112 protein-coding genes, 1 pseudogene and 2 riboswitches (2 of these 115 only partly in view) are annotated in these 112093 nt (G+C 67.3%); of the genes and pseudogenes, 56 read left to right on the top strand and 57 right to left on the bottom strand.

The features are described 5' to 3' along the window. Positions 1-441: the start of an FAD-dependent oxidoreductase gene (locus tag IBX22_RS15845; RefSeq protein WP_194816337.1), read on the bottom strand. Its footprint begins 948 nt before the window's first position; the window shows 441 of its 1389 coding nt (coding positions 1-441); it begins with the start codon at positions 439-441; its stop codon lies off the left edge, out of view. 250 nt (positions 442-691) lie between these two features. Here IBX22_RS15845 and IBX22_RS15840 point away from each other — a divergent pair, with 250 nt between their 5' ends. The 3 genes from IBX22_RS15840 to IBX22_RS15830 all read left to right on the top strand — a co-directional run bounded on the left by IBX22_RS15840 (position 692) and on the right by IBX22_RS15830 (position 2983). After that, a complete protein-coding gene (locus IBX22_RS15840; protein WP_194816336.1) occupies positions 692-1144 on the top strand; it encodes a DUF4878 domain-containing protein in 453 nt (150 codons plus the stop codon). Between the two features lie 51 nt (positions 1145-1195). After that, a riboswitch (SAM riboswitch) is annotated at positions 1196-1311 on the top strand. A 15-nt stretch (positions 1312-1326) separates the two neighbouring features. Beyond that, on the top strand, positions 1327-1743 hold the full coding sequence (locus IBX22_RS15835; protein WP_194816335.1) for a rhodanese-like domain-containing protein: 417 nt from the start codon (positions 1327-1329) through the stop codon (positions 1741-1743). 25 nt (positions 1744-1768) lie between these two features. After that, positions 1769-2983 (top strand): O-succinylhomoserine sulfhydrylase, encoded by a 1215-nt coding sequence (locus IBX22_RS15830; RefSeq protein WP_194816334.1) that lies wholly within the window; start codon positions 1769-1771, stop codon positions 2981-2983. 60 nt (positions 2984-3043) lie between these two features. Here IBX22_RS15830 and fgd read toward each other — a convergent pair whose 3' ends face one another. Beyond that, entirely contained in the window at positions 3044-4054 is a 1011-nt protein-coding gene (gene fgd, locus IBX22_RS15825; RefSeq protein ID WP_194816333.1) for a glucose-6-phosphate dehydrogenase (coenzyme-F420), read from the bottom strand. A gap of 242 nt (positions 4055-4296) precedes the next feature. Here fgd and IBX22_RS15820 point away from each other — a divergent pair, with 242 nt between their 5' ends. After that, the gene (locus IBX22_RS15820) at positions 4297-5052 is read left to right on the top strand and encodes an HAD-IIA family hydrolase (RefSeq protein WP_228539040.1); all 756 of its coding nucleotides are present in this window, start codon (positions 4297-4299) and stop codon (positions 5050-5052) included. On the opposite strand, the gene IBX22_RS15815 is transcribed toward IBX22_RS15820, so the two are convergent. The 4 genes from IBX22_RS15815 to IBX22_RS15800 are packed head-to-tail and all read right to left on the bottom strand — an operon-like array spanning position 5049 to position 7608. Continuing rightward, a complete protein-coding gene (locus tag IBX22_RS15815) occupies positions 5049-5495 on the bottom strand; it encodes a MarR family winged helix-turn-helix transcriptional regulator (protein ID WP_228539039.1) in 447 nt (148 codons plus the stop codon). The two genes, IBX22_RS15820 and IBX22_RS15815, sit on opposite strands and share 4 nt — an antisense overlap. Continuing rightward, positions 5495-6130 (bottom strand): type 1 glutamine amidotransferase family protein, encoded by a 636-nt coding sequence (locus tag IBX22_RS15810; RefSeq protein ID WP_194816330.1) that lies wholly within the window; start codon positions 6128-6130, stop codon positions 5495-5497. Before IBX22_RS15810 ends, IBX22_RS15815 begins: the two co-directional genes overlap by 1 nt. A gap of 39 nt (positions 6131-6169) precedes the next feature. Then, positions 6170-7048, bottom strand: coding sequence for a DUF2268 domain-containing protein (locus IBX22_RS15805; protein ID WP_194816329.1), 879 nt, complete (start codon positions 7046-7048; stop codon positions 6170-6172). Positions 7049-7101: 53 nt separating this feature from the next. Beyond that, complete coding sequence (locus IBX22_RS15800; protein ID WP_194816328.1) at positions 7102-7608, bottom strand: nitroreductase/quinone reductase family protein; 507 nt, start codon at positions 7606-7608, stop codon at positions 7102-7104. A 95-nt stretch (positions 7609-7703) separates the two neighbouring features. Between IBX22_RS15800 and pta the strand changes: the two genes are divergently transcribed. Together pta and IBX22_RS15790 are read left to right on the top strand one after the other, a co-directional pair. Beyond that, on the top strand, positions 7704-9821 hold the full coding sequence (gene pta, locus IBX22_RS15795; RefSeq protein WP_194816327.1) for a phosphate acetyltransferase: 2118 nt from the start codon (positions 7704-7706) through the stop codon (positions 9819-9821). A gap of 20 nt (positions 9822-9841) precedes the next feature. Continuing rightward, on the top strand, positions 9842-11047 hold the full coding sequence (locus IBX22_RS15790) for an acetate kinase (protein WP_194816326.1): 1206 nt from the start codon (positions 9842-9844) through the stop codon (positions 11045-11047). Positions 11048-11314: 267 nt separating this feature from the next. Here the strand turns inward: IBX22_RS15790 and IBX22_RS15785 are convergent, their stop codons facing one another. From IBX22_RS15785 to IBX22_RS15775, 3 genes are read right to left on the bottom strand one after another with little or no spacing between them, the layout of a single operon-like run. After that, complete coding sequence (locus IBX22_RS15785; RefSeq protein WP_228538827.1) at positions 11315-13747, bottom strand: serine/threonine-protein kinase PknG; 2433 nt, start codon at positions 13745-13747, stop codon at positions 11315-11317. Positions 13748-13751: 4 nt separating this feature from the next. Next, positions 13752-14720: a glutamate ABC transporter substrate-binding protein gene (locus IBX22_RS15780; protein WP_194816325.1), complete on the bottom strand. Its 969-nt coding sequence runs from the start codon at positions 14718-14720 to the stop codon at positions 13752-13754. Beyond that, entirely contained in the window at positions 14717-16054 is a 1338-nt protein-coding gene (locus IBX22_RS15775) for a hypothetical protein (protein WP_194816324.1), read from the bottom strand. Before IBX22_RS15775 ends, IBX22_RS15780 begins: the two co-directional genes overlap by 4 nt. Positions 16055-16183: 129 nt before the next feature. On the opposite strand from IBX22_RS15775, the gene IBX22_RS15770 reads away from it, so the two are divergent. After that, the gene (locus tag IBX22_RS15770) at positions 16184-16885 is read left to right on the top strand and encodes an NUDIX hydrolase (protein ID WP_194816323.1); all 702 of its coding nucleotides are present in this window, start codon (positions 16184-16186) and stop codon (positions 16883-16885) included. 48 nt (positions 16886-16933) lie between these two features. Here IBX22_RS15770 and thiE read toward each other — a convergent pair whose 3' ends face one another. Then, positions 16934-17632: a thiamine phosphate synthase gene (gene thiE / locus IBX22_RS15765; protein ID WP_194816322.1), complete on the bottom strand. Its 699-nt coding sequence runs from the start codon at positions 17630-17632 to the stop codon at positions 16934-16936. 137 nt (positions 17633-17769) lie between these two features. On the opposite strand from thiE, the gene thiO reads away from it, so the two are divergent. The 6 genes from thiO (at position 17770) to IBX22_RS15735 (ending at position 22944) form a co-directional block, all read left to right on the top strand. Further along, positions 17770-18876, top strand: a complete 1107-nt coding sequence (gene thiO, locus IBX22_RS15760; protein ID WP_194816321.1) for a glycine oxidase ThiO — start codon at positions 17770-17772, stop codon at positions 18874-18876. Then, positions 18873-19091 carry a sulfur carrier protein ThiS gene (gene thiS / locus IBX22_RS15755; protein ID WP_194816320.1) on the top strand — a complete coding sequence of 73 codons (219 nt, stop codon included), beginning with the start codon at positions 18873-18875 and terminating at the stop codon, positions 19089-19091. The genes thiO and thiS overlap by 4 nt, the downstream gene beginning before the upstream one ends. Before the next feature lies 1 nt (position 19092). Next, on the top strand, positions 19093-19845 hold the full coding sequence (locus IBX22_RS15750; protein ID WP_228539037.1) for a thiazole synthase: 753 nt from the start codon (positions 19093-19095) through the stop codon (positions 19843-19845). A 93-nt stretch (positions 19846-19938) separates the two neighbouring features. After that, positions 19939-20871 (top strand): ABC transporter ATP-binding protein, encoded by a 933-nt coding sequence (locus IBX22_RS15745; RefSeq protein WP_194816318.1) that lies wholly within the window; start codon positions 19939-19941, stop codon positions 20869-20871. Then, positions 20871-21647 carry an ABC transporter permease gene (locus IBX22_RS15740; RefSeq protein WP_194816317.1) on the top strand — a complete coding sequence of 259 codons (777 nt, stop codon included), beginning with the start codon at positions 20871-20873 and terminating at the stop codon, positions 21645-21647. Before IBX22_RS15745 ends, IBX22_RS15740 begins: the two co-directional genes overlap by 1 nt. Before the next feature lie 373 nt (positions 21648-22020). Continuing rightward, positions 22021-22944 carry an adenylate/guanylate cyclase domain-containing protein gene (locus tag IBX22_RS15735; RefSeq protein ID WP_375540242.1) on the top strand — a complete coding sequence of 308 codons (924 nt, stop codon included), beginning with the start codon at positions 22021-22023 and terminating at the stop codon, positions 22942-22944. Here IBX22_RS15735 and IBX22_RS15730 read toward each other — a convergent pair. Next, the gene (locus tag IBX22_RS15730) at positions 22941-23099 is read right to left on the bottom strand and encodes a hypothetical protein (RefSeq protein WP_194816316.1); all 159 of its coding nucleotides are present in this window, start codon (positions 23097-23099) and stop codon (positions 22941-22943) included. The genes IBX22_RS15735 and IBX22_RS15730 overlap by 4 nt on opposite strands. A gap of 135 nt (positions 23100-23234) precedes the next feature. Between IBX22_RS15730 and IBX22_RS15725 the strand changes: the two genes are divergently transcribed. From IBX22_RS15725 to IBX22_RS15690, 8 genes are all read left to right on the top strand, one after another. Continuing rightward, positions 23235-24947: an acyclic terpene utilization AtuA family protein gene (locus tag IBX22_RS15725; protein ID WP_194816315.1), complete on the top strand. Its 1713-nt coding sequence runs from the start codon at positions 23235-23237 to the stop codon at positions 24945-24947. Beyond that, the gene (locus tag IBX22_RS15720) at positions 24944-26092 is read left to right on the top strand and encodes an acyl-CoA dehydrogenase family protein (RefSeq protein ID WP_194816314.1); all 1149 of its coding nucleotides are present in this window, start codon (positions 24944-24946) and stop codon (positions 26090-26092) included. The genes IBX22_RS15725 and IBX22_RS15720 overlap by 4 nt, the downstream gene beginning before the upstream one ends. Continuing rightward, complete coding sequence (locus IBX22_RS15715; RefSeq protein ID WP_194816313.1) at positions 26089-27687, top strand: acyl-CoA carboxylase subunit beta; 1599 nt, start codon at positions 26089-26091, stop codon at positions 27685-27687. Before IBX22_RS15720 ends, IBX22_RS15715 begins: the two co-directional genes overlap by 4 nt. A gap of 8 nt (positions 27688-27695) precedes the next feature. Continuing rightward, on the top strand, positions 27696-29687 hold the full coding sequence (locus IBX22_RS15710) for a biotin carboxylase N-terminal domain-containing protein (RefSeq protein WP_194816312.1): 1992 nt from the start codon (positions 27696-27698) through the stop codon (positions 29685-29687). A gap of 2 nt (positions 29688-29689) precedes the next feature. Continuing rightward, positions 29690-30850 (top strand): acyl-CoA dehydrogenase family protein, encoded by a 1161-nt coding sequence (locus IBX22_RS15705; RefSeq protein ID WP_194816311.1) that lies wholly within the window; start codon positions 29690-29692, stop codon positions 30848-30850. Between the two features lie 78 nt (positions 30851-30928). Continuing rightward, on the top strand, positions 30929-31705 hold the full coding sequence (locus IBX22_RS15700; RefSeq protein ID WP_194817712.1) for an enoyl-CoA hydratase family protein: 777 nt from the start codon (positions 30929-30931) through the stop codon (positions 31703-31705). Between the two features lie 5 nt (positions 31706-31710). Next, positions 31711-32319, top strand: a complete 609-nt coding sequence (locus tag IBX22_RS15695) for a TetR/AcrR family transcriptional regulator (protein ID WP_194816310.1) — start codon at positions 31711-31713, stop codon at positions 32317-32319. Between the two features lie 97 nt (positions 32320-32416). After that, complete coding sequence (locus IBX22_RS15690; protein WP_194816309.1) at positions 32417-33184, top strand: SDR family oxidoreductase; 768 nt, start codon at positions 32417-32419, stop codon at positions 33182-33184. A gap of 16 nt (positions 33185-33200) precedes the next feature. Here the strand turns inward: IBX22_RS15690 and IBX22_RS15685 are convergent, their stop codons facing one another. The 3 genes from IBX22_RS15685 to IBX22_RS15675 form a co-directional block, all read right to left on the bottom strand. Further along, positions 33201-33563: a hypothetical protein gene (locus IBX22_RS15685; RefSeq protein WP_194816308.1), complete on the bottom strand. Its 363-nt coding sequence runs from the start codon at positions 33561-33563 to the stop codon at positions 33201-33203. Between the two features lie 41 nt (positions 33564-33604). Then, a complete protein-coding gene (locus IBX22_RS15680) occupies positions 33605-34651 on the bottom strand; it encodes a hypothetical protein (RefSeq protein WP_194816307.1) in 1047 nt (348 codons plus the stop codon). An 86-nt stretch (positions 34652-34737) separates the two neighbouring features. After that, positions 34738-35391, bottom strand: a complete 654-nt coding sequence (locus IBX22_RS15675; RefSeq protein WP_194816306.1) for a cyclopropane-fatty-acyl-phospholipid synthase family protein — start codon at positions 35389-35391, stop codon at positions 34738-34740. A gap of 192 nt (positions 35392-35583) precedes the next feature. Between IBX22_RS15675 and IBX22_RS37945 the strand changes: the two genes are divergently transcribed. Together IBX22_RS37945 and IBX22_RS15670 are read left to right on the top strand one after the other, a co-directional pair. Continuing rightward, positions 35584-35709, top strand: coding sequence for a hypothetical protein (locus IBX22_RS37945; protein WP_255526438.1), 126 nt, complete (start codon positions 35584-35586; stop codon positions 35707-35709). A gap of 43 nt (positions 35710-35752) precedes the next feature. Continuing rightward, on the top strand, positions 35753-36496 hold the full coding sequence (locus IBX22_RS15670; RefSeq protein WP_309234633.1) for a TetR/AcrR family transcriptional regulator: 744 nt from the start codon (positions 35753-35755) through the stop codon (positions 36494-36496). A gap of 126 nt (positions 36497-36622) precedes the next feature. Here the strand turns inward: IBX22_RS15670 and IBX22_RS15665 are convergent, their stop codons facing one another. After that, a complete protein-coding gene (locus IBX22_RS15665; RefSeq protein ID WP_194816305.1) occupies positions 36623-37306 on the bottom strand; it encodes a TetR/AcrR family transcriptional regulator in 684 nt (227 codons plus the stop codon). 86 nt (positions 37307-37392) lie between these two features. Between IBX22_RS15665 and IBX22_RS15660 the strand changes: the two genes are divergently transcribed. Further along, positions 37393-38481 carry an epoxide hydrolase family protein gene (locus IBX22_RS15660; protein WP_194816304.1) on the top strand — a complete coding sequence of 363 codons (1089 nt, stop codon included), beginning with the start codon at positions 37393-37395 and terminating at the stop codon, positions 38479-38481. Between the two features lie 106 nt (positions 38482-38587). Continuing rightward, positions 38588-39211, top strand: a complete 624-nt coding sequence (locus IBX22_RS15655; protein ID WP_194816303.1) for an NAD(P)-dependent oxidoreductase — start codon at positions 38588-38590, stop codon at positions 39209-39211. Positions 39212-39302: 91 nt separating this feature from the next. Here the strand turns inward: IBX22_RS15655 and IBX22_RS15650 are convergent, their stop codons facing one another. Further along, a complete protein-coding gene (locus tag IBX22_RS15650) occupies positions 39303-40448 on the bottom strand; it encodes a GTP-binding protein (RefSeq protein ID WP_194816302.1) in 1146 nt (381 codons plus the stop codon). A 109-nt stretch (positions 40449-40557) separates the two neighbouring features. Between IBX22_RS15650 and thiD the strand changes: the two genes are divergently transcribed. Then, positions 40558-41403, top strand: a complete 846-nt coding sequence (gene thiD, locus IBX22_RS15645) for a bifunctional hydroxymethylpyrimidine kinase/phosphomethylpyrimidine kinase (RefSeq protein WP_194816301.1) — start codon at positions 40558-40560, stop codon at positions 41401-41403. Positions 41404-41405: 2 nt separating this feature from the next. Here thiD and IBX22_RS15640 read toward each other — a convergent pair whose 3' ends face one another. Beyond that, the gene (locus IBX22_RS15640) at positions 41406-42647 is read right to left on the bottom strand and encodes a KasA/KasB family beta-ketoacyl-ACP synthase (RefSeq protein WP_194816300.1); all 1242 of its coding nucleotides are present in this window, start codon (positions 42645-42647) and stop codon (positions 41406-41408) included. A 39-nt stretch (positions 42648-42686) separates the two neighbouring features. On the opposite strand from IBX22_RS15640, the gene IBX22_RS15635 reads away from it, so the two are divergent. The 3 genes from IBX22_RS15635 (at position 42687) to IBX22_RS15625 (ending at position 46835) form a co-directional block, all read left to right on the top strand. Then, positions 42687-43244, top strand: coding sequence for a TetR/AcrR family transcriptional regulator (locus tag IBX22_RS15635; RefSeq protein ID WP_194816299.1), 558 nt, complete (start codon positions 42687-42689; stop codon positions 43242-43244). 75 nt (positions 43245-43319) lie between these two features. After that, entirely contained in the window at positions 43320-44843 is a 1524-nt protein-coding gene (locus IBX22_RS15630; RefSeq protein WP_309234632.1) for an MFS transporter, read from the top strand. 147 nt (positions 44844-44990) lie between these two features. Next, entirely contained in the window at positions 44991-46835 is a 1845-nt protein-coding gene (locus IBX22_RS15625) for a hypothetical protein (protein ID WP_194816298.1), read from the top strand. A 127-nt stretch (positions 46836-46962) separates the two neighbouring features. Here IBX22_RS15625 and thiC read toward each other — a convergent pair whose 3' ends face one another. Both thiC and IBX22_RS15615 read right to left on the bottom strand, forming a co-directional pair. Then, positions 46963-48630 carry a phosphomethylpyrimidine synthase ThiC gene (gene thiC / locus IBX22_RS15620; RefSeq protein ID WP_194816297.1) on the bottom strand — a complete coding sequence of 556 codons (1668 nt, stop codon included), beginning with the start codon at positions 48628-48630 and terminating at the stop codon, positions 46963-46965. Further along, positions 48623-48750: riboswitch (TPP riboswitch) on the bottom strand. Its footprint overlaps the gene before it by 8 nt. A 133-nt stretch (positions 48751-48883) precedes the next feature. Then, positions 48884-49363, bottom strand: coding sequence for a VOC family protein (locus tag IBX22_RS15615; RefSeq protein ID WP_194816296.1), 480 nt, complete (start codon positions 49361-49363; stop codon positions 48884-48886). A gap of 581 nt (positions 49364-49944) precedes the next feature. Between IBX22_RS15615 and IBX22_RS15610 the strand changes: the two genes are divergently transcribed. Further along, positions 49945-51204 (top strand): DNA sulfur modification protein DndB, encoded by a 1260-nt coding sequence (locus IBX22_RS15610; protein WP_194816295.1) that lies wholly within the window; start codon positions 49945-49947, stop codon positions 51202-51204. A 242-nt stretch (positions 51205-51446) separates the two neighbouring features. After that, entirely contained in the window at positions 51447-51761 is a 315-nt protein-coding gene (locus IBX22_RS15605) for a hypothetical protein (RefSeq protein WP_194816294.1), read from the top strand. 55 nt (positions 51762-51816) lie between these two features. Here IBX22_RS15605 and IBX22_RS15600 read toward each other — a convergent pair whose 3' ends face one another. Next, on the bottom strand, positions 51817-53214 hold the full coding sequence (locus IBX22_RS15600; RefSeq protein WP_194816293.1) for a lipase family protein: 1398 nt from the start codon (positions 53212-53214) through the stop codon (positions 51817-51819). Between the two features lie 97 nt (positions 53215-53311). Here IBX22_RS15600 and IBX22_RS15595 point away from each other — a divergent pair, with 97 nt between their 5' ends. Then, positions 53312-53998: a TetR/AcrR family transcriptional regulator gene (locus IBX22_RS15595; protein ID WP_194816292.1), complete on the top strand. Its 687-nt coding sequence runs from the start codon at positions 53312-53314 to the stop codon at positions 53996-53998. Here IBX22_RS15595 and IBX22_RS15590 read toward each other — a convergent pair whose 3' ends face one another. From IBX22_RS15590 to IBX22_RS15565, 6 genes are all read right to left on the bottom strand, one after another. Next, the gene (locus tag IBX22_RS15590; RefSeq protein ID WP_194816291.1) at positions 53999-54199 is read right to left on the bottom strand and encodes a hypothetical protein; all 201 of its coding nucleotides are present in this window, start codon (positions 54197-54199) and stop codon (positions 53999-54001) included. It abuts the gene before it with no gap. Positions 54200-54312: 113 nt separating this feature from the next. Then, positions 54313-55485, bottom strand: a complete 1173-nt coding sequence (gene fahA, locus IBX22_RS15585; RefSeq protein ID WP_194816290.1) for a fumarylacetoacetase — start codon at positions 55483-55485, stop codon at positions 54313-54315. Then, positions 55482-56681, bottom strand: coding sequence for a homogentisate 1,2-dioxygenase (locus IBX22_RS15580; RefSeq protein ID WP_194816289.1), 1200 nt, complete (start codon positions 56679-56681; stop codon positions 55482-55484). The genes fahA and IBX22_RS15580 overlap by 4 nt, the downstream gene beginning before the upstream one ends. A 159-nt stretch (positions 56682-56840) precedes the next feature. Next, positions 56841-57665, bottom strand: a complete 825-nt coding sequence (locus IBX22_RS15575; RefSeq protein WP_194816288.1) for an exodeoxyribonuclease III — start codon at positions 57663-57665, stop codon at positions 56841-56843. A gap of 32 nt (positions 57666-57697) precedes the next feature. Beyond that, on the bottom strand, positions 57698-58660 hold the full coding sequence (locus IBX22_RS15570) for a GNAT family N-acetyltransferase (RefSeq protein WP_194816287.1): 963 nt from the start codon (positions 58658-58660) through the stop codon (positions 57698-57700). A gap of 11 nt (positions 58661-58671) precedes the next feature. After that, positions 58672-59268 carry a peptide deformylase gene (locus IBX22_RS15565; protein WP_194816286.1) on the bottom strand — a complete coding sequence of 199 codons (597 nt, stop codon included), beginning with the start codon at positions 59266-59268 and terminating at the stop codon, positions 58672-58674. Positions 59269-59454: 186 nt separating this feature from the next. Between IBX22_RS15565 and IBX22_RS15560 the strand changes: the two genes are divergently transcribed. The 5 genes from IBX22_RS15560 to IBX22_RS15540 all read left to right on the top strand — a co-directional run bounded on the left by IBX22_RS15560 (position 59455) and on the right by IBX22_RS15540 (position 63794). Continuing rightward, the gene (locus IBX22_RS15560; RefSeq protein ID WP_194816285.1) at positions 59455-59757 is read left to right on the top strand and encodes a DUF3263 domain-containing protein; all 303 of its coding nucleotides are present in this window, start codon (positions 59455-59457) and stop codon (positions 59755-59757) included. A gap of 49 nt (positions 59758-59806) precedes the next feature. Further along, positions 59807-60394: a LytR C-terminal domain-containing protein gene (locus IBX22_RS15555; RefSeq protein WP_194816284.1), complete on the top strand. Its 588-nt coding sequence runs from the start codon at positions 59807-59809 to the stop codon at positions 60392-60394. Between the two features lie 142 nt (positions 60395-60536). Then, on the top strand, positions 60537-61226 hold the full coding sequence (locus tag IBX22_RS15550; protein WP_194816283.1) for a superoxide dismutase family protein: 690 nt from the start codon (positions 60537-60539) through the stop codon (positions 61224-61226). A 13-nt stretch (positions 61227-61239) separates the two neighbouring features. Beyond that, positions 61240-62385: a glutamate--cysteine ligase gene (locus IBX22_RS15545; protein ID WP_194816282.1), complete on the top strand. Its 1146-nt coding sequence runs from the start codon at positions 61240-61242 to the stop codon at positions 62383-62385. A gap of 131 nt (positions 62386-62516) precedes the next feature. Beyond that, entirely contained in the window at positions 62517-63794 is a 1278-nt protein-coding gene (locus IBX22_RS15540) for a DUF5933 domain-containing protein (protein ID WP_375540266.1), read from the top strand. Between the two features lie 111 nt (positions 63795-63905). Here the strand turns inward: IBX22_RS15540 and IBX22_RS15535 are convergent, their stop codons facing one another. From IBX22_RS15535 to IBX22_RS15525, 3 genes and pseudogenes are all read right to left on the bottom strand, one after another. Then, positions 63906-64487 carry a Uma2 family endonuclease gene (locus IBX22_RS15535; RefSeq protein ID WP_194816280.1) on the bottom strand — a complete coding sequence of 194 codons (582 nt, stop codon included), beginning with the start codon at positions 64485-64487 and terminating at the stop codon, positions 63906-63908. A gap of 132 nt (positions 64488-64619) precedes the next feature. Next, positions 64620-64751, bottom strand: a pseudogene (locus IBX22_RS15530) (DUF2236 domain-containing protein); the annotation flags it as partial. Between the two features lie 30 nt (positions 64752-64781). Then, the gene (locus IBX22_RS15525) at positions 64782-66689 is read right to left on the bottom strand and encodes an acyl-CoA dehydrogenase (RefSeq protein WP_194816279.1); all 1908 of its coding nucleotides are present in this window, start codon (positions 66687-66689) and stop codon (positions 64782-64784) included. Between the two features lie 133 nt (positions 66690-66822). On the opposite strand from IBX22_RS15525, the gene IBX22_RS15520 reads away from it, so the two are divergent. Then, positions 66823-67449, top strand: coding sequence for a TetR/AcrR family transcriptional regulator (locus tag IBX22_RS15520; protein WP_194816278.1), 627 nt, complete (start codon positions 66823-66825; stop codon positions 67447-67449). Between the two features lie 7 nt (positions 67450-67456). Here the strand turns inward: IBX22_RS15520 and mnhG are convergent, their stop codons facing one another. From mnhG to IBX22_RS15455, 13 genes are all read right to left on the bottom strand, one after another. Beyond that, positions 67457-67798 (bottom strand): monovalent cation/H(+) antiporter subunit G, encoded by a 342-nt coding sequence (gene mnhG, locus IBX22_RS15515; protein ID WP_194816277.1) that lies wholly within the window; start codon positions 67796-67798, stop codon positions 67457-67459. Continuing rightward, entirely contained in the window at positions 67795-68055 is a 261-nt protein-coding gene (locus tag IBX22_RS15510; protein WP_194816276.1) for a monovalent cation/H+ antiporter complex subunit F, read from the bottom strand. The genes mnhG and IBX22_RS15510 overlap by 4 nt, the downstream gene beginning before the upstream one ends. Then, positions 68052-68585 (bottom strand): Na+/H+ antiporter subunit E, encoded by a 534-nt coding sequence (locus tag IBX22_RS15505; RefSeq protein WP_194816275.1) that lies wholly within the window; start codon positions 68583-68585, stop codon positions 68052-68054. Before IBX22_RS15505 ends, IBX22_RS15510 begins: the two co-directional genes overlap by 4 nt. Continuing rightward, positions 68582-70186: a Na+/H+ antiporter subunit D gene (locus IBX22_RS15500; protein WP_194816274.1), complete on the bottom strand. Its 1605-nt coding sequence runs from the start codon at positions 70184-70186 to the stop codon at positions 68582-68584. Before IBX22_RS15500 ends, IBX22_RS15505 begins: the two co-directional genes overlap by 4 nt. Further along, a complete protein-coding gene (locus IBX22_RS15495; RefSeq protein ID WP_194816273.1) occupies positions 70183-70566 on the bottom strand; it encodes a Na(+)/H(+) antiporter subunit C in 384 nt (127 codons plus the stop codon). The genes IBX22_RS15500 and IBX22_RS15495 overlap by 4 nt, the downstream gene beginning before the upstream one ends. Continuing rightward, on the bottom strand, positions 70563-73481 hold the full coding sequence (locus IBX22_RS15490; RefSeq protein ID WP_194816272.1) for a Na+/H+ antiporter subunit A: 2919 nt from the start codon (positions 73479-73481) through the stop codon (positions 70563-70565). The genes IBX22_RS15495 and IBX22_RS15490 overlap by 4 nt, the downstream gene beginning before the upstream one ends. A 54-nt stretch (positions 73482-73535) precedes the next feature. Next, positions 73536-74858 carry a hypothetical protein gene (locus IBX22_RS15485; protein WP_194816271.1) on the bottom strand — a complete coding sequence of 441 codons (1323 nt, stop codon included), beginning with the start codon at positions 74856-74858 and terminating at the stop codon, positions 73536-73538. A 102-nt stretch (positions 74859-74960) separates the two neighbouring features. Then, the gene (locus IBX22_RS15480) at positions 74961-77192 is read right to left on the bottom strand and encodes an AAA family ATPase (protein WP_194816270.1); all 2232 of its coding nucleotides are present in this window, start codon (positions 77190-77192) and stop codon (positions 74961-74963) included. Positions 77193-77237: 45 nt separating this feature from the next. Next, on the bottom strand, positions 77238-77654 hold the full coding sequence (locus tag IBX22_RS15475) for a hypothetical protein (RefSeq protein ID WP_194816269.1): 417 nt from the start codon (positions 77652-77654) through the stop codon (positions 77238-77240). A gap of 74 nt (positions 77655-77728) precedes the next feature. Further along, positions 77729-78082, bottom strand: coding sequence for a UBP-type zinc finger domain-containing protein (locus IBX22_RS15470; RefSeq protein WP_194816268.1), 354 nt, complete (start codon positions 78080-78082; stop codon positions 77729-77731). Beyond that, positions 78075-79550, bottom strand: coding sequence for an ATP-binding protein (locus IBX22_RS15465; protein ID WP_194816267.1), 1476 nt, complete (start codon positions 79548-79550; stop codon positions 78075-78077). The genes IBX22_RS15470 and IBX22_RS15465 overlap by 8 nt, the downstream gene beginning before the upstream one ends. Positions 79551-79561: 11 nt before the next feature. Beyond that, the gene (locus tag IBX22_RS15460; RefSeq protein WP_194816266.1) at positions 79562-81229 is read right to left on the bottom strand and encodes an FAD-dependent oxidoreductase; all 1668 of its coding nucleotides are present in this window, start codon (positions 81227-81229) and stop codon (positions 79562-79564) included. Positions 81230-81254: 25 nt separating this feature from the next. Next, positions 81255-81422: a hypothetical protein gene (locus IBX22_RS15455; RefSeq protein WP_194816265.1), complete on the bottom strand. Its 168-nt coding sequence runs from the start codon at positions 81420-81422 to the stop codon at positions 81255-81257. A 187-nt stretch (positions 81423-81609) separates the two neighbouring features. Between IBX22_RS15455 and IBX22_RS15450 the strand changes: the two genes are divergently transcribed. Further along, complete coding sequence (locus IBX22_RS15450; protein ID WP_194816264.1) at positions 81610-82062, top strand: SRPBCC family protein; 453 nt, start codon at positions 81610-81612, stop codon at positions 82060-82062. Here IBX22_RS15450 and IBX22_RS15445 read toward each other — a convergent pair whose 3' ends face one another. Next, positions 82063-83091: a beta-ketoacyl-ACP synthase III gene (locus tag IBX22_RS15445; protein ID WP_194816263.1), complete on the bottom strand. Its 1029-nt coding sequence runs from the start codon at positions 83089-83091 to the stop codon at positions 82063-82065. A 186-nt stretch (positions 83092-83277) separates the two neighbouring features. Between IBX22_RS15445 and IBX22_RS15440 the strand changes: the two genes are divergently transcribed. From IBX22_RS15440 to IBX22_RS15420, 5 genes are all read left to right on the top strand, one after another. Continuing rightward, on the top strand, positions 83278-83550 hold the full coding sequence (locus IBX22_RS15440) for a GlsB/YeaQ/YmgE family stress response membrane protein (RefSeq protein WP_194817709.1): 273 nt from the start codon (positions 83278-83280) through the stop codon (positions 83548-83550). 117 nt (positions 83551-83667) lie between these two features. Further along, the gene (locus IBX22_RS15435; RefSeq protein ID WP_194816262.1) at positions 83668-84387 is read left to right on the top strand and encodes a phosphatidylserine decarboxylase; all 720 of its coding nucleotides are present in this window, start codon (positions 83668-83670) and stop codon (positions 84385-84387) included. After that, on the top strand, positions 84387-85316 hold the full coding sequence (locus tag IBX22_RS15430; RefSeq protein WP_194817708.1) for a phosphatidylcholine/phosphatidylserine synthase: 930 nt from the start codon (positions 84387-84389) through the stop codon (positions 85314-85316). The genes IBX22_RS15435 and IBX22_RS15430 overlap by 1 nt, the downstream gene beginning before the upstream one ends. Positions 85317-85364: 48 nt before the next feature. Beyond that, on the top strand, positions 85365-86246 hold the full coding sequence (locus tag IBX22_RS15425; protein ID WP_194816261.1) for an RNA polymerase sigma-70 factor: 882 nt from the start codon (positions 85365-85367) through the stop codon (positions 86244-86246). A 62-nt stretch (positions 86247-86308) separates the two neighbouring features. Then, positions 86309-87034: a Clp protease N-terminal domain-containing protein gene (locus tag IBX22_RS15420; RefSeq protein WP_194816260.1), complete on the top strand. Its 726-nt coding sequence runs from the start codon at positions 86309-86311 to the stop codon at positions 87032-87034. Between the two features lie 5 nt (positions 87035-87039). Here the strand turns inward: IBX22_RS15420 and IBX22_RS15415 are convergent, their stop codons facing one another. Continuing rightward, positions 87040-87705, bottom strand: a complete 666-nt coding sequence (locus IBX22_RS15415; protein ID WP_194816259.1) for a response regulator transcription factor — start codon at positions 87703-87705, stop codon at positions 87040-87042. Further along, the gene (locus IBX22_RS15410; protein WP_309234631.1) at positions 87702-88892 is read right to left on the bottom strand and encodes a histidine kinase; all 1191 of its coding nucleotides are present in this window, start codon (positions 88890-88892) and stop codon (positions 87702-87704) included. The genes IBX22_RS15415 and IBX22_RS15410 overlap by 4 nt, the downstream gene beginning before the upstream one ends. A 104-nt stretch (positions 88893-88996) precedes the next feature. On the opposite strand from IBX22_RS15410, the gene IBX22_RS15405 reads away from it, so the two are divergent. Both IBX22_RS15405 and IBX22_RS15400 read left to right on the top strand, forming a co-directional pair. After that, positions 88997-89962, top strand: coding sequence for an SDR family NAD(P)-dependent oxidoreductase (locus tag IBX22_RS15405; protein WP_228538825.1), 966 nt, complete (start codon positions 88997-88999; stop codon positions 89960-89962). Then, a complete protein-coding gene (locus IBX22_RS15400) occupies positions 89959-90453 on the top strand; it encodes a GtrA family protein (RefSeq protein WP_194816258.1) in 495 nt (164 codons plus the stop codon). Before IBX22_RS15405 ends, IBX22_RS15400 begins: the two co-directional genes overlap by 4 nt. Here the strand turns inward: IBX22_RS15400 and IBX22_RS15395 are convergent. Together IBX22_RS15395 and IBX22_RS15390 are read right to left on the bottom strand one after the other, a co-directional pair. Then, positions 90367-92421: an NAD(+) synthase gene (locus IBX22_RS15395; RefSeq protein ID WP_194816257.1), complete on the bottom strand. Its 2055-nt coding sequence runs from the start codon at positions 92419-92421 to the stop codon at positions 90367-90369. The genes IBX22_RS15400 and IBX22_RS15395 overlap by 87 nt on opposite strands. A 44-nt stretch (positions 92422-92465) precedes the next feature. Beyond that, positions 92466-93140, bottom strand: coding sequence for a suppressor of fused domain protein (locus tag IBX22_RS15390; RefSeq protein ID WP_194816256.1), 675 nt, complete (start codon positions 93138-93140; stop codon positions 92466-92468). Positions 93141-93276: 136 nt separating this feature from the next. Here IBX22_RS15390 and IBX22_RS15385 point away from each other — a divergent pair, with 136 nt between their 5' ends. Further along, the gene (locus IBX22_RS15385) at positions 93277-93579 is read left to right on the top strand and encodes a hypothetical protein (RefSeq protein WP_194816255.1); all 303 of its coding nucleotides are present in this window, start codon (positions 93277-93279) and stop codon (positions 93577-93579) included. Positions 93580-93809: 230 nt separating this feature from the next. Then, positions 93810-95435: a chaperonin GroEL gene (groL, locus tag IBX22_RS15380; protein ID WP_194816254.1), complete on the top strand. Its 1626-nt coding sequence runs from the start codon at positions 93810-93812 to the stop codon at positions 95433-95435. Positions 95436-95521: 86 nt separating this feature from the next. On the opposite strand, the gene IBX22_RS15375 is transcribed toward groL, so the two are convergent. Next, positions 95522-96523 carry an Rpn family recombination-promoting nuclease/putative transposase gene (locus IBX22_RS15375; protein WP_194816253.1) on the bottom strand — a complete coding sequence of 334 codons (1002 nt, stop codon included), beginning with the start codon at positions 96521-96523 and terminating at the stop codon, positions 95522-95524. Between the two features lie 177 nt (positions 96524-96700). On the opposite strand from IBX22_RS15375, the gene IBX22_RS15370 reads away from it, so the two are divergent. After that, a complete protein-coding gene (locus IBX22_RS15370; RefSeq protein ID WP_194816252.1) occupies positions 96701-97141 on the top strand; it encodes an amidase in 441 nt (146 codons plus the stop codon). Here the strand turns inward: IBX22_RS15370 and IBX22_RS15365 are convergent. Beyond that, a complete protein-coding gene (locus IBX22_RS15365) occupies positions 97138-97536 on the bottom strand; it encodes a hypothetical protein (RefSeq protein WP_194816251.1) in 399 nt (132 codons plus the stop codon). The genes IBX22_RS15370 and IBX22_RS15365 overlap by 4 nt on opposite strands. 108 nt (positions 97537-97644) lie before the next feature. Here IBX22_RS15365 and IBX22_RS15360 point away from each other — a divergent pair, with 108 nt between their 5' ends. Then, positions 97645-98142: a hypothetical protein gene (locus IBX22_RS15360; protein WP_194816250.1), complete on the top strand. Its 498-nt coding sequence runs from the start codon at positions 97645-97647 to the stop codon at positions 98140-98142. 25 nt (positions 98143-98167) lie between these two features. Here the strand turns inward: IBX22_RS15360 and IBX22_RS15355 are convergent, their stop codons facing one another. Together IBX22_RS15355 and IBX22_RS15350 are read right to left on the bottom strand one after the other, a co-directional pair. Then, complete coding sequence (locus IBX22_RS15355) at positions 98168-98857, bottom strand: ZIP family metal transporter (protein WP_194816249.1); 690 nt, start codon at positions 98855-98857, stop codon at positions 98168-98170. A 46-nt stretch (positions 98858-98903) separates the two neighbouring features. After that, positions 98904-99893: an SMP-30/gluconolactonase/LRE family protein gene (locus IBX22_RS15350; RefSeq protein ID WP_194816248.1), complete on the bottom strand. Its 990-nt coding sequence runs from the start codon at positions 99891-99893 to the stop codon at positions 98904-98906. A gap of 111 nt (positions 99894-100004) precedes the next feature. On the opposite strand from IBX22_RS15350, the gene IBX22_RS15345 reads away from it, so the two are divergent. Then, entirely contained in the window at positions 100005-100448 is a 444-nt protein-coding gene (locus IBX22_RS15345; protein ID WP_228538824.1) for a MarR family winged helix-turn-helix transcriptional regulator, read from the top strand. On the opposite strand, the gene IBX22_RS15340 is transcribed toward IBX22_RS15345, so the two are convergent. Next, positions 100449-101255, bottom strand: a complete 807-nt coding sequence (locus IBX22_RS15340; RefSeq protein WP_194816247.1) for a DUF6585 family protein — start codon at positions 101253-101255, stop codon at positions 100449-100451. It abuts the gene before it with no gap. Between the two features lie 809 nt (positions 101256-102064). On the opposite strand from IBX22_RS15340, the gene IBX22_RS15335 reads away from it, so the two are divergent. After that, positions 102065-102697, top strand: coding sequence for a TetR/AcrR family transcriptional regulator (locus IBX22_RS15335; RefSeq protein ID WP_228538823.1), 633 nt, complete (start codon positions 102065-102067; stop codon positions 102695-102697). Then, positions 102697-103551 carry an alpha/beta fold hydrolase gene (locus IBX22_RS15330; RefSeq protein ID WP_194816246.1) on the top strand — a complete coding sequence of 285 codons (855 nt, stop codon included), beginning with the start codon at positions 102697-102699 and terminating at the stop codon, positions 103549-103551. The genes IBX22_RS15335 and IBX22_RS15330 overlap by 1 nt, the downstream gene beginning before the upstream one ends. A gap of 140 nt (positions 103552-103691) precedes the next feature. Here the strand turns inward: IBX22_RS15330 and IBX22_RS15325 are convergent, their stop codons facing one another. Both IBX22_RS15325 and IBX22_RS15320 read right to left on the bottom strand, forming a co-directional pair. Then, positions 103692-105734 carry a prolyl oligopeptidase family protein gene (locus IBX22_RS15325; RefSeq protein ID WP_194816245.1) on the bottom strand — a complete coding sequence of 681 codons (2043 nt, stop codon included), beginning with the start codon at positions 105732-105734 and terminating at the stop codon, positions 103692-103694. Positions 105735-105776: 42 nt separating this feature from the next. After that, positions 105777-106331, bottom strand: a complete 555-nt coding sequence (locus IBX22_RS15320; protein ID WP_194816244.1) for a hypothetical protein — start codon at positions 106329-106331, stop codon at positions 105777-105779. A gap of 166 nt (positions 106332-106497) precedes the next feature. Here IBX22_RS15320 and IBX22_RS15315 point away from each other — a divergent pair, with 166 nt between their 5' ends. Then, positions 106498-107478 carry a dipeptidase gene (locus IBX22_RS15315; RefSeq protein WP_194816243.1) on the top strand — a complete coding sequence of 327 codons (981 nt, stop codon included), beginning with the start codon at positions 106498-106500 and terminating at the stop codon, positions 107476-107478. Between the two features lie 5 nt (positions 107479-107483). On the opposite strand, the gene IBX22_RS15310 is transcribed toward IBX22_RS15315, so the two are convergent. Together IBX22_RS15310 and IBX22_RS15305 are read right to left on the bottom strand one after the other, a co-directional pair. Continuing rightward, on the bottom strand, positions 107484-108524 hold the full coding sequence (locus IBX22_RS15310) for an NADP-dependent oxidoreductase (RefSeq protein ID WP_194816242.1): 1041 nt from the start codon (positions 108522-108524) through the stop codon (positions 107484-107486). A 122-nt stretch (positions 108525-108646) separates the two neighbouring features. Then, entirely contained in the window at positions 108647-109702 is a 1056-nt protein-coding gene (locus IBX22_RS15305) for an AraC family transcriptional regulator ligand-binding domain-containing protein (RefSeq protein WP_309234630.1), read from the bottom strand. A gap of 76 nt (positions 109703-109778) precedes the next feature. Here IBX22_RS15305 and lpdA point away from each other — a divergent pair, with 76 nt between their 5' ends. Next, positions 109779-111182 carry a dihydrolipoyl dehydrogenase gene (gene lpdA / locus IBX22_RS15300; RefSeq protein WP_194816241.1) on the top strand — a complete coding sequence of 468 codons (1404 nt, stop codon included), beginning with the start codon at positions 109779-109781 and terminating at the stop codon, positions 111180-111182. A 102-nt stretch (positions 111183-111284) separates the two neighbouring features. Next, complete coding sequence (locus IBX22_RS15295; protein WP_194816240.1) at positions 111285-111986, top strand: polysaccharide deacetylase family protein; 702 nt, start codon at positions 111285-111287, stop codon at positions 111984-111986. Here the strand turns inward: IBX22_RS15295 and IBX22_RS15290 are convergent. Continuing rightward, positions 111979-112093 carry the end of a PPOX class F420-dependent oxidoreductase gene (locus IBX22_RS15290; protein WP_194816239.1) on the bottom strand. 305 nt of this gene lie beyond the right edge of the window, so 115 of the gene's 420 nt are visible here — the last part of the coding sequence; its start codon lies off the right edge, out of view; the stop codon is at positions 111979-111981. The two genes, IBX22_RS15295 and IBX22_RS15290, sit on opposite strands and share 8 nt — an antisense overlap.

The raw sequence follows: 112093 nt of genomic DNA, 5'->3' as shown, positions 1-112093 counted from the left end.
GTCCAGCGGCCATTCGCGCGGCACGTCGGGGTGGCCGTCGTACCAGGACACGAAGTCCGCGGCGCCGTAGGAGCCGTCCAGGTCGATGCCCGGGATGTCGAGTGCGCGGTCGGCGTTGGCGCCGGTCGAGAAGATGACCGCGTCGTAGAAGCGCCGCAGATCGTCGAGGGTGATGTCGGTGCCGTAGTCGATATTGCCGAGTAGGCGGACCTGCTCTTTGTCGAGCACCTTGTGCAGGGCGGTGATGATGCCCTTGATGCGCGGATGGTCCGGCGCGACGCCGTAGCGGATCAGACCGAACGGCGCGGGCATGCGCTCGTACAGGTCGATACTCACCTCGGCATCGGATTTCATCAACGCGTCGGCGGCGTAGATACCGGCCGGTCCTGCGCCCACGATCGCGATGCGGAGCGGGCGAGTGGCTGCACTCTGTTCGGTCATCTCTTACGCGCACCTTCGGTCGAAAAATAATGGCGTCCTTCTTAGCCTAGGCTAAGTAGAGCTGCCGCTGCGGTTGCCCCTGACGATGCGGCTGGTGCTGCTGGCTCGTAACTGCGAAGCCACCAGGTCGCTCCCGTGCCGCACAGCCACATGGTGATGGTGCCCAGACCACGGTCTCGCGATTCTATCGGTGACGCCACCGACCGCCTGCACGGGTGCCGCCGACCAGGGATAAGGGATCATCGACACCATGACCGAGCAGCAGCCCAAGCCAGAGGACGAACCGATCCTGGTCGAACAGACCGACCAGCGGTCCATGACGCCGTTCATCGCCGCCGCGGTGCTGACCGCGATCGTGCTGGTGGCGGTGTTCGCGGGCGGGCTGCTGTCCCCGGCTGAGAAAAATGTCACAGAATCGGACCGGATCTCCGCAGCCGTCAGCAATTACGTCGGCGGGCGCGCGCAGCAGGACGAGGTGCCCGCGCCGGGCACCGCGTGCGCCGGGTTCGACGAGGCCAAGTCGCCGCTGGCCGCGCAGTTCGGGGCGGGTGGCCGAAAGTCGGTGGAGGTCGCCAGGATCGAGGGGCAGTCCGTCAACGGGGACAAAGCCAAGGCCACCGTCACCACCAACATGGACGGCAAGGAGACCACCGAAACGTGGAACCTGGTCCGCGCCGACGGCAAATGGCTGGTCTGCAACTGACCCGATTCCGGTGTTTGACAGCCCGGCCCCTGTCCAGGCAATCTCAGTCCAGGTCATGAGCACCAGCGCCAAGCCCCGGCTCGCTGGTCGGCAACCCTCCTCCGCGGTGGGGTGCTCCGGGTGACGACCTGGCACGCATCCGAACCCCGATGCGGCAAGTGCGGATTCACAGGAGGATCGACATGACTTACGCCGGCGACATCACCCCGCAGCAGGCGTGGGACCTGTTGCGCGAGCACCCCGAAGCCGTCCTGATCGACGTGCGCACCGAAGCCGAATGGCGCTTCGTCGGCGTACCCGACACCACCGCGATCGAGCGCCCCACCGTGCTCATCGAATGGGTCGACGGCACCGGCGCGCGCAACCAGGCCTTCGCCGACCAGCTCAGCAAAGCCCTCGACGGCCGCGCCCCGGAAGCCCCCGTGGTGTTCCTGTGCCGCTCCGGCCAGCGCTCCGCGCATGCGGCGACCGTGGCCACGCAGCTCGGCATCGCGCCGGCCTACAACGTTGACGAAGGCTTCGAGGGTCCGCTCGACGCGAACGGTCACCGCGGTGGCGCCGGTTGGCGCGCCCAGGGCTTGCCGTGGCGGCAGTCGTGACCACGAGTTCTGTGGAGGAACAGTCATGATCACTGGTGGTGCGTTCGACAAGCCGCTGCCCGAAGGCGTCGGCCCGGCCACCCTCGGCGTGCGAGGCGGCTTGCGGCGCAGCGGTTTCGAGGAAACCTCCGAGGCGCTGTACCTGAGCTCCGGTTTCGTCTACGAGAGTGCCGAAGCGGCCGAGGCGTCGTTCACCGGCGAGATCGAGCACTTCGTCTACTCCCGCTACGGCAACCCGACGGTGGCCATGTTCGAGGAGCGGATGCGGCTGATCGACGGCGCCGAAGCGTGTTTCGCGACCGCGAGCGGCATGTCGGCCGTCTTCACCGCGCTCGGCGCGCTTTTGGGCGCCGGCGATCGGCTGGTGGCCGCGCGCAGCCTGTTCGGTTCCTGTTTCGTGGTGTGCAACGAGATCCTGCCGCGCTGGGGTGTGGAGACCGTCTTCGTCGACGGTGACGACCTGGACCAGTGGGAGCAGGCGCTGTCGGTGCCGACCCAGGCGGTGTTCTTCGAGACGCCCGCCAACCCGATGCAGACCCTCGTCGACGTGCGCAAGGTCTCCGAGCTCGCCCATGCGGCGGGCGCGAAAGTGGTGCTGGACAACGTCTTCGCCACCCCGCTGCTGCAGCGCGGCTTCGACCTCGGCGCCGACGTGCTGGTCTACTCCGGCACCAAGCACATCGACGGCCAGGGCCGCGTCCTCGGCGGCGCCATCCTCGGCGACCACGACTACATCGACGGCCCGGTGAAAAACCTGATGCGCCACACCGGTCCGGCGCTGAGCCCGTTCAACGCCTGGACCTTGTTGAAGGGCCTGGAGACGATGCCGCTGCGGGTGAACCACTCCGCTGCTTCGGCTTTGCGCGTCGCGCAGTTCCTGGACGAGCACAAGGCGGTGAACTGGGTGCGCTACCCGTACCTGGAATCGCATCCGCAGCACGCTCTGGCCAAGAGCCAGATGAGCGCGGGCGGCACCGTGGTCACCTTCGAGCTCAACGCCCCGGCCGACGAGGCGAAGAAGCGTGCCTTCGAGGTGCTGAACCGCTTGCGCATCGTCGACATCTCCAACAACCTCGGCGACTCCAAGACCCTCATCACGCACCCGGCGACCACCACGCACCGCGCGATGGGCCCCGAGGGCCGCGCCACTATCGGTCTCACCGACGGCGTGGTCCGGATCTCGATCGGCCTCGAGGACGTCGAAGACCTCCTCGGCGACCTGGATCACGCCCTGAGCTGAGCTACGGCAGAGACGAAACACCCCCCGGTGCGCCGGGGGGTGTTTTTCTTTGTGCTGGGCTCAGCCCAGGGCGCGCAGGCGGGGGGCCAGGTCGCGCTGGAACAGGTCCAGGAAGCGGCGCTGGTCGTGGCCGGGGGCGTGGAAGACCAGGTGGTTCAGGCCCGCGTCGAGGTAGGGCTTGATCAGGTCGACGGCCTGGTCCGGGTCGCTGGCGACGATCCAGCGCTTGGCGATCTGCTCGATCGGCAGCGCGTCGGCGGCGGTCTCCATTTCGATCGGGTCGGTGATGGAGTGCTTCTGCTCCGGGGTCAGCGAGAGCGGGGCCCAGAAGCGCGTGTTCTCCAGGGCCAGTTCGGGATCGGTGTCGTAGGAGATCTTGATCTCGATCATCCGGTCGATGGTGGCGACGTCGCGGCCGGCCTTGGCGGCGCCTTCGGCGACGGCGGGCATCAGCTTCTCGGTGTAGAGGTCCATGCCCTTGCCGGAGGTGCAGATGAAACCGTCACCCGCGCGGCCGGCGTACCGGGCGACCAGCGGGCCGCCGGCGGCGACGTAGATCGGGATGCCGCCCTTGGGCACGTCGTAGATGGAGGCGCCGACGGTCTTGTAGTACTGGCCGTCGAAGTCGGTGCGGTCGCCGGTCCACAGCGCGCGCATCAGGTCGACGGCTTCGCGCAGCCGCCCGAAACGCTCCTTGAACTCCGGCCATTCACCGGTGTATCCGGTGGCGATCTCGTTCAGCGCCTCACCGGTGCCCACACCGAGCATGACGCGGTCCGGGTACAGGCAGCCCATGGTGGCGAAGGCCTGCGCGATCACCGCCGGGTTGTACCGGAAGGTCGGGGTGAGCACCGAGGTGCCGAGCTGGATGCGCTTGGTGCGTTCACCGACCGCCGCCATCCAGGCCAGCGAGAACGGCGCGTGCCCACCCTTGTGCCGCCACGGCTGGAAGTGGTCGCTGACGGTGGCGCTGTCGAGGCCGTGCTCCTCGGCGAGCACCGCGATTTCTACCAGTTCGCGCGGCCCGAACTGTTCGGCCGACGCCTTGTATCCCAGCTTGAGATCACCCATGTGCGCACTCCTGTCGCTTCGCTGCTGCGGCCGGGCGCGGGAGTCCCCGCTTTCGACCGACCTTCTTCGACGATAGGCCCGCCCGTCGCCCGGCCACCACCCCTCATCGAATCGCTACGCGATGCTAATCACTCGAATTCGAAGGGAGTTCGTAGGGTTCCACAGACCCACGATTGCGGTCGGTAGCCGATAATTGACTGGTGACTCCAGACAACGAACCGATCCTCTCCTACTTGACCGACATGGACGGGGTCCTGGTGCACGAGGATCAGCTGATCCCCGGCGCCGACGAGTTCCTGGCCGAACTGCGCGCGAACAACACGCCGTTCCTGGTGCTCACCAACAACTCGATCCGCACCCCGCGCGACCTGCAGGCCCGGCTGCGCCACACCGGCCTGGACATCCCGGAAGAGGCGATCTGGACCTCGGCGCTGGCCACCGCCACCTTCCTCAACGACCAGCGCCCGAACGGCACCGCCTACGTGGTCGGCGAATCGGGCCTCACCACCGCACTACATGAGATCGGGTACGTGCTCACCGACAGCAACCCCGATTACGTGGTGCTCGGCGAGACCCGCACCTACTCCTTCGAGGCGATCACCACCGCGATCCGCCTGGTGGAGAAGGGCGCCCGGTTCATCGCCACCAATCCGGATGCCACCGGCCCGTCCCGTGACGGCCTGCTACCGGCGACCGGCTCGGTGGCTGCGCTGATCACCCGCGCGACCGGCAAGGAACCGTATTACGTGGGCAAACCGAACCCGCTGATGATGCGTTCGGCGCTGCGCCGGATCGGCGCACACTCCCAGTCGACGGTGATGATCGGCGACCGGATGGACACCGACGTGATCGCCGGGCTGGAGGCGGGGATGCGCACGATCCTGGTGACGACGGGCATCTCTACCCGGGCGTCGGTGGAAGGGTTCCCGTACCGCCCGACCATGGTGGTGGAGTCGGTCGCCGAGCTCGTCGGCCGGACCGACAAGCCGTTCAGCTAGGGCTTCTCGGCGAGCTTGTCGAGGACATCCGCGAGCCGGGTCAACGCCGCGACGGTGCGCTCGAATTCCGCGTAGCCCAGTTCGCCGACCACTCGGTCCGCGATCACGGCGTGCGGTGGGCTGATGCGCTCCACAGCGGCCCGCCCCGCGTCGGTGATGTCGACCAGCTTCGCGCGCCGGTGCGCCGGGTTCGGGCGGTATTCGGCAAGTCCCTTGTCCACCAGCAGATCCGCGATGCGCTGCACACTCTGGCGAGTAATGCCCATCGCGCGCGCGATGCCCGACACCGGTAGCGGTTCCCGCAGCACCGCGCCCAGCACCTGCCACCAAGCCGCGGTCAGCCCGGCGGGCGCGGCCAATTCCTCGGCGATGGCGAGGAATTGGCCGTTCAGCCGAAATGACGTGATCGCCGCCGTGCTGAAGAGTTCCTGTTCCGGAGTCATCATGCGTGGGATTTTGCCTGCTCGTAGGTGTCGAGTTCGACGTAGGCGGCCGGGTCGCTGTGCGCGAAGAGCCGGTACCAGGCATCGAGGATGTGCGGTTCGTAGACGCCGAGCGCGCCGAGTACCTCGCGGGCGAACTCGAACGGGGCCGTGCTCGAGGCCGTGATGACGTTGTCGTCGGTCACCGCGGGCTGCTGGACGTAGTGCTCGGCGCCCGAATATCCGCTGTAGACAAGAAATTCCGCGACGTTGCTGGTGTGTTTGCGGCTATCGAGCAGGCCCTCCTTGGCGAGCCCGAAGGTGGAGCCGCAGATGGCCGCGACCGGCACGCCGGCCTCGACGAATTCCCGCGCCTTGTGCGCGAACGGCTCCAGTTCCGGGCCGACCCAGGTGTCGGCGCCCGGGAGGATGAGCATGGCGCTGTCGGCGGGCGTCAGATCCGCGAGCACCACGTCCGGCGCGACCCGCAGCCCGCCCTTGGTGGTGATCGGATCCTTGGTCAGCCCGACCGTGCGTACCTCGAACGTGCCCGGCGCGACCTGCCATTCCGGGTTGTTGATGTGCGCGGTGGCGGCACCGATCTCCCAGTCGGCGAGGGTGTCGTAAACGGCTGCGTGAACTGTCTTCGTGGTCATGACAGTATCCTGTCATGTTTGACAGCATGCTGTCAATACTTATTTCCGCAGGGCCGTCGCGATGATTTCGGCGCTGTCGGCGTGCAGCGCTTGTGCGGCCGTCCGGCCCGTCGCCGCCAGGTACGCGTCGACCAGCCGATTGCCGGCCGCGTATCCGGCGCCGGTCGGCAACCCCACCGGCGTCGCGCCGTAGCGCTCGGCGCTGGCGTCGCCGTGCACCCAGGCGGTGAAGTTCTGCATGCCGGTGATGTCCAGTCCGGTAAGGACTTTGGCGAAGACCGCGTCATCGCGTAGCGCGGGCACGCCGATGCGGGCGTAGCCGAGCTCGTCGCCGTAGAGCTGGCGGGCGAACGCGTCGGCGAGCCCCTCGGACACCACGTGCTCGCCCACGGTGACGGTCATCGGGTTCCACACCACACCGCCCGGGCTGTAGCGCAGATTGTGGTTCAGCTCGTGCACGGCCGTGGCTTCCAGCCGCTCCACATTTTCGGCGAAGGGCCACAGCGTGATGACGATGAAGCCGGGCATGCTGCCGTTGGCGGTCATGCCGAGGCAAGGGCCCATGAAGTGGGCGTCGCCGGGATCGCCGAGCACGAACAGCACGGTGATGTCGGGGACCTGGATGTCCGGGGTCGCGGCCAGTTGCGCGGTCAGCGCGTCTTCCAGGGCGCGCTGGATCCGGGACCAGGCATCGGCCTGCGCCAGCGTCTCCAGGGCGTCGAGGCAGCGCTGTTCGTCGCGGTCGAGCGGAAACCCGGAGGCCATCTGGTGCATGGCGACCAGGTCGACCTCGCCCGGGAAGTAGCGGTACATGTCCGTGACGGGCTCGAGCATCGCGCGCAGCAGCTCGGTGCGTTCGGCGAGCGGGGCCCGCAGGATCCGCCGTATATCCGGGTAGGTGTCGAGAACGGTGATCATGTCTCGACGATAGAAATTGACGCTACGTCAAGGTCAAGCGCAGCGTGCCCGCGCTAGGCCCGGCGCAGAGCGAAAATGCGCAGATCGCGACTGGTGCGATCGCGGTAGGCGGCGTAGGCGCCCGTCACCTCGACGAAACGGGCGAATACACGCTCCTTCTCGGCGTCGGGAACGAGCGTGGCCGTCACCGGGATACGTTCCCCGGCGATCGCGACGGTGGCCGCCGGGTTGGTCATCAGATTGGCGGTCCAGGCGGGGTGCTTCTCCTGGCCGAAATTGCTGCCGATCACGTAGAGGACATCGCCGTCGTGCACGTACAGCAGCGGCTGCGTGCGCGGCTGACCGGATTTCCGGCCGGTGCTGGTGAGCAGGATGACGGGCGCGCCGATCGGGCCGAGCACGGTGTACTTCGCGTTCGTGCGTTCCAGCACGGCACGGTCCAGCGGCGTGATCGTGCGGATGAACCAGGATCCCGGTTTGGTCGCGGCGAACCGATTCGCGGCTCGGGAAAGGACATTCGTGCGCGAACCCCACTGCCGGTCCGGAAACTGCTCAACCATGGGGGCGACTATATCGGCCTGGGCGAATTACCCCGTTCGGTGATGGCTGTCTCGCAACGGGCTCGAATTGCCGTCAATTCACTAAGCTTCTGATCATGGCCGACACTGCTGCGCCCACCCACCCCCTCGGCTACGCCTCCGACCATCCCCGAGCGTCCACCATCTACATCGCCTCGCCCGAGGGCGACACCGGTAAGTCGACGGTGGCGCTGGGTGTGCTGCAGATGTTGTGCGCCACCACCGCCCGGGTCGGTGTCTTCCGGCCGATCACCCGTTCGACCGTCGAGCCGGATTACATCCTGGAGCTGCTGCTCGAGCACAGCACCGCCGATATCGACTACGAGCAGGCTGTCGGCGTCACCTATGAGCAGGTGCACGCCGATCCCGACGCCGCGATCAGCGAGATCGTGATGCGCTTCCACGAGGTCGCGAAGGTGTGCGACGCGGTGGTCGTGGTCGGCACCGACTACACCGATGTGGCCAGCCCCAGCGAGCTGCGGTTCAACGCCCGGATCGCGGTGAACCTCGGCGCGCCGGTGCTGCTGGTGCTGCGCGGGTCCGAGCGCACGCCGGACGAGGTGCGTCAGCTCGCGGAATTGTGTGCCAGCGAACTTGCCACCGAGCACGCGCAATTGGCGGCGATCGTGGCCAACCGCTGCGATCCGGAGCAGCTCGCCGAAATCGCCTCGGCACTCCAAGGTTTCAGCAGCGTGCCGTCGTGGACGCTGCCGGAGGTGCCGCTGCTGATCGCGCCGACCATGGCGGAACTGTGCACCGCCATCGACGGCGAAATGTACAGCGGCGACCCGGAATTGCTGCAGCGCGAGGCGCTGTCGGTGATGGTCGGTGGCATGACCGCCGAGCACATCCTCGAGCGCCTGTCCGACGGTGTCGTGGTGATCGCGCCGGGCGACCGCTCCGAGGTGCTGCTGAGCCTGGTGAATGCCCATGAGGCGGAGGGTTTTCCATCGCTGGCGGGCATCATCATGAACGGCGACATGCGCCCGCATCCGGCGGTGGCGCGGCTGATGGCGGGCCTGAAGCCGCGGCTGCCGATCCTGGCCACCGGGTTGGGCACCTACGACACCGCCAACGCCGTGCATCACACTCGCGGCCGGATGTCGGCGGGCAACCCGCGCAAGGTCGACACCGCGCTGGCGCTGATGGAAGACCATGTAGACGCCCCGGAGCTGTTGCAGCGCATCAGGGTGCAGCGCACCACGGTCGTCACCCCGCAGATGTTCGAGTACCAGCTGATCGAACGGGCACGCGGCAACCGCAAGCGCATCGTGCTGCCCGAGGGCTCCGACGACCGCATCCTGCGCGCCGCCGGCCGGGTGCTGCAGCGCAAGATCGCCGACCTGGTCATCCTCGGCGACGAGACCAGCATCCGGGCCCGCGCCACCGAGCTGGGTGTCGATATCAGCGACGCCCAGGTACTGGACCCGCGCACCTCCGGCTACCTGGAGGATTTCGCCGCCGAGTACACCGAGCTGCGCAAGCACAAGGGCATGACCATCGAGCGCGCCCGGGAAACGATGACCGACATCTCCTACTTCGGAACCATGATGGTGTTCAAGGGCATTGCCGACGGCATGGTCTCGGGCGCCGCGCACACCACCGCGCACACCATCCGCCCGTCCTTCGAGATCATCAAGACGGTGCCCGGCGTCTCGACGGTGTCGAGTGTCTTCCTGATGTGCCTGTCCGACCGGGTGCTGGCCTACGGCGACTGCGCGGTGGTCCCGGATCCGAGCTCGGAGCAGCTCGCCGACATCGCGATCTCCTCGGCGCGCACCGCCGCCCAGTTCGGTATCGAGCCGCGAATCGCCATGCTGTCCTACTCGACGGGCGAGTCCGGTAGCGGCGCCGATGTGGACAAGGTCCGGGTGGGGACCAAGCTGGTCCGCGAGCGCGAGCCGGAGCTGCTGGTCGAGGGCCCCATCCAATACGACGCGGCGATCGAGCCGACGGTCGCCGACACCAAGCTTCCGGATTCCGAGGTGGCCGGGCGCGCAACGGTTTTCATCTTCCCGGATCTCAATACCGGCAACAACACCTACAAGGCGGTGCAGCGCAGCGCGGGCGCCATCGCGATCGGCCCGGTGCTGCAGGGTCTGCGCAAGCCGGTCAACGATCTGTCCCGCGGCGCGCTGGTGGCCGACATCGTGAACACCGTCGCCATTACCGCGATCCAGGCGCAGGGGCAGTGACAATCCATCCAGGAGGCATGATGTCCGGCCAGACCAACGACCTTGTGCTGGTGCTCAATTCGGGGTCGTCCTCGATCAAATATCAACTGGTGGACCCGCATTCGGGTGCCGTGGCCGCCTCCGGCCTGGTCGAGCGGATCGGCGAGGCCAACGGCGCCATCGAGCACAAGGCGGGGGATCGGGTCGTCGAGCACGAGGGGCCGATCGCCGATCACAAGGCGGGGCTGCAACTGGTCTTCGAGATGTTCGCCGAGACCGGCTACGACCTGGCCGGCGCCGGGCTGCGCGCGGTCGGGCACCGGGTGGTGCACGGCGGCGAGGTGTTCTACCGGCCGACGCTGATCACCGACGAGGTGGTCGCGGCCATCGCGGATCTGTCCGAGCTCGCGCCGCTGCACAATCCGGCGAATGTCACCGGCATCGAGAGCACTCGGGAGCTGCTACCCGGCGTGCCGCAGGTCGCGGTCTTCGACACCGCGTTTTTCCACGGCCTGCCCGACGCCGCCAAGACCTACGCCATCGACGCCGCAGTCGCCGCGGAGTACGGCATCCGGCGCTACGGCTTCCACGGCACCTCGCACGAGTACGTCTCCGGCCGGGTGGCCGAGGTGCTGGAACGCGATCCGGGCGAGGTGAATCAGATCGTGTTCCATCTGGGCAACGGCGCGTCCGCGTCGGCGGTGCGCGGCGGCGAACCGATCGACACCACCATGGGCCTGACCCCGCTGGAGGGCCTGGTCATGGGCACCCGCGGCGGCGATATCGACCCGGGCATCCTGCTGCACCTGATGCGCTCGGCGAATCTGGATGTCGATGGCGTCGACCGGTTACTGAACCGCAACTCCGGGATCAAGGGCTTGTCCGGGGTCAACGACTTCCGGGAACTGCAGCGACTCATCGACAGTGGCGATGCGGCGGCCCGGCTCGCCTACGACGTCTACATCCACCGGCTGCGGCGCTACCTCGGCGCGTACCTCATCGAGTTGGGCCGGGTGGACGCCATCGTCTTCACCGCCGGGGTGGGGGAGAACAGCCCGCAGGTGCGCGCCGACGCACTGGCGGGTCTGGAGGGCTTCGGCATCCAGGTCGATCCGGCCCGAAATACCGCGAAAGACCGTGCAGCCAGGCGTATTTCACCGGATGGGGCGGGTATCGCGGTGCTGGTCGTCCCGACAAACGAGGAGCTGGCCATCGCCCGCGCCGCCGATCGCCTGGTCACCGCCTAGGCCGGATTCCCAGGAGACTCCAAGGAAACCTCACGGAATCCTCATGATTCGCACGGCATGATCAGTGGCGGATCAGGTTCGCCCGGTACCGCCGGAACTCGTACCGACCACAGCACGTCTTCGGGAAGCCGCCTCCCTCGCCGCCACCCCGAACCGCCGTCCCGGCTGCCCCCGGTGCGGCAGCGTGTGGCCGGTGTCCGCGGCGCCGACTGCAGACGGCCGGATCCGAGCCCGGCCGGAACCTTCCCCCGGCCGGGCTTTGCTTTCTCAGAACCAGGATTTCGCGCGAATGGTGTTGGCCAGGTCGATCAACGCGTAGCGATGGCCGCGGCCCGGCGCGGAGCGGGCCAGTGTGCGCAGGCCCGCCTCGGTGCCGTCGCGCAGGTCGCGTTCGGTGAACGGCGCGCCGAACAGGGTGGCGTCGGGTAGTCGCGGGCGATTGCCCGCCTGCAACCAGGCCAGGGCGGCGCCGAGCACCATGACCCGCAGCTGCACCGCGCGGCGCTCACCCGTGGGCACGGCCTGCACCCGGGAGGCCGCGATGTGCAGGGTGGCTTCGTCGAGTTGAGCGACCGGTGCGGCGGTGAGCAGCAGCAGCACAGCGGTCATCCGGGCGGTCGTGTACGCGCGTGAGGTGGCGGGGACCTCGTCGAGGGCGCGCACCGCCTCGTCGATGCGTCCGGCTTCGGCGAGCTGCCGGGCCAGGCCGAACGCGGCGCTCACCACCGCGCGGTCGGTGCGCCAGACCGTGGCGTACATCCGTTCGGCGTAGGCGCGCCACTGCTCCGGATCTGTCGAATCCCAGTGGTGCAGCACCAGTTCGGCGGTGGCGGCCAGGGCCAGCTTGGGGGCGATCTCGCCGGGCAGCTGGCGCAGCACCGCGTCGAAGTGCCCGAAGGCCTGCTCGTAGTTCTGTTCCACCAGTTCGGTGCGCCCGAGATACCAGTCGATGCGCCAGTCGGCGGCCGGGAGTTGATGCAGCAGATGCCGCACCGCGGCCGCTTCGCCGAGATCGAGGCGGGCCCGGGCTTCGGCCAGTGTCAGCTCCAATTCCAATGTCTCCGGGGCATTTCCGGGATCGCCCACGGCTCGCTCCCGCGCCTCCTGCAGCGACTCCAGCGCTTGGCGCGGGTCGGGTTGCATGGCCGCGGCCAGCAGCGGCGCCGAGGGGTCGGCGGGGTCGATCACCGGAATCGGCAGTGCCGCCGCGATATCGCGCGCTTGCAGCAGCTTGCTGCGGCCGATGCCGTCGGCATAGGCGTCGGTCTGGCTGAGCAACTCCTCGGTGCCGAAGCTGGCGCGCTGTGGACTGAACACTGTGGATAACTGGGGATGTTCCACGCCGGTGTCCAGCGCCAGGATTTCCCGCAGCACACCGGCCAGCTGTGCGTACATGGCCCGGGCGGAGGGCAGCCGGTGGGCCGGATCGGGTTCGGTGGCGCACAGCAGCAGGCGGTGGAAGAACTCGTAGCGTGCGAGCACCGGATGCTCGGCCGGGTCCGGGATGCCGTCGGCGTAGCGGCCCTGCTCCATCGGCATGTTCAGGGTGAGCACGGCCAGGGTGCGCCCGACGGTGTAGATGTCGGAGGCCACCGTCGGCCCGGTCTTGGCGATCTCCGGCGCCTGGAATCCCCTGGTGCCGTACAGGTTTCCGTACGCCTCGATGGTCGCCACGGCGCCGAGGTCGATCAGTTTCACCTGATCCTCGGTGATCATGATGTTGTCGGGTTTCAGATCGTTGTAGGTGAGCCCGATGGAATGCAGATAGTCCAGCGCGGGAAGCACTTCCAGCACATAGGCGATCGCCTCGGCCACCGGCATCCGCTGCGGCCGCTCGTAGGAGTCGAGGATGGTGCGCAGCGACCGCCCGCCCACGTACTCCATCACGATGTAGCCGATGGACGCACCGTCCGGGCCCGGATGCTCCACGAAGTTGTGGATCTTGACGATGCTGGGATGCGCGACCTCGGCGAGGAATTGGCGCTCGGCGACGGCCACCGCCTGCGCCTCGGCGTCACCCGCGTGCAGCAGGCCTTTGAGCACCACCCAGCGGTCGCTGACATTGCGGTCGATGGCGAGGTAGATCCAGCCGAGACCGCCATGTGCCAGGCAGCCCTGGATCTCGTATTGGTTGGAAACCATGTCGCCGGGATGCAGCGAGGGCCGGAAATCGTAGGGGGCGTCGCAGGTTTGGCAGACCCCGGTGGTGCTGGCCGCGCGGATGCCGGTAGCCCGGCCGACCGGGTTTCCACAGCGCCAGCAGAAGCGCTTCGCCTCGGCGACAACGGGATCGGAAAGGACGGCCGAGAGCGGGTCGGCGGGCGGTACGTCCGGAATCGGCACGAGCCCGGCACCGAGCCTGCGGACTGAGGATCGGGACCGGGCTGTGCGGACGCTGCGTCCGGACGTGCGATGCGCACCGGCGGAGGTCGCCGCCCCCGAGTCCCGCCGGCTATCCGCGGCGGCGATCGCGGCGGCCATGGTGCCGGGCAGCTCGGGCTCCTGCGGGGTGAGCGGCACATGCGACACCGCGACGGTGGGCTCGAAGCTGTCCGGGTCATGGCCCTGTGGCTCGGAATTCGCTTCGGGTTCAGGCGGTCCCGCCGGATCCGGCGCCTCCTGTTCGGGATGCCGCGGTGGCGTCCAGAACCCGGCGTAGATCGGCTGGGTGCGCTCGTTGTCGGACTCGTCGTCGATCATCGGCTCAGTCCTGGTAGGTCGGGGCCGGTGGACCGGGCGAGGGACCGAGCCCGGAGAGCCATTGGCGGTAGAGCCGCTCCCAGGTGCCGTCGCCGCGGACCCGGTCCAGGGTGCCGTTCACGAAACGCACCAGATCCTCTGCCCCCTTGGATATTCCGATCCCGTAGGGCTCGACGCTGATGCTCTCGCCGACCACCTCGGTGTAGGGGTCCTGCGCGGCCAGCCCGGCCAGGATGGAGTCGTCGGTGCTGACCGCGTCCACCTGCCGCTGTTGCAGCACGACCAGGCAGTCGGCCCAGGTCGGCACGGAGAGAATGGTGGCGGCGGGCTGTTCGCGGCGGATCCGGTCCAGCGAGGTGGTGCCGGTGACCACGCACACCCGCTTGCCCGCCAGGTCGGACAGGCCAGTGATGCCCGAGCTCTTCATCGTCAGCACCCGCTGGTTGGCCCGCAGGTAGGTGGTGGAGAAGTCGACCTTCTGGCGGCGTTCGCAGGTGATCGTCATGGTCTTGACCACCAGGTCGACGGTGTGGTCCTGCAGCGCCCGCTCCCGGTCGGCGGAGCTGAGGCTGCGGTATTCGATGAGCTCGGGGCTGCCGAGCAGATCCTTGGCGACCTCGCGGGCGATATCGGCGTCGAAGCCGACGATGGTGCCGCTGATCGGGTCGCGGAAGCTGAAAAGATTGCTGCCGGTGTCCAATCCGACGACCAGGCGGCCGCGGGCGCGGATCTTGTCCAGCGTCGCGCCGCGGGCGCCGTCGGGCCGGAGGCTGGCGGTGGGGTCACCGCACTTCTGGCCGTTCTCGGGGCGTACCGGCGTATCCGTCTGCACGGGAACGGCTTTGGCGGGTAGCGGCGGCTCGCCGAAGCTGCTGGTCTTGCTGGGCGGCCGGGAATCGTTGTCGCTGACGCAACCGCCGAGCAGCGCGGTGGCCGAGAGCAGGGCGGCGAGCAGGCCGAGCCGGGTTTTCATCGGTACTCCCGTAGTCGTGGCCAGATACCCAATCCGACAAAGACGGCCGCGGCGATGCCCAGCGCCAGGGCGCCGGGCGCCAGGAAGTCGAGCACCCGTGCGGCCTGGGAGATGTTGCCGCGCAACGTACTGCGGGTCTTGTCCAAGCCGAGCTCCAGCGCGCGGTCCAGCGCCTCGACCTGAGCGGCCGCGTCCGCGGCGCCGGGCCCGGTGGCCACCACGGCGGCGCCGGTGAAGTCACCGCGGTCCAGGGTCTCGTTCATCCGCTGATGGGCGGCGCGCCAACGGTCCAATGCGGCCCGGGCTTCGACGAGATGGTCGGCGGCGGGCGCGTCCTTGGGGTAACCGGCGAGCAGTTCGTTCATTCGCGCGATGCCGGTGTTGTAGGTCCGGTCGTAGTCGCCGGTCGCGTCGCGGTTGACCAGCTTCAGGGTTTCGGCGGACCGAGCCTGCTGGGCCAGGATCCGGGTTTCGGTGAGCCGGGATCCGGGCGCGGCGCCCTCGTCACGACCCTGGATCACCGCCGTGGCGGAGATGGCGCCGGCGATGACAGTCCAGGCCAGCAGAATCACTACCGACCCGCAGGCCAGCAGCAGGCCTGCGTTGAACGTGCGCCGCCAGCGCAGCGCCAGGTCCCGCTGCACCCAGCCCAGCGCGCCCAGCGTGACGATCAGCAGCGCGATCGCGAGCCACGGTGGCCGCACATGGTGGTTCTGCGCGGCATCGACCGCGTCGGACCGATGGCCCTGCAGTTCCTGCGCCATCGGCAGCAGCGTGGTCTGCATCTGGTTCGAGGCTTCGCTCAAATACGCCGCACCGACCGGATATCCGATGCGGTTGTTGGTGCGCGCGGTCTCGATCACCCCGGTGTAGACCGGCAATCCGGTGGCGATCCCGGTGCGCAGCCGATGGTCCGGGGAGTTGTGGTCCACGGCCTGCCCGGACTGGGTGACCAGTTCCGCGGCGGCCTCGCCGACGGCCTGGGCGTACCGGTCTCGCACGGCCTCCGGCTCCACCCCGCCCGCGATGAACGCGGTTGCCGCGGCGGCGTCGGCGATCGAGAGCGAGGTGTAGAGCCGGTGCGCGGAATGCGCGTTGGGTTCGGTGTCGTCGAGCAGGACGTCCAGGGCGTGCTGGCGGTCGCTGACCGCGCCCGCGGCGACCCACCCGGCCGCCAGGCACAACGCGATCAGCAGCAGGCCGAAGGCGATGAGCCGGCCGGGGGAGGATTCGGCGAAGGACCGCACATTGGCCGGGTCCAGCTGCTCACGCACCTTGGCTACCGGGACATTGCGGAGCTGCTTGCGCACGGACAACTGCTCGGTCCGAGCCATCTTCACCTCCGGGGTCCGCGCCTCCCTGTGCGCCTGCGTCGCAGTTTATTGTGGGCTTACCGGTGCCGTGGATGTGAAACGCCCCTGGAAAACCAGTCAGCTCCCACGGCGGGACGAGGATGGTTGGCGATGCGTGGTGACGGGGACGGGTGGTCCAAGGACCCGAGCGGCGTTCGGCATTGGGGCCGTTTCGGCGCCGCCGGATTGTTGTTGCGCGCCCCGCTGCCCGGCGGCGGTTCCGCTGTCTTGCTGCAGCATCGCGCGCTGTGGAGCCATCAGGGCGGCACCTGGGCCCTGCCCGGCGGCGCCCGGGACAGCCATGAGACGCCGGTGCACGCGGCGGTGCGGGAGGCCTGGGAGGAAGCGGGTATCAACCCGTCCGACGTGCGTGTTCGCAGTGAACGCATAACCGCATCGGCTGCCAGCGGCTGGACGTACACGACGATCGTCGCCGACGCCGTCATGACCTTGCCGACCAGCCGCAACAAGGAAAGCACCGCCTTGGCCTGGGTCCCGGAGGCCGAAGTGGACGAACATCCCCTGCATCCCGGTTTCGCCCTCGCCTGGCCGGCTCTGCGCGCCGCCCCCGCGCGCGTCTGCCTCGACGACCTGCCCGACAGCGACGACGCCCGCCAGGTCGCAGCGGCCCTGCCCCGCACGGTCGACCTCGCCGACCAGGGCTTCTATTGGCTGCACGCCGAACCGGACGGCCCCGGCACACACGCCCGCATCGTCGACAATGCGATCCCGGATTCCGCGGCGGAGCGGTCGGAAGCCGAACACCTGGCAAACGCGGTCCTGGCACTCACCCGCGGTCAGTTGCTGGCGTAGCTTCCTACCGCCGCCCGATCGCGTTGAGCCACCCCTTCGCGCATTTTTCTAAGCGTTGGCGAGCAACGCGGCCTTCAGTTCCCGGGCAGCGGCTTCCGGATCCCGGGCGTCGGTGATGGCCCGGACGACGACGATCCGATCGGCTCCCGCGGCCAGCACTTCCGGCACGCGCCCGAGCTCGATGCCGCCGATCGCGAACCACGGCCGCGTCGGATGCGCGTCGGCGGTGGACCGGATCAGGTCGATGCTCGACGGCGTGCGCCCCGGTTTGGTCGGCGTCGCCCACACCGGCCCGGTGCAGAAGTAGTCGATGTGCTCGTCGATCGCGGCCAGCCCGGCCTGCGCGCGGTTGTGCGAGGACCGTCCGATCACCACGTCGGGTCCGAGGATCCGGCGCGCGTACCAGGGCGGCAGGTCGCCTTGGCCCAGGTGCAGCACGTCCGCGCCCGCGGCGAGCGCGATGTCGGCGCGGTCGTTCACCGCGAACAGCGCGCCGTGGCGCCGGGCGGCGGCCTTCAGTTCGGCGAGCGCGCCGAGTTCGGCCTTGGCCTCGAGCGGCCCGAACTTCGCCTCACCGGGCGACCCCTTGTCCCGGAGCTGGATGATGTCGACTCCGCCCGCCAGCGCCGCGTCGGCGAACTTGGCCAGATCCCCTTTTTCCCGGCGTGCGTCGGTGCACAGATACAGCCGTGCGGTAGCCAGCCGTTCCCTGGGGGAAAGTGATCTTTTCTGATGGGAGGGTTGCACGACTCCGACGGTAGCCGCGCTACCGTTGGTATGCGAACGGGTGGGGGCTGAAAAAGGCACAGGAAAGCGGTGAACGAAATGCGGGGTCGGCGACAGGGCGCCTCCGAGTTGTATTCACCGGCTGCCGGTGATCGCAGATGGCAGTGACCACGCTGGGCGTCGTCGGGGGCGGCGCAATCGGGCAGGCAGTGGCCTGGCGGGCGGCCGAGGCAGGCTGGTCGGTCACCCTTTTCGATCCCGCGATCGGTTCCGGAGCGTCCTGGGTCGCGGGTGGCATGCTCGCACCGCTGTCGGAGGGCTGGCCCGGTGAGGAGCGAGTGCTGGAATTCGGCGCGGCATCCTTGGCGCGGTGGCCGGACTTCGCCGCCCGGCTGCGGACCGCGACCGGCGTGGAGGTCTTCGTCGCCGACGAGACGCTGACCGTCGCCCTCGATGCCGCCGATGCCGCCGATCTGCGCACCATCGCCGACTGGGTCGGGGGATACGGCCACGACCTGCGGGTGCTGGATCGGGCCGGGGTGCGCGCTCTGGAGCCCGCGCTGGCTCGCACGGTCCGCGCCGGACTGCTCGCCACCGGAGAACCCGCCATCGACAATCGCCGGCTACTCGAGGGTCTGCGTAAAGCCTGCGCTGCCGCCGGAGTTCAGGTGCGTGCGGAAGCCGTCGAGGACCTCGACCAGCTCGAGTTCGATCAGATCGTGCTGGCCGCGGGCGCGGCTTCGGCCCGGCTCCTGCCGGACCTGCCGGTCCGCCCGGTCAAGGGCGAAATCCTGCGCTTGCGGCACCGGCCGGGCGCGACGCCGGTACCGCGCCGGGTGATCCGCGCCCGAGTACACGGGCGGCCCGTCTACCTGGTGCCGCGCGGCGACGGAATCGTGGTCGGCGCAACACAATACGAGGCCGGATTCGACACCACCGTGACCGTCGGCGGGGTCCGTGACCTGATCGCCGACGCCGAGGCAATCCTGCCCGGCATCGCCGAATACGAACTGTCCGAAGCGATCGCGGGCTCCCGGCCCGGCACCCCGGACAATCTGCCGCTGCTCGGCAGACGCACCGACCGGATTGTGGTCGCCACCGGCCATGGCCGCAACGGCATGCTTACCACCCCGCTCACCGTGGACGCGGTGCTGGGCGAGCTCGCCGGATCTCCGCTGCCGGAAGCGCGATCCGCTGACCCGCAGCGTTTTACGACGACGCCATCCGCGTCACCCCTCTCGTCAGCACCAGGAGGTACTCGATGACCGCAACGTCGGTCCCCATCGGCGTCACCGTGAACGGGCAGGACCACGAGTTCGCCGAATCACTCACGGTGCGTGAGCTTTTGCAGCGCCTCGAACTGCCGTGCCAGGGTGTCGCCCTGGCCGTCGACGGCGCTGTCTTCCCGAAATCGCGCTGGGACGACCCGGTCGGCCGCGGCTGGAACATCGAGGTGCTCACGGCGGTGCAAGGTGGCTGACCTGGAGCCGTTGCGCATTGCCGACCGCGAGTTCGGCTCGCGCCTGATCATGGGCACCGGTGGCGCGGAAAGCCTGTCGGTGCTCGAGGAAGCGCTGCTGGCTTCGGGCACCGAGCTGACGACCGTGGCCATGCGCCGGGTGGACGCGGCGGGCGGCACCGGCGTGCTCGATCTGCTGAAGCGCCTGGACATCATGCCGCTGCCGAACACCGCGGGCTGCCGCACCGCCGCCGAGGCCGTGCTCACCGCGCAGCTGGCCCGCGAGGCCCTCGACACCAACTGGGTGAAGCTGGAGGTGGTCTTCGACGAGCGCACCCTGCTCCCGGACCCCATCGAATTGCTCACCGCCGCGGAGCAATTGGTCGACGACGGCTTCAACGTGCTGCCCTACACCAACGACGACCCGGTGCTCGCGCGCCGCCTGGAGGACGCGGGCTGCGTCGCGGTCATGCCGCTCGGTTCGCCGATCGGCACCGGCCTGGGCATCGGCAATCCGCACAATATCGAGATGATCGTGGCCGCCGCGGGCGTCCCGGTCATCCTGGACGCGGGTATCGGTACCGCCAGCGACGCGGCCCTGGCCATGGAGCTCGGCTGCTCGGCGGTTCTGCTCGCCACCGCGGTGACCCGCGCCCAGCAGCCCGCCCTGATGGCGGCCGCCATGGCCGCCGCGGTGCGGGCCGGATACGGCGCCCGCCTCGCCGGCCGCATCCCGAAGCGCTTCTGGGCTCAGGCTTCCTCCCCATCCCGATAACCGCACCTCGGGGTACGTCTCATCCTCGAGGATGAGAAGACTCGGCACCTTGTGCTGACGCGTCCGCGCGGTTTTTACGGAATGCTTGGCGGCATGATCGAACTGAGGGGCCTGACCAAGCACTATGGCCAGACCGTCGCGGTTCAGGATCTCTCGTTCACCGTCCAGCCAGGACAGGTGACCGGCTTCCTAGGACCCAACGGCGCTGGTAAATCCACCACTATGCGGATGATTCTGGGCTTGGACCAGCCCACCGCGGGGACGGCGCTGATCAACGGCAAGCCGTACCACGAACTGCAGTCGCCACTGCGTGAAGTCGGCGCGCTCCTGGACGCGAAGTGGGTGCATCCGAATCGTTCGGCGCGCTCGCATCTGCGCTGGATGGCCGCGACCAACAACATCCCGGCTTCCCGGGTCGACGAGGTACTGAAGCTGGTCGGCCTGTCCGAGGTCGCAGGCAAACCCGCGGGCGGATTCTCCCTGGGTATGTCGCAGCGGCTCGGCTTGGCCGGCGCGCTGCTCGGCGATCCGCAGGTGCTGCTGTTCGACGAGCCGGTGAACGGCCTCGATCCGGAGGGCATCCTGTGGATCCGCCGCTTCATGCAGCGGCTCGCGACCGAGGGCCGCACCGTGCTGGTGTCGAGCCATCTGCTCTCGGAAATGGCGCAGACCGCCGAGCATCTCGTGGTCATCGGCCGCGGCCAGCTCATCTCCGATTCCAGCACCAAGGAATTCATCGAGAAGGCCTCGGAATCGACGGTGCGCGTGCGCAGCCCGCAGCTGGATCAGCTGCGCAGCCTGCTCACCTCCAACGGGATGACCGTGCGTGAGGACGGCTCCGACGCGGTGATCGCGGTCGACGTGACCAGCGACGCGGTCGGAAAACTGGCCGCCGCCAACGAGATCACGCTGTTCGAGTTGTCGCCGCAGCGGGCTTCGCTGGAGGAGGCGTTCATGCGGATGACCGGCGGCGCGGTGGAATATCACGGCACCGGCTTGGACGAAGTGATGGGAGGTGCGCTCTGATGGGCGTGTTGACAGCGGAACGCATCAAACTCACCTCGACCCGGTCACCCTGGTGGTGCACGGCGATCATCATCGTGCTCGGCTTGGGCCTGCCCTTGCTGTTCACCCTGATCACCAATGCCACCTACGGCACCGAGAACGCCAGCGAGGGTCCCAGCTTGACCCCGGCCATGGCCTCCAGCGGCATCGCCGGTTTCGGCGTCATGGTGCTGATGATCATGGCGGCGCTCGCGGTGACCAACGAATACCGCTTCGGGATCATCCGGACGACCTTCCAGGCCACTCCGCATCGCGGTCGCGTGATCACCACCAAGGCCGGGTTGCTCGCGGTCTACGGCGCGGTGCTTACCGGCGCGCTGGTGGGACTGGCCTACGTGCTGGTCAAGGTGATCGCCCGGGCCGAATTGGCTCCGAATCTCGAGCTCTCGGGCATGGATTCGTGGCGGCCGTTGTTCGGGGTGCCGATCTACGGCTTCCTGTGTGTGGTGCTCGCGGTGGCTATCGGCACGCTGGTGCGCCAGTCGGCGGCGGCGATTTCGCTGCTGATCCTGTGGCCGTTGCTGATCGAGGGTCTGTTCGGCGCGATCCCGTGGGTCGCCAAGAACGTGACGCCGTACCTGCCGTTCGCCAACGCTAATCACTTCCTCGGCTCGGGTGGCGAAAGCACCGTCAGCCAGTTCCACTGGGGTCCGTGGGGCGGCCTGCTGTACTTCGCCGCGTTCGTCGCGGTCGTCTTCGGTGCGGCGCTGTACTCGGTGAACAAGCGCGACGCCTGAGCAAAGACCACCCGGGTAGCCTTCCCTCGCCACTCGGGTAGGGGCCGCGACCTTGTCGGGAGGTCCGCGTGCCCCGGGCACATCGCCTGCCACTGCCCGGTGGACGATGTGGTCGCTACGGCCCGGTACGGATTCGTCCGTTACCGGGCCGTAGCGCTTTCCGGACTATTCAGACCGGTTACCGGACCATTCGGGCGCTGTGAAGCAGATCTCTTCCCTGCCGCGTCGCCGCGCCGGTAGCCTGAATCACAGCAATCATCGAGTTATCCATCGGCGGGCTCAATGAAGTGGCCGCACCGAGCGATAGTGGGGTGGCACGATGACCGGGAGAAGTAACCTGCCCCCGCCAGAAGTCCTGAGCTACGCTCGGGGCGTGAGGGATACACCTTCCGGCGGTACCGAACCCGTGCCGGAGCCGGAGGCCAATGGGGGCGTTCCGCCTGAAGTCGTCATACCGCTCGAACCGTCCGACGGGCCACGGCCGCCGCGCCGGGGTGGGCCGGTCTTCCGGCGCGGACAGCTGTCCGCCCTGATGACCACGGCGAACCAGCGCCCCGACTTCATCGGGATGCTGCGTAAAGCGCGCGAACAGCTACCCGGTGACCCGGCTTTCGGTGACCCGCTGTCGGTTTCGGGCCCCGGCGGTCCGCGCGCGGTGGCCCGCGCCGCGGACAAACTGGTCGGCGATACGCCCAGCGCGGCCCGGGAGATCGGCTTCGGCGCACTGCAGGTCTGGCAGGCGATGCTGGAGCGCGTGGGCCGCGGCAAAGGTAGCGCGGAAGTAACTGTGATGTTCACCGACCTGGTGGCGTTCTCCCGCTGGTCACTCTCGGCCGGCGACGAGGCCACCCTGGAACTGCTGCGCGGCGTCGCCAAGGCGATCGAGCCACCGATCGCCGATCGCGGCGGTCACGTGGTCAAACGCATGGGCGACGGCGTCATGGCCGTGTTCACCTCGGCCGACCGGGCGGTCCGGGCCGCAGCGCACGCCAAGCGCAACCTGGAGAACGTGAACGTGCACGGCTATCGCCCGCAGATGCGGGTCGGTTTGCACACCGGCTCACCACGGGAGATCGGCGGCGACTGGTTAGGCGTGGATGTCACCATCGCGGCCCGCGTGATGGAGTCGGGCGGCAACGGCAACACCATGCTCTCGGAGGCCACCCTGAAGTCGGTGCAGCCGGAGACGCTGGCCGAGCTGGGGTACACGGTGAAGCCCTATCGCCGCAGTTTCTTCGCGGCGCCGCTCAGCGGTGTGCCAGAAGACCTGCGTATCTACCGCCTGTCCGAGGGTTAGCCGATTCCCCAGGCGATCGCCCCGCCGGCGGCCAGCACGGCGCACACGGCCAGCACGATGGCCAGCGGGCGCGTGGTCTTCCAGAGCGAGTAGGCCCCGCCGGCCAGAAACCCGGACAGGGCGAGCAGCAGGATCACGGAGACGTCGGTCGACATTGTGCTGATTCTGCCGGGTTCGTCCGGGTTGTCCTCAGCAGGGGTAGCCCTGGGCAAACTAGGCCCCGACCTGCATAGATCTTTAACAAGCACGCGTGCTTGCTTTTTTCTAGATCGGATGTGATGCTGGGCGCTATGGGAAATCTGGCCGCGGACCCGGATGTCATCCGGATCGGCAACTGTTCCGGGTTCTACGGTGACCGGCTCGGCGCCATGCGCGAGATGCTCGAGGGCGGACAGCTCGACGTGCTCACCGGCGATTACCTCGCCGAACTGACGATGCTGATTCTGGGCCGGGACCGGATGAAGGACCCCGACCTCGGCTATGCCAAGACTTTCGTGCGCCAGGTGCAGGACTGCCTCGAGCTGGCCCTGGAACGCAATGTGCAGATCGTCGCCAACGCCGGCGGGCTGAATCCGGCCGGACTGGCCGAGAAGCTGCGCAAGGTCGCCGCCGATCTGGGCTTGGACGCGAAGATCGCGCACGTCGAGGGCGACGACTTGCTCGGGCGCGCAGGCGAACTCGGGCTCGGTCAGCCGCTGACCGCGAACGCCTACCTCGGTGCCTGGGGCATCGTGGAGTGCCTGAACGCGGGCGCGGACATCGTGGTCACCGGGCGCGTCACCGACGCCTCGGTGGTCCTCGGACCCGCGGCGGCCCACTTCGGCTGGGCCCGAACCGATTACGACCAGCTGGCCGGCGCTGTGGTCGCGGGGCACGTCATCGAATGCGGCACACAGGCCACCGGCGGAAACTTCGCTTTCTTCCAGGAGCTCGCCGACCTCGGGCGGCCCGGCTTCCCGATCGCCGAGATCCGCGCCGACGGCAGCAGTGTCATCACCAAGCACGACGGCACAGGTGGCGCGGTCACCGTGGATACCGTGCAGGCACAGCTCATGTACGAGATCCAGGGCACGCGATACGCGGGGCCCGACGTCACGACGCGACTGGACAGCATCGAGCTCACGCAAGAGGCGCGGGATCGGGTGCTGATCAGCGGGGTGACCGGCGAGGCCCCGCCGCCGCAACTGAAGGTGTCGCTGAATACTCTCGGCGGGTTCCGCAACGAGATGGAGTTCATCCTCACCGGCCTCGATATCGAGGCGAAAGCCGAACTGGCGCAACGACAGCTGGAATCCTGGCTCCCGGTCCGGCCCGCCGAGCTGGACTGGACCCTGGCCCGGCTGGACCGCCCGGACGCCGAGACCGAGGAGCAGGCCAGCGCGCTGTTGCGCTGTGTCGTGCGGGATCCGGATCCGAACAAGGTCGGGCGGGCGTTCTCCAGCGTGGCGGTCGAGCTGGCGCTGGCGAGTTACCCGGGGTGCAGCTTTACGACGTTGCCGGGCAACGGCTCGCCGTATGGCGTGTACACGCCGGGGTTCGTCGATGCCGCCGAGGTGCCGCATATCGCGGTGCTGCCGGCGGGCACGCGGATCCGGATCGACCCGGCGACGGAAATTCGTGCGCTGGAGGCAGTTCCGGAACCTGAGCTTCCGGACACCTTGCCTGCGAGCGAGACTCGCCGCGCACCGCTCGGCACGATCGTGCTGGCGCGCAGCGGCGACAAGGGCGGCGACGCCAATATCGGTGTCTGGGTACGGACCGATGAGCAGTGGCGGTGGCTGGTGCACAGCCTGACTGTCGAACGGCTGCGGGAACTACTTCCCGAAACCGCGCCGCTGCCGGTCACCCGGCATGTGCTGCCGAACCTGCGCGCCGTGAACTTCATTGTTTCCGGCCTGCTCGGAAAGGGCGTGGCCTACCAGGCCCGCTTCGATCCGCAGGCCAAGGGGCTCGGCGAATGGCTGCGCTCCCGTCATGTCGATATCCCCGTGGAGTTGCTGTGAGTCCCTGGAATTCACCCGAGCGGCGCGAATTGCGCGCCACCGTACGAGGTTTCGTCGAGCGGGAGATCCTTCCGCATCTCGATGGCTGGGAGCGGGACGGTGAGATCCCGCGCGAGCTGCACAAGAAGGCCGGGGCGCTCGGCTTGCTGGGCATCCAATTCCCGGAAGCCGTCGGCGGTTCCGGCGGTGACGGTATCGACGCGATGATCGTGTGCGAGGAGATCCATCAGGCCGGCGCCTCCGGTGGCCTGTTCGCCTCGCTGTTCACCTGCGGGATCGCCGTGCCGCACATCATCGCCTCGGGCAACGAGGATCTGATCGAGCGCTTCGCCCGGCCGACGCTGGCGGGGGAGAAGATCGGGTCGCTGGCGATCACCGAGCCCGGCGGCGGCTCCGATGTGGGGCACCTGACCACGACGGCCCGCCGCGACGGCGACCACTACATCGTCAACGGCGCCAAGACCTACATCACCTCCGGCGTGCGCGCCGATTTCGTGGTCACCGCGGTACGCACGGGCGGGCCGGGCGCGAGCGGGATCTCGCTGCTGGTGGTGGAGAAGGGCACGCCGGGTTTCACGGTCAGCCGGAAACTGGAAAAGATGGGCTGGCTGGCCTCCGACACCGCCGAACTGTCCTATCAGGATGTCCGGGTGCCGGTGGAAAACCTTGTCGGACCGGAGAACTCGGGCTTCTACCAGATCGCGGGCGCCTTCGTCAGCGAGCGCGTCGGGCTGGCCGTGCAGGCGTACGCACAGGCCCAGCGCTGCCTGGATCTCACCCTCGAGTGGGTGCGCAACCGGGAGACCTTCGGCCGCCCGCTGATCAGCCGGCAGGCCGTGCAGAACACGGTCACCGAGATGCACCGTCGCACCGATGTGGCCCGCGTCTACACCCGGAATGTGGTGGAGCGCGCGGCCAATGGTGAGACGGATCTGATCGCGGAGGTGTGCTTCGCCAAGAACACCGCCGTGGAAGCGGGCGAGTGGGTGGCCAATCAGGCCGTGCAGCTCTTCGGTGGCCTGGGCTACATGCGCGAGTCCGAGGTGGAGCGGCAGTACCGCGACATCCGGATCATCGGCATCGGCGGCGGCACCACCGAAATTCTGACCGGATTGGCAGCGAAACGATTGGGGTACCAGTCTTGACCACACTGCGCAGCACACTCGACAGCGCGTCGCCGGAGTACGCGGCGGCCGCGGAAGCGATGAGCGGCAAGCTCACCGAGATCGAAGCCGAGTTCGACAAGGCGATCGCGGGCGGCGGCCCGGACAAGCTGGCCCGGCATCGCAAGCGCGGCAAGCTGACCGCGCGCGAGCGCATCGAACTGCTCATCGACGAGGACTCGCCGTTCCTGGAGCTGTGCCCGCTTGCCGCGTGGGGCAGCGACTTCCACGTCGGCGCCAGCGTCATCGCGGGCATCGGTGTGGTCGAGGGCGTCGAATGCATCATCGTGGCGCCCGATCCCACGGTGCGCGGTGGCACGTCGAATCCGTGGACGCTGCGCAAGAACCTGCGCATCAACGACATCGCCATGGAGAACCGGCTGCCGGTGATCGGCCTCGTCGAATCCGGCGGCGCCGACTTGCCCACGCAGAAGGAAGTTTTCGTGCCCGGCGGGCGCATGTTCCGGGACCTCACCCGGCTCTCGGCCGCCGGAATTCCCACTATCGCACTGGTTTTCGGCAACTCCACCGCGGGCGGCGCCTACATCCCCGGCATGTCCGACTACACGGTGATGATCAAGGAACGGTCCAAGGTGTTCCTGGGCGGTCCGCCGCTGGTGAAGATGGCCACCGGTGAGGAGTCCGACGACGAATCCCTCGGCGGCGCCGATATGCACGCCCGGGTTTCCGGCCTGGCCGACTACCTGGCCGCCGACGAGCAGGACGCGATCCGGATCGGGCGCTCGATCATCAAGCGCCTGAACTGGGAGAAGAAGGGCCCGCGGGCGCGTACCGAGGTGATCGAGCCGCTGTACGACCCGGAGGAACTGCTCGGCATCGTCCCGTCGGATCTGAAGATCCCGTTCGATCCGCGCGAGGTCATCGCCCGCGTCGTCGACGGCTCCGATTTCGACGAGTTCAAGCCGCTCTACGGCAGCAGCCTGGTCACCGGCTGGGCGGAACTGCACGGCTACCCGGTCGGCATTCTCGCCAACGCCCGCGGCGTGCTGTTCTCCGAGGAATCGCAGAAGGCGACCCAGTTCATCCAGCTGGCGAACCAGAAGAACACGCCACTGTTGTTCCTGCACAACACCACCGGCTACATGGTCGGCAAGGAATTCGAGCAGAAGGGCATCATCAAGCACGGCGCGATGATGATCAACGCGGTCTCGAACTCGAAGGTGCCGCACATTTCGCTGCTGATGGGCGCCTCCTACGGCGCCGGGCACTACGGCATGTGCGGGCGCGCCTACGACCCGCGCTTCGTCTTCGCCTGGCCCAGTGCGAAATCCGCCGTCATGGGCGGTGCGCAGCTGGCCGGAGTCATCTCCATCGTCGGCCGCGCCGCCGCCGAGGCGAAGGGCATGCCGTTCAACGAGGAGGCCGACGCCGGGATGCGCGCCATGGTGGAAGCGCAGATCGAGGCCGAATCGCTGCCGATGTTCATGTCCGGCCGGCTCTACGACGACGGCGTGATCGATCCGCGCGATACCCGCACGGTGTTGGGAATGGCGATGTCCGCCATCCACAATGCCCCGATCAAGGGCGCCGAGGGCTTCGGCGTCTTCCGGATGTGAGGCCGCATATGACGATCACCAGTGTTCTGGTTGCCAACCGTGGCGAGATCGCCCGCCGCGTCTTCGCCACCTGTCGTCGCATGGGGCTCGGCACCGTGGCGGTGTACTCCGACGCGGATGCCGCCGCGCCACATGTCGCCGAAGCCGATGCGGCAGTGCGTCTTCCGGGTAACACGCCCGCGGAAACCTATCTGCGCGGCGAGCTGATCATCGAGGCCGCGCTGGCCGCCGGTGCCGACGCCGTCCATCCGGGCTACGGATTCCTTTCGGAGAACGCCGATTTCGCGAAGGCCGTCCAGGCGGCGGGCCTGATCTGGATCGGCCCGCCGGTCGAGGCGATCGAGCAGATGGGCTCCAAGGTCGCGTCCAAGAAGCTGATGGACGCCGCCGGTGTCCCGGTGCTGGCCGAATTGGACCCTGCCGAGGTCACCGATGCGCATCTGCCGGTGCTGATCAAGGCCTCGGCCGGTGGCGGCGGCCGGGGTATGCGGGTGGTGCGTGCGCTCGCCGACCTGCAACCGCAGATCGAAGCGGCCCGGCGCGAAGCGGAGTCCGCCTTCGGCGATCCGACCGTGTTCTGCGAGCGCTACCTGGAGACCGGACGGCATATCGAAGTCCAGGTGATGGCCGACGAGCACGGCACCATCTGGGCCGTCGGTGAACGGGAGTGTTCCATCCAGCGCCGTCATCAGAAGGTGGTTGAGGAAGCGCCTTCGCCACTGGTGCAACGGATTCCGGGCATGCGCAAGCGGCTCTTCGAGGCGGCCCGGCTGGCGGCCGGCGCCATCGACTACACCGGCGCGGGCACCGTGGAGTTCCTGGCCGACGAGGCCGGTGACTTCTTCTTCCTGGAGATGAACACCCGTCTGCAGGTGGAGCATCCGGTCACCGAGTGCACCACCGGCCTGGATCTCGTCCGGCTGCAGCTGGATATCGCCGCGGGCGGCCACCTGGCCGCCGAACCGCCCGTCATGCGCGGACATTCGATCGAGGTCCGGCTCTACGCCGAGGATCCGGCGCAGGACTGGCAGCCGCAGAGCGGCCCGGTGCACCGCCTCGATATCCCGCTGGTGGCTACCGAATTCGATCTGCTCGATCGGCCCGGCGTGCGCCTGGACACGGGTGTGGTTGACGGCTCGGTCGTCGGCGTGCACTACGACCCGATGCTGGCCAAGGTGATTTCCTACGCCGAAACCCGCAGCGAGGCAGCACGATTGCTGGCTGCCGCGTTGCAGCGCGCCGAGATCCACGGCCTGGTGACCAACCGTGATCTGCTGGTGCGGGTACTGCGGCACCCGGCGTTCCTGGCCGGTGACACCGATACCGCGTTCTTCGCGACGCACGGCCTGGACACGCTCGCAGCGCCTTTGGCCGCCGAAGCCGACGAGGCACTGTCCATCGTGGCCGCCGCGCTCGCCGACGCTGCGGCGAACCGGAAAACCGCGAAGGTCGTGGGCGGCCTGCCGAGCGGCTGGCGGAACCTGCCCGCGCAGTCGCAGCGCAAGTCCTATGAGAGCCGGATCAGCGGAACCCATGAGGTCGCTTACCGATTCGGCCGCAACGCCGTCACCGTCGAGGGCCACGACGGCCTCGCCGTGCTGGAGGCCACTCCGGACCGCGTCGTGCTGGCGGTCCCCGGCGAACGTGGTCCGGTGCGAAGGCAATTCACGATCGCCCGCTACGGCGATCTCGTCTGCGTCGATTCACCCCTGGGCCCGGTGGCCGTGCGCAAGCTGCCGCGTTTCAGCGACCCGGCCGACCAGGTGGCCACCGGCTCACTGCTCGCTCCCATGCCGGGCAGCGTGATCCGGCTCGGCGCCGAAGTCGGCAGCCAGGTCACCCAAGGTCAGCCGATCCTGTGGCTGGAGGCGATGAAGATGGAGCACACCATCGCCGCCCCCGCCGACGGCGTGCTGAGCGCCCTCAATGTCACCGTCGGCCAGCAGGTCGACATCGGAGCCGTTCTCGCAGTGGTAGATCCTGCAGAAGTCGAGGAGTAGCAATGAGTTTCATCGAAACCGAAGAGCAGAAGGCGCTGCGCGCCGCGGTGGCCGCCCTGGCTGCCAAGTTCAACTACCGCGATTACGTGCTCCCGAAGGCCCGCAAGGGCGAGCCGCTGGACGAATTGTGGGACGAGGCAGGCAAGCTCGGCTTCCTGGGCGTCAACCTGCCCGAGGAGTACGGCGGCGGTGGCGCCGGCATGTACGAGCTGGCGCTGGTGCAGGAGGAGCTCTCCGCCCAGGGCGCGGGTCTGCTGCTGATGGTGGTGTCCCCGGCCATCTGCGGCACCATCATCACCAAGTACGGCACCGACGAGCAGAAGTCGTACTGGCTGCCCAAACTCGCCGACGGCACCGGCAAGATGGTCTTCGGCATCACCGAACCCGACGCCGGGTCCAACTCGCACCAGATCACCACCACCGCACGCCGCGACGGTGCCGACTGGATCCTCAACGGCCGCAAGATCTTCATCTCCGGCGTGGACCAGGCCGAGGCGGTACTGATCGTCGGCCGGACCGAGGATCACAAGTCCGGCAAGCTCAAGCCGGCGCTGTTCATCGTGCCGACCGATGCCGAGGGCTTCCAGAAGACCGCCCAGGAAATGGACATCATCGAGCCGGATCACCAGTTCACGCTGTTCCTCGACGATGTCCGGCTGCCCGCGTCGGCCCTGGTCGGTTCCGAGGACGCCGCGCTCATGCAGCTGTTCGCCGGTCTCAACCCGGAGCGCATCATGGGCGCCGCCATGGCGGTCGGCGGCGCGCGCTACGCCATCGATCGCGCGGTCGAGTACGCCAAGGAGCGCACCGTCTGGAAGACGCCGATCGGTGCGCACCAGGGCATTTCGCATCCGCTGGCCCAGGTGAAGATCGAACTGGAACTGGCCAAGCTGATGATGCAGAAGGCCGCCACCCTCTACGACACGGGCGACGAGATGGGCGCGGCCGAAGCCGCGAACATGGCGAAATACGCTGCGGCCGAGGCGAATATCAAGGCCCTCGATCAGGCCATCCAGACCCACGGCGGCGCCGGCCTGACCCGCGACGTCGGCCTGGCCGCCATGCTCGCCGCCGCCCGCATCGGCCGGATCGCCCCGGTCAGCCGGGAAATGGTGCTCAACTTCGTCGCCCAGTTCTCGCTGGGCCTGCCGAAGTCCTACTGAGGAGACGCCATGAGCGAAGCGAATCATGTGCCGGCGCGCATCGCGCATGCCGGAGCCGAGCGCCAGCGAGGCGAAGGCATGAGCGATACCGCACCCTATGTGCGCTACGAACTGCGCGATGGTTTCGCGGTCCTCACCTTGGACTCGCCGCACAACCGGAATGCCCTCTCCGCCAAGCTCGTTGCCGAGCTGCTGCAAGGCCTGGACCGGGCCTGGGAGGACCCGGCGGTGCGCGGCATCGTGCTGGCCCACACCGGCAGCACGTTCTGTGCGGGCGCGGACCTCAGTGAGGCCAGTAACGCCGACCCGGCCGCGGCCGCCGACGAACGCACCCGCGTCATGATCGGGGTGCTGCGCAACCTGGTGGAGATCCCGAAGCCGGTGATCGCGCAGATCGACGGCAACGTCCGCGCCGGCGGCATGGGCATCATCGCCGCCTGCGACCTCGTCGTCGCCGGTCCGGGTAGCTCGTTCGCCCTCACCGAGGTGCGAATCGGCATGGCGCCCTTCATGATCTCGCTGACCCTGCTGCCGCGCCTGGACCCGCGCGCGGCCAGCCGGTACTACCTCACCGGCGAGAAGTTCGACGCGGCGACGGCCCGGGAGATCGGGCTCGTCACGATCACCGCCGAGGATCCGGCCGCCGAGGTCGCGCGCCTCTGCGGTGAACTCCGCAAGGGCTCGCCGCAGGGTTTGGCCGAGGCCAAGAACCTGGTCAACGGCGGCATCCTCGCGGCGTTCGACGACTCCGCCGACGAGCTGGCCAAGCGCTCGGCGAGCTTCTTCGGCACCCCCGAGGTGCAGGAGGGCATGCTGGCCTTCCTGCAGCGCCGTCCACCGAGCTGGGCACAATAAGGCCCATGGCGACACCCCACGAACCCAAGCAGGACCGCAGCCGGGCCACCCGGCAGCGGCTGCTCGAGGCGACCATCGACTGCCTGGCCGAACGTGGCTGGGCAGCCGCCACCGTGTCGGTGGTCGCCGAGCGGGCCGGGGTGTCGCGGGGCGCGGCCCAGCATCACTTCCCGACCCGGGAAGACCTGATCACCGGTGCGCTGGAGTACATGTTCGACACCCGGATGGCGCAGTCCAAGTCCGAGGCGATCGCGCTGGCCGAGGTCGCGGAGGGCGCGACCCGCACCCAGGCCGTGGTGGCCGGTCTCGTCGATTCCTACACCACACCGCTGTTCAAGGCGGCGCTGCAGGTGTGGACCCATGCCGCCGCCGATCCGGTGCTGCGCGAACGAATTGTCCCGCTGGAAGCCAAGTTCGGCCGGATCGCGCACCGCCGCGCCGTGGAGGCGCTCGGCGTCGACGACTCGGATCCGGTCGCGCACCACCTGGTTCAGGCCACCCTGGACCTGGCCCGCGGCCTCGGCCTGGCCGACGTGCTCACCGACGACTCCGCGCGCCGCAAGCAGATCGTGGACCAGTGGTCGGCCACCCTGCACGCCGCGCTGACGTCCTGACCTGCACCTTCTCTGTGATGTCACACTTGTGAGCCCGGTTTCGTCTCCTCTGTGAACGCGGAAGAACACCGCGAAAGCCGAACAGATGGAGCAGATCATGTCGAACTCGAAGAAGATCGCGGTGGCCGGAGCGACCGGACGACTGGGCCGCCACGTGGTGGATGTGCTGACCGAGCAGGGCCATGAGGTGGTGGCGTTTTCCCGGGCCGACGGCATCGACATCGAAACCGGCGCGGGCCTGGCCGACGCTCTCGACGGCGTGCAGGTCGTGATCGACGCCTCCAGCACCCCGTCCGCCGACAAGGATATCGCCACCGAGTTCTTCACCGCCTCCGCGAAGAACCTGCACACGGCGGGTCAGCAGGCGAGAGTCGAGAAACTGGTCGCGGTCTCCATCATCGGTATCGACAAGGCCGTCGCCGGCTACAACGCCGCCAAGCTCGTGCACGAGCAGGTGCTGCGGGAAGGCCCGCTGCCGGTGCAGATTCTGCGCGCCGCCCAGTTCCACGAACTGGTCGAGGTGATGCTCGGCTGGGGCACCCAGGGTGCGGTCGCCCGTCTGCCGAAGATGCGGACCCAGCTGGTCGCCGCCCGCACGGTCGCCGAGGCGCTGGTCGAGCTGGCCGTGAATCCGGCCCCGGAAGCCACCGACGGCCCGCTGCCGGAAATCGCGGGCCCGCAGCCGGAAACCATGGCGGGCGCCGCCGCACTGCTCGCGGCCGCGCGCGGCCTCGACGTCGTGGTCGAAGAGGTCAGCGACCCGGCCAACCCGGATCGGGAACAGTTCGAGGACGGCACGCTGCTGGCCGCCCCGCACGCGACCCTCGGCGGCCCCACCTACGCGGAATGGCTCGCCGCCAACTGATTTCGGCCGGGACCGGTCAGCAGCCCTGCGGCGCCTGACCGGCGTCCAGGGCATACCAGGTCGAGCCGACCATGAAGCCGACCACGCCGCCGATGATCGCGCCGGGAATAGCGCCGAACAAGAAGATGGGCAGGCCCACGATCGCGCCGATCGTGGTGCCGAGCACGGCGGCGATCGCCGACCGGAGTTGGACGCTGTCACCCGGCGCCATGCAGGCCGCGACGGGAACCGCCACCGGTGCGGCCTGTTCTGCCGCGACGACGGGTGCGGGTGTGGGTTCAGCCGAGGCGATGCCCCCGAACCCGACGATGAGCAGCACGGCGACAATGGCGCCGAGCGTGGTGCAGGCCAATCTCTTGATCGTGTTCACGCTGGTCATCTTTACCCAATTCTTTTGTGCAGTATTCAATTTCAGAGATCTCACGCGGGGTTTTCGGTAGCTCCGGTCGCATCGGCGGGCTTTACGTGGCTGAACCACGCCGCGGCCTCTTCGGCTGACAGGGCTCGCTCGAACACCAAATCGCCTGGCATATAAGGAAAGAATCGACCGGCCGGCCAGTGCCGCCGGTACGGCTCCGGATCCAGGACCAGCAGCCGTGCACCGTCGATCACCGGGATATCCGAGGGCGTGCCCTCATTCCAGATCCAATTGCCCTCGGGGGAGACGAGATTGAACGAGCCGAAGGTCGGGACCATGCCGTCGGCGTCCCGGCACGCCGCGACCGCCTCGGCCGACGGCGCCTCACCCGCGACAAATCCGCTGCCGATCAGCTCGTGGGCGAGCAGGGTGTGCAACTGAAAGTTGTCGCCCATACCCGACATTCGCATGCGGTACCCGGTGCCGGTCTCCCGGTGCAGCACGATCAGCGGTTCGTCGTCCAGGACTCGCAACACGTAGTCGAGGCATTTGTTCCAGCGCCCGGAGACCTCGGCGAAGGCATCGTGCCGCTCCTGCAGCAAGGCGCGGATCGGTCCCAGCCGCCTGCGGACCTCCGGCCGTTGCAGCATGGCGAGGGCGGAACGCTCCCAGTCCGGCTGGGTCCACCAGGCGATGACGTCGAACGGATCGAACACCTCGAACAGCGCGGTGAACGGGACCTCCACATCCTCTTCCGGATCGGGCAGGTCTTCCTCCATGATCTCCGCCCACTCCTTCGCGAAGGTCGCGGCGGCCGCCAGGTTCTTCGCCAGGTTCGCCAGCACGCGCGGGGCGCAAGCTACCGGGTCGGCACCGGATTCGACGCACGCGCCGATGAGGACCGCGAGCTGGCCGCGGGCCAGCGGCGGTACCTCGTTGAGGATGGCGACCAAGGGCTTTCCCGCCTGCGTCAGTTCCGCGGGTGTCGCACCCTGGTACGCCGTCCGCATGCGCTGGTCCGCGACCTCCATGTCCGCGCTCACACCGCTGCGTATAGCGCGTTCGAAATCGTCGACGGCAGTTAGGAATCCGCTCACAGCCCCGCTCACCCGGGTCACGCTATCGACTACGCCCGAGCGTGTCGACCGGTGGCAGCGGCGCGGTCAGGTCGTAGGGCGTGCCGCCAACCCGGTTGCTACCGGCTCAGCCGGCGGATCCGCAGGACGGTGTCGGTGCGGACGCCGGTGCTGCCGTCGGGCGCGGTCCACTCCCGCGCGACCTCGTCCTTGGTCTCCACCTGCCACTCGCCCGGCGCGGCGGCGATCGCCTCGAGCATCTCGTCCATGGTCGGGAAGTGCACGTCCGGGTGGTGGTTGTGGTGCTGGTTGGAAGCCCAGCCCGCATGGCTGCCGATCAACAGCACCCCGCCCGGCGCGACCGCCTCGGCCGCGGCCCGCTGCAATATCTGATTCCGTTCCCCGTCCGCCTCGACCGGCGAATGCAGGAACTGCGCCGACACCAGATCGAAGTTTCCTTCCGGAAATGATTGCGTCAGATCATGTTTCGTCCAGGTGATGCGTTCGCCGACGCCTGCCGCCTCGGCGTGGCCCGCGGCACGCCCGAGCGCGGTCGCGGAGATATCGACGGCGGTGACGGTCCAGCCGCGCTGGGCCAGCCAGATCGCATCGCCGCCTTCGCCGGATCCGAGATCCAGGGCGGTGCCCGGGGTGAGATCGGCGGCCTCGCGCACCAGCAACGGGTTGGGGTTGCCGGTCCAGATCTGTTCGCGCTCCTGGTAGAAGGCTTCCCAGAAATCCTGCGCGGATTGGGGCGCGGTGCTGTCGGTCATGCGGGTCTCCTATCACCGGGGGTTCGTCACGTGCCGGGCCATGGTGCGCTCGAACCGCACCGGCGCGCCACTTTCCTTGCCGTTTCGGCAACGTCATCCGGGGTCGGACCAGCCATTTCGGCTTCCACGGGCTGCGCCGTAGCGTACGGTCGGGGCAACGAGACCGCTCAGGTCTCCAAGCGAAGGACATACATGTCCGATAAATCTCCGCGCAGCGCCATGTCCAAGAAATCCGGGAAGTCCCTGAAGGAAAAGCGAGCGGAGAAGCGGGCCAAGCCGTCCGATCCAATCATCGAGGCAGCGTCGAAGAAGCGGTAGTACTCTGCTCGGTACCGAGTCTGTGGTTGGTACGGTCGGTTTCGTGAGACACGGCGGGCAGCAGCGTAGCGACCGGGCGATCGGTACCGCCCCGGCGGCGCCCAAGCGTGTCGACGCCCGCACGGAACGGTGGCGGGCACATCGGCTGAAGGTGCGCGCGGAGTTCGTGGACGCGGCCTTCCGGGCGCTCGGCGAGTTCGGCCCCGAAGTCAGCATGGGCGATATCGCCAAGGAAGCCGGTGCGGCGAAACCCAAGCTGTACCGGCATTTCGAGGACAAGACCGACCTCTACAACGCCATTGTCGACCGGGTCCGCGACATGCTGTGGGACCGCATCGTCGCCAGCATCGACCTCACCCACGATTCGGCGCGCGACCTGGTGCGCCGCGGGGCGGCCGAATACGTGCTGGTGGTGACCGAGCACCCCAACGTCTTCCGGTTCATGCTGCACAGCCACTTCACCCAGCAGGCCGATGAATCCGAGCGGGCCCTGCAATCGGCGCGGCAGTCGGCCCGGCGCGCCGCCGAGATGTTCGCGGGCCTGCTCGACAACCGGATCGATGTGGCGAGTATCGAACTCGTCACCTACTCGATCTTCGGCGCCGTCGCCTCCGCCACCGACTGGTGGATCGGCGCGAACCGCCTGCAGGATCCGGCCCTGCCCGTGGAGAAGTTCGTCGCCTACCTCGCCGAGAGCATCTCCGCCCTCGCCGAGGCCAACGCGCGCCTCAACGGCATCACCATCAACGCCGACCTGCCTCTGCATCAAGCGTTCTCGGCCGAGTAATTCAACGCCCCACTGTCACAACCACTTCGAACGACGCTGTTCGAGTCGATGCCGCTTCGTCGAGGCCGACTGTGTTTGTGACACCTCCAGTATGAACCTGCCCACCGACAAGTTTCGGGCCCCGGATCAGGCCTCGACGATGCGTCCGCGGGCGTTTCGTTCGCGCTGCCAGCGCCACGCGAATTCACCGGGCTCAGGCGCCGGACCTGGAAGTTCGTTGTCGGTGCGGGGGACCGCCATACCGGCGATGAGCATGGCGAGGGTGCGCCGGCGCAGCTGTGCGGTGCGCTTCTGGTCCGGCATGCTGATCGCCGAGCAGGCCTCCAGCACCAGGCCGAGGTCCTGCGCGTTGACCTCGGGCCGCAGGCGGCCCGACTCGTGGGCGCGGCGCACGATTTCCGCGTTCACTTCACCGGAGTGCATGACGTCGGGCAGCATCTCCTCGTCGGGGGTGAAGGTGCCCGCGAGGTGCACCGTCAGTGAGTGCACGTCGGCGTCGACCACCCGCTCCAGAAACCCGACCAGGCCCTGCCAGCCATCCGAATCCTCCAGTGCTGCATCGGCTTCGGCGTTGTAGCGCCGCAACCCGTCATGGCAGAGCTTGCGCAACAGCGCGTCCTTGCTCGGATAGCGCCGGTAGAGCGCACTGATACCCACCCCCGCCTGGGTGGCGACGGCGGCGATCGGGGCGGTCGCGTCGGCCAGGAAAACCGCGCGGGCCGCTTCCAGGATGAGCCCGTCGTTGCGCGCGGCCTGCGCCTTGCGCCCGGGCAGGCCCTTGGGAGCTGGGGAGTCGGATGTCTTCGGCATGACTTCAGATTACCACTTGAAACGGAATGATCCGTTCTGCTATGTTGAAAACAGAACGAAACATTCCGTTTCAAAAGGAGAATCCGATGAACGCCACCATCACCCCCTTCCGCATCGCCATCGACCAGGCCGACCTCGACGACCTGCAGGCCAGGCTGGCGCGCACCCGCTGGGCCGACCAGATCCCCGGTTCGGGCGACGCCTACGGCGTGAGTGTGGACCGGGTGCGGCACCTGGTGAACTACTGGCGCGACGGATTCGACTGGCGCAAGGTCGAGGAGCAGCTGAACGCCTACCCGCAGTTCAGCACCGAGATCGACGGTCAGAACATCCACTTCGTGCACGTGAAGGCGCAGCGGGACAACGGCTTTCCGCTGATCCTGACGCACGGCTGGCCCGGCACCTTCGTCGAATTCCTCGGCGTCATCGAGCCGTTGACCGCCGCCGGGTTCGACCTGGTGATCCCGTCCGTCCCGGGTTACGGATTCTCCGGTGTGACAACCGAATCCGGCTGGAACGACCAGCGCATCGGCAAGGCGTGGGCCGAACTGATGTCTCGCCTCGGATATGCGAAATACGGCGCGGTCGGCAATGACGGCGGCGCGCAGATTTCTCCGGAAGTCGGCCGCGCGGCTCCGGAAAGTGTTGTCGGCGTCCATGTTTCGCAGGTGTACTCGTTCCCCTCGGGTGACCCGAGTGAAATGGCCGACCTCACCGCCGACGAACAGCAGTCATTGGCCACCCTGGACTGGTTCGTGAAGAACAAGATGGGCTTCAACATCCTGCAGTCCCAGCAGCCGCAGACGCTGGCGCACGCGCTGATGGATTCCCCGACCGGCTTGCTCGGGTGGAACACTCAACTGCTCGGCCCGGACCTGGACGACGATTTCGTGCTCACCAATATCGCGATCCACTGGCTCACCGGCACCGCGGGCTCGGCGATCCGGCACTACTTCGAGAAGGCCCAGGCCGAGCAGCCTGCCGAACCGACCACGGTGCCGCTGGCGTTGTCCGGGTCGACCGGCGATTTCCACGGCATCCGCCGCTTCGCCGACCGCGATCACCGCAACATCGTGTCGTGGCGGACGCACGACGTGTTCACCCACTACTTGCACCATGTGGCGCCGGCGTTGATGGCCGACGAGATCACCGAATTCTTCGCGCAATATCGGTAGACAGTCGATTATGTAGCCGAGACTCCGGACCATGGTTCGTCTCGTTCTCCGCTGATGTACTTAATCCATCAACAGCACACCAGCTTTCAAAACAAGGAGAAACGAAATGCGAATCGCAGTCTTCGGAGCCACCGGAACCGTCGGCCGGGTCGTCGTCGAGCAGGCACTGGCGCAGGGCCACGAGGTCACCGCGTTTACTCGGAACGCGGCCGGTGTCACCCAGCAGCACGAGGGGTTGCGCATCGTGGAAGGCGATGTGTACGACACGAATTCGGTCGAGCGGGCGGTCGCCGGGCAGGACGCGGTGATCGTCGCGCTCGGTGACGACCGCAAGGGGCAGGTGCGCTTCGGCGGCACCAAGTCGGTCATCGAGGCGATGAACCGGACCGGGGTGAAGCGCCTGATCGTGCAGTCCAGCCTGGGTGTCGGCGACAGCCGCCCGAACCTGAACTTCCTGTGGAAGTACATCATCTTCGGGATCGTGCTGCGCAAGGCCTACGTCGACCACGGCCACCAGGAGGAATTGGTGCAGGCCAGCAACGTGGACTGGACCATCGTGCGGCCCGCCGCCTTCACCGACGGGCCTCGTACCGGCGCCTACCGCCGCGGGTTCGGTCCGAACGAGAAGGGCTTGCAACTGAAGATCGCCCGCGCCGACATCGCGGCCTTCTACCTCGAGCAGCTGACCGACCCGACCTACGTGCGCCGCGCCGTAAGCATCTCGAACTGAGCATGACGGCCATGACCAGGCCGGCCTCCGCACACGGACCACCTGTGACCCACGCCCCGGAAGGGCGTGGGTCACCCGGGGACGCACACCTTCAGGCGTGCTCGTGCAGCTCGCCCCAAGCCGGGAACGGATCCGGGAGCGTCTTCCAGATACCCGGTCCCGCAGTGAATTCAGCATCCGTCAGCAGGGCCGCGTCGAGTAATCCGCGGACGCGGTCGCCGTCGAGTTTTACGCCGATGAAGACGATCTCCTGTCCTGCGGGCACTTCGAGAGACGACCACCAGGCGGCGGGTTCGAAGGTCAGGTTCGGCCCGGCCTGCGACCACACCGCAGCAAGGTCGGGACGACTGGCGATCCAGCAGAAACCCTTGCTGCGCAACATTCCCCGCAGCTGTTCGAGGGCCGTGGCCAGCCGCTGCGGATGGAACGGACGCTCAGCGGTGTAGGTGATGCTGCGAATTCCGTATTCCTCCGTTTCCGGAACATGCCCGCCCGCAAGCTCTTCGGCCCAGCCTTCGGTCTCCGCCGCGACTACCGGGTTGTAGCGGCCGGTCTCCAGCACCTCGGCCAGATCCACCGCGCCCTTGCTGGTCCGCAGTACCCGAGCGCACGGATTGAGCCGCCGCACTGTGGCTTCCACGGTTCCGGCGGCGTTCGCGCTCACCAGATCGGTCTTGCTGATCAGCAGCACATCGGCGAATTCCACCTGATCGACCAGCAGATCCGCGATGGTGCGCTCGTCGCCCTCGCCCGCCTCCAGCTCGCGGTCGGCCAGCGCTTCGCCGCGTACGACTTCGGCCAGGAAGGTGGACGCGTCGACCACGGTCACCATGGTGTCCAGCCGCGCGATATCGCCGAGGGAGAAGCCGTCCTCGAATTCCCAGTCGAAGGTCGCGGCCACCGGCATCGGCTCGGAGATGCCGGTCGACTCGATGACCAGCTGATCGAATCGGCCCGCGCGGGCGAGCTTGCCCACCGCCTCCATCAGGTCCTCGCGCAGCGTGCAGCAGATGCAGCCATTGGTGAGCTCGACCAGCTTCTCCTCGGTCCGGTCGAGGTGACCCTGTCCGGCGATCAGGGCGGCATCGATGTTGACCTCGCTCATGTCGTTGACGATCACCGCCACCCGGCGTCCCTCCCGGTTGGCGAGGATGTGATTGAGCAGCGTGGTCTTGCCCGCGCCGAGGAAGCCGGACAGCACGGTGACGGGCAGGCGGGTGTCGAGGGAAACAGTCATACACTAATGATAATCGTTTTCATTTAAGCGCTGGCGCCCGGCCAGGAAGCGGCGGAAATCCAGGGGCGCGGGGGTGTCGGCCACGGCATCTGGTCGTAGGGTCTCCTATGTGAAACTTCTGCCGATTCCCGCCGACGGGCAGACCCCTGTTCGAGTCCTCACCATCGCGGGCACCGACTCCGGCGGCGGCGCCGGGATCCAAGCCGATTCGCGGACCATGGCGCTGTGTGGCGTGCACGCCTGCGTCGCCGTCGCGGCGGTGACGGTGCAGAACTCGGTGGGCGTCAGCGGCTTCCACGAGATCCCGCCGAATATCGTGGCCGACCAGGTGCGTTCGGTGGTCGGCGATATCGGCATCGGCGCGGCCAAGACCGGCATGCTCGCTTCGACCGCCATCATCGAGGCCGTCGCCGGCGTGTGCCAGGAGGTCGGGATCGGCCGCAACGGCGCCATCCCGCTGGTGGTCGATCCGGTCGCGGCCTCCATGCACGGTGACCCGCTGCTGCACGAGTCGGCCCTGGACGCGGTGCGGTACACGCTGTTCCCGCTGGCCACCGTGGTCACGCCGAACCTGGACGAGGTCCGGCTGCTCACCGGCATCGACGTCGTCGACGACGCCACCGCCCGCCGCGCCGCCGAAGCCCTGCACGCGCTCGGCCCGCAGTGGGCCATCGTCAAGGGCGGCCACCTGCGCACCTCGCAGTACAGCACCGACCTGCTCTTCGACGGCGAGCAGTTCCTGGAATTCACCGCACCGCGTATCGAGACCGGCAACGACCACGGCGGCGGTGACACCATGGCCGCGTCCATCGCGTGCGCCCTCGCCAACGGCTACTCCGTCCCCGACGCCGTGGAATTCGCCAAGGAGTGGACTCGCCGCTGCCTCGAGGCGTCCTATGACCTGGGTGCGGGCCACGGACCGGTGTCCCCGCTCTGGCGCCTGAATTACGCCTGAACTCAAGCCTTTCCGAAGGCAAGCGCGACATTGTGCCCGCCGAAGCCGAAGGAGTTGTTCACCGCGTAGTCGATGCGCTGCTGCCGTGGCGCGCCCGCGACGATATCGAGGTCGATCTCCGGATCGCGGTTGTCGAGATTCAGTGTGGGCGGGACGATTTCGTCGCGCAGCGTGAGCAAGGTGAGGATCGATTCCAGCGCCCCGACCGCGCCGATCGAATGTCCCAGTGCGGATTTCGGCGCGTAGACCGAGGCGTGCGGCGTGGTGGCGGTGATGGCGTCGGCTTCGGAGGCGTCGCCGATCGAGGTCGAGGTGGCGTGCGCGTTGACGTGCTGGATATCCGAAACCCGCAGCCCCGCAGTCTGTATCGCCTTGCGCATGGCTCGGGCCGCGCCGCTGCCGCCGGGTTCGGAGGCCACGATGTGATAGGCGTCGGAGGTGATGCCCGCGCCCAGCACCCGGCCGAGCAGCCGGGCGCCGCGGGCCCGCGCGTGTGCCTCGGATTCCAGTACCAGCAGCGCGCCCGCCTCACCGAAGACGAATCCGTCGCGATCCCGATCGAACGGGCGCGAGGCGCGTTCCGGCTCGTCGTTGCGGGTGCTCATGGCGCGCATCATGGCGAAGCTCGCGATCGGCACCGCATCGATGTGGCCCTCGACGCCGCCGGTGACCACCACGTCGGCCTCGCCGGTGCGGATCAGCCGCCACGCGTGCGCGATCGCCTCCGAACCCGACGAGCAGGCCGACACCGGCGCGAAAACCCCGGCCTTCGCACCGATTTCGAGGCCCACGGTGGCGGCCGGACCATTCGGCATCACCATCGGCACGGCCATCGGTGACACCTTTCGATAGCCGCCCGCCCGCATCGCGTCCACCGCGGTGATCAGCGCATCGGCCCCGCCGAGCCCGGTGCCGATGGCGACCGCGAGCCGTTCCCCGTCGACCTCGGGCACACCGGCGTGCTGCCAGACCTGGCGGCCGAGCACCAGCGCCAGCTGCTCGACGTAGGACATCCTGCGCTGTTCGATCCGCGTCAGCTGGGCGCCGGGGTGCGCCGTCAGCGTGCCGCCGATCCGCACCGGCAGGTCGTACTCGTCGACGAAATCGCCTTGTAGCGGGCCGATTCCGCTGCGTCCGGCGAGCAGCCCGGCCCATGTCGCTTCGGCATCGTCGGCCAAAGCGGTGGTCGCGGCATAACCGGTGACGACCACATTCCGAGTTTCTGAAGCGATTGTTACAGTCACGATGACATGGATACCTGTAGCACTCGCTACAGTCAACCCATGGCCCGCCCTCTCGACCACGCCAAACGCGCCGAACTGCTCGCCGGCGTCGTCGCCTACATCGCCGACCACGGCCTCGCCGAACTCTCCCTGCGCCCGCTCGCCGCCGAGCTCGGAACCAGTTCGCGCATGCTCATCCACTACTTCGGGACCAAGGAGGAACTGCTCGTCCAGGCCCTGGCCACCCAGCGCCCCGACATCTCGGCCCTGTTCGCCGATGTAACCGACGCCACGGCGCTCCGGGCGCGGCTGACCGGCTTCTTCGAGGCCAACGTCCACGGCCGCGGCTCGACGAGTGTCCGGGTCCTGCTGCAAGTGCTCGGCGCGGCCTGCGCCCCCGTCAGCCCCTACGCGCAGTACGCGCACGACGCGATCGCGGTGTTCGTCACCGCGCTGGCCGAGGCGCTGGGCCGGATCGATTCCGTCACCGATGCGGAAGCCGTTGCGACACTACTCATCTCCGGTCTGCGCGGCATCATCCAGGACCGGTTGATCACCGGCGACACCGACCGCACCACCCGTGCTGCCCACCGCCTGATCGAGCAGAACATCCACTAGCGCGTGGGTAACTTGATGTTTGCCGCTGCGCGGTCAATGCTGGCTCCGACACATCCGGGCTAGGGAAGGGTCGACGTGACGGCGGATTTGCCAGTGCGCAACTTCGGTCCCACGCGGTGGGTGATGCTCGCCGTGCTGTGCGCGAGCCTGCTGTTGGTCGCCATGGACGCCACCATCCTCAATGTCGCCCTGCCTTCCCTGATCGACGACCTGCACGTCGGCCAGCTGGAACAGCTGTGGATCATCGACGTCTACGGCCTGGTCCTCGGCGGCCTGCTGATCACCACCGGCGCGATCGGTGACCGGGTCGGCCGAAAGCTGTTGTTCAACAGCGGTTTCGTTCTTTTCGGCATCGCCTCCGTGGTGGCGGCCACCGCGCAGAGTTCCGGTCAGCTGATCGCGGGCCGCGTCCTGCTCGCGCTCGGCGGCGCCATGGTGATGCCCTCCACGCTCTCGTTGATCCGCAATATCTTCGCCGACCCGAAGGAGCGCACCCTCGCCATCGGCATCTGGGCCGCGGTCGCGGGTGCGGGCGCCACCATCGGCCCGATTGTCGGCGGCCTGCTCGTCGAGGATTTCGGCTGGGCCTCGGCCTTCTGGCTGAATGTGCCGGTCGTGATCGTCACGGTTATCGCGGGCGTCTGGTTGCTGCCGGAATATCGCTCGCCGCAATCGGGCACTTTGGATTGGCTGTCGGCCGTGCTGTCCATCGCCGGAATTGTCGGCTTGGCCTGGGGTATCAAACACATCGCGAAAGGTTCGGCGGGCGGTGTGGATTGGGGCATCTTCGTGCTCGGCCTGCTTTTCTTGGCCTGGTTCGCGCGCCGCCAACTCAGCTCCGCCGACCCGCTGCTCGATGTCCGGCTGTTCCGCAACGGCCCGTTCACGGCCGCCGCCCTGGCCACCCTGCTGGCCATGCTCGCCATCGGCGCCGCCCTGTTCCTGATCTCCCTGTGGCTGCAATACATTCACGGCTATTCCCCGTCGCAGGCCGGTTTGCGCACCATGCCCTCGGCCATCACCTTGCTGGCCGCCTCGCTGGCCACGCCGTGGCTGATGCAGCGCATAGGTGTGCGCGGGGTACTCGCCATTGGCCTCGGCGCGCTCGCACTAGGTTTCCTCGGTTTGGCGTTGAGTCCGGAACCTACGACCTATCCGGTGATCGCCCTGGTTCTGGCTACCTTCGGCTTGGGTGACGGGCTCGCGGTCACCGCAGCGGCGGCGGTCCTGGTCTCCGCGGTGCCCCCGGAGCGCGCCGGGCAGGCGGGCGCGGTCTCGGAAACCAACTACGAGCTGGGCATCGGCTTGGGCGTGGCGCTGCTCGGCAGTATCCACGCGCGCATCTTCAGCGAGAACATGACCGAGATCCCGCTGCACGGCGCCGCACTCGAGGAAGCGCGCGGTTCGGTCGGCGGCGCGGTCGAAGTGGCCTCGGAGCTGGACCCGGTCGCGCGTTCCCAGGTGCTCACCGAAACCGGGCACGCTTTCGATGTCGCGCTGACCATCACGTCCTATATTTCGGCGGCGATCGTCGCGGTGGTGGCCGTGGTCGCGGTCTGGCTGGTGCCGCGGGGATTTCGGGTCACCGGCGGCCATTGATAATTTCGACGATGTAATTCGCCCGGTCGAAATACAAATAATACCGAATTGTTTCCGCGCGCCATTTGAACCCTGGTTGAATAGCCAGGGGTTCCAGCCGATTAATTCGAATGGGGAGACCGGAAGACCAATTCCATTGGAGGCATAATGGCCAGCAGTGCGAACGGTAAGTCCAACCGCAAGACAACCAAATCGCAGAGCACGATGAAAGTCGTCGACAAGGTTGTGAATCGGCCCATCATGGTGCAGCGTCTCGTCGAGCGTCCGATCGAGAAGATCGTCGACAAGCCGGTGCGGATGGAGCGGCTGGTGGAGCGGTTGGTCGTCGACACCGTGGACAAGGTGGTCGACAAGCCGGTTCGGGTCTCCCGGATGGTCGAGAAGCCGGTCGTCACGATGGTCGACCGGATCAAGCGGAAGCCGGTCAAGGTGACCCGGATGGTGGAGAAGCCGGTCGCGAAGGTGACCGACCGGATCGTGCCGAAGCTGGTCACCGTGCAGCGCAAGATCGAGAAGCCGATGGTCAAGATCGTCGACCAGGTCGTGCCGAAGCCGGTCACCGTGCAGCGCAAGGTGCAGAAGGCCATGCCGAAGATGGTCGACAAGGTGGTCAAGAAGCCGGTCACCGTCGAGCGCGTGATTACGCAGCCGGAAATCAAGATCGTGGACCGGGTCGTCAAGCAGACCGTCGAGATCCCGCGCACCGTGGAACAACCCGTCGCCAAGATCATCGACCGGATCAAGCGCAAGCCGGTCCGGGTGCAGCGCATGGTCGAGAAGCCGGTCGTGGAAATCCAGGACAAGGTGATCGAGAAGCACGTCACCGTGGAGCGCCGCACGCACAAGCCGGTGGTGAAGATCGTCGACAAGGTCGTCGAGGTGCCGGTGCAGCAGATCAAGGAGCGGGTGGTCGAGAAGCCCGTGCAGAAAGTGATCCAGAAGGTTGTGCAGAAGCCGGTCATCAAGATCGTCGAGAAGGTTGTCGAGGTCCCGGTCGAGAAGATCGTCTACAAGGTCGTGCGGCGGCCGGTGGAGAAGGTCGTCAAGATCTACGAGGACAAGCCGGTCATCAAAATCGTCAAAGTGCCGCGCACGGTGGTGCACGAGAAGGTCGTGGTCAAGCCGGTCACCAAGGTGGTCACCAAGACCGTCGACAAGGTGATCGAGAAGCCGAAGGTCGTGCACCGCACCATCAACAAGACCGTGAACTGGGAAGTCGACAAGATCGTCGAGAAGCCCCGGATTAAGGAGAAGGTCATCTCGCGGCCGGTCGAGCACACGATCGACAAGATCGTGGAGAAGCCGCGCATCAAGCAGAAGACCACCACCAAGACCGTGGACTGGGTGGTCGACAAGCTGGTCGAGAAGCCGAAGATCCGCGAGAAGGTCACTCACGTGCCGGTGGAGAAGGTCGTCAACGTGACAGCCGAGAAGCCGCGCATCGTCGAGAAGGTCACCGAGAAGAAGGTCGACAAGATCGTCAACCGGATGGTCGAGAAGCCGCGGATCAAGCAGAAGACCGTCACCAAGAACGTCGACTGGAAGGTCGACACGATCGTGGAGCAGCCGCGCATCGTGGAAAAGGTGATCCAGAAGCCGGTGACCAAGACCGTGACCAAGATGGTCGAGAAGCCGCGCATCGTGGAGAAGACCGTGCAGAAGCCGGTGCGCAAGGTGCTCGAAAAGACTGTGCAGAAGCCGGTTCTGGTGGAGAAGATCGTCACCAAGAAGGTCGACATGGTCGCCGAGCGGATCGTGGAGAAGCCGGTCATCAAACGCGTCGATCGGATGGTGCCGCGCAGCACGCCCATCAAGCAGACGGTGCCCCGCGCCGCGGCCCCCGCCATCAAACAGGCGGTGGAGCCGATGGTCGGCAACGGCAAGCGGCCCGCCAAGCGACCCATGGACGAACTCGTGGGCAGCTCGATCGGCGTGAAGGGCCGCTGGGAAGGCGACTACTGGCCCGACGAGAACGGCCCCCGTCGCCGCTGACCCCTCAGACGGCGGCGACGGTTTCGGCGCCCCTCGGAATCGTCGCCGCCCCACCGACCTCCCGCCCGGGGGACGAAATGCCACCGGAGACGTCACTCGTCTCCGGTGGCATTTCGGTGCGTGATTCCTAGGAAGACGTGATCGGCAGATACACCTTGCCGCCCGCGCCGGCGAATTCCGCCGACTTCTCCGCCATCCCGGCCTCGATGGCCTCGACGTCGGTAAGTCCTTGCTGCTCAGCGTATTCCCGCACGTCGGCGGAGATGCGCATAGAGCAGAACTTGGGTCCGCACATGGAGCAGAAGTGCGCGGTCTTGGCGGGTTCCGCGGGCATGGTCTCGTCGTGGTACTCGCGCGCGGTGTCCGGATCCAGCGACAGCGCGAACTGGTCGCGCCAGCGGAATTCGAAACGGGCCTTGGACAATTCGTTGTCCCGGTCCTGCGCGTGCGGGTGCGCCTTGGCCAGGTCGGCGGCGTGCGCGGCGATCTTGTAGGTGATCACGCCGACCTTCACATCGTCCCGATTCGGCAGTCCCAGATGCTCTTTCGGGGTCACGTAGCAGAGCATCGCGGTGCCCGCCTGGGCGATGATGGCCGCGCCGATGGCCGAGGTGATGTGGTCGTAGGCCGGTGCGATATCGGTGGCGAGCGGGCCCAGGGTGTAGAACGGGGCCTCCTCGCAGAGCTCCTCCTCCAGGCGCACGTTCTCCACGATCTTGTGCATCGGCACGTGGCCGGGGCCTTCGATCATCACCTGCACGCCATAGGATTTCGCGATCTTCGTGAGCTCGCCGAGGGTGCGCAGTTCAGCGAACTGGGCAGCGTCGTTGGCATCGGCGATGGAGCCGGGACGCAGGCCGTCACCGAGGGAGAAGGTGATGTCGTAGCGCGCCAGGATCTCGCAGAGTTCCTCGAAGTGCGTGTACAGGAACGATTCCTGGTGATGCGCCAAACACCATGCGGCCATGATGGATCCGCCGCGCGAGACGATGCCGGTGACGCGCTTGGCGGTGAGCGGCACGTAGCGCAGCAGCACGCCGGCGTGCACGGTCATGTAGTCCACGCCCTGCTCGGCCTGCTCGATCACGGTGTCGCGGTAGATCTCCCAGGTGAGCTGGGTCGGATCGCCGTTCACCTTCTCCAGCGCCTGGTAGATCGGCACGGTGCCGACCGGGACGGGGGAGTTGCGCAGGATCCACTCACGGGTCTCGTGAATGTTCTTGCCGGTGGACAGATCCATGATGGTGTCCGCGCCCCAGCGCGTCGCCCACACCATCTTCTCCACTTCCTCGGCGATCGAGGAGGACACCGCGGAGTTGCCGATATTGGCGTTGATCTTCACCAGGAACTTCTTGCCGATAATCGTCGGCTCGAGTTCCGGGTGGTTGTGGTTGGCCGGGATCACCGCGCGGCCCGCGGCGACCTCCTCGCGCACCATCTCTTCCGAAACCCCTTCGCGCGCAGCGATAAAGCGCATCTCGGGGGTGATGATGCCCTGCCGCGCCCAAGCCAGCTGGGTCGGCGGGCCTTCGACGTCGGGCTTGGTCCAGGTGTCACGCAGCTTCGCGAGTCCCGCCTCCAGATCGATGGTGGCGTTGTCGTCGGTGTACGGCCCGGAGGTGTCGTACACATCGAAGTGCTCACCGTTGGTGAGATTGATGCGCCGCACCGGAATTCGCAGAGCCTGCCCCGGGCTTGATCCGGGGTCGTCGACCTCGAGATAGTGCTTGACGCTGCCTTCGATCGGCCCCGTGGTGACGGTGTCGACGGTTTCGGACGTGGCTTGTTTGCCCATGTGAATCTCTCCCTACGCCGGCATTACCCGGTCAGGTTCATACGGTCGACGGCCCTGAACGCCCTGAAATGGGCTAGCCGTCCTCTCAGCCCGCTGGTGCGAGCCCCCGTTCGGTGTGCAGTTGTTTCTCGGCCCGACCATACCTGTCCGCTACCACCCGGCATGCACCGAATGCCGGAATCCGGTCGATCCACACAAGCCCGCGAGGATCTGGATCGACCGCGTTGGGTCGATCCTCCGAGTAGCGCTGGACTCAGCTGGCCTTGTTCTCGTAGGCGTCGCGCATGGCCTGAACATCGAGCTTGCGCATGCCGAGCATGGCCTTCATAGCGCGGTTGACGGCTTCCGGGTCGCCGGTCATGAGTTCGTTGGCTTCGGCCGGCCAGATCTGCCAGGGGATGCCGTACTTGTCGTTGAGCCAGCCGCATTCGATTTCCTGGCCGCCGTCGGCGAGCAGGGCATCCCAGAGGCGGTCGACCTCGGCCTGGCTGTCGCAGTTGACCAGCAGCGACATGGCGTGGGTGTAGTGGTAGTCGCCGCCGCCGTTGATGGCGGTGAAGCGCTGGCCGGCGAGTTCGAAGTCGACGGTCATGACGAGGCCGGCTTCGCGCGGGCCGGCTTCGCTGTAGCGCTGCACGTCGACGATCTTGGCGTCCGGGAACAGCGAACAGTAGAACTCGGCGGCCTCTTCGGCCTGGGTGTCGTACCAGAGGTTCGTGACGATTTTCTGCATGACGGGGTCCTCCCGGTCTTGTGCATGTGTCCTATAACGGTACTGACGGATCGAGCGTCGGAAATTAATCGCCCGAAGATCTGGCCTCGCCGGCTCCCAGTCCAGGGGTGCAGCGAGTACGAAGATTGTCCCTCCGGCAGCTGGCCCTGCGTGATTGCGTCGACAGAATTTGATGGATTTTCATGGGCGAAGTCATCAAAACCCGTCAGAAGCGCTCAAACACGTGCAACCTCGCGCAGGAGCAAACAGCCACGGTGATTTCCGAGTTCGATGGTGGTGCACTGGTTCTCGACCTTGAAGGCGCGATCAAAGGACGAAGATATGTGGCCGGAGCTCGGGAAGACAGTGCGACAGGCTCTGACTGGTTGGGGACAGACTATGCGGCTAGTCGTCTGCGTGGCCGTGTTGGCGGTCGCGGCGTGTGCTTTGTTGCAGGCCAGCGGTCTGTAGGCGCAACTTCAGGAGGAGCTAGAGCTCGGGAAATAACTGCGGGGTTGAATTTTGGCTTGGCAGTGGCCCCGCAGTTCTGTATTCTCGCGGCGGATGGACCGCAACCTACAGTGATGCGACAGGGGTAGCTGGTGAGTATTCAGACGACAGAATATGCGACCGAGATCAATCGCGGTCTGGGAGACCCCTTGCGGGTACTTGAGCTTAGCCCGAGCCGGCTGCTCACGACTATGCCGTGGGGGCAGCTCGCGCGCATCGTGCCGGACCCGCGCAAAGCTGAGAACACCAAGGCGCTCCGTTTCCTGTCGAAGGACGAGCGCGATCAGGCGGAGACCCGCAATGAAGTTCAGCGCAACATCAAGTCCACGAAGAAGGCTGAGAACGCCAAGGCGTATGCGCGCTACCTGGCAGAAGTCCTTCGGGGCGATCGTGACCAGCGCTGGGCCACCCCTCCTTTCGCCCTCTGGGTCCGTAGGCCGCTCGACGTTGTCCAATTGCCGAGCACGTTCGGAGTCGACAGCATCGCATATCTTCCGTGGGACGTCAGCGGCGTGCTTGTGGATGCTGAGACTCAGCATCTCGCCCACTTCCTATTGCGCGAAGATCCTGACGCGTACGGGATTTCGAGCGAGCAGACGAACGGGCGGTTGGTCGGAGTCGAGATCTATCACGGGATGGATCTCGTGGCCGCACGTCAGATTTTTCATGATCGGAACCTGCTCGGCGTAATCCCCAATAAGACCGTCGCGTTGGCCTCCGACTCTGCCAACGTCGCGACCAGGATCACATTGGCGCTGCTCGACAAGATCGAGGTGCGGGTCGGTGCCAAGGTTGTCAACCTGAAGGATCTGGTTTCTGTGCGCCAGCGGCAACTCGGTGCATCCGACACCGAATGGATGACTTTGTCGACCTTGCGATCGTTTGTGATCACAATGATTTTCGGCAAGGCCGGATTCGACAAGACCAGCGGACCCCTCCCCGCGCTCCCGGAAGGCTGCACCGAGGAGATCGCACTCGCAGAGATCCAAGCGGCCCTCAGCGAGCTCCTGACACGGTTCGCTAGCGCATTCGAGCGGCGCACGACAACGGTAATCGCATCGCCGGCAGTGTTCTCGGCGCTCGGTGCCGTCGCGCATCGCACTGCCTCGTGGAACAAGGATCCGCAGCAGTCGTTGAGTGTCAACGCGATGCTGGAGCTACTTGTTGACGTGCACTGGGAACGGGACGCGCGCTACTGGGACGGAACTGCCGGAAAGCTCACGGCGAGCGGGGCCTTTTCACTGGCTGGCGGAGTCAAAGATAACGGATCGAAAACCACATCCGCTCTGGCTGATCCGACATCTCCACGATATGAGTGGATCCGGCATGGCCGTTCGGACTTCCTGATCTGATTCCATGGTCCCCGCAGCCGTTGAATCTGCCCCCGCAGTCGCCTGGTGCTTCAACCAGCTGCCGATGGTCATACCCCCGCAGTAGCTGATTACGGACTCAGATCGTATATATTTGCCGAGACTCGAGAAATTCGTGTCCATTTGCTCGAAAATAGTTGCTCTAACTAAGACTTTCCACTACCCTTCGGACCGCGTGGTAGACACCCCGGGCGGGACTGACGCCTTAATAACAGGAGAAGCCGATGGCGACGGGTCAGCCGTCCGAAATCTCAACGCTAGCTAGCGATTTGGCCGAGCTGCGTAAGTCTGTGGGAGAACCCAGCTATGAACGCCTACACCATGCTCTCAAGAAGGCCGCCGTCGCCGACGCTGTAAGCATCACCACGCTGCGGAATGCGGTGCATGCTGGCCGACTTCCTAAGCTCCAGACGGTGGTCCAGTTCGTCAAAGCTTGTCGGTGTGTCTCGGAGCGAGATGATCTCATGATCGATCCCGAAACCTTCGATGTTCACGTATGGCGCGAACGATGGATGGCCGCCGCTGAACTGACCCGTTAATGTTGACCCCGGCCGGTCCGGTTCCGGTCGGGGTCAGTGGCGGCACGGGGCCGGTTCACCGTTCGCGCGGGCCGATCGGGAAGCCCAGCGCGCCGAAGGTGGCGTTCAGGTTGATTTCGATCTGGCTGAGCAGCGCGTTGAAGTCGGCCAGCATGGACACCGTGTTCTCGGTGCGGCAGCCCACCTGCTCGGGTGCGTTCGGCGCCAGGCGGGACTTCAGCCAGTTGAACGTGTCGGCCATGCCGAGCGAGGGCAGGGTCAGGTGCTCGCTGAGGTGGTCGCGTTTGTAGACCACGGAAGCGCCTGCGGCACACCACTGCTGGGACAGCCGGTCATTGGTCCACACCGGCACCGCTTCGTCGAAAACGCCCTGGTACAGAAAGATCGGCGCGGTCGGGGTGTTGCGGCCGAGCACCGTCGAGTCGAAGACCTCTTTGATCTCCGGCAGCGCCAGGAAGTCCTTGATCGGAATCGTCAGCAGCCGTTGGTAATCCACGAACATCGTGGTCACCGCGTTGCGCGGCAGGCACTGGGAGTTGATGCGGTCCAGGAACGCCCGGCCCTCCGGGGTCAGGTGCCGGTAGGTGGCCTCTTTGAAGGAGGGGTAGGCCTTGGACAGCGAGGCCATGCCGATGCCGACCAGGCTGGAGAACATCGACCCGTTGGTGTGCAGCAGCGACACCACGTCCGAGGTGGGGGCGCCGAGCGCGACTCCCTTCACGTTGAGTTCCGGCGCGTAGCTCGGCTGCATTTCCGCGGCCCAGCCCGAACCCATGCCGCCGCCGGAGTAGCCCCACATCGCGACCGGCGTATTCACCCCGTCCAGGCCCAGCGGCTCGAACCGCTCGGCGGCCCGGATCCCGTCCAGGGTCATGTAGCCGGGTTCCTTGGCGACCGCCAGATGTCCTTCCAGCCCTTCGTAATCCGGGATGGAGACGGCCCAGCCCTGACTGATCAGGGCGGCGAGGGCGATCAGTTCACTCTGCGAGTGGATACCCTCCAGGCCGGGCAGGCCCGCGCCCTGCTGCAGCACGAACGACGGCGCGCAATCGGGACTGGCGCTGTCGTAGTAGAACTGCAGCGAGACCAGCGGCCGGGACCGGTTCGGATCGGCGCCGGCGGGCAGGATCACCGTGCTCACGGCCACGGTCGGCTGCTCGAAAAGATCGGTGGTGCGGTACATCAGCTGCCAGGAGCGCACGTTCAGCGGCAGCACGGTGATCACCGCGAGCCGCACTTCCCGGGACTTCAGCACGGTGCCGGGTTCGGTCGCTTCGAAGCCCGCCGGCGGTTGATAGAACGCGTCTTGCGACGGCGGCGGCACCGCGGCGGCGGGCGCGGCGGTCACCCCGCCGGTGAGCAGCGTGGCTGCGACGGCGACGGCCACCCCCATCATGGCCGCGACGACGCGCGAGCTGCCGCGTCGAGTCCGATCTCCTTTGATCACTGACACGTCTGCCTTCTTCCTCATCAGCGTGGAGTGATTACAACAGACCTTCCGATTATGAACAAGATGCCTTGTTGAAAGGTGGCCCGCTAATCTCGAAGTCATGACCCGCAGCAACTCCGCCGCGCGGCCGGCCCCAGCCAGTAACCAGGCCCCGGCGCGGCGCCGGATCCGTGGCCTCGACGCCGAACAGCGCAGCGCGCAACGACGCAGCCAACTGCTGGATTCCGCCACCGAACTGTTCGCCGCGCAGAGCTTTTCGGGTACCTCGATCGAGCAGATCTGTCAGCACGCGTTCGTCGGGACCAAGGGCTTCTACGATCATTTCGACAGCAAGGAAGCCTGCTATATCGCGCTGCTGGAACAGGTGACGGTGCAGATTCAGGATCGGGTCGCGGCCGTGGCCGCCACGGTCGCCGATCGGCCGCGACCGGAGCGCATCGCCGCGGTGCTGGCGGAATTCGTGCACGCCATCGCCGACGACCGCCGGCTGGCCAAGGTCACCTTCGGGGAAGCCGGCGGAATCTCGCCGACTGTGGAGAAACAGCGCCGCGGCAACCGGCGCTGGGCTGCCGCTTTCCTGGAACGGCAGTGGTCGGACGAGCCGAACCCGGACCGCGCGAGCCTGGCGCTCGCCCTCGCGACGGTCGGCGGCATGTTCGAGCTGGTCGCCGACTGGCTGCACCACCACGACGACGGCGGCGCCCCGGACGCGGCCGACATCCTGATCGGGGACCTCATCCGGTTCGTCGCCGTCGTCGACGCCGGTCGGGCGGCTAGCGCCTCCTGATCAGGCGGCGGGCTTGCCGCCCTTGGCGGAGCCGGTGCCGAGCGCGCCGAGCAGATCGAAGAGCGCGTCGAAGGGGCAGGGACCGTTGGTGCAGCCGATCTCGGAGGACCCGAGCATGGGGGCGGCGGTGGCCGTTGCCGCGACGGGCGCGGGGACGAGCAGTGCACCCACGAAGACTGCGGCGGCGATACGACGTTTCATAGTTCGTTCTCTCTGGTAGATCCGGCCCCCCTTCCGGCGCCGAACGCTACCGCCCCGCTACCGGCAACGGCAGCCCCTGATTCCGGGGCCAATGCCGTTGCGGGCGAGCCGATTCAGTCGTGCGCGGCCCGGATGCGACCGCGGACCTCGCCGAGTCCGATGCGCCCGGCATCCGGGCCGGGCGCCGACGCGGTGATGACGATTTCGTCGCCGTCTTCCAGGAAGGTGCGCTTCTGTCCGTTAACCTGAATGGATTCGCTTCCACCCCAAGACAATTCGATGAAAGAACCGCGCTGGTCCGGCTCCGGGCCGGAGATGGTGCCCGACGCGTAGAGATCGCCGGTGCGGGTCGAGGCCCCGTTGGCGGTGAGGTGGGCCAGCATTTGCGCCGGTGACCAGTACATCCGGGAGTACGGCGGGTTGGAGACCTCCGCGCCGTCCCATTGCACGGTCAGGGCGATATCCAGGCCCCACGGGTCGGCCGCGTGCAGGTAGGGCAGCGGTGCGGGCTCCTGGACGGGCAGCGGAATCCGCGCGGATTCCAGTGCGGCCATGGGGGTTATCCACGCCGACAGCGAGGTGGCGAAGGACTTGCCGAGGAACGGGCCGAGCGGCTGGTACTCCCAGGCCTGGATGTCGCGGGCCGACCAGTCGTTGACCAGGGCGACACCGAAGACGTGCTCCCCGAAGTTCTCGATATCGATGGGCTGCCCCAGCTCGGAGCCCACGCCGACGACGAAGCCCAGTTCCGCCTCGATGTCCAGGCGTTTCGACGGTCCGAAATCCGGTGCGCCCGAATCGGTCCGGCGTTGACCGCGGGGCCGGACGATATCGGTGCCGGACACCACCACGGTGCCGGCGCGGCCGTGATATCCGACCGGCAGATGCCGCCAATTCGGCAGCAGCGGTTCGGAATCCGGCCGGAACAACCGGCCCAGATTGGTGGCGTGATCGATGCTGGCATAGAAGTCGACGTAGTCGCCGACCTGTACCGGCAGCTTCATGTCGACGTCGACGAGCGAATGCACGGCCGCGTCCGGGATTTCGTTGTCGGCGAGCAACCGCACCCGTTCGCGCACCTCACGCCAGCGCTGCGGCCCCTGCGCCAGGAACGGATTCAGGCTCGCCGCCGCGAAGATCGGATCATCCAGTGCCACAGCGAGATCGATGACCGAATCGCCCAGCCGGACACCTACGCGATACGGCCCGTGCTTCGATGCGAATACGCCATAGGGCAGGTTGTCCGGCCCGAACTGCGATTCCTGCGCTACCTCGATCCGCGTCATGATTGCGGCCCCCGGCCCGACCAGGTCCACGCGTAAGCCGGGTCTTCGCAGGCCAGCGCGCCCTCCCCGAGTTCGAGCGGACGGAAGGTGTCGACCATGACGGCCAGCTCGTCGAAGAACTCCAGCCCGATACTGCGCTCGTAGGCGCCGGGCTGCGGGCCGTGCGCGTAACCGCCGGGATGCACCGACACCGACCCCTGCCCGATCCCGGATCCCTTGCGCGCCTCGTAGTTTCCACCGCAGTAGAACATGATCTCGTCGGAGTCGACGTTGGAGTGGTAGTACGGCACCGGGATGGACAGCGGGTGGTAATCCACCTTGCGCGGCACGAAATTGCACACCACGAAGTTGTTGCCCTCGAACGCCTGATGCGCCGGCGGCGGCTGGTGGATGCGCCCGGTGATCGGCTCGAAATCGGCGATATTGAAGGTGAGCGGGTACAGGCAGCCGTCCCAGCCGACGACATCGAAGGGGTGCGTGGCGTAGATCATCCGGGTGCCCGCGACCTGCCCGCCGGGCCGGTGCTTCACCAGCACCTCCACGTCGGTTCCGGTCTCGAGCAGCGGTTCGCCGGGTCCGTGCAGGTCCCGCTCGCAGTAGGGCGAATGTTCCAGCAGCTGACCGAATTTCGACAGGTACCGCTTCGGTGGCGTGATGTGGCCGGAGGCTTCGATCGCATAGGCGCGCAACGGGTCCGAGCCGGTGGGCAGCCAGCGATGGGTGGTGGCCCGCGGGATCAGCACCTGATCGCCCGGACGAGCCCGCAGCGGGCCGAAGACCGTCTCCACGACCGCCTCGCCCGACTCCACGTACACCAGCTCGTCGCCGATCGCGTTGCGGTACAACGGCGACGGCCGCTTCGCGACCACATAGGAGATCCGCACGTCCGCGTTGCCGAGGATGAGCCGGCGGCCGGTCACCACGTCCGTCTCGGCCGCGGTGTCACCCGGGAACAGGTCGTGCAACCGCAGATGCCGATGCCGCAGTGGATGATTCGGCGTGGTGCCCTGATCCGGCAGGTCCCACACCGTCGAGTCGACGATGGCGGGCGGCAGGCCGCGGTGATAGAGCAGCGAGGAATCCCCGGAGAACCCCTCCTCGCCCATCAACTCCTCGTAATAGAGGTTGCCTTGCTCGTCGCGATGCTGGGTGTGCCGCTTCGGCGGAACCGAACCGACCTGCCGATAGAACGCCATGTCCGCATGCTAATGCGCGGTGCCGCGAAATAAAGCGAAGCTGCCGGATGGTAGGCATTTTGCACGGAATTTCGCCAGTCGATCGGCGATTCAACCGAACAATTGCCTACCTGGAGGCGAATCCTCTTGTCACCCTGAGCCTCTTGCCGCCCCGAGTTCTCACGCGTCGGCCAGCCCGAACTCCGCGATGACGGGTGCGTGGTCGCTGGCGCCCTTGCCCTTGCGCTCCTCACGGTCGACATTGGCGTCCTTGGTGCTGGCGGCCAGTGCCTGGGAGGCGAGGATGAAATCGATGCGCATGCCCTCGCGGCGCGGGAACCGCAACTGGGTGTAATCCCAGTAGGTGTAGACGCCGGGCCCCGGCGCGAACGGCCGCATGACATCGGCGAAACCGCTGTCGAGGAAGGCCTGGAAGGCGTCCCGTTCCGGTTGCGAGACATGGGTTTTGCCCGCGAAGAAATCCATCGACCAGACATCTTCGTCCCGCGGCGCGATATTCCAGTCACCGACCAGGGCGACCTTGGCCTCCGGGTCCGCGGTCAGCCAACCGGTGGCGGTATCGCGCAGGGCGGCAAGCCATTCCAGTTTGTAGGTGTAGTGCGGGTCGGCCAGGGCGCGTCCGTTGGGGACATACAAGCTCCACACCCGCACCCCGCCGCAGGTGGCGCCGAGCGCCCGGGATTCCACCACCGGCGCGCTGATCAGCGAGTCACCGGCGTCCTTGTCGAAGCCCGGCTGGCCGGGGAAGGCCAGTTCGACATCGGCCAAGCCGACGCGGGAGGCGATGGCGACGCCGTTCCACTGGTTCACACCGAGATGGGCGACCTCGTAACCGAGCTCGTCGAACCGCTCGAACGGGAACTGATCGTCCCGGCATTTGGTTTCCTGCATGGCGAGCACGTCGATGTCCTGGCGGTCCAGGAACTGCGCCACCCGATCGATACGGGAGCGGATGGAGTTGACGTTCCAGGTCGCCAAGCGCACGAAATGCCTTCTTTCGGAATCGGATTCGAGGGTTATCGCGGCGCGGCGTACCGGTAGCCGTGGTGCTCTAGGAAGCCCAGGTCGCGGTAGAGCGCGAGCGCCGCGGCGTTGCCGGCCTCCACCTGGACATAGGCGTGGGTCGCCCCGCGCGCATGGCCCCAGCGGATCAGCTCGGCGCACACCAGCGCCCCGAGTCCGTGCCGGCGGTGCACCGACTGCACGGCGATACAGCTGAGCCCGACCCAGCGGCGCAGGTCCGGTGCGGTGGTGATGGCGGCCCGGCCGATGGCGATCGGATCCGGCACGCCGAGGGCGGCGAAGCCCAGCTTGCCGTCGTGCACCGCGGTCAGTACGTCGGGCACCGGTGGCTGTGGCACCGCCAGCAGTGCCGGGTTCTCGCCGCGATAGCGGTGCAGTTGCAGCCAGGCCGCATCGGGTTCGGGCACCGTCCGCACCATCGGCGGGCCCTGGGGCAGCACGAAGTTGTCGATATCGATGCCGAGCACGACGGTCTCGCTCCAGGTGCGCCAGCCCTGCGGGACCGGCGCCAAGCGATCGGGTAGCAACAGCTGAAAGGGCAAGCCGCGTTCGGCGTACCAGGCCGCGATGCGCTGCAGCGTCTCCGCGGCCAGTACCGCCGGTTCGCCGGAACGACCCAGCGGCACAGCGGAATTGGCTCGATTGGTGTACCCGTGCCCGGCCCGCAGCAGCCAGCCGTCGATCCACTCCTGCTCGGTGCCCGGCCAGCCGTCGGCCGCGGCGGCCTCCAGGGCGCGGATGTCCCTGGTGCGAATCGGCCTGGGGCCCAGGGCTTTCAGCGCGACCACCTGGTCGGGCTGGACGGTAACCAGTTGCTCCGCGCCGACTTTGACGGTCGGCGGTTCCAGGGACACCAGCTCGCCGATCACGTCGGTCAGCGGCGGCGTGGAGCCCGCGGGGAGCTGGTAGCGCATGACCACCCGGGCGCCGAGCGGGATCGAAGGTTCAGTTGTCATCTACCCATGATTCAGTCGTCGTCGTCGTGGCCGAACGGATCCGGCACGGTGCCGGGGACCCAGCTGAGTCCCGGTACGCCCCAGCCCTCGCGCTTGATCGCCTTCTTCGCCGCCCGCGCGTGCCGGCCGATCAGCACGTCCACGTACAGGAAGCCGTCGAGGTGGCCGACCTCGTGCTGCAGCATGCGGGCGAAGAAGCCCTTGCCCTCGATGTCGACGGGGTTGCCGTGCTCATCGGTGCCGGTGACTCGCGCCCAGTCGGCGCGGCCGGTGGGGAACTGGAAGCCCGGGACCGAGAGGCAGCCCTCGTCGTCGTCCTCGGGGTCCGGCATGGTCTCCGGGATCTCGGAGGTCTCCAGCACCGGGTTGATCACCGCGCCCTTGCGCCGGGTGGCGGTGCCGTCGTCGGTGATGTCCGGGCAGTCGTAGACGAACAGCCGCAGCGGCACCCCGACCTGGTTCGCGGCCAGACCGACGCCGTTGGAGACGTCGAGCGTCTCGTACATGTCTGCGATCAACTCCGCCAGTTCGTCCGGTGTCTGGGTAACCGGTTCGGTCGGGTTGTGTAGAACGGGGTCACCGACGACCACGATGGGGAGGACTGCCATGGGAAACAAGCCTAACGTGTGTGCCAGGTCATCCCAGGCTCGGAGGCCAGGCCATGACACGCCGCTAATCCGTAGTAAACGAACACGCCGCGTTGGAGCTGAGCTACCCCTGGAGCCCGTGGTTGAATGATCCGCGACGTTATAGGCACCATTTTTCGTCTGGTGGTAACTCGGCGAGGGAGCAAGATGGACGGCGCAGCGGCTCGGAATCTCGAGACGGTAACCGACGGGGAAAGCAGCGGCCTGAGTCGCCGTGAGCTGGACATCCTGGCCTTCGAACGGCAATGGTGGAAGTACGCGGGCGCCAAGGAAGAGGCCATCCGCGAACTGTTTTCGCTCTCGCCGACCCGCTACTACCAGGTGCTCAACGCGGTCGTCGACCGCCCCGAAGCCCTCGCCGCCGACCCCATGCTGGTGAAGCGCCTGCGCCGGTTGCGCGCGAGCCGGCAGAAGGCCAGAGCCGCCCGTCGCCTCGGATTTCAGGTATGACACTCCCAGTTGCGTTCGCCGAAGCTGAACTGCGGCTAGGGTCGTTGGCGTGAGCTCTCCCAATCCCACCTCCGGCGGGCCCCCGTTGCGCGCGCTGGCGATGGTGTTGATCGCGTTGGCCATCGTGTTCGCCGGGCTCGGCGCGATGGCGCTGTCGAATTCCGATTCCGGCACCGTGGCCGAAACACCGTCCAGCACACCGAAACCGGTGCCGCCGGCTACCTCCGCCGCGCCGCGCACCACCGTGCCGTCCACGGCTCCGGCAACGACCACGGGTGCGACGTCCACCACAGCGCCGACCAGCAGCGCGCCGGCCACCACCACGCCGCGCGCCACTACCGCCGCCCCGGCGGCGACGGTGAATCGTGCTGTGCCCGTGCAGGTTCTGAACAACAGCTTGGTCGCAGGCCTGGCCTCCAAGACGGCCGCCGAACTCACCGCCAACGGCTGGTCGAACGTCTCGGCCGGCAACTACGCGGGCGGGACCATCGCCAAAAGCACCGTGTACTACGGGAATACGGCCGGTGAAAAGGAAGCGGCGCAGCAGATCGCGAACGAACTCGGAGTCGGTGCCGAGCCGAAAGCCGCCGGAATCGACTCCGGCACGGGTGTGGTCGTCATTCTGACGGGTAACTGAACAAACAAGCACCAAGAACGAAGCGCGGGTGACACGGCCCCTGCACGGCAACACACGGCAGGCGTGGCATCATCTTGTCCGGTAACGAACGTGTCCACCCAGCTTTACTTATAAACTCGGTACTCGCAAAGGAGTTCCTCCAATGGCCCCGTCCACAACTCGTCGCCCGTCCTGGCGGACTGTGACCCCGGTGCTTGCGGTCGCGGTCTTCGGCCTCGCTGCCTGTACGAACAGCCAGGAATCGAGTGACGTCAAGGGAACGACGCCGCCGGTGTGGACCGGTGCGGACGCTCCGCCGAAGGGCGAGCCGGGCAAGGAAACCGGTGCGGCGCACGGCAGCCAGCAGGGCTCCAAGGTCGACCTGAAGGACCCCTCGGGCGCCTCGGTCGGCACCGCCACCATCGCCCAGAGCGGGAACCACCTGCAGTTCACCATCGAGGCGCACGGCTTGAAGCCCGGCTTCCACGGTCTGCACATCCACTCGTTCGGCAAATGCGAGCCGAATTCGGTCGCCCCCACCGGCGGCCCGGCCGGCGCGTTCCTCTCGGCGGGCGGCCACCTGCAGGTCGGCAGCGCCAACGCGCATCCGGCCAGCGGTGACCTGACCTCGCTCGAGGTGCGCTCCGACGGCGCGGCCAAGCTGGTCACCACCACCGACGCGATCACCATGGACGACATCAAGGGCAAGGCCCTGATGATCCATGCCGACGCGGACAACTTCGGGAACATTCCCAACCGTTATCTCCAGGCCAACGGCGCCGCTGGACCGGACCAGACCACGCTAGCGACGGGCGATGCGGGCGACCGCGTCGCCTGTGGCGTGATCCAGTAACGAAGGTGGCGACATGGCCGGGGCACGAGGCGCGAACGTACCGTTCAAAGGTTCACCCCGGCCGACGATCGGCATCGAATGGGAGATAGCGCTCGTCGACAAGGTGACGCGCGATCTGTCCAATACCGCCTCGGCGGTCTTCGACGCGGTCGGTGATCTGCGGGCCCACGACGGCACCCCGCAGATCACCAAGGAGTTGCTGCGCAACACCGTCGAGCTGGTGACCGGCGTGCACGAGAACGTCGCGAGCGCGGTGGACGACCTGCGCGGCACCATGGACTCGGTGCGCCGCGCCGCCGATCCGCTCGGCGTCGATCTCTTCTGCGCGGGCACCCATCCCTTCGCACAGTGGTCGGCCCAGCAGCTGACCCGCTCCGAGCACTACGACGAGCTGATCGAGCGCACCCAGTGGTGGGGCCGCCAGATGATGATCTGGGGCGTGCACGTGCACGTCGGAGTTTCGCACCGGGACAAGGTCTTTCCGATCCTGAACTCACTGCTGCTGTCGTATCCGCATCTGCTCGCGTTGTCCGCGTCCTCGCCGATGTGGGCGGGCTCGGACACCGGGTACGCCAGTAACCGCACGCTGATGTTCCAGCAGCTGCCCACCGCGGGTCTGCCGTTCCAGTTCGACACCTGGCCCCAGTTCGAATATTTCGTGCACGACCAGCTCAAGACCGGGGTGTTCGAGCAGCTCGGCGGCATGCACTGGGACATCCGGCCCGCGCCCAAGTGGGGCACCATCGAGGTGCGCGTCTGCGACGGCATCTCCACCAAGACCGAGCTGGCCGCGATGGCCGCGCTCATCCACTGCCTCATCGTCGACCTGGACCGGCGGATCGAGGCGGGGGAGGAGCTACCCACGCTGCCGCCGTGGCATGTGCAGGAGAACAAGTGGCGGGCCGCTCGCTACGGGCTGGACGCGATCATCATCGTCGACTCCGACAGCAATGAGCGATTGGTCACCGACGATCTGAACGAACTGCTGAACCGGCTGGAGCCGGTCGCCAAACAACTCGGCTGCGCGGCCGAGCTGGCCTCGGTCGCGGAGATCCCGGTGCGGGGCGCCTCCTATCAACGACAGCGCAAAGTCGCGGCCGCGGCGCAGGGCGATCTGGTCGCGGTGGTGGACGCGCTGGTCAAGGAGCTGGACACCTAGCTCGGGGCTCCCGTTCAGCTGGCCAGGGGGCTGACGTTCACGCGCCGTTTACTATGGTCGACGTGCTAGTCGAAGATCCAGGTTCCGGTGCAGGAAGTGTGGCGCAACGGTTTTCCGTGCCGCCGGCCCGGATCTGGGTCATTTCCGGCGTTGCCGCCGTCCCCGTGTTGTTGATCACACTGCAGCTGGTCGCGGCCTGGCAGGGCTTCCCCGGGCCGCTGGAAAGTGTGTGGCAGGACTACGCCGGTACACCCAAGTCGATGACGGTGCCGTGGGCCGGACTGGTGCTCGCGCTGGTCGGTCTGCCGATGCGCCGCCGGATCATCGCGGCCGGCGCGGCCGTCGCCATCGATGCCTTCTGCGCGGCTATCCGGCTGCTGGCCGGTTCGCCGTTCAGCGTGGGTAACGGCCCGGTGATCGTGCTCACCGCGATCGCGGTGCTGGCCTGGTGGCGCTGGGATGGCATCGAGCGCCGCAATGCACTGCATGCGGCTGCGCTCGGTGCGCTACTTATTCTCGCCACCAAGGTCGGCGACGTCTGGCTGCACATCACCACACTGGCGCGCCCCGCCGTCCTGGACGAGTACGTCATCCTCGCCGACCACGCACTGGGCGATCCATCCTGGGTGATGGGACGCGTCCTGGACGCCCTCGGCCCCGGCGTCTCGGCCGTCCTGCACTGGGTCTACATCGAACTGCCGGTCGCGGCGATCGTGGTCGCGGTCTGGCAGCTGCGCCGCGTCACCGACAGCGGCCGCTGGCCATCGCATTACCTCGTGCGCACCTTCCTGGTGCTCGGCCTGATCGGCCCGGTCTTCTACGTCCTCTTCCCGGTGGTCGGCCCGATGTTCGCCTTCGGCGCCGACGGCCACGGCCTGCAACTCGGCAACTACTGGCCCGGAGTACTGCCGCCCCTCGACCGCAACCCCGCCGAACTACCCTTCGACAACTACACCCCCCGCAACTGCATGCCCTCCATGCACACCGCCTGGGCCCTCTCGGTCTTCCTCCACACCCGCCGCGACCTCACCGGCGCCCGAGCCCCCGCCTGGCTCCGCTTCATGGGCACCTTCTGGCTCTTCGGCACCCTCGCCGCCACCCTCGGCTTCGGCTACCACTACGGCGTCGACCTCGTCGCCGGCGCCGTCCTCTGCCTGACCGTCGAATCCGCCCTCCGCGAACCGGAACGCGGCTGGCACTGGTTCCGCATCCGCCTCGTCGGCGCCGGCACCCTCGTCTTCGCAGCCCTGCTGCTCTCGTTCCGCTTCCTTGCAGTGCCCATGGCCGAATACCCGGTCCTCTCCGGCACCATCGTCCTAGCCGCCCTGGCCGGCGTAGCCGCCGCCTTCCACGCCACCTGGTTCGCACACCGAGACGCCCCTGCCGTTCCGCAGCCGGTCGCGCCTTAGAGAATCCGTACGCCGGTGCAAGGACGTGATTCGGGTCTCGGCTGCGCAGCTCCCGCAACGCAAAGGCCCTGCCGGGCAACATGTCCGGCAGGGCCTTTGTTGCAGGGATGTCTATTTCGCCCAGCTCTTCAGCGGCTCGGTGTTCAGCTCGATATTCACCGGTTCAGGCAGCGTCACAGTGACACCGAATTCGACGGTGAGCTTCTGTTGATAGCGGGAGCCGTTCGGCTCGCTATACACCGTGACATCGCACGAGTCCCGATCAATCAAGAGGTACACGGGGATGCCGGCGTGAGCGTACGCAGGGGGCTTCTCCTGGCGATCCCGGCTGTCGGTGTCCTGATCATGGGACGTTACCTCGATGACCAAAAGGACTGGATCAGGGTTCGCCCATTCAGGTTGACCAGCGAAAGCGCCGCTGCGCGCGAGAGCGCCGTCGGGTCGCGCGCGGCCGTTGCGATAGTTGCCGACCTTCAGCCCCTGCTCTTGGAAGAGCCATAGCTCAGGCCGCAGCATCAAGAAGGTACGAATCAACCACTCGATGATGCAGCCATGATCGCCATCCGGCATTGCTTTGGCCCCCAGTTGTCCGTCGATGAACTCCAGTCGCACACCTTCTCCGACACGATCAGCCGCCTCGGCGAGCTTCTCGAACTCGTCAGTCGTCATGAGGGGCTCGTGCACGACAGTCATGTCCTTACGGTATCAATGGTGTTGGGTCGGCAGAGAGCAAATCAACAGGTACTTCCAGGGTACGGCCAGGTTCGTCATCGCAACTTCGACGCGAATCGCGCCGCGCCGGAGGTGTATTCAGCTTGCGTGATTCACGCGGCCGTGGAAGCCGATGACCGCGGTGGGGGCGGTCCAGACCTTCCAGGTGGGGGACTCCGGTCCGAAGAACCCGTAGTCGACCTCCCGGATGGTGCGGGCGGGCGCATCGAATTGGGGTCGCGTCATCGGCTGCTCCTTTGCAACGATGTCTTAATTTTAGGCGTTCATCTCGTACGAACCGGCCTGTGAACGGGCCTGCGCGAAGACCTGCTCGAAGCGGGCCCGGTCGGCGACCGGGCGGCGCACCAGATCCAGCGCGCGGGTCTGCTGGGCCTTGGTCGCGGCGGGCTTGGTGTGCAGGGTCAGCGCGTTCTTGGAGAACTCGCGCACGAATCCGTCGAAGATCTGGTCCAGTACCGCGGCGTCGGTGCCTTCGATCTCGGCCTGCTCCAGCACCAGCTGGGCGTAGGGGAGCGCGGTGAACAGCTCGCCGAGCGCGAACAGGAAGTCGACGTCGCGCTGCTGCGCGGCGGTCGGGGAGGCGGCGGCCAGCAGGGTCTGGAAGGCCAGCGCCTGCTCCAGGAACACCGCGACGTTCGGCACGTGCGCGAACTTCTCGAATACCGGACGCCAGTCCCGGAACCGGATCCGGCCCAGGCCGCTGCTCGGGCCCTGCCGGAACAGGAACTCGTCGTCGGCCGCGTCGCGACGGGTCGGCACGGTCGGATACTGCGCGCCCGCGAATTCCGAACGCAGCTGCGGCACAGCGGCACTCGCACGCGGGGTGAGCTTACGACTGGACCAGCTCAGCGCGCCGGACACCGCGCGCACCGCACCCTTGGGCGCGGTACCGGGCAGGTAGCGCAACGCGACCAGGCCGGCATCGCTGGGATGGAACATGTAGTTGGCCATGAACTTCAGCGACAGCGCCATGTTCACGTGCACCGTGCCCTCCAGGCGCGGCAGGCCGAACAGACCCAGCATCGCCATCGGGAAGTACATGTCGTTCTCGAAGCCGCGCGCGGCGATGACGTCCGCGAGGTCCTCGATGATGCGCTGGCCCTGCCGGGTGACGCTCATCTTCTCGATCGCGTTGAACAGCAGGTAGCGGCGATCCTCGGGGGAGGCGGTGCGCAGGTAGTCGATGGCGCGCTCGCTGTAGAGCTTCATCGCGATCAGCCGCGCGTACGAGTCGGTGACCAGCGCCTGCACCTGCGGGAACTCGGTCACCTTGTGCCCGAACAGGATCCGGTTCTCGGCGTGGTTGATGGCCTCGTGGAAGGCGTGCTCGCAGGCGCCGACCGCGCCGAAGCCGAGGTTGAACTTGCCGACGTTGACGGTGTTCATCGCGGCATGGAAGGCGGCCTCACCGCGGTGCAGGATGTCGTCCTCGGCGACCGGGTACTGCTCCAGATCGAAAGCGGCGACATACATCTGGCTGTCCACGACGTTGCGGCCCAGCTTGTAGTTCTGGTGCCGGCTGTCGGCGACGAAGAAGAGGTACCCCTCGTAATCCTCCTGCGTCGGCTTGCTGTCCAGCGCCGTCGCGCTGTCGATGATCGGCTTGTCGGCGCGCCGCCCGAACACCGAAACCATGGCGGCCAGGTTGCCGTTGCCGATGTAGTGCTTGCTACCGGTCGCGGTGTACCCGCCGCCCTTGGGCTCGAGCACCATGTCGGTGGAGTAGACGTCGGCGCCGTGCTCCTTCTCGGACAGGCCGAAAGCGAAGATCTCGCCGGAATCCAGCAGTGCCGCGGCCTTGGCCTTCGCTTTGGCGTTGTCGCTCTGCCAGATCGGGCCCAGCCCGAGGATGGTGACCTGCCAGACATACCAGTAGGACATGCCGTAGAAGCCGAGGATCTTGCTCAGCATGGCGATGCGGCCGGTGTCCCAGCGCTTGTTCGGATCGCCGTTGGCCTGCGCGGCCGGGGTGAGGAAGGTGGCGAACACCCGCTCGCGCTTCACGAAGTCCAGGAAGTCGGAGTACCAGATCCGTTCCCGATCATCGTGCTTGAGCGCGGTCTTGCCGCGAGCCTCGAACCAGTCGACCGTGGCGCGCAGCAAGCGACGGGTTTCGGCGTCGAACTCCGCGAATTCACAGGTCTTCGGGTTGAACAAGGTCATCGGTGACTCCTGACGCGTGATCCGGCCGCTGACCGTTTCGAGCGACCTGTCGCCGGCGAGCGACTTCATTCGCGACTGTAGCATTATTGTTCATTCGTGTAGGAAAGCGGCCGCCGCTGCTATCTTGGTCGGCATGGGTAGCGATCAGGCCGTAGCGCCACGGCAGCGGGCGCGGCATCTCGGGCCGGAACGACGCCGCCCGCAGGTGCTCGACACCGCGCTGGAGATCGCCGTGCAACACGGCATCGCCGCGGTGACCATCGCCGCCGTCGCCGAGCGGATGCAGGTCACCCGGCCGGTGGTCTACGCCTGCTTCGCCGATCGCGTCGAGCTGATCCAGGAGCTCATTCAGCGCGAGGAAGACCACCTCATCAGCGGCCTGCTGCAGGCGACCCCGCGCCGCGCCGTCGACGCGGGGGAGACGGTATTCGTCGAGGGCTTCCAGGCCTTGCTGGAAATCGCGGCCGACCGGCCCGACGCCTGGCGGCTGCTGTACGGCAATCCCGATCCGGCCGTGGCGGATTCGTTCGGCCGCGGCCGCAAGCTGGCGGTCACCCGCTGCACCGAGCTGCTGCGCCCGACCCTGCGCGCCTGGGGCACCGAGGACGCCGAGCGCAAGCTGCCGGTGCTCGTCGAGTTGTGGGTGTCGGCCGGTGAGGGTGCGGTGCGTTCCCTGCTCGCCGACGACGGCGCGTGGACACCGCAGACGCTCGGCGCCTTCGTCGGCGCGGCCGTCTATCGGGCGCTGCGCCAAGCCTGAATCCGCTTCAGACGTCGTCGATGTCGTCGCCGAGCTCGTTGATGCGCAGCAGGCCGTCGCGGTTCCGCTGTTCCCGATAGGCGGTGCGGCCGAGCAGGTGTGCGATGACCGGCGCGGTGAGCATCGTGAACAAACCGGTGAGCGCGAGCATCCAGGCCTGACCGTCGTTGCGGAGCTGGATGGCGGCCCCGACCAGAATCAGGATCAGCCCGATCACCTGAGGTTTGGTTGCCGCGTGCATACGGGTCAGGGTGTCGGGGAAACGGATGATGGCGATGGCCGCGGTGAACGCCAGCAGCGCGCCGGTGAGGATGAGCAGGCCCGACACCACGTCGAAGAAGAGGCTCATCGGTCGTCCTGGACGCGGAAGCGGGTCACGGCGGCGGAGCCGAGGAAACCCACGAGCGCGAGCGCGACGATGGCCGGCACGTCGGTGGTGTCGCGGTCGTAGGCCGCCCAGACCGCCAGCCCGGAGGCGGCAATCGCTGTGAGGGAATCGATTCCGACGACCCGGTCCAGGGTGCTCGGCCCCGCCAGGATGCGAAAACAGGTGAGTCCGGCGGCCGCGATGAGCAGCACGCCCGCGATCACGGCAACCACGGTCATCGGGACACCGTCCGTTCGAACGCCGCGACCAGCAGCCGATCCAGCCGCCGGGTGGTCTCGTAGAAGCGCTGCACCGCCGCCTCGCTGCTCACATCGAGGACGTGCACGTACACCACACAGCGCCGCCGGTCGATCTCCAGCACCATGGTGCCGGGGATCAGATTGAGCAGGTCGGTGCACAACACCATCACCAGATCGGAGCGGGTACTCAGGTTGACCCGCAGCACCCCCGACACCGGCGGCGGCGCCGGCCGGATGGCGAACCAGGCGATCTGGAAACTGGATTCCATCGCGTAATACACACTCACCACGGTCAATTCGGCGAGCGCACGCAGACTCAGCTGACCGGTGACCGGCATCCGGGGCAGCGGCAGCGCGAAGATGATCAGCGCGCCGACGGCCAGGCCGCCGAGGATATTGGCGACGCTGAGGTCACCCCACAGCGCCGTGTAGACCACCGCCAGCCAGATCAGCAGCGCGCCCCGCACGATGACGGATTTGCTCACCCCGAAGACCTGTTCGGCGTTCATCGGAAGTCTCCCGGATCACCCAGGACCGCAACGATATACACGGTCGAGTCGTGCAGGTCGGCGGCGGCGCGGTCGGCGATGCCGAGGATCGGCCCGGCGAACACGGTGAGCGCGAGCCCCACCACCCCGAGCACCGTGGTCGCCCCGACCATCAGCACCGGGATGCGGCCGGGATCGGAGCGTTCGTCGTAGAGCACATCGTCTGTCTCCTCGATCAGCGCCGGGGGTTTCGCGGCCGCGAGATGGCCCTCGGGTGCGTCGGATCGGTCCCGCCAGAAGGCTTTTGCCCACACGATCGCCACTACGTACAGGGTCAGCAGGCTGGTCAGCACCGCACCGCCGACCAGCACCCAGGCCAGCGCGCTGCCGTCCATCGCGCCCGCCTGCAACAGCGCCACCTTGCCGATGAACCCCGAAAACGGCGGTATGCCAGCGAGATTCAACGCGGGAATCAGGAACAAGAAGGCGATCACGGGACTCGCCGCCAGTCCGCCGAGCCGCCGCATCGACGTCGATCCGGCCTGCCGCTCGATGATGCCCACCACCAGGAACAGCGTGGTCTGCACCAGAATGTGGTGTGCCACATAGAAAACCGCGCCCGCGAGCCCGGCGACGGTGGCCAGTCCGATGCCGAACACCATGAACCCGATGTGACTGACCAGCGTGAAGGAAAGCAATCGGCGAATATCACTCTGCGCGATGGCCCCGAAGATGCCGATCAGCATGGTGAGCAATCCACACACCAGCAGCACGGTGTCGAACCGGCCGTCCGGCGCGAGCAGCGAATGCGTCCGGATGATCGCGTACACACCGACTTTCGTCAGCAAGCCCGCGAACACCGCGGTCACCGGGGCGGGTGCGGTCGGATAGGAGTCGGGCAGCCAGTTCGACAGCGGGAACACAGCGGCTTTGATCCCGAACGCCACCAGCAGCACCGCGTACACGGCGGTGCGGACCCCCTCCGGCGCCTCGCCCAGCCGGACGGACAGCTGCGCGAGGTTCAGCGTCCCGGTGGTGGCGTACGCCAGCGCGATTCCGGTCAGGAAGATCAGCGAGGACAGCATCGAAACCATCACGTAGGCGACACCCGCCCGGATGCGTTCCGCGGTCGCGCCGATGGTGAGCAGCACGAACGACGCGGCCAGCAGGATCTCGAAACCGACGAACAGGTTGAACAGGTCACCGGCCAGGAACGCCGCCGAAACACCCGCCGTCAGAACGAGATACGTGGGCCGGAAGATCGATGTCGGCTGTTTCTCGTCGCCGTCGCGGATGTTCTGGCCGGAACCGTAGGCCGACACGCACAGCAGCACGATGTAGGAGACGAGCAGCATCGCCGCCGAGAGCCGGTCGGCCACCAGCGAGATCCCGATCGGGGTCCGCCAGCCGCCGACCTGCACGACCCCGGTGCCGTGGTGGTCGGTCAGATACAGCATCAGCGCGCTGATCACGACACCCGAGGTCAGCGCGAGCAGCGTGATGTAGCGCTGGATCATCCGCTGCTGCCCGAAGATCAGCGTCACGGCCGCGCCGAGCAACGGGATCAGCACGGGCAGTGGAATCAGGACGGGCAGCAGGCCGGGGGACAGGTGATGGTTCATTCCTCCGGCTCCTCGACCTCGCGGCGCGTGGCCACCTGAACGTCTTCCGGATCGTTCTCGACCTCTTCGGAGGTGGTCAGGATGTAGGCCCGGTAAGCCAGCGCGAGCACGAAAGCCGCCAGCCCCATGGTGATTACGATCGCGGTGAGCACCATCGCCTGCGCCAGCGGATCGGCCATCTCCGCGTGCTGGTCGTCGAAGGCGCCGAGGATCGGCGGCGCCCCATCCGGCCCGGCGACGGTGATGATGAGCAGGTTCACCCCATTGCCGAACAGGATCATGCCGAGCAGCATTTTCGACACCGCGCGTTCCAGGATCAGGTAGACGCCGCAGGCGACCAGCACCGCGATCAGCACCAGCAAGGTCAGATTCGACGTCATGCTTCCTCGAGCTCCTTGTCCAGGCGCGCGCCCAGGCTGCGCAGTACGTCCAGCACCAGGCCCACCACGATCAGGTAGACGCCGAGATCGAAAAACATTGCGGTGACGAGTTTTACGTGGCCGATCAGCGGAATGGTGAGCTCTACGATGGCCGAGGACAACGGCGGCGCCCCCAGTAGTAGCGAGGTGACGGCGGTCCCGGCGGCCAGGGTCAAGCCCGCGCCCAGGACATGTCCGGCCTCGACGGGCAGTGCCTCGCCGAGTTCGTAACGGCCACCGGCCAGATAGCGCAGGGTCAGCGCCAGCCCGGCGGTGAGCCCGCCCGCGAAACCGCCGCCGGGCGCGTTGTGGCCCGCGAAGAAGAAATACACCGACAGCACCATGATGGTCGGGAACACCAGCCTCGTGGTGATCTGCAGAACCATCGACCGTTCCCGGCGATCCACCAAACGTCCTGCGGGCAACCAACTCAGGGCGTCGGGATCGTAGTCGGGCGAGTCCACCGCGCGCGGCGCGCTACCGGTGCGGCGGGTGCGGAACACCAGTGAAGCGACACCGGTGGCGGCGACGATGAGCACCGAGATCTCGCCCAGGGTGTCCCAGGCCCGGATATCCACCAGCAGCACGTTGACCGCGTTCTTGCCGCCGCCGAACTGATAGGCGGCGTCGGGGATCAGATGCCAGATCGGTGCGCTGCTGCGCGCGGCGCTCGCGAAGGCGGCCAGCACCGCGACGGTGATGCCGACGAGCACCGCGAACACCGCCCGGTGCGGCCGGTACGCGGCGGTACGGCTGTCCTCGATCTCCGCCGGGAAAGCGCGCAACACCAGGACGAAGATCACCAAAGTCAGTGTCTCGAGCAGGAATTGGGTGAGCGCCAGATCCGGTGCGCCGTGCAGTGCGAAGATGACACCGCACCCGTATCCGGTGACGCCGACGACCAGCACACTGGCCAGGCGATTACGTAAAACGGTGGCGCCCAACGCCATCGCCGCCATGATCGCCCCGACGGCCAGCTGCACCGGGGTGTCCCACAGCCGCAACTCCACGTGCCGGCGCGCACCCAGCAGCAACATCGCGACCGGCAGGATGATGAGTGTGCCGAGAATCGTGGCCTGGCTCAACGGCAGTGAACCCCGCTGCACCGTCGCGGTCATGCGACGCGACAGCCGATCCATGGCGCGCAACGTCGCATCGTAGGCGCGGTCGGCATTGCCCAGGCGATAATGCGCTGAAGCGGCGATCTCGTGCCGGAAAGCGAAAACCGTCGCGCCCGCGATGAGAATCATGGTGGTGAGCACCAATTCGATGGTGACGCCGTGCCACACCGCGAGGCTGGTGAACGGCGCACCCGGCAGCGTTTGCGCGTACGGGTCGATGAGGTGGCCCACCCACGGCGAGGCCAGGCCGCCGAGCAGTCCCGCCACCGCCAGGATCGCGGGCGGCGCTACGAACAGCCGGGCGGGCGCGTGCCAGTGCACACCGATCCGGTCATCGGTCGCCGGATCCGGCCGGCGCACCCGGAGAGGTCGCTTCCGCTGCTCGCCCGGAAGCCGGGAGATATCGATCGGATGCCACAGCACCGGCCCGCTGTCGGTGTCGTCTTCCGTTGGCCGCCAAGGCTTTTCGCCGAACGCGCCCCAGACGAACCGCGCGCTGTAGGCCACCGTCAGCATGGACGCGACCACCACGCCCACCAGCAACCCGTTGCGCGCGAGCCCGGGTAGTTGCCCACCGTCCAGGATCGCGCTCAGCGCGCTCTCCTTCCCGGCGAACCCCAGTAGCGGCGGTATTCCCGCCATGCTGGCCGCCGCCAGCACCGCGATCCCGCACAGCCAGGGCGCCTTCCGTCCCAGCCCCGAGAGTCTGCGCAAATCCCTTGTCCCCGCGCCGTGATCGACGATCCCGACCACCATGAACAGGCACCCCTTGAAGAGCGCGTGCGCCACGATCAACGCCACGCCCGCCAGCGCTCCCTCCCGGGTGCCGAGCCCGACCAGCAGGATCAGGAACCCCAGCTGACTCACCGTCCCGAAGGCCAGCAGCAGCTTCAGATCGGTCACCTGCATCGCCCGCCAACCGGCCAGCAGCATCGAGAACACCCCGAGCGTGAGCACCAGCGGATGCCACACCGGACTCGTCGCGAACACCGGCGCCAGTCGCGCCACCAGATACACGCCCGCCTTCACCATCGCCGCCGCATGCAGATACGCGCTGACCGGGGTCGGCGCGGCCATAGCGCCCGGCAACCAGAAGTGCAGCGGCACAATGGCCGACTTGCTCAGCGCCCCGACCAGCAGCAGCGCCACCCCCACCTGCGCGGCGACACCGGCCGGCGGTTGCCCGGCGGCCAGCAGGTCCGAGAGCAGATAACTCCCGGTGCGCTGCCCGAGAATGATGATCCCGACCAGCATGGCCAATCCGCCGGCGCCGGTGACCAGCAGCGCCTGGATCGCCGCGCGCCGGCTCACCGCCTGCTCCCCGTTGTGGCCGACCAGCAGGAACGACAACACCGTCGTGGTTTCCCAGAAGATGTACAGCAGCAACATGTTGTCACTGCTGACCAGCCCGAACATAGCGCCGGCGAAGCCGACCAGCTGAGCCGCGAACATGCCGAGGCGGGGTTCGTCGTCCTCGAAATACCGCGCGCAGTAGACCAGGATCAGCGCGCCGATACCGAGCACCAGCGTGGCCATGATCGCCGACAGCGTGTCGAACCGCAGCTCGATGTTCATCTCGATGGTCGGCGCCCAGCGGATCCGAACCTGTTGGGTGTCACCCCAATTCGCGATCACCCAGAGCAGCGAACCGAACGGCGCCAGCGCGAGCAGCAGAAAAGCGTTGCGCCCCAGCACTCGTACGCACACCGGCGCCACCAGTGCGGCGAAGGCGTGTGCGAGCAGGATTGCGAGCAAGCCGGGCGCTCCGTGAGGTCGAAGAGTTGCGGGTGACTCGAACTTTGGTGCGGGTCAGACGTCGGTGGGGACCGCTGCCCCCGCCTCGGCCGGTCTGTGTCTGTGCCGGGGACGCGAGCGGTACAGCACCGCCAGCCCGAGCGCGCAGCACAGCGCGAGCAGCAGCGCCGCCCGCCCGGGCGTCGCCGGTTCGGGCAGTCCGGGCCGGTCCGGCCACATCAGGTCCCGCCTCGGCAGGGCGGTCACCAGCGACGGCAGGAACAGCGCCGCGACCGCCAGCACCCCGCTCGGCGGATAGTGCGGTCGTGCCGTGCCGCAGCAGTACCCGGCGATCAAAGCCAATACGGCACTGCCGATGCCGTACCGCAGATCACTGTGGTGCCCGCCGCTGAACGTGCTGAACAGGGCCAGCCCGAGGATCGCCACGATGGCCACCGCCGCTGACGGCCACCGCGCGCCCAGCAGGATGCCGAGCCCGGTGACTACAAGCAGTACCAGGACCAGCCACCCCGGCCGCGGCGTCGCGCCCAGCCCGTCCGCTGCGGCGACCAGCGGGACCGCCAGGAGCACCCCGGCTCCGTCGCGGCCCGGCAGCAGCATCGCCGCCGCCACGGCCGCCAGTGCGAGGGCGGCGATCGTCAGCCCGATCTGGGTGCCGTGACCGTCGTCGTCCGGGGCATCGCGGTACTGCCGCGACAGCCATTCGGTCATGGCCAGCGTCATCAGCGCGAGCACCGTGGCCGCGAGAATCGGGGCGATCGGCAGTTCCACCGCGATTCCCGGCGGCGCGGGGCGGACGGCCCGGGTGCGGTGCCGCAGGGCACTGAAGAGCAGTAGCGCGATGGCGACGGCGATGAGCGTGCGCGGGGGCGTCTCCAGTACGGCGTACGGATCGCGGTCCTGGATGTGCAGTACGTCGGCGAGGTCGCCGATCACGAAAGTCCCCGCGCCGCCCAGCGCGAAACCGAATCCGGGTCCCTGGCGGCCGGACTGCCAGCATCGCAGTGCCGCCGCACCCAGTGCGCCCAGCAGCATCCCGCCGCACACCGAGTCCACGTAGTTCTGGGTGGTGAGCAACTCGGGTGCGGAAACCTGCTGGCCGACAATGTGATTCACGAGCAGCGCGATGGCGGCGCCGAACGCCCACCACCAGGCCGCGGCCGGCCCGGCGAAGGTTCGCATCAGTACCGCGACGGCCACGGCCACGATCACGCCGATCGCGGCACCCCGCGGCACACTGTTGATCAGGCTGGAAATCCGATACGGCGTACTGTCCTCGGTCCAGGCGAAGGTGATCGGCAGGAACAGCGTGACGCCCCCGACCGCGGCCCCACAATAGGCCGTGACCGAGTCGAAGAGTTCGCCGCGCCGTCGCACGCAGCGAACTTACCCCCGCTAACCTCGCGAACTCTGGATTGCTATGAGTTAGCTATAGGTGTCGAATCCGGCTCGGCGATCCTGCGCGATCCCCGGCCACTCTCAGATCGCGGAGGCGTACCGGCGCAACGCCTCCACCTGAACCGGATCCAGCGACGGCCGCACCACCGACCGGGCCGCGGCGACATCGGCGGCGGTCACATCGGCGGCATCGACATCCCGGCGCATTGCCGACAGCGCGGCCTCACGCAGCAGCGCGGCGCAGTCGGCCGCGGAATATCCGTCCAGATCCTTGGCGAGCGCGGTCAGGTCGACATCGGCGGCCAGCGGCACCGAACGCCCCGCGGTGCGCAGGATCTCCAGCCGCGCGGCCCCATCCGGCGGCGGCACGAAAATCGAGCGCTCCAACCGGCCCGGGCGCAACAGCGCCGGATCGATCAGCTCGGGCCGGTTCGTCGCGGCCAGCACCACCACATCGCGCAGCGGCTCGACACCGTCCAGCTCGGTGAGCAAGGCCGCCACCACCCGGTCGCCGACCCCGGAATCGCTGCTCTGCCCGCGGCGCGGGGCGAGCGCATCCACCTCGTCCAGGAAGATCAGCGACGGCGCGGAATCCCGGGCCCGCTGGAACAATTCGCGCACCGCCCGCTCCGAGGAGCCGACCCACTTGTCCATCAGCTCGGCGCCCTTCACCGCGTGCACGCTGAGCTGGCCGCTGCCCGCGAGCGCCCGCACCAGGAAGGTCTTGCCGCAGCCGGGCGGCCCGTAGAGCAGCACACCGCGCGGCGGGTCGACGCCGAGCCGGGCGAAGGAATCCGGATGGCGCAGCGGCCAGAGCACCGACTCGGTGAGCGCCTGCTTGGTCTCGACCATATCGCCGACATCGTCGAGGCCGAGACTGCCGATCGCGAGTTCCTCCATGCCCGAACGCGACAGCGGGCGAATGACTTTCAGCGCGCCGAGCAGGTCGTCCTGCTCCAGCTGCGGCGGCTTCTGCTCCTTGGTACTGCGCGAAGCCGCGCGCAGTGCCGCCTCCCGGCACAGCGCGGCGAGGTCGGCCACCACGAAACCCGGTGTCCGCGCCGAGATTTCGTCGAGCTTCAGATCGCCGGTCGGCACCTTGCGCAGCAACTGCTCCAGCAGCGCCCGGCGCACCGCCGCGTTGGGCAGGGTGAGCGCGAGTTCCCGATCGCACAGATCCGGCGCGCGCAGCCGGGCATCGACCCGGCTCGGATGCGCGGTCGTCGCCAGGAACGCGATGCACGGCGAGGCCACCGCCGCCCGCAATTGATCGAGGATGAGGGTGGCGACCGGTTCCGGTTGCACGGGCAGCAGCGCGTCGATATCGGTGATCAGCAGGATGCCGCCCTGCCCGGAACCGACCTCCGCGACCGCCGCCGCGACATGCCGCAGCCGGTTGCCGCCCTCTTCGGCGCCGACGGTCGGTCCGTCCAGTTCCACCACGCGCCGCGGCGCCGCCACCGCCCGCGCGAGCGTCGTCTTCCCGACTCCCGCGGGCCCGGTGACCAGCACGCCGAGATGCGGTGTTGCGCCCAGGGTTTTGAGCAGTTCGGGTTCGTCGAGGGCGAGGCTGAGCCATTCGCTGAGCTTCGCGGCCTGGGTGTGCACGCCCACCAGATCCTCGACGGCGACCGCCGAGAACGAGCCGCTGGTGGCGGTGCGGCCCAGCTGGCCGCCGTCGGTGGTGGCGATCGAACCCAGCGCCGCGGCCGCCGGTACCGGCGCGCCGACGTCGGCGATGTTGTGCCGGGAGATCGCGCCCGCACCCCACACCACTGCCGTATTGGGCTGCACGCTCACCGGCCCCGGCGCCGGATCGGTCGCCGTCACGGTGAGCAGCTCGGTCGTCCACGCGATCCCGAAGGTGCGCGAAAGCGCTTGGCTGGCAGCCGAAGCCGGAATATCGGGGCCGAGATCCCGGGGCAGCAGCGAGACCGTGTCACCGATCGTGACGACCTTGCCGAGCAAGGCCTGCCGCAGCGTCGTCGCCGGAATGCTCTGGGTGGCCTGCGCCGACCCGCTCACCGAAATCTGCTTGGCCCCGTGCACGGTCGCGGGCGACACCACGACCGTGGTGTTCTCCCGCAGACCGGCGTTGGACAACGTGACATCGTCGAGCAGCGCCACTCCGGCGGGCGTGCCGGAGGGTGCGATCCCGACCACGGCGGCGGTGCGCCGGGAGCCGAACAGCGCGATGCCGTCCCACTCCCGCAAACCGAGCGCGGCCAGCGCCTCCGGATGCAAGCGCACCACCCCGCGCCGGGCATCGGCGGCGGACGGATTCAGGCGAGCGGTGAGCGGAAGTTCAGCCACCGTGCCATTCTGCCCGCGTTGCCGCGGATGCGCCGCTGACTTGGCCTACTTCTGGGTGACGATGCCCGCCGCGGTGGCGACTGGCTTGCCGGCGTTGCTGGCCGCCAGGCACACCAGCTTCGCGGTGCCCAGGGCGACATTCGGGCTGCCCGCGAAGGTGCTTTCCGGGTTCTCCTGCAAGATCTGCTCGACCAGCGTCTTCTGCGCGGTGCTGTCGAGCGCCTTGAAATCGGCGCAGGTGGTGCGCGAGGCGGTACCCAGTGTGGAGGTGTCGATCGCGCTGGTCGGCGCCGCGGCGCTGGTCGCGTTGCTGCTCTGCGGTGTGCTGGTGCCGGCCGCCGAGGTCAGTGAGCCGCCTTTGCGCAGGCCGCTCGCGTCGCTGGAATCGTCGGACCCGCCGCAGGCGGTCAGGGCCAATGCCACCGCGCCGGCGGCCAGGACCATGACGGAAATTCGCTTCATGTCGTGCTTTCCCCGGTGCCCAGGGCGCCGGAACCTCCGGCGCGTCCGGTGCAGCGTACCGGGTGTGCTCGAGCTCAGTGCACGTGCGACTGCCAATCGGCGGGCACTCGTCCGCGCGGGCCGGGTACGCCCTGATCGACGGGGTGGCTGTGCGGCGCGGCCAATTCCGGGCCGTCGCCGTACATTTCCTCGGTCTCGTAATTCCAGAACCAGTCCTCACCCGGTTCGTAGCTCTGGATGTAAGGGTGACCGTCGGACTGCGCGTGCTTGGAGGCGTGCTGTTCCGGGGAGGAGTCGCAGCAGCCGATGTGGCCGCACTGTGCGCAGCGGCGCAGGTGCACCCACCAGCCCTGGGCGGCTTCGCATTCCACGCAGCCGGGCCCGCTCGGCGCGACCTTCGGATCGATTCCTTCGATGGCCTCAGACATCAGTAACCTCCGGTGCTGGATTCTCGGTGTGCAATGGCAGCCGGACGATGAATCGGGTGTTGCCCGGCTCGGATTCGACGCGGATATCGCCGTTGTGCTTGTTCACCACGATCCGGAACGAGATGTCCAGACCGAGGCCGGTGCCCTCGCCGACGGGTTTGGTGGTGAAGAACGGTTCGAAGATGCGGCGCAGCACCTCGTCGGGTACGCCCGGGCCGGTGTCGCCGATTTCGATTGCGGCGCAGTCGCTTTCCTTGTACGTGCGGACGGTGAGCGTGCCTTTACCGTCCATCGCGTAGACCGCGTTGTCGATCAGGTTGGTCCACACTTGATTCAATTCCGCCGCGTAGCAGGGGATCTGGGGGAGCGAGCGGTCGTAGTCCTTGACCACCTGGATCGAATCGCCGATCTTGCGGCCCATCATCACCAGGGTGCTGTCCAGCAGTTCGTGCAGATCCACCACCTGGAACGGCGCCCGGTCCATCTGCGAATACTGTTTGGCCGCGCCGACGAGCGTCGAGATGCGCGCCGTAGAGTCGCCGATCTCGTTCATCAGCAGCTCGGTCTCGATGGTGTAGTTGAGCCAGCGGATCGCACCCTCGAACACCTTGTTCGGGCATTCCTGCAGGGTGCCGTGCACCGTCTCCAGCCAGTCGACGTCGATACCCGCCTGGACGAAGTTCGGCGCCAGATCCCAGCCGCCGGAGATGTCGTGGTTCTCGAACCATTCGCCCAGGGACTCTTCCCGGTCACTGGCCTCCATGGTGGTCAGCTCGGGCGCCTTGGCCACCTTGTCAGCGGCCTCTTCCTGGAGGCGCACCAGTTTCACGAAGGCTTCCGGGGTGAACTTGCCCTCGGCCATCATCGCCAGCTTGTGCCGCATGCCCGCGACCCGGTCCCGCAGCCCGGAGGTCGCGCGCACCGCGGCGGCCGCCGGATTGTTCAGCTCGTGGGTCAGCCCCGCCGACAGCGAACCCAGCGCCAGCAGCCGTTCCCGTTCGGCCACCCGCTGATTGGTGTTGCGGTTGCCGTAGAACGCGCCCTCCAGCAAATGCACCGCCATCGGGAACCAGTCCCGCATCATCCGGGCGAAGGTGCCCGCGTCCAGCACGAAGAAGCGGGACGGGCGGGTCACGTACATCGAGCCGGTGTAGTTCTGCTCGACGTTGTCCCCGAGGTAGGCGGTCCAGGCGCCCGCGTAGGCGCCGCGGAAGTCGGTGCGGTTGATCTCGATCTCGGTGCCGCCGGACAGCTTGGTGATCCGCACCTCGCCGTCGATCAGCACGTAGAAGCAGGTCGCCGGGGCGCCCTCGTGGAAAACCGGTCCGGGCTCGATGTATTCGATCTTGCCGTCGGCGCACAGCCATTCCAGCTGTTCGCCGGTCAGCTTCTCGAACAGGAACAGGGTGCGCAGCTCGGCGGGATCACAGACCCCGTGGGAGGTGCGCGCCGCGATCTCTTCGGTCATTTTCACTGCTCCTACGCCAGGTACCGGTGCACGAACATGACGGCCATGGCGCCCTCACCGACGGCGGAGGCGACCCGCTTGGCCGATTCGGCGTGCACATCGCCGGCCACGAACACGCCGGGCACGTTGGTCTCCAAATGGTGTGGCGGCCTGGGTAGCTCCCAGCCGCCCGGGCGCGAGCCGTCGACGGTCAGATCCGGTCCGGCCAGCACGAAACCCGCGTTGTCGCGCTTGACGACGCCGTCGAGCCAGTCGGTCTGCGGCGCCGCGCCGATGAACAGGAACAACCGCTCCGCCTCGGCCTTCTCCTCGACACCGGTCGCGTTGTTACGCAACACGATCCACTGCAGGTGATCCTCGCCGTCCGCGCCGATCACCTCGGTCTCGGTGTGCACCTTGATGTTCGGGATCTGCGCGATCTGCTGAACCAGGTAGTGCGACATGGATTTATCCAGCGAATCGCCCCGCACCACCAGATGCACCGCGCGGGCGTTGCGGGACAGGAACACCGCCGCCTGCCCCGCCGAGTTCGCGCCGCCGACGATGTAGACGTCGTGGTCGGCGCATTCGGTGGCCTCGGTCATCGCCGAGCCGTAGTACACGCCGCGCCCGGTGAATTCGTCCACGCCCGGAGCGGGGTGGCGGCGGTAGTCGACGCCGGTCGCGATGATGACGGTGTGCGCGCACAGCCGCCCGCCGTCGGCGAACTTCACCGTCCGCGCCGACCCGTTCACCTCCAGCCCCACCACCTCGCGGGTGGTGATGACCTCGGCCCCGAACTTCGCCGCCTGCCGCCGCGCCCGGTCGGCCAGCTGCGCCCCGGACAATCCGTCCGGGAAGCCCAGGTAGTTCTCGATCCGGGAACTCTGCCCGGCCTGCCCGCCGGTCGCGGTGCGCTCCACCAGCACCGTGCGCAAGCCCTCGGACGCGCCGTACACCGCCGCGCCCAGCCCCGCGGGGCCACCGCCCACCACGATCAGGTCGTAGAAATCGCCCGCCGGATTGACCGTCAGCCCGACGTGCTCGGCCAGCTCGCTGTCGGTCGGTTCCACCAGCGCCTGTCCGTCGGAGGTGATCACCACCGGACATCGTTCGGGGCCGACGCCCGCGGCCTCCAGGAATCGGGTGCCCTCCGCCTCCTCGGCCAGGTACCAGCGGTAGGGGAGTTGATTGCGGGCCAGGAATTCGCGCACCTGCGAGCAGCGCGGGGACCAGCGGTTGCCGATCACCTTGGTCTCGGTGACCGGCCGGTTCTCCATGCTGCGCCAGGCTTCCAGCAGCCCGTCCAGCACCGGATACAGCTTCTCCTCCGGCGGATCCCACGGCTTGAGCAGGTAATGGTCCAGGTCGACGACATTGATCGCGTCGATGGCGGCGGAGGTGTCGGCGTAGGCGGTGAGCAGCACGCGCCGGGCGTAGGGATGCAGATCCATGGCCTGCTCGAGGAATTCGATGCCGTCCATACCGGGCATCCGGTAGTCGGCGATCAGTACCGCGACGGGCTGGCCTCGCAGTTTCATCTCGCGCAGGGCATCGAGCGCGTCGGCTCCGGATTCCGCGCGCAGGATCCGGTATTCGGCGCCGTAGCGGCGGCGCAGATCGCGCACGACCGCACGGGAAACACCCGGATCGTCATCGACGCTGAGAATGGCCGGCTTCGAAGCAGCTGGAGCAGTCACCTGGCCAGTATCCCCGGGCGCCTGCCTAGAGCTGATGGTGGATGACCAGATCGAGTTCGGTTGGCGTGAGCAGGCGTTCGAGCTTCTCCTCGGTCACCCGGGTCTTCACCGGGCGTCCGTCCTCGGGTTCGATCGAGGGCAGCAGCGGAAGATCGTTGTTACGGCGACGGGGTAGGAGCGAGCGCAGTTTCACAGCCGATCACCTCACGCTGGATGGGAAAGTTGGTGGCAGTGCGTCTGTTGGTGCTACGTCTATCAGCCATTCTGCGCCCGGCATTACATCGAGCGGTGACGAGAAGGCCAAAATGTGACCCGGTTGTATTCCAATTGGCTCTGACTATTATGTGTGACATCTCGTTACTCACACACCGGAGGCACCGTTGCCGAAGAATCTCGAAGCGTCCATCGACATCGCCGCGACCCCGGAACAGGTGTGGCGAGTGGTCTCCGATGTCAAGCGCATCCCCGAGTTCAGCCCGCAGACCGTGCGCATGATCCCGCTCGGCAAGGTCAAGTCCGGCACCTTCACGATCAACCTGAACCGGGACGGAAAGCTGTTCTGGCCGACCACCTCCCGCATCGTGCGGTTCGAGCCCAACTCGGCCTTCGCCTTCAAGGTGCTGGAGAACCGGGCGGTGTGGAGCTTCACCCTGGAGCCGACCGCCACCGGCACCCGGCTGATCCAGCGCCGCGACTCCCCGAACGGGACCACGCTGTTCTCCCGCAAGTCGATCGAACTCGGGATGGGTGGCTACGAGCGCTTCGACGGGGTCCTGGTGCAGGGCATGAACGCGACCCTGCAGGGCATCAAGACCGCCGTCGAAGTCGGGTAACTACTTCCAGTTCGGCAGGGTTACGACCTGCGCCGCATAGGACAGCCCCGCGCCGAAGGCGATCAACAGTGCCGTGGCGCCGGGCTTTGCCTCGCCCTTGCGCAGCATCGCTTCCATGGCCAGCGGGATCGAGGCAGCCGAGGTGTTTCCGGTTTCCTCGATGTCGTTGGCCAGGGCGCAGTTCTCCGGCAGCTTCAGGACTCGGGCCATGATCTCGATGATTCGGCCGTTGGCCTGGTGCGGGATCATCGCTTCCATGTCCTCGGTGGACAGGCCGGCGCGATCGATGGCGTCGCGGCAGACCTTTTCCAGTGAGTGTGCGGCCCAGCGGAAGACCGCGGTGCCCTCCATCGCGAGGTAGGGGCGGACCGCGTCCAGGCCCTTCTCCTCGATCTCGGTGAAGAACTCGACCCAGTTCTTGTCCTGGCGGATCGCGTGGTGCTGGGTGCCGTCCGAACCCCAGACGGTGGGGCCGATGCCCGGCTCCTCGGCGGGGCCGACCACGACCGCGCCCGCGCCGTCGGCGAACAGGAAGGCGGTGGAGCGGTCGGTCGGGTTGATCGTGTCGGTGAGCTTCTCGACGCCGATCACCAGCACGTTCTTGGCCGTGCCGCAGCGCACCAGATCCGAGGCCAGCGCGAGCGCGTGACAGAAACCGGCGCAACCGGCCGAGATGTCGAAGGCCGCGGCGCCGTTCATGCCGAGCTCGGTGGCGATGCGCGGCGCGGCCGCGGGCGTGAGTAACAGGTGGGTGGAGGTCGCCACGATGACGCAGTCGACCTGATCGACCTCGATTTCGGCGGCCTCGATGGCGTCGCGTGCGGCGGCGACGCTCATGGACTGGATGGTTTCGGTGTCGTCGGCGAAACGCCTGGTCTTGATGCCCGATCGGGTGCGGATCCACTCGTCGCTGGAGTTGATCGGCCCCGCCACTTCCTCGTTGGTCACGACGCGAGCGGGGCGATACACGCCGAGCCCGAGAATCGCGGTGTGCTCTGCTCCCGTGGTCTGGGCAATTCGAGCAGACATATGCGTCTCCTAAGTACCTGGCGCTGCCTCATCATCAATTTGCCTCTGTGCAGACATGAGGCCCCCTCATATTAGCCCGGAACCGGCGTGGCGGAAGCGCGTATTTCCACTTTTGCCGGGTATACCGACTTGAGCACGCCTTTTGGTACGGGCGTGCGTTCCCTAACTAGTGGATGCGAGGTTTCCATGCTGGGTCTCGGGATTATCGGATGGATCATCATCGGCGGTCTTGCCGGATGGATCGCAAGCAAGTTCATGGGGACGGACGCCCAGCAGGGCATCGTCCTCAACATCGTCGTTGGTATCATCGGCGGCCTGCTCGGCGGCTTCTTGCTGAAGTTGTTCGGCGTGGACGTCGAAGGCGGCGGCCTCATCTTCAGCTTCCTGACCTGCCTTGCCGGTGCGGCAATCCTGCTGTTCCTGGTGAAGCTGGTAACCGGTCGCCGATCGGTGCACTGACAACGGTCTACGCCGTGGCCGCGTGCCACAGGCTCCGTTCACGTAAGGTGTGATCGCTTGCGCTGGCCCTATCGTTGAGGGGCGCAACCTTCTGCACCGAGCACGAAAGAGGAGCCTGTGGCACGCCGTCCTACCCCGCCCGGCACGCCCGATACCACTGCCGTCGGCCATGTGGTCGACCTGGTTCGGTCCGCAATTCCCCCGCTGCATCCCGCCGGGCTGCCGTTCGTCGCCGTTCCGCTCGCGGTCGCGGTGCTCGGCGGTAAACGCAAGTGGGTCCGCCGGACGGGGCTGCTGAGCGCGGCCGCGATCGCCGGCTTCTTCCGTCATCCACACCGGGTGCCGCCGAACCGCCCCGGCGTCGTCGTCGCACCGGCCGACGGTGAAATCGCCCTGGTCGATACCGCTGTTCCACCCGCCGAACTGGGCTTGGGCGACCAGCCGGTGCCGCGGGTCAGCATCTTCCTGTCCGTGCTCGACGTGCACGTCCAGCGGGTGCCGGTCTCCGGCACCGTGCGTGAGGTGCTGCACCAGCCCGGTCAGTTCAAGTCGGCCGATCTGGCCGACGCGAGTGCGGTCAACGAACGCAACAGCATGGTCCTGGACACCCCGGCCGGGCAGCAGCTGGTCGTGGTGCAGATCGCCGGACTGCTGGCCCGCCGCATCGTCTGCGACGCCCAGAAGGGTGACGCGCTCACCATCGGTGACACCTATGGCCTGATCCGCTTCGGATCCCGGGTCGACACCTACTTCCCGGCCGGCACCGAATTACTGGTCCAGCCCGGGCAGCGCACGATCGGGGGCGAAACCGTCCTGGCCGTGCTGGCCGGTTCATGATGGAGGCCGCCCTGTCCCCTTCGCAGCGCTCCACCCCGGCACCCAAGCAGCAGCGGCGACGGTCTATCCGCTTGTTGCCGAGCGTCGTCACGATTCTGGCGCTGTGCGCCGGGCTGTCGGCGGTGAAGTTCGCCCTGGACGGGCGGCTCGACATCTCGCTGGCCATGATCGGTGCGGCGGCCGTGCTGGACACCCTGGACGGGCGGCTGGCCCGCATGCTGGACGCCACCACCAAGATCGGCGCGGAGCTGGACTCGCTCTCCGACGCCATCTCCTTCGGTGTGGCGCCGGCCCTGGTCCTCTACATCACGCTGCTCGACGAGAGCAGCGCCGGCTGGATCGTCGCGCTGCTCTACGCGGTGAGCCTGGTGCTGCGCCTGGCCCGGTTCAACACGCTGCTCGACGACGACACCCGGCCGGAATGGTCGCGGGAGTACTTCGTCGGCGTGCCCGCGCCCGCCGCCGCGTTGATCGCGCTGGTGCCGATCGCGTTGTACGTGCAGTTCGATGACCCGTGGTGGGTCGGATTCTGGCCGGTCGCGGTCTGGACGGTGTTCGCCGCGGCGCTGGCGGTCAGCACGATTCCGACGCTGGCCATGAAGTCGGTGTCGGTGGCTCCGCAGGCCGCCGCCGGGTTGCTGGTGCTGGTCGCGGTCGCCGCGGCGCTGCTGGTGACGTATCCGATCGTGCTGCTGCTGATCCTGGTGGCGCTGTACCTGTGCCACATTCCCTTCGCCTGGCATTCCCAGCGCTGGGTGGCGGCGCGGCCGGAAACCTGGGAGCACAAGCCGGCCGAACGGCGCGCGCAGCGCCGGGCGCAGCGGCGGCGACCGGCCTTGCGCCGCCCCGCGATCCGGGGTTCCAGCGCGCGGCTGCGGTTGCGCCGTCCCGGCGCGAAACGCCCGCAGTCCGACGACGTCAACCGCTGAGCAGGCGGCAGTAGAGCCGCATCCGGGGACGAGCGGAAGAAGGTGGCGGTGGAATCCTCTGGGCTGCACGAGTTCCAGGCACATCGCCCGCGCTTGTTCGCGCTCGCCTACCGGATGCTCGGCTCCGCGAGCGCGGCCGAGGACGCGGTGCAGGAGGCCAACCTGCGCTGGGATGGCACCGCCCGCAGCACAATTCGCTCCGCCGAGGCCTGGCTGACCACCGCCGTCGTGAATCTCTGCCGTAGCTGGCTGGTTTCGGCCCGGGCCCGCCGCGAGGTCTACGTCGGCCCATGGTTGCCCGAACCCGTGCCGACGTCCGGCGGCGAACTCGGGCCGCTGGAATCCGCCGAAGAGCGGGAACAGATCTCGCTCGCCTTGCTGACCACGCTGGAGCGGTTGAATCCGGTGGAGCGGGCGGTGTTCGTGCTGCGTGAAGGATTCGGGTACGCGCATCGGGAGATCGCGGACATGCTCGCGGTGTCCGAGTCCAGTTCCCAGCAGACCTATCGGCGGGCGAGTCAGCGGGTGCGAGAAGGCAAGGCGCGCTTCGAGATATCCGCCGAACAGTCGCGCGAGCTGGTCGAGCGCTTCCTGAAGTCGGCGCGGACCGGTGATGTCGAGCAGCTGCAAGCGCTGCTGGCCGCCGACGTCATCGCGACGGCGGACGGCGGCGGCACGGTAACCGCGGTCCGGCGGCCGGTGGAAGGTGCGCAGAATGTCGCGCGCTACCTGCTGGGCCTGCTCCGCTGGGAGGTGCCCGGAATGGAGATCTCGCTCGAAGAGGTCAATGGCGAGCTCGCGGTGGTTGCCAGGGTGGAGCGGAATCCGGTGGTGGTCATCGGAATCGAGACCTCCGCCAACGAGGTGACTGCGCTGCGGCTGATCGTCAATCCCGAGAAGTTGGCCTATTTCGGGCGCGCGAGCCGATAACTGGCGCGCGGTCGTCAACTAACGGTTGACGATTTCCGAATCGTCAACCTATCGTTGACGGCATGACTTCTTCCTTTCGTCTCGACGACCTCATCTCCGGGATCAAGAAAGCCCGCCCCGACAACGCCCTGGACCAGCTCTCCGATGCCGTGGTGGCCGCCGACTACCTCGGCGAGCTGGCCGACCATCTGATCGGCCACTTCGTCGACCAGGCTCGCCGCTCCGGCGCTTCCTGGACCGATATCGGCACCAGCATGGGCGTCACCAAGCAGGCGGCCCAAAAGCGTTTCGTGCCAAAAGATCCCGGAGGCGCCGATATGGACCCGAACGCCGGGTTCGCCAAATTCACCCCCCGCGCGCGCCAGATCGTCGTCGCGGCTCAGGAGGCGGCCCGCACCGCGGGCAACCCGCAAATCACCACCGGTCACCTGGTCCTGGGCTTGATTTCCGAGGCGGAAGGTCTCGGCGCGCAGGAAATCATCGCCAATGGTGTGAGCCTGGAAGCGGTCAGCGAAGCCGTCTTTGCCTCGCTGCCGGCCGCGGCGGGCGAAGTGCCCCCGATGGTCCCCTTCGACGCCGAAGCGAGGAAGGTCCTCGAACTCACCTTCCGCGAGGCACTTCGCCTGGGCCACAACTACATAGGCACCGAGCACCTGCTGCTCGCATTGCTCGAGCAGGAAAACGGGTCGGGTCTGCTTACCGGCCTCGGCGTGGATAAGGCCAAGTCCGAAGCCCATCTGCAGGAACTTCTTTCGGTGTATATGACCCAGAAGCCCGCACAGGACTGAGGTTTTCAGGCAGGCGCACCGGCCTCGCCCGGCCGCAAGACGGCGGCCAGGCGCACCCGGTTCGTGGCCCCGGTTTTCGCCATCAAATTGGTGACGTGGGTTTTGACGGTAGTGATGCCGACGTGCAGGGCTTCGGCGATCTCCGCGTTGGATCGGCCTTCGGCGACCAGGGCCAGAACCTCGGCTTCCCGCGGGGTGAGGCCGAAAGCGGCGGTGGGGTCCGGGGTTTCGGCATCCTTGACCGTGCGCGCGGCGATCGCCGAATCGACCATGCGTTGCAAGACATCCGGGGAGAACGGCCGGCCGCCGGTGGCGGCCCGGCGGATTCCGTCCAGCAGATCCGCGGGCGCGGCATCCTTGACCAGGAACCCGCAAGCTCCGGCGGACAGCGCCGGATAGAGGTGGTCGTCATCGTCGAAGGTGGTCAAGGCGATCACCCGGGTTGCCGGATGGGTAGCGAGAATCGCTGCCGTGGCGCGAATTCCGTCCATTCCCGGCATGCGCAGATCCATCAGCACCACGTCGGGCCGGGTCTGTTCGGCTAAGCGCACCGCGTCGCCTCCGGTCGCGGCCTCACCGATCACCTGAAGGTCACCGGCGGTCTCGCAGAGCATGCGCAGGCCCGCTCGGACCAGTTGCTGGTCGTCGACGATGAGTACCCGGATGGTCATGAGGCGGCCGCCGCGGTGGGCAGGTGGGCGGCCAGCCGCCAGCCGCTGCCGGTGGCACCGGCCGAGAACGTGCCGCCGAGCAGCGCGACCCGCTCGTGTAGCCCGATCAGACCCACACCGCGCGAGCCGTTCTCGGCGGGTGCGGGCCCGGAGCCGTTGTCGGACAACAGGAATTCGACCGCGCGCTCGCCCTTCGAGATCTCCAGCCGCGCGTCGACACCGGTGCCCGCGTGTTTGAGGGCGTTGGCCAGGCCCTCCTGGGTCAGCCGCAGCAGGGTCAGGCCCACCGTGGCGTCCACATCGGTGATGTCTCCACCAATCCGGGTTTCGATCCGCAGCCCCAGCCGTTGGGTCCGGTCGACCGCCGTGGCGATGGCGTCCGGCAGATCCGCCGGTGCGATGAAGGATTCACCGGTGGCTTGTGGATCGCGCAGGATCGTCACCAGTTTGCGCAGGTCCACGAGGGTGGCCTTGCCGCTGGCGTGGATGTCGTCGAGGACCTCGAGCAACGCGGGCGGGGCATCGGGCACCGCGTGCCGGGCCACGCCGACCCGCAGCACGGTGGAGGACACGTGGTGGGCGATCAGGTCGTGCAGTTCGCGGGCGATCGCGGTGCGTTCGACCGCGCGGGCGGCTGCGATGTCCGACTCCCGGCGCTGCTCGAGCTCGAGTGCCTCGCGGCGGGCTCGCTCCGCGTTCTGGCGGGCCGCCCGCAGCAGCACACCGAGGAGCAGCGGCGCCGCCGCCATGACGGCGGCCCGGTAGCCCGTGGCCGCCACGCCGCCGGTGGCCGGATGCGCCAGGTAGGCGCCCGCGAGCGCGGCCGCGCCCAGGATCGGCCGCCAACCACCTTGGCGGGCAGCGAGTTCGGTGAGTGCGATGGCGGCCGCGACCTTGGCGACGGCCGGTCCGGCGTGGCCGAACTCGAAGCCGATCAGCAGGAGCGCGGTGGTGGTGAGCGCCGTGGCTAGCGGCCAGCGCACGCCACCGGCGGTGGCCAGTATCGACAGCGTCGCGATGGCCCAGTCGAAGGCGGTTGGTCCGTCGACGAGCAGCAGCATGCAACCTGCCCCGACCGCCACCAGTCCGGCCATGCGGACCGGCAGTGACCGGACGTCCAGCAGCCACTCCACGCCGCGGCCTACTCCGCTCGACTCCACCACGTACCCATAATGCCCGCCCGCCACGGCTCGTCAGCTCCTACCGAGGGAGGAGACGACTCCGTCTCGGGGCCGCGATCCGAGCCCGCCGGGCGGATTCGATCTTCGCGCCGAACGGCCAGAGTCGAGACATGACCGATGCGATCGACAGCCCCGACGCCCCAGCAACCGCCGATACCGCGCCGAAGCCGAACCGGCGCAAGCTTTTCGGCATGACCGCCGCCGGACTCGCGGCCGGCACCGCCGTCGGTCTGGCCGGCGGGATCGCCCTCGGCGCCGACTCGAACCCGCCACCCGCACAGCACGGCGGGATGCGCCGCTTCACCGACAAGGTGGTCCTGATCACCGGCGGCACCTCCGGCATCGGAGCGGCCGCGGCCCGGCAGTTCGCCGCCGAGGGCGCCCGGGTCGCGTTCTGCGGCAGACGTGCCGAGCGCGGGCAGGCGGTGGAACGCGAGATCCGCGCCGCGGGCGGTGAAGCCACCTACATTCGCGCCGACGTGCTGGTCGAGAACGAGGTCCGGGATTTCGTCGAGGCGACGGTTCAGCGCTACGGCGGGCTGCACGTCGCCTTCAACAACGCGGGCATCACCATCCAGAAGAAGCTGCACGAGTACAGCGCCGACGAGTTCGATCGCGTCATCGGCACGAATCTGCGCGGCGCCTTCCTGTCGATGAAATACCAAGTACCGCACCTGATCCGGTCCGGTGGCGGCACCATCGTCGTCACCTCGTCGAGCAACGCGCTCGCCACCGACGCCGGACGCGCCGCCTACACCGCCGCCAAACGCGGGCTGGTCGGACTGGTGCAGTCCGCGGCCCTGGACTACGCGGCCGACGGGATCCGCGTCAACACCCTCGTGCCCGGCACCACCGATACCGAACTGGTGCGCCGGGCCGCGGGCATGGAATCCTTGCCCGACGACGCCTACCAGGCGCTGATGAAACAGTGGGCGAAATCGAACGTGCCCGGACTCGGCCGGCTCGCCACGGCCGACGAAATCGCCGCCTTCGCACTGACTCTCGCTTCACCGGAGCATCCGTATCTCACCGGAGCCCAGCTCGTCATCGACGGTGGAAAGACCGCGCACGCATGACCGGAGCGGCGAAATACGTACGCGGCGAACATGCCCTGGCCCAGCTGATCCGCTTCGCGGCGGTCGGCGGCTTCAGCAATCTCGCCTACCTGCTGCCGTTCCTGGCGTTGCACGGCAACGGAACTCAGGTAGCGAACCTCGCGGGTTCGGTCCTCAGCACCGCGCTCGCCAACGAGCTGCACCGCCGCCTCACCTTCCGATCCCGCATCAACTGGGTCACTGCGCAGCTCAAGGGCGGCGGTACCGCCCTCGTCGCGCTCGCCGCCACCTCGAGCACGCTCGCGCTGCTCCAGATCACCGCGCCCGGGCTGAGCGGTCCTGGTGAGGCCGCCGCGGTCCTGATCGTCTCCGGCGTGGTGGGCGGCCTGCGCTTCCTCTCGCTGCGCTGCTGGGTCTTCCGAGCGTCAGGCGTCGGGGACGTTGCGGGCGAGTTCGTCCAGCCAGGCCGCGGCGGAGGCGTCGCTGGGCGCGCGCCAATCGCCGCGTGGTGAAAGCGACCCGCCGGAGCCGACTTTCGGGGCATTCGGCAGGGTCGAACGCTTGAACTGGCTGGTTTGGATGAAACGGCGCAGGAACTCGGCCAGCCAGCCCTTGATTGTCGGCAGGTCGTAGGTGTTGCGCTGGTCTTGCGGGATCAGGGCGGGCCAGCTGCCGCGGGCGGCGTCGGACCAGGCGTGCTGGGCCAGATAGGCGATGCGGCTGGGACGGTCGCCGAAACGCAGCAGGTGGTAGAGGTGGAAGTCCTGGAGTTCGTAGGGGCCGACGGTGGCTTCGGAGCTTTGACCGGGCTTGCTGTCGTCGCCGTTCGGGACGAGTTCCGGGGAGATCTCGGTCTGCAGAATGGATGTCAGGACCTCGCCCGCCTCCGGGCCGAACTGCTCGGTGTCGGTGGCCCAGGCGATCAGGTATTTGATCAGGGTTTTCGGAACCGAGGCGTTCACGCTGTAGTGCGCCATGTGATCGCCGACGCCGAAAGTGCACCAGCCCAAAGCGAGTTCGCTGAGGTCGCCGGTGCCGACGACCAAGGCGTTGTGCTGGTTGGCCAGGCGGAACAGATGCGAGGTGCGCTCGCCCGCCTGCACGTTCTCGTAGGTGACGTCGTACTGCGGAACACCCTCGGCAGCAGGATGATTCAGATCGCGCAACATCTGGGTTGCCGACGGCTTGATGTCGATCTCCGTGGCGGTCACGCCCAGAGCGTCCATCAATCGGTGTGCGTCGGTGCGGGTTCGGGTGCTGGTCCCGAATCCGGGCATCGTGTAGGCGAGCACGTTTTCGCGAGGCAGCCCGAGTTTGTCCATCGTCTTGGCCGCCACGATCAAGGCCTGGGTGGAGTCGAGGCCGCCGGAAACGCCGATCACCAAGCGCTCGATGCCGGTCGCCCGCATCCGGGTGCTCAAACCCTCGACCTGGATGTGATGCACCTCGGCGCACCGTTCGTTCAGCGCGGCCGGATCGCTGGGAACATAAGGGAAGCGCGGGATTTCGCGTTTCAGGGGAACCGCCGTGGCCGGAATCGGCAGCCCTACTTCGACCCAGCGCATCGTCATCAAGCGTTCGCGGTGGTCGTGCACGTTGTCGGCGAAGCTGGTGGTGCGCAACCGGTCCGCGGCCAGTCGTTGCAGGTCGAGGTCGGCCAGCACCAGTTGCGGCTGGTCGGCGAAGCGCTCGCCCTCGGCGAGTAGGTCACCGTTCTCGCAGATCAGGGCCTGACCGTCCCAGGCCAGGTCGGTGGTCGACTCACCATGTCCCGCAGCTGAATACAGATAGGCGGCGAGATAACGCGCGGAATGTGACGTGCACAGCGCCCGGCGATAGTCGGCCTTCCCGATCACGATATTGCTGGCCGACAGGTTCACCAAGACGCTCGCACCGGCCAGCGCGGCATAACCACTGGGTGGCAAGGGAACCCACCCGTCCTCGCACACCTCCAGATGAAAGGTGAACCCCTCCAGGTTCGTCGCGGTGAACAACAGGTCGGACCCGAACGGCACCCGCTGCCCGTCGATGACGATCTCACCGCTCAAAGACTCACGTGCGGCGGCGAACTGGCGCTTCTCGTAGAACTCCCGATAATTCGGCAGATAGCTCTTCGGCGCGGCACCGAGCACCCGCCCCTTGCTCACCGCGATCGCGCAGTTGAACAGCCGCCCCTGGCTGCGCACCGGAGCCCCGACCACCAGCACCGTGTCGATGTCCATGCTCGCCCGGACCAGGCGGTCGAGCGCCAGCTCCACCGCGTCGTCGAGGGCGTCCTGATGGAACAGGTCATCGGCGGTGTAGCTGGACAGCCCCAGCTCGGGAAACACCGTCAGCACCGCACCCTGATCGGCGGCCTGCCGGGCCAGCTCCAGCGTCTGCTCGACGTTGTAGGCCGGATCCGCGACCCGCAGCCGCGGCACCGCCACCGCGACCCGCGCGAACCCATGTCGATACAGCGATTCGAACGGCATCCGCATCCGGCCGCCTCCTGTCAGGAGTTGATCATGGTCCGTTGCCGAATCTACGCCCGCCCGCGCAGCCCGCCGCCCCAACGCGGCCAGCTGGCCTGCGGCTTCGGCTCCGGGATCAGCGAGCGCCGCCCCATATCGGTGACATACATCGGCAGCTGATCCGACATCGGGGCGAGCATCCCGTGCAGCTTCCCGCCGAGCGCGGCCCGGTACTCCGTCATCGTCAGCCCGACCAGCTGCCGGAACTCCACCCGGCCGAACGGCGTCTCCAGCACGCCCAGCTCCGGATCCAGCACGAACCCCACCGCATGGATCAGCGAGTCCGGCCGATCCGCCGCGATCGGACCGTTCGACTTGATGGTGTGTCCCGGCTCGAACCGCTTCCCCGACTGGAACACGTACCGGGCCAGATTCTGCAAAAACCGCACCGGCCACTGCGGCGCCCGGAGTTCCCCTTCTTCCCGCACCAACCGGAACGTGAACTCGAACCCCCACCCCGACTCCGCCGGGTTGTCCCATTCCTTCTCATACAGCTCGCTCATCCCGAAGCTCACGTAATGCCAATGCGGCACCGGTTCACTCCGCGCATACGCGCACACCCCGTCCAGTGGCTCCGTGCCGCCGGCCCCCCACGGATCCTCAGCCCGCCACCATCTCGGCTCGACCTCGCCGTAGAGCTCTCCCAGCGCCCCCTCGATCGCATCCCACCCGGGTCTACCACTCACCCGTCCAACCCTAGGTCCGTGCGGTGTTTCCCCGCATTCGAGGTGCCGACCGGGGAACGCACTGTGAAGTAATGCCGGTTCATTTGTTGACCGGTTAGCTGGCGGGGCGGGAGGGGGCGCCAGCTAAGCTATAGCGATGGCGGATGACACGGATGACACGGATTCCGACCTAGTCGCGGGAGAACGTCGCTCGGACCTCCTGACAGCGTTGTCGTATGTGTCGACGGACTATGGGCCGGACGGCGAGTACATCGTGAACGGGGATCTGCCGCCCGAGGTGGCGCCGCCCTTCATCAGGGCGATCATGCGGGTGGAAGCCGAGCTGTTGCTGCATGACGCGGAGCTGGTCACGGTCGACAACGAGGAGCCGCGCACCCCGGACGAGCGTCGGACCGACGCCTTCGTCGCGCTGGTGCTGCGCATCGACGACCGTCCGTAGGTCGCCAGCGCTTTCCCGGGGGGCGACCTTGCACTCGGCATCGGCGAGTGCTAGAAATGGCTTTGGCACTCTCTAGCTGTGAGTGCCAGGTCGGGCCGGTGAGGCCGGGTTCCATCGACACCCTCGGTCGTCCGTCGCGGGCACCGTACCTGGCCAGCGTTAGTTAATGGGGCGATCCGACAAGCGGTCGTCCTGCGTGTCAGCCTCATTACTTGGAGGATTTACTCGCAATGGCCAAGATGATTGCGTTCGACGAAGAGGCCCGCCGCGGTCTCGAGCGGGGCCTGAATGCCCTCGCCGACGCGGTAAAGGTGACGCTGGGCCCGAAGGGTCGCAACGTTGTCCTGGAGAAGAAGTGGGGCGCCCCCACGATCACCAACGATGGTGTTTCCATCGCCAAGGAGATCGACCTGGAGGACCCGTACGAGAAGATCGGCGCCGAGCTGGTCAAGGAAGTCGCCAAGAAGACGGACGACGTCGCTGGCGACGGCACCACCACCGCCACTGTGCTCGCCCAGGCGCTCGTGCGTGAAGGCCTGCGCAACGTCGCGGCCGGTGCGAACCCGCTGGGTCTGAAGCGTGGCATCGAGAAGGCCGTCGAGGCCGTCACCGCCCGTCTGCTCGACACCGCCAAGGAGATCGACACCAAGGAGCAGATCGCTGCTACCGCTGGTATCTCCGCCGGCGACTCGTCCATCGGTGAGCTCATCGCCGAGGCCATGGACAAGGTCGGCAAGGAAGGTGTCATCACCGTCGAGGAGAGCAACACCTTCGGGCTCCAGCTGGAGCTGACCGAGGGCATGCGCTTCGACAAGGGCTACATCTCCGGTTACTTCGTGACCGATCCCGAGCGTCAGGAAGCGGTCCTCGAGGATCCGTACCTGCTGCTCGTCGGCTCGAAGATTTCGACCGTCAAGGACCTGCTGCCGCTGCTGGAGAAGGTCATCCAGGCCGGTAAGCCGCTGCTGATCATCGCCGAGGACGTCGAGGGCGAAGCCCTGTCCACCCTGGTGGTCAACAAGATCCGTGGCACCTTCAAGTCCGTCGCCGTCAAGGCCCCGGGCTTCGGTGACCGTCGCAAGGCGCAGCTCGCCGATATCGCCATCCTCACCGGTGGCGAGGTCATCAGCGAAGAGGTCGGCCTCTCCCTGGAGACCGCCGGCATCGAGCTGCTCGGCCAGGCGCGCAAGGTCGTCATCTCCAAGGACGAGACCACCATCGTCGAGGGCGCGGGCGACGCGGAGGCCATCAAGGGCCGCGTGGCGCAGATCCGCACCGAGATCGAGAACTCGGACTCCGACTACGACCGTGAGAAGCTGCAGGAACGTCTGGCCAAGCTGGCCGGTGGCGTTGCGGTGATCAAGGCCGGCGCGGCGACCGAGGTCGAGCTCAAGGAGCGCAAGCACCGCATCGAAGATGCCGTGCGCAACGCCAAGGCTGCCGTCGAAGAGGGCATCGTCGCCGGTGGCGGCGTGGCCCTGCTGCAGTCGGCTCCGGCCCTGGACGAGCTGAAGCTCGAGGGTGACGAGGCGACCGGTGCCAACATCGTGCGTGTCGCGCTGTCGGCTCCGCTGAAGCAGATCGCGTTCAACGCGGGCCTGGAGCCCGGCGTCGTCGCCGAGAAGGTCTCGAACCTTCCCGCCGGCCACGGCCTGAACGCCGACTCGGGCGTCTACGAGGACCTCCTGGCCGCCGGCGTTGCCGACCCGGTCAAGGTCACCCGTTCCGCCCTGCAGAACGCCGCCTCCATCGCGGCGCTCTTCCTCACCACCGAGGCTGTCGTCGCCGACAAGCCGGAGAAGGCCGCCGCTCCCGCCGGCGACCCGACCGGTGGCATGGGCGGCATGGACTTCTAGGAGTCCTGCCCTCCGGCAACCAGTTTCATACCGAAGGCCGGTCCACCATTGGTGGACCGGCCTTCGGCGTTCGGAGAGAATGCGGGCTAGTCGACGAACATCTCGTCCAGGCTGGTCGCGGTAATCACGCGTCGTGCCCAGACGTGCAGCTCAATGGGAGTGGCGGACCGGACATGGTCGAGGATGTGCGTTGGCAATCGGCCGAATTTGAGCGTCATCTGGTCGATCAAGATTGCCGCCCATGCCTGGGCCGCGCCAATAGCTATGCCACGAGCTTCACCTTCGGCGCGGAGTCGTTCGGCCGTGGTCATGAGTGCCTCCTTGGCTTGGGGGCCGACCCGTTCGAAGAAGGGGTTGAGGTCGTCGACTGATAAGTCACCCACTAGCAAAATGTACGCCAGGTGAGGAATGAGGGCATCGACTCCATCCGGGCCGGTTGCGAGCTCTCGAAAATCCTCTTCTAGTGGTTCCAGGATCATCGTCATGGTCCTCGCGTTTGTGTTTCTTAAGTCAGCCTTTTGTAGATAGAGCACGATCTTTGCCGGTCTGGTCAGAGGCCGGGCTTGTAGTGCGGCGACGTCGATGGTGGCGACGTCGTCTAGCAGGAACTGGAAACGGGGGAGGTGCGGTCCGAGGAGCTGGAGCATGGTCGGGTCGGCGTCGTACAGATCGGCAAGTTCTGTAGGTGCCGACCATGCTCGGCCGGTGGAATTGTTGTGCACCACCACCGGAATGACCATGGGAAGTGTTCGAGCATCGGGGTTTTGGTCTTGGAAGTGGTTCCAGATGCCGCTGACGTAGCCGAGCATGCGCAGCGGCATCATTCGGTCTGAACAGCTTTGGTGTTCGATCAGCACATAGATGAACGCGTCGTGTCCGGCGCAGCTGGTCCGGAATACCAGATCGCCGTAACTGGAGCGCAGCTCCTTGCTGACGAAACTGCACGACAGCAGCTCTAGTCGGTCCCAATCCAGCCGCGCGGCAACTGCTTCCGGTAGCACAGTCCGCAACTGTGATGCGGCGTTGGCGGGTTGGCCAAGCACTTGGCGGAAGTACGCGTCATGTGGGTTCGAGGGCGTGACTGCCATGCCGCGGGACGCTACGCCCGGCTTCCGTGCGGCTCGCGCAAAACGCAAAAATGCGTTTGCAATATTGCGATTCCCGCCCTGAAGGTGGTGCGTTGCGTGAACATATAGCGCATGGCTACCGACGGACTGCCTGATGAGGGGGCGTTCGACGCCGCATCGCTGTTAGGAGGAGGGTTCATGGGTTCGTTCGATTACTGGCCGCCGGCCTCGTTGCCACCCGGCTGGCACCGGTTCACCCTGTTCCACTGCCCGATTGGGTTGTGGGACATCAGGTTCGAGGATGTGCGGTACGAGGCGATCAAAAGTGCTCCGCCGGAGGGGTGCACCGTTACCGAGCTAGGGCGGTACTTCGCGCTGGAGTGCGAACGGCCCGGGCCGACCTTTCTCGACGCCGTCGCCACCACCTGCGCCCTGGTCCGGGACCGCTACGGATTGTCGATGTATGACCTGGGCATCGAGAATGTCGACGAGTGGTCCTCGGACGGTCTGAACGGCTGGGGTGCAAAGGTTCTCGGGCAACTCGTGCTGATGTCTGTCGAACGGGCCGAGCTGCTGGGCTATCACATCGAGGACGTGGTCCGCTTCATCCGAACCGTGGCGGTCAAGACCGAGAGCTAGAACTCGCAGAGGGTGTACCACTGGCCTTCGGTGGTGTCGTGGTCGTAGCGGTTGTCCCGGATCTCCAGATCCGCACCGACCTGGTAGGGGACGGCCAGGTCGAGCCAGCCGCTGCGATAGATCACGTGCGATCCAAAAGCATTGACGGCGCCCGCGTGCTCGAAGCCTTCGAGGAAGCCCGCGAAGGAGAAGGAGCGATTCTGGCTGAACGTGTTGTCGTCGCGGACCTCGGCCCACAGGGAGGTGGAGGCGTAGAAGTACCCACCCCAGTAGTCGCTGGTGCCGTCACAGGTCGAATTCGCCGAACCTTCCGAATACGCGTTCGCCTGCCCGGCGCCGAACACTGCCCCGAGACCGAGGATCGATGAAAGCAACAGCACCTTAAGGGTTTTCATGACGCCCAAGGTATGGACGAAGGCTTGGGAGCCGCTTAACGTGCGCTGGTACGTTCCATGGGGCGCCTGGGCGCGGGGTAATGTGCGGCGAGGGGAAGGGGGCGCCACATGAGTTATCAACCACCGAGCTATGCGCCGTATCCACCACCGGCGCAGCCGAAATCCGCCGACGGCACAGCCGGCATTCTCGCGGGGACCTTCGGCATGCTCACTGGGCTCGCATACGCAGCCTTGACGTTCAATGCGATTCATGTGCGGCGCGAGGTGCAGCGCGACTGGAATGTCCGCCTATCCATGGATTTCGGCGAGCTGGTGTTGTGGTCGGGTTATGGTCTGGCGTCGGTCCTGCTGCTCTTCGGATCAGTGCTACTGCTTTGCCGGACGGTCATCGGCAGAGTCCTCGTCATCATCGGCTGTGTCATCGCGATCTCGGCCACTGGTCTCTACACACTCGCCCAGCTGATCGATTCGCTCGACAATAGGCATATGAGCACCTCGTCGAGAGCTTTCGCCGTGCTCTTCACGCTCGGGTTCGCGATCCCGCCAGCGGCTGTCCTGGGCCTCGCATCGGTCCGCGCCACCGGCCGCTGGATTCGAGGCAAATAGCTTCTGTCGCAGTCGGCGACGCGCCTCAGCCCGCGAGCACGAAGGCGACGAGGAAGCCTGCGGCGGTGGCCATTCCGACCCACCAGCCGCCCTCGCGGTAGGCCTCGGGCATGAGGGAGTCGGCGAGGACGGCGATGGTGGCGCCGCCGGCGAAGGCTTGGACGGTGCTGATGTGGGTTGGGGAGAGGTTGTCGGACAATGTGTATCCGAGGAGGGTGACGAGGACCAGCATCAAACCTGTTGCGGCCCAGAGCCAGAAGGCGCGGCCGGGGGAGAAGTTGTGTTTGTCGCGCATCAGGGTCGCGCCGCTGATGGCCTCGGGGACGTTGCCGACGGCGACGGCGACCAAGAGGACCAGGCCGCCGCCGGAGGTGAGGGAGACGCCGAGGGCGGTGTTCTCGGGGACGCCGTCCAGGATGGTGCCGAGCATCAGCGCCCATCCGATGGCGGCGGCGCCGAGCTTCGCCTCGATGAAATGGTTTGCCACGACATAGATCCCGGCTCCCGCGAACAGCGCGGCCGCCGCGATCCACACCCCGGCCTGATGGAACGCGGGCTCGAACAACTCCGAGGACGCCGCCGCGATCATCGTTCCCGCGCCGAACGCCATCAGCGACGCCAGCACCTGTTTCGGCAACGTCCACCGCAACCCGATCGCCGCCCCGATCAACAGCGGTACCGCGGTCCCGAGCCCGTAGAGCAGCGCTTTCAGCATGCGCCACACCCTAGGCGGCGGGTCCGGGCGAATGCCGGAGGCGGGATCAGAGGCCTTCGACCGCGAGGACTTCGAACGGGGTTACGGGCGTGCCCGGAGCCATGGGGCCGCCCTTGTCGAACTGGGAAGCGGCGACGAGAGCTTTGCCGCCGACGTAGACCATGGTGGTGGGGATGGACAGGGCTTCGTCGGTGAAGACGGCGTCGCGGGTCGCGGAGGCGTAGTCGTCGGACAGGGTCCAGCGGGTCAGGGTGTTGGTGCGGTTGTGGACGACGCGCAGGGTGGTGGCGCTCAGGTCGAGGCCGTCGCCGTTCTTCAGATCGCCGCCGTCGAGGGTCACCTTGTGGATGGGTGTGGATGAATTCGGCGCTGTCGCAATTCGATACAGGTCGCCGGTGGGCATGTCGACGACCAAGAGGTATTTGCCGGTGGGGTCGGTGACGATGCCGTTGAAGCTGAAGCCGCCGTCGCGCGGGGGGATCGTCTTGCTCAGGTCGAAAGCTGTTGTCAGGTCCGCGGTTCCGCCCCGGGAAACCTGGTCCGGGGTCACACGGTAGACGACGGCGCGCACGGAATCGGTGAGGTACGCGGCCCCGTCGGGTGTGATGGCCAGGTCGTTGACGAAGCGCGGGGCGGCACCGGGAACGGTGAAGGTGGCGAGTAGGGCGCGGGTTCCGGTGTCGTACACCGAGACTCCCTTGGTGGAGTCGGTGACCCAGAGACGACCGGCCTGATCGACCTTCAGCCCGTTGGCGGTGTCGCGGCCATCGGCTCCCGCGGGCAGGAAAACCTCGGCCCGCGCGGCACCCGGTGTGGCGCGGTAGATCGCGCCGGTGGTGTAGGAGCCGACATAGGTTGCGCCGGTGCGAGAGTCGGCGGCGATGCCTTCGGGGTAGACGCGATCGCCGGGAAGTTCGAAGGCGGTGCTGACACGAGGCGCGGGGGTGCTCGGTGCGGTCGAGCCGGACCCGCAGGCGGTCAGTAGCGCGGCAGCCGCGACGGCGGTGGTCGCGGCGACGGGACGCAGCAGTTTCATGGTCGAGCCTCTTATCGAATGAAGTCACATCGAATGATGAAGACGAAGATAGATTAGAACTCTAACAATCGTCAAGAGTCGAACGATATGACGAACGGATACCATGCCTGCATGACGTCGATGCCCGCCGCCGAGCGCCTCGGTTCCTTCCTCAAGCGCGCCGAGCAAGCCATGGCGGCGGCGAAGACGGCGGCCCTGAAGCCGGTGGGCCTCACCGTCCCGCAGTACGCGGCGCTGCTGTACCTCGACGAGAACCCCGGAATCTCGGCGGCCGCACTGGCTCGCCTGTGCGGCGTCACGCCGCCCACGATGAACACCGTCCTCGGGAATCTGCAGGAACGCGGCCTGATCGAGCGCACCCCGCACGCCTGGCACAAGAACGTGCTGGAGACTCGTCTCACCGCGAAGGGCGAGGCGGTCACGAAAGACGCCGACCAGCGCGCCATCCATGTGGAGCGCACGGTGGCGGCCGAGTTCAGCGCCGCGGAGCTGAAGTCACTGCAGAGCCTGCTGACCCGCTGCGCGGATCGGTTCGACTCGATCCGGCCGGACTAGCTAGATCGGGTCGGTCACCCGCAGTCGCTCCGCCAGTTCGTTGAAGATGTAGAAGTTCGGGATCGAGGCCACCGTGGCCAGCGAGATCCACCGCCCGTCGACCTTGATCCGCACCAGCCCGCTGCGCGCGTCGATGAGCTGAATCCGCTCCCACGGGTAGGCCTGGCCGCGGAACCCCAGCGTGTCCAGGTTCAGCTCGATATCACCGAACCGCACGGTCTCGCCGTTGTCGATGGCGGTGACGGCGTCCGGCAGCTGAGTGGCGGTGATCGCGGACTGGATCGTCTTGCCCCACTCCCGGCCGTTGCTGAACAGGGTGTCGTCGAAGGTCGCGTACGCGCCGGGACCGCTCATCTCGAAGGCGTATTCGGTGACCGCGGAGTTCTGGAACGGAATCACTCGCTGCTTCACTTGCGCGGTTTCCCAGCGGAATCCGGCGATCCGCTCACCCGAGCGGTACACCGTCATGCCGAAGTCGAACAGGTCGAGCCGCGCGGCCCGATGCTGCCGATTGCTGCGCGCACGCCAAGCCGCGGGGACAGCGGGGACCAAGGCGAGCAGTCCGGCGGCGGCCCCACCCGCGAGCGCGCCGACCGCCACGCAGATGACACCGAGCACCACACAGCAGCCGACCACGATGCCGCAACCGCGCACGAACGTATCGCTCACGGGTGCGGGCAGGTACGTCTGGCGGTGCGTGCCGAGTTTCTGGTACTCGGCCATCAGATGGATCAGCTGTGATAGCGGAACCGTGCGGCCGTCATCGGTCTCGCCCGTATCCTGCTCCAGGGTGTTCGGAGTGGCCATAGTCCCTCCACGAGGCGGTTTTCCGCGCGAAGCGTATGTCACGCGCGCCCGACTCGCCACCGCGACCCCGTGCAACGCGCCGGAGTCGGCGACGAAAGTCGGGGCGTGGGCAACCATCGGAATATCGGATTTCTGTGCACCGTCGTCGAAATTGTTGTTCAAAGTTGCTGTGGCGCAAAATCTTCGGCACACAGTCCGGAGTTCCGGCAGTTCGTCCCGGCTTGCTGGGCGGCAACCCGCTATCGCCAAACCTTCGTGCGACCTGCGGGTAGTCGCTAGTGATTCGGTGCCGACGATGGTCTCGGATCGGTTCGGGAAAATCGCGAAGGACAAACGGGTACGGATGGTTTCGGGCCCGATTGCGTGGCGGTGTAGCGGGTATTACCGCGAATTGAACGGCGGGGCATTACGAATTCGCTTCCGGTGGTTCGGCGTTCTCGGCCGGCGTGCCGGAAGCCCCGTGCGCCCATCGGGATTCGGGTGGCCGTGGCCGGCCAATGCCGGGCCGCTGCGAGCCGGCGGTTCCGGCGTCCGGGAGGAACCCGGCAAACTTCGCGTTTCAGGGGAACCGGTCCGTTCGCAAAAAATTCTACGATTTCCCTCCAAAATTGCCCGCGGGCCGCGGGTGCCTCGGTATCGTCCGTGTCGGCAAACAGCTAGTGACAGCGGAGTGGCGGCCGTTAGATCGGAGTCGTTGTATGACAGGTGTTTTCCCGCCAACTTTTGGCTAACGCGCGGTCAGCCGGAGGTTGAAGCGAAGGCCCCGATCCATGACGAGGGGATCGGGGCCTTCGGTATTGTCTGCCCCAATGTCACAGGATGCGAATACGGGACGAATGTATGCCGGGCAACCCGTAGAGGACCGGCAACGTCAGCGGCGTGCGCGTTTTCTGGAGTCGGGCCTCACGGTCTTCGCGCGCGACGGTTACGCCAATAGTTCGGTGGGCGCTATCTGTAAGGACGCCGGGCTCTCCTCGCGCCAGTTCTACGAGGAGTTCACCGGCCGGGAATCGCTGCTACTCGAGCTCTACGAGCAGATCGATCGGGAGTCGCGCGAAGCGGTCACCGCCGCGCTGGACAAGAAGGCCGAAGCCAGCGCCCTGGAGATCATCGACGCGGCCGTCCGGGCCTACGTCGAAGCCATCGGCGCCGATCCACGTAAGGCGCGCGTGGCGCTGGTCGAGGTGGTCGGCGCCGGCCCCAAGGTGGAGAAGTTCCGGTTGGAGCTGCGCCGCGTCTGGGGTTCGCTGCTCGCCAGTGCCGCCGAGGATGCCGCCATGCACGGCGAAATCCCCACCGGCGACTACGAAATGCGCGTGCTGGCCATCATCGGCGCGGTCAACTACGTGGTCGATTCGTGGAGCGGCGCCGATCCGCGGCCACCGCTGGACGATGTGATCCGCGTCCTCAGCCGGGTGATCATGGGAGCTGTCGGGGCGTAATGGAGACCGTCCCCATTCAGGTCCCGGATGGCAGCACGATCCCGGTGCGGCTGTTCCCCGCCCAGGGCGCGCACAAGCACCCCGTGACACCGGACGCACCCCGTCCGGTGGTGGTGCTCGTGCCCGGATTAGGTGTCCCCGGTGGGTATTACGAGTACTTCGCGGGCCAGCTGGCGGGACGCGGCTTCGACGTCGCGATCGGCGAAATCCGCGGCAACGGTGACAGCCGGCCCAAGCCGAGCGCGTCCAGCACCTATGGCTACCACGAACTGGTGTCGGTCGACTTCCCCGCCATCTTCGAGGTGGTGCGCACCCGATTCCCTTCCAGCACGCCGTATCTGCTCGGGCACAGCATGGGGGGCCAGTTCGCCGTCATGTACGCCTCGCGCATCCGTGGGCGGCTCGGCGGGCTCATCCTGGTCGCCTCCGGCACCCCGTACCACAAGGGCTATCCGGGCGTCTTCGGTCCCGGCATCCTGTTCGGCACGGCCGCGGCCGCGCTGACCGCCGGCCTTACCGGTTTCTGGCCCGGTGACCGAATCACGGTGGGCGGCTTCGGCCGCCAGTCCAAGGTGCTGATCTCGGACTGGGCGCGACTGGCCCGCACCGGCCGGTTCCGGCCCGTCGGCGCCGACATCGATTACGAGGAGCGCATCGGCCGGCTGCAGCTGCCGGTGCTGTCGATCACCATCACCGGCGACGACCTCACACCGCCCGGCTCTGCCGAGCATCTGCTGTCGAAAATGCCGAAAGCCGAAGTGACCGAATGGCATCAGCCGGAAAAGCTCGGTCACAACGGCTGGATCACCGATCCCGCAAGCACTCTCGACCGCATCGAGAAGTGGTTGCGGTAGTCGGGACGAAGCCTCGCTGGCGCTCGGTTTTCGTCCCGACTACCGGGGGTCGGAGGGGCACCGGGGGCGCTTCGCTTCCCCGGTGCCGCACTGCTTCGGGCTTGCCTCGCTGCGCTCGGCGTTCGCCCTGAGGTACTGGGTCAGCGAGATTTTTTGTTTTCGAACAGCATTTGGATGAAGAATTCGTAGATCAGGGCGGCTTGGAAGGCCGACTGTTTGTTGTCGGCTGCGCCGCCGTGGCCGCCTTCGATGTTCTCGTGGTACCAGAAGGTGTGGCCCTGTTCTTCCAGGAGTGCGGCCATCTTTCGCGCATGGCCGGGGTGCACGCGGTCGTCGCGGGTGGAGGTGGTTAGCAGGATCGGCGGGTACGTCGCGTCGGCGCGCGCGTTCTGGTACGGCGAATACTCGGCGAGGTAGGCCCACTCCTCCGGCTTGTCCGGGTCGCCGTACTCGGCGATCCAGGACGCGCCCGCCAGCAGCAGGTGGTAGCGCTTCATGTCCAGCAGCGGCACCTGGCACACGATGGCGCCGAACAACTCCGGGTAGCGGGTCAGCATCACACCCATGAGCAGGCCGCCGTTGCTGCCGCCCACCGCGCCCAGTTGCCCGGCGGTGGTGATGCCGCGGGCGACCAGGTCCTTGGCGATCGCCGCGAAGTCCTCGAACGCCTTGTGCCGGTTCGCCTTCTGCACCTGGGTGTGCCATTCGGGGCCGTACTCGCCGCCGCCGCGGATGTTGGTCATCACCCAGGTGCCGCCGCGTTCCAGCCAGCCCATCCCGGACGCGCCGCTGTAGGCGGGGGTGCGCGAGACCTCGAAGCCGCCGTAGCCGGACATCACCGTCGGGCCGGGGCTGTCCATCCGGTCGCGATGCCGGAGGACGAAGTACGGCACCATGGTTCCGTCATCGGAACGAGCGAAGAACTGCTCGGTCACGATGCCGTCGGCGTCGAAGTGCTCGGTTTCCTGCTTCAGCTGCGTGGTCTCGCCGCCGACCGAGCTGGCCAGCAGCGTAGTCGGGGTGGTGAAACCGCTTGTCATCAGCATGAATTCGTCGCCGCCCTCGAGCGGGTCCAGGTTCATCACGCCGGTGGTCGCCATCGGCGGGGTGTCCGCGAGCGCCCGGCGAGCCCAGCCGTCGGAGCCCGGAGTGAGGACGTACAGCTTGGTCTGCACGTCCTCGAGGGTGGACAGGATCAGGTGGTTCTCGGTCCAGCCGTACCCGTGCAGCGCGGTGTGCGCGTCCGGGGTGAACAGCACCTCGAATTCCCTTGCGCCGGAGAGGAACTTCTCGAAGTCGATGGCCAGCAGCGCGCCGGGCGGGTAGGTCTTGCCGCCCACCTCCCACGCCGACTTCAAGCGGATGGTCAGCCAATCCTTGTACCAGGATTCGCTGGCGTCGGTGGGCACGTCCAAGTGGCGGAGCGAACCGTCCTTGTCGAGCAGGTAGACCTCTTCGTTGAAGAAGTCCGAAGCCCGTCCGACGTAGTGGCGTTCGTACCCGGGTGTGCGGTCGTAACCGGCCGAGACCGCGACATCGCCCGCCGCACCCTCGAAAACCGTTTCGGCGGCAGACAATTCGGTGCCCCGCTGCCAGCGTTTGGCGATCCGCGGATAGCCGGAGTCGGTGAGCGAGCCCGGACCGAAATCGGTGCCCACGTAGACGGAATCGATGTCGATCCAGCTGATCCGGGACTTCGCCTCGGGCAGATAGAAACCGCCGTCCGCCGCGTCGATGAATTGCCTGTTCCCGAGATCGAATTCGCGGACCACCTTGGCGTCCGCGCCGCCACGCGACAGGCTGATCAGCGCGCGGTTCTGCTCCGGCCGCAGCACACCCGCGCCGCCCCACACCCAGTTCTCGTCCTCGGCGGCCGCCAGCGCGTCCACGTCGATGAGCACATCCCACGCCGGGGACTCCTTGGCGTACTCCTCGAACGTGGTGCGCCGCCACAACCCGCGCGGATGCTGGGCGTCACGCCAGAAGTTGTACAGCCACTTGCCGCGCCGGCCCGGATAGGCCACCTTGGTGTCGTCGTCGAGCATGTCCAGGATGCGGCGCTCGAGCTCGCTGAACCGGTCGGAGGCGGCAAAACGCCCCACGACCACGTCGTTATGCGCCCGGGCCCAGTCCAGCGCCCGCTCGTCGGTCACCTCTTCAAGCCAGAGGTATGGATCGCTCATGAGAGATATTGTCACCGAGATGTCGTGTCAAGGCCGTCCGGGTCACCAATAGTGGGCCACATCGAGCACCACCCGGGAGCCGTTGCCGGGCCCGTCGAGGGTGAACACGCGGAATGGCAGCCGGGCGCGCACACCCAGTCCGACCGTGGTCTGGCCCTCGAACGAACCCGCCCACGCGACCTGCCGGAAGGTGCTGTAGCCGGTCACGTCGGTCAGTTCGTTGCGGTTCGCGGGGTGGTAGGTGCTGTTGCCCGCGTTGTCGTAGGCCGGGGCGTAGACGGCGGCCTGCAGGAAAGCGCCGCCGCGCAGCGGGACCGGGGCGCCGGAACCATCCATGGTCACCCGGTCGGTATAGGCGACGTGGTAACCCGATACCGGGCCCGCGAGGTCGAAGACCAGGCGGTCGAAGCATTGGTGGCGGCCGGAACGGATATTCGTCAGCGGGGTCTGGGAACCGGTCGGAATCGATTTGTTCAGCGAGCCCCAGACCAGGCCGCAGTAGGAGGGCGTCGAACTTGCCGGGGCCGCGGTGACCACCAGGGTCGCCAGCGTCACGAGCGCGGACAGCACGACAAAGAGGGAGAATATGCGACGCATGTCGCACCAGCCTTCGGGCAGAGGATCATCAGGTACCCGGTAGATCGGGTGAATCGGACACCTCGTTAGGCACGGATAGGTAGCGGCTTCGTCTCGAAATGGGGCCAGGAACCTGGGCGTATGCCATTTCGTTTAGATCGATAGTCCGCGATCCAAAGGAGTCCGAGTGCCGCCCTTCGTGTGGGAACAGCATTGCTGCCTACCGCTGCTACCGTCGGCGTCGATCGCCGAGGCGGCCCGCTATCCGGTGGGGTCCTATGTCTCGCTGAACGTGGGGTACGCACCGGAGTCGACCGCGGACGCGGTGGCCATGGCGGAGCTCTTCCGCAAGGACGCCCTCGACGACGGCCGCTTCCGATTGGTCCAGCGCTACAGCGACATCGCCGAATGCGCGGGCGAACTGATCGCGCTGGCTTTCGATCTCGAAGATTCCGGTCCGCTGGGCGGCAATCTCGACAACATCGAGATGTTTCACGAGCTGGGTGTCCGCTCGCTCGCCACGACCTACAACCACGCCAATGCCGCGGGCTGCGGCTGCCTGGACACCGAGGACACCGGGCTGACCGCCTACGGGCGTGACGTGGTCCGCACACTCAACGAGGTCGGCATGTTCGTCGACGGCTCGCACTGCTCCCGGCGCAGCGGCCTGGACATGGCCGAGCTCACCGCGGCCCCGATGATCTACAGCCACTCCAATTTCGCAGCGCTGTGGGCACATCCGCGCAATATCACCGACGAACAGGCGCTTGCCTGCGCCCGCACGGGTGGCGTGATCGGCATCAACGGGGTGGGAATCTTCCTGGGGCACAACGCCGAATCCGAACGGGCCGAGCGGGTGGCGGCGATGGCGCGGCATATCGAATACGGGGCCGAGTTGGTCGGGATCGAACATGTCGGCGTCGGGTCGGACTACTCGTTCGACCACGACGAGTTCAACCGGGCGATCGCGGAGAACCCGGAAAACTTCTCCGAGGAATACACCAAATACGGTCCGCTGCAATGGACTCCGCCGGAGGACTGGCTCGGAAACGCCGAAGTCCCCGGTCTGGACGAGGTGCTCGCCGACCGGGGATTCTCCGAGTCCGATATCGCCGCCGTCTTCGGCGGCAACTTCTCCCGTATTGCTAAAGAAGTCTTCCGCGACTGAACCGATCAGCCGAGGCGGACCAGCATCTTGCCGGTGTTTGCGCCGGAGAGGACGCCGAGGAAGGCGGCCGGGGCCTGGTCGAGGCCGTTGTAGACGGTTTCCTTCGTTCGTACGGTGCCGTCGGCCAGCCAGGTCGCGGCCTTGCCGATGTATTCGCCGAAGATCGGGAAGTAGCTGTTGACCAGCATGCCGCGCAGTGTCGCCTCCTTGGTCGCGGCCTTGTACAGGTCGGGGCCGGGCTCGGCGGTGCCGCCGTTGTAGCCGCTGATGGCGCCGACCAGGGCGACGCGGCCGTGCTGGCGCAGGGCGTCGACCGCGACGCGCAGGTGTTCGCCGCCGACGCTGTCGAGGTAGACGTCGATGCCCTCCGGCGCGGCCGCGGCCAGTTGACCGGCGAGATCGCCTGCGCGGTAATCGATCGCGGCGTCGTAGCCGAATTCCTCCAGCAGCAGCTCGGTCTTCACCGGGCCACCGGCGGAACCGATAACCTTCGCTGCTCCAAGGGCTTTCGCGATCTGCCCGGCCACGCTGCCAACCGCGCCGGCGGCCGCGGAGATGAACACGGTGTCGCCCGGCTTGACCGGCGCCACGTCGGTGAGGGCCGCGTAGGCGGTCAGGCCCGTGGTGCCGAGCGCGCCCAGGTAGTGCTGCGGTGCGGCGAGTTCCGGGTCGATCGGGGTGACCGTCGCGGCATCGAGAACCGCGTGCTCCCGCCATCCGGCGAAGTGCGAAACCGTTGTGCCGACCGGGATCTCGGTGGCGCGAGAGGCGATGACCTCGCCCACTGCCGAACCTTCCAGGGCGGCGCCCAGCTGGAACGGCGGGATGTAGGACGGGCGATCGTCCATCCGGCCGCGCATGTACGGGTCAACCGACATCCAGGTGTTGCGCACCAGGATCTGGCCCTCGGCCAACTCGGGCAACTCCCGCTCGACGAGTGCGAAGTGCTCGGCGGTCGGCGCACCGGTCGGGCGCGCCGCCAGCTGGATCTCCCGCGAGGTGGTGGGGAGGGTGGCGGTCTCGGTCAGGATTGCCTGGTTCTGCATGACACTGCCTCTTCTGCGTGGTCCGTGTTCGGACCGTTCGATCCGACACGAATGACGTTATGAGGCAGCGAGACTCATTCCGAGGTCCGCGGATGACGCGCACCGGTCCAAACGCGCCACGCTTACGCCGAGGCGGCGCGCAGCTCCGAAGGGGACGTCCCCGACCAGCGCCGGAACGCCTTGCGCAGGGCCCGGTCGTCGGTGAATCCGAGTCGATCCGCGACCGCCGCGGTGGTCAAACGGCCTTCGGCGAGCAGTGTTTTCGCCTGTTCATAGCGAACCGAGTCGTATTCGTGCCGCCATGTGGTGTCGTGGTCGGCGAGATGCCGTTGCAGGCTGCGCGTACTCATGGCGAGCCGCCGCGCGACCGTCGCCAGCGTCGGATCCCCGTCCGCGATCGCCGCGGCCAGGGCGATCCGGAAGGCCTCCAGCGGACTCGGCAGTGGGCGCGCGGAGGCGAGCACCAGGCCCGCGTGGCTGCGCAACAGGTCGGCCAGCATCGGGTCCGCGCGGGGGAGCGGTGCCGTGGCGTCGGCCGCGTCGAAGGTGATGCTGTCGGCCCCCGCGTCGAATTCGATCGCGGCGGTCCCGAACGCGTCCACCAACAGGCGGTGATCCGGGGGAGCGCTGTGGCCGAACGTGACACGGGCCGGGATCACCGCGCGACCGGTGGCCTCGCGAGCCCGTCGCAGGTAGTAGGCGAGCACATATTCGTTGACCACGGCGACCACCGCCGGATCGCCCGCGGTGGTGCGGAAGCCGACGGTCAGTTCGCCGTCGTGGTGCAGGTCGAAGCCTTCGGCGGCGGCGGTCACCAGGCGGTGATAGGGCTGGGCCGCGTGCAGCGCAGCGGCCAGCGTCGGGCCGTTGGTGACGAGATAATCCCAGGTGGTCAGGGTTCCGAGCGGCGCGGCTGCGGCCACCGCGAGACCCGCGCCCGGGCCTGGCCGTGCGGTCGCGACCGCTTCCCACAGCTGGATCAGGGACTGCAGCGGGATCCGGTTCAGCTCCCCGGCGAGCGTCGCGTCATCGGTTCCGTGGATGGCGGCGAGCCGATCCGCACCGGCCCCGGCGGCGCGGGCGGCATCGCGTACCAAACGGATCAAATGCGTCGATGCCGTGGTGTCCGTCGGATCCAGAGCGAGGCGTTTGCCGCCCGCCAAACCGTCCAGATCCACACGATCACCCTATCGATGCATTTATTTCCCGGGGGACGGGTGGGCCAACGTTCGGTGACGGAGTTAGGCTCGGAGCGTGACTTCCCATTACGACGTTGTCGTTCTCGGTGCCGGTCCTGGCGGATATGTCGCCGCCATCCGCGCGGCACAACTCGGCCTCCGCACCGCCATCGTCGAGCAGAAGTATTGGGGTGGTGTCTGCCTCAATGTGGGCTGCATCCCCTCCAAGGCGCTGCTGCGCAACGCTGAACTGGCGCACATCTTCCACAAGGAAGCCAAGACCTTCGGCATCTCCGGGGACGTGAGCTTCGACTTCGGCGCCGCGTTCGACCGCAGCCGCAAGGTCGCGGACGGCCGGGTCAAGGGCGTCCACTTCCTGATGAAGAAGAACAAGATCGACGAGTTCGACGGCAAGGGCTCCTTCGTCGACGCCAACACCATCGCGGTCGAACTGACCAAGGGCGGCTCCGAGACCATCACGTTCGACAACGTGATCATCGCGACCGGCACCATCACCAAGCTGCTGCCGGGCACCCAGCTGTCCGACAACGTCGTCACCTACGAAGAGCAGATCCTGACCCGGGACCTGCCCGGCTCGATCCTCATCGTCGGCGCCGGCGCGATCGGCATGGAGTTCGGCTACGTCCTGAAGAACTACGGCGTCGACGTGCGCATCGTGGAGTTCCTGGACCGCGCGCTGCCGAACGAGGACGCCGACGTCTCCAAGGAGATCACCAAGGCGTACAAGAAGCTCGGCATCACCATCTCCACCGGTGCCGCCGTGCAGTCCATCGACGACGACGGCTCCAAGGTCACCGTCCAGATCAAGGACAACAAGTCCGGCAATGTCGAGACCGTCACCGTCGACAAGGTGCTGCAGGCTGTCGGCTTCGCGCCCCGCGTCGAGGGCTACGGCCTGGAGAACACCGGCGTCGAGCTGACCGATCGCGGCGCCATCGCCATCGACGACTCCATGCGCACCAACGTGCCGCACATCTACGCCATCGGTGACGTCACCGCGAAGCTGCAGCTCGCGCACGTCGCCGAAGCCCAGGGTGTCGTCGCCGCGGAGACCATCGGCGGCGCGGAGACCCTCGCCCTCGGCGATTACCGCATGATGCCGCGCGCCACCTTCTGCCAGCCGCAGGTCGCCAGCTTCGGCCTGACCGAGCAGCAGGCCCGCGACGAAGGCTACGACGTGAAGGTCGCGACCTTCCCGTTCACCGCCAACGGCAAGGCGCACGGCCTCGGCGACCCGAACGGTTTCGTCAAGCTGATCGCCGACACCAAGCACGGCGAACTGCTCGGCGGCCACCTCATCGGCCCCGACGTCTCCGAGCTGCTGCCCGAGCTGACCCTGGCCCAGAAGTGGGACCTCACGGTCAACGAGCTGGCCCGCAACGTCCACACCCACCCGACGCTGAGCGAAGCACTGCAGGAAGCGATCCACGGCCTGGCCGGCCACATGATCAACTTCTGATCGGACAGTCTGGCGGGTAACCATGCGAATGGCCCGATGCCGGCGCAAGCCGCCGGCGTCGGGCCATCACTTTTTTCGCGCGGCTCTGGTATACAGGCGCGGGTGCGTCGGAAGTTGTTGGTCGGTGGTGCGCTGACTCTCGTTGTCCTGGTGTTGCTCGTGGTCGGGGGCTACTACCTGATGAACTCGCGGACCTATCAGCTCGCGGGGCGGCTGGTGGATCGGGTGGACACCAGCGAGAAGGTTGTGGCGCTGACGCTGGACGACGGGCCGACCGGTAAGACGGCCGAGGTGCTGAAAGTGCTTGCCGACGCCGGTATTCCGGCGACGTTCTATCTGAACGGGCGGGATTTGGCGGCGAATCCCGAGGCGGGGCGCGCGATCGCGCAGGCCGGGCACGAGATCGGCAACCACACCTATTCGCATCGGCGGATGGTGCTCGTCTCCTCCGGCACGGTGCGGGACGAGGTGGCGGGGACCGACGCCGAGATCGCGAAAACCGGTTACCAGGGCCCGATTACGTTCCGGCCGCCGTATGGGAAGAAGCTGTGGGGGCTGCCCAAGTACCTGTCCGACCACGACCGGACCACGGTGATGTGGGATGTCGAACCCGACTCCGGCAAGGTCGCCTCGGCGGCGGAGATCGTCGCCGAGACCGTCGGCAAAGTGCGTCCCGGCTCGATCGTGCTGCTGCACGTCATGAGCGATCAGGGCGCGAGCTCACTGGCCGCAATCCCGCGCATCGTCGCCGAATTGCGTGCTCAGGGCTACAGTTTCGTCACCGTCTCGAAGCTGATCAGCTGAGCATTCCGTAGGCGCCGGCCGGTGTGAACCTGGCCATGACGCGGCGGTCTTCGACCATGGCCCGCCGGTATTCGTTCCAGTCCGGGTGCTCGCCGGTGGCTTCGCGG

The sequence above is a fragment of the Nocardia sp. XZ_19_385 genome (genome assembly GCF_015355755.1).
GTDB lineage: Bacteria > Actinomycetota > Actinomycetes > Mycobacteriales > Mycobacteriaceae > Nocardia.
The sequence above is the reverse complement of the archived record's forward strand: the minus strand, read 5'-3'. Positions and strand labels throughout refer to the sequence as shown.

What these genes read in the sequence shown, in the direction of transcription:
- IBX22_RS15395 (WP_194816257.1), bottom strand. Translation starts at nt 92,421, where the DNA reads ATGCGGATGCCGTTCGAATCGCTGTATCGACATGGGTTCGCGCGGGTC.
- IBX22_RS15605 (WP_194816294.1), top strand. Translation starts at nt 51,447, where the DNA reads ATGGCGACGGGTCAGCCGTCCGAAATCTCAACGCTAGCTAGCGATTTG.
- IBX22_RS15595 (WP_194816292.1), top strand. Translation starts at nt 53,312, where the DNA reads ATGACCCGCAGCAACTCCGCCGCGCGGCCGGCCCCAGCCAGTAACCAG.
- IBX22_RS15340 (WP_194816247.1), bottom strand. Translation starts at nt 101,255, where the DNA reads ATGGCCACTCCGAACACCCTGGAGCAGGATACGGGCGAGACCGATGAC.
- pta (WP_194816327.1), top strand. Translation starts at nt 7,704, where the DNA reads ATGGCCGACACTGCTGCGCCCACCCACCCCCTCGGCTACGCCTCCGAC.
- IBX22_RS15660 (WP_194816304.1), top strand. Translation starts at nt 37,393, where the DNA reads ATGAACGCCACCATCACCCCCTTCCGCATCGCCATCGACCAGGCCGAC.
- IBX22_RS15360 (WP_194816250.1), top strand. Translation starts at nt 97,645, where the DNA reads ATGAGTTATCAACCACCGAGCTATGCGCCGTATCCACCACCGGCGCAG.
- IBX22_RS15785 (WP_228538827.1), bottom strand. Translation starts at nt 13,747, where the DNA reads ATGATCGACGACGAGTCCGACAACGAGCGCACCCAGCCGATCTACGCC.
- IBX22_RS15325 (WP_194816245.1), bottom strand. Translation starts at nt 105,734, where the DNA reads ATGAGCGATCCATACCTCTGGCTTGAAGAGGTGACCGACGAGCGGGCG.
- thiO (WP_194816321.1), top strand. Translation starts at nt 17,770, where the DNA reads ATGGCAGTGACCACGCTGGGCGTCGTCGGGGGCGGCGCAATCGGGCAG.
- IBX22_RS15335 (WP_228538823.1), top strand. Translation starts at nt 102,065, where the DNA reads ATGTCACAGGATGCGAATACGGGACGAATGTATGCCGGGCAACCCGTA.
- IBX22_RS15355 (WP_194816249.1), bottom strand. Translation starts at nt 98,857, where the DNA reads ATGCTGAAAGCGCTGCTCTACGGGCTCGGGACCGCGGTACCGCTGTTG.
- IBX22_RS15665 (WP_194816305.1), bottom strand. Translation starts at nt 37,306, where the DNA reads ATGCCGAAGACATCCGACTCCCCAGCTCCCAAGGGCCTGCCCGGGCGC.
- IBX22_RS15400 (WP_194816258.1), top strand. Translation starts at nt 89,959, where the DNA reads ATGACCGGAGCGGCGAAATACGTACGCGGCGAACATGCCCTGGCCCAG.
- IBX22_RS15385 (WP_194816255.1), top strand. Translation starts at nt 93,277, where the DNA reads ATGGCGGATGACACGGATGACACGGATTCCGACCTAGTCGCGGGAGAA.
- IBX22_RS15675 (WP_194816306.1), bottom strand. Translation starts at nt 35,391, where the DNA reads ATGACCGACAGCACCGCGCCCCAATCCGCGCAGGATTTCTGGGAAGCC.
- IBX22_RS15730 (WP_194816316.1), bottom strand. Translation starts at nt 23,099, where the DNA reads ATGTCGACCGACGTCTCCGTGATCCTGCTGCTCGCCCTGTCCGGGTTT.
- IBX22_RS15565 (WP_194816286.1), bottom strand. Translation starts at nt 59,268, where the DNA reads ATGGCAGTCCTCCCCATCGTGGTCGTCGGTGACCCCGTTCTACACAAC.
- IBX22_RS15810 (WP_194816330.1), bottom strand. Translation starts at nt 6,130, where the DNA reads ATGACCACGAAGACAGTTCACGCAGCCGTTTACGACACCCTCGCCGAC.
- IBX22_RS15405 (WP_228538825.1), top strand. Translation starts at nt 88,997, where the DNA reads ATGACCGATGCGATCGACAGCCCCGACGCCCCAGCAACCGCCGATACC.
- IBX22_RS15705 (WP_194816311.1), top strand. Translation starts at nt 29,690, where the DNA reads ATGAGTTTCATCGAAACCGAAGAGCAGAAGGCGCTGCGCGCCGCGGTG.
- IBX22_RS15440 (WP_194817709.1), top strand. Translation starts at nt 83,278, where the DNA reads ATGCTGGGTCTCGGGATTATCGGATGGATCATCATCGGCGGTCTTGCC.
- IBX22_RS15635 (WP_194816299.1), top strand. Translation starts at nt 42,687, where the DNA reads ATGGCCCGCCCTCTCGACCACGCCAAACGCGCCGAACTGCTCGCCGGC.
- IBX22_RS37945 (WP_255526438.1), top strand. Translation starts at nt 35,584, where the DNA reads ATGTCCGATAAATCTCCGCGCAGCGCCATGTCCAAGAAATCCGGGAAG.
- IBX22_RS15840 (WP_194816336.1), top strand. Translation starts at nt 692, where the DNA reads ATGACCGAGCAGCAGCCCAAGCCAGAGGACGAACCGATCCTGGTCGAA.
- IBX22_RS15835 (WP_194816335.1), top strand. Translation starts at nt 1,327, where the DNA reads ATGACTTACGCCGGCGACATCACCCCGCAGCAGGCGTGGGACCTGTTG.
- IBX22_RS15345 (WP_228538824.1), top strand. Translation starts at nt 100,005, where the DNA reads ATGACGTCGATGCCCGCCGCCGAGCGCCTCGGTTCCTTCCTCAAGCGC.
- IBX22_RS15615 (WP_194816296.1), bottom strand. Translation starts at nt 49,363, where the DNA reads ATGCAGAAAATCGTCACGAACCTCTGGTACGACACCCAGGCCGAAGAG.
- thiC (WP_194816297.1), bottom strand. Translation starts at nt 48,630, where the DNA reads ATGGGCAAACAAGCCACGTCCGAAACCGTCGACACCGTCACCACGGGG.
- IBX22_RS15700 (WP_194817712.1), top strand. Translation starts at nt 30,929, where the DNA reads ATGAGCGATACCGCACCCTATGTGCGCTACGAACTGCGCGATGGTTTC.
- IBX22_RS15505 (WP_194816275.1), bottom strand. Translation starts at nt 68,585, where the DNA reads ATGAACGCCGAACAGGTCTTCGGGGTGAGCAAATCCGTCATCGTGCGG.
- IBX22_RS15690 (WP_194816309.1), top strand. Translation starts at nt 32,417, where the DNA reads ATGTCGAACTCGAAGAAGATCGCGGTGGCCGGAGCGACCGGACGACTG.
- IBX22_RS15500 (WP_194816274.1), bottom strand. Translation starts at nt 70,186, where the DNA reads ATGAACCATCACCTGTCCCCCGGCCTGCTGCCCGTCCTGATTCCACTG.
- IBX22_RS15415 (WP_194816259.1), bottom strand. Translation starts at nt 87,705, where the DNA reads ATGACCATCCGGGTACTCATCGTCGACGACCAGCAACTGGTCCGAGCG.
- fgd (WP_194816333.1), bottom strand. Translation starts at nt 4,054, where the DNA reads ATGGGTGATCTCAAGCTGGGATACAAGGCGTCGGCCGAACAGTTCGGG.
- IBX22_RS15330 (WP_194816246.1), top strand. Translation starts at nt 102,697, where the DNA reads ATGGAGACCGTCCCCATTCAGGTCCCGGATGGCAGCACGATCCCGGTG.
- IBX22_RS15710 (WP_194816312.1), top strand. Translation starts at nt 27,696, where the DNA reads ATGACGATCACCAGTGTTCTGGTTGCCAACCGTGGCGAGATCGCCCGC.
- IBX22_RS15430 (WP_194817708.1), top strand. Translation starts at nt 84,387, where the DNA reads ATGGAGGCCGCCCTGTCCCCTTCGCAGCGCTCCACCCCGGCACCCAAG.
- IBX22_RS15320 (WP_194816244.1), bottom strand. Translation starts at nt 106,331, where the DNA reads ATGCGTCGCATATTCTCCCTCTTTGTCGTGCTGTCCGCGCTCGTGACG.
- IBX22_RS15725 (WP_194816315.1), top strand. Translation starts at nt 23,235, where the DNA reads ATGGGAAATCTGGCCGCGGACCCGGATGTCATCCGGATCGGCAACTGT.
- IBX22_RS15560 (WP_194816285.1), top strand. Translation starts at nt 59,455, where the DNA reads ATGGACGGCGCAGCGGCTCGGAATCTCGAGACGGTAACCGACGGGGAA.
- thiS (WP_194816320.1), top strand. Translation starts at nt 18,873, where the DNA reads ATGACCGCAACGTCGGTCCCCATCGGCGTCACCGTGAACGGGCAGGAC.
- IBX22_RS15685 (WP_194816308.1), bottom strand. Translation starts at nt 33,563, where the DNA reads ATGACCAGCGTGAACACGATCAAGAGATTGGCCTGCACCACGCTCGGC.
- IBX22_RS15445 (WP_194816263.1), bottom strand. Translation starts at nt 83,091, where the DNA reads ATGTCTGCTCGAATTGCCCAGACCACGGGAGCAGAGCACACCGCGATT.
- IBX22_RS15545 (WP_194816282.1), top strand. Translation starts at nt 61,240, where the DNA reads ATGGCCGGGGCACGAGGCGCGAACGTACCGTTCAAAGGTTCACCCCGG.
- IBX22_RS15350 (WP_194816248.1), bottom strand. Translation starts at nt 99,893, where the DNA reads ATGAAACTGCTGCGTCCCGTCGCCGCGACCACCGCCGTCGCGGCTGCC.
- IBX22_RS15470 (WP_194816268.1), bottom strand. Translation starts at nt 78,082, where the DNA reads ATGTCTGAGGCCATCGAAGGAATCGATCCGAAGGTCGCGCCGAGCGGG.
- IBX22_RS15805 (WP_194816329.1), bottom strand. Translation starts at nt 7,048, where the DNA reads ATGATCACCGTTCTCGACACCTACCCGGATATACGGCGGATCCTGCGG.
- IBX22_RS15570 (WP_194816287.1), bottom strand. Translation starts at nt 58,660, where the DNA reads ATGACAACTGAACCTTCGATCCCGCTCGGCGCCCGGGTGGTCATGCGC.
- IBX22_RS15420 (WP_194816260.1), top strand. Translation starts at nt 86,309, where the DNA reads ATGACTTCTTCCTTTCGTCTCGACGACCTCATCTCCGGGATCAAGAAA.
- IBX22_RS15800 (WP_194816328.1), bottom strand. Translation starts at nt 7,608, where the DNA reads ATGGTTGAGCAGTTTCCGGACCGGCAGTGGGGTTCGCGCACGAATGTC.
- IBX22_RS15495 (WP_194816273.1), bottom strand. Translation starts at nt 70,566, where the DNA reads ATGACGTCGAATCTGACCTTGCTGGTGCTGATCGCGGTGCTGGTCGCC.
- IBX22_RS15370 (WP_194816252.1), top strand. Translation starts at nt 96,701, where the DNA reads ATGGGTTCGTTCGATTACTGGCCGCCGGCCTCGTTGCCACCCGGCTGG.
- IBX22_RS15365 (WP_194816251.1), bottom strand. Translation starts at nt 97,536, where the DNA reads ATGAAAACCCTTAAGGTGCTGTTGCTTTCATCGATCCTCGGTCTCGGG.
- IBX22_RS15375 (WP_194816253.1), bottom strand. Translation starts at nt 96,523, where the DNA reads ATGGCAGTCACGCCCTCGAACCCACATGACGCGTACTTCCGCCAAGTG.
- IBX22_RS15780 (WP_194816325.1), bottom strand. Translation starts at nt 14,720, where the DNA reads ATGAAAACCCGGCTCGGCCTGCTCGCCGCCCTGCTCTCGGCCACCGCG.
- IBX22_RS15510 (WP_194816276.1), bottom strand. Translation starts at nt 68,055, where the DNA reads ATGACCGTGGTTGCCGTGATCGCGGGCGTGCTGCTCATCGCGGCCGCC.
- IBX22_RS15520 (WP_194816278.1), top strand. Translation starts at nt 66,823, where the DNA reads ATGGGTAGCGATCAGGCCGTAGCGCCACGGCAGCGGGCGCGGCATCTC.
- IBX22_RS15775 (WP_194816324.1), bottom strand. Translation starts at nt 16,054, where the DNA reads ATGGCTCGGACCGAGCAGTTGTCCGTGCGCAAGCAGCTCCGCAATGTC.
- IBX22_RS15525 (WP_194816279.1), bottom strand. Translation starts at nt 66,689, where the DNA reads ATGACCTTGTTCAACCCGAAGACCTGTGAATTCGCGGAGTTCGACGCC.
- IBX22_RS15695 (WP_194816310.1), top strand. Translation starts at nt 31,711, where the DNA reads ATGGCGACACCCCACGAACCCAAGCAGGACCGCAGCCGGGCCACCCGG.
- IBX22_RS15815 (WP_228539039.1), bottom strand. Translation starts at nt 5,495, where the DNA reads ATGACTCCGGAACAGGAACTCTTCAGCACGGCGGCGATCACGTCATTT.
- IBX22_RS15535 (WP_194816280.1), bottom strand. Translation starts at nt 64,487, where the DNA reads ATGACTGTCGTGCACGAGCCCCTCATGACGACTGACGAGTTCGAGAAG.
- IBX22_RS15550 (WP_194816283.1), top strand. Translation starts at nt 60,537, where the DNA reads ATGGCCCCGTCCACAACTCGTCGCCCGTCCTGGCGGACTGTGACCCCG.
- IBX22_RS15790 (WP_194816326.1), top strand. Translation starts at nt 9,842, where the DNA reads ATGTCCGGCCAGACCAACGACCTTGTGCTGGTGCTCAATTCGGGGTCG.
- groL (WP_194816254.1), top strand. Translation starts at nt 93,810, where the DNA reads ATGGCCAAGATGATTGCGTTCGACGAAGAGGCCCGCCGCGGTCTCGAG.
- IBX22_RS15625 (WP_194816298.1), top strand. Translation starts at nt 44,991, where the DNA reads ATGGCCAGCAGTGCGAACGGTAAGTCCAACCGCAAGACAACCAAATCG.
- IBX22_RS15475 (WP_194816269.1), bottom strand. Translation starts at nt 77,654, where the DNA reads ATGAAGCGAATTTCCGTCATGGTCCTGGCCGCCGGCGCGGTGGCATTG.
- IBX22_RS15465 (WP_194816267.1), bottom strand. Translation starts at nt 79,550, where the DNA reads ATGACCGAAGAGATCGCGGCGCGCACCTCCCACGGGGTCTGTGATCCC.
- mnhG (WP_194816277.1), bottom strand. Translation starts at nt 67,798, where the DNA reads ATGAGCCTCTTCTTCGACGTGGTGTCGGGCCTGCTCATCCTCACCGGC.
- IBX22_RS15310 (WP_194816242.1), bottom strand. Translation starts at nt 108,524, where the DNA reads ATGCAGAACCAGGCAATCCTGACCGAGACCGCCACCCTCCCCACCACC.
- IBX22_RS15580 (WP_194816289.1), bottom strand. Translation starts at nt 56,681, where the DNA reads ATGGCGTTCTATCGGCAGGTCGGTTCGGTTCCGCCGAAGCGGCACACC.
- IBX22_RS15820 (WP_228539040.1), top strand. Translation starts at nt 4,297, where the DNA reads ATGGACGGGGTCCTGGTGCACGAGGATCAGCTGATCCCCGGCGCCGAC.
- IBX22_RS15650 (WP_194816302.1), bottom strand. Translation starts at nt 40,448, where the DNA reads ATGACTGTTTCCCTCGACACCCGCCTGCCCGTCACCGTGCTGTCCGGC.
- IBX22_RS15830 (WP_194816334.1), top strand. Translation starts at nt 1,769, where the DNA reads ATGATCACTGGTGGTGCGTTCGACAAGCCGCTGCCCGAAGGCGTCGGC.
- IBX22_RS15655 (WP_194816303.1), top strand. Translation starts at nt 38,588, where the DNA reads ATGCGAATCGCAGTCTTCGGAGCCACCGGAACCGTCGGCCGGGTCGTC.
- IBX22_RS15745 (WP_194816318.1), top strand. Translation starts at nt 19,939, where the DNA reads ATGATCGAACTGAGGGGCCTGACCAAGCACTATGGCCAGACCGTCGCG.
- IBX22_RS15770 (WP_194816323.1), top strand. Translation starts at nt 16,184, where the DNA reads ATGCGTGGTGACGGGGACGGGTGGTCCAAGGACCCGAGCGGCGTTCGG.
- fahA (WP_194816290.1), bottom strand. Translation starts at nt 55,485, where the DNA reads ATGACGCGGATCGAGGTAGCGCAGGAATCGCAGTTCGGGCCGGACAAC.
- IBX22_RS15590 (WP_194816291.1), bottom strand. Translation starts at nt 54,199, where the DNA reads ATGAAACGTCGTATCGCCGCCGCAGTCTTCGTGGGTGCACTGCTCGTC.
- IBX22_RS15740 (WP_194816317.1), top strand. Translation starts at nt 20,871, where the DNA reads ATGGGCGTGTTGACAGCGGAACGCATCAAACTCACCTCGACCCGGTCA.